Origin of the sequence: uncultured Acidovorax sp. (assembly GCF_964021665.1) — a bacterium.
GTDB classification, from domain to species: domain Bacteria; phylum Pseudomonadota; class Gammaproteobacteria; order Burkholderiales; family Burkholderiaceae_C; genus Acidovorax; species Acidovorax temperans.
In genome coordinates, this window is record NZ_CAXIAK010000006.1 from 1 (window position 1) to 80,979 (window position 80,979).

At 62.9% G+C, this 80,979-nt stretch carries 70 protein-coding genes, 6 pseudogenes and 1 riboswitch; of the genes and pseudogenes, 34 read left to right on the forward strand and 42 right to left on the reverse strand.

Annotated features, from left to right (window positions below):
• The first annotated feature begins 198 nt into the window (after positions 1 to 198).
• The 3 genes from aat (at position 199) to AADJ04_RS02195 (ending at position 2,554) form a co-directional block, all read left to right on the forward strand.
• Positions 199 to 939 carry a leucyl/phenylalanyl-tRNA--protein transferase gene (gene aat, locus AADJ04_RS02185; protein WP_341238603.1) on the forward strand — a complete coding sequence of 247 codons (741 nt, stop codon included), beginning with the start codon at positions 199 to 201 and terminating at the stop codon, positions 937 to 939.
• 10 nt (positions 940 to 949) lie between these two features.
• On the forward strand, positions 950 to 1,693 hold the full coding sequence (locus AADJ04_RS02190) for an arginyltransferase (RefSeq protein ID WP_207374353.1): 744 nt from the start codon (positions 950 to 952) through the stop codon (positions 1,691 to 1,693).
• 66 nt (positions 1,694 to 1,759) lie between these two features.
• A complete protein-coding gene (locus AADJ04_RS02195) occupies positions 1,760 to 2,554 on the forward strand; it encodes an IclR family transcriptional regulator (protein ID WP_341238604.1) in 795 nt (264 codons plus the stop codon).
• Positions 2,555 to 2,604: 50 nt separating this feature from the next.
• Here AADJ04_RS02195 and AADJ04_RS02200 read toward each other — a convergent pair whose 3' ends face one another.
• The 6 genes from AADJ04_RS02200 to AADJ04_RS02225 all read right to left on the reverse strand — a co-directional run bounded on the left by AADJ04_RS02200 (position 2,605) and on the right by AADJ04_RS02225 (position 10,091).
• Complete coding sequence (locus AADJ04_RS02200; protein ID WP_341238605.1) at positions 2,605 to 3,729, reverse strand: serine hydrolase; 1,125 nt, start codon at positions 3,727 to 3,729, stop codon at positions 2,605 to 2,607.
• Positions 3,730 to 3,844: 115 nt separating this feature from the next.
• Positions 3,845 to 5,383: a 2-isopropylmalate synthase gene (locus AADJ04_RS02205; RefSeq protein ID WP_341238606.1), complete on the reverse strand. Its 1,539-nt coding sequence runs from the start codon at positions 5,381 to 5,383 to the stop codon at positions 3,845 to 3,847.
• 207 nt (positions 5,384 to 5,590) lie between these two features.
• Positions 5,591 to 6,424 (reverse strand): CDP-diacylglycerol--serine O-phosphatidyltransferase, encoded by an 834-nt coding sequence (pssA, locus tag AADJ04_RS02210; RefSeq protein ID WP_066787937.1) that lies wholly within the window; start codon positions 6,422 to 6,424, stop codon positions 5,591 to 5,593.
• Positions 6,425 to 6,611: 187 nt separating this feature from the next.
• Complete coding sequence (gene ilvC, locus AADJ04_RS02215) at positions 6,612 to 7,628, reverse strand: ketol-acid reductoisomerase (protein ID WP_044396339.1); 1,017 nt, start codon at positions 7,626 to 7,628, stop codon at positions 6,612 to 6,614.
• Between the two features lie 50 nt (positions 7,629 to 7,678).
• Positions 7,679 to 8,170 (reverse strand): acetolactate synthase small subunit, encoded by a 492-nt coding sequence (ilvN, locus tag AADJ04_RS02220; RefSeq protein WP_044396337.1) that lies wholly within the window; start codon positions 8,168 to 8,170, stop codon positions 7,679 to 7,681.
• Between the two features lie 139 nt (positions 8,171 to 8,309).
• Positions 8,310 to 10,091: an acetolactate synthase 3 catalytic subunit gene (locus tag AADJ04_RS02225; protein ID WP_341238607.1), complete on the reverse strand. Its 1,782-nt coding sequence runs from the start codon at positions 10,089 to 10,091 to the stop codon at positions 8,310 to 8,312.
• 287 nt (positions 10,092 to 10,378) lie between these two features.
• On the opposite strand from AADJ04_RS02225, the gene AADJ04_RS02230 reads away from it, so the two are divergent.
• From AADJ04_RS02230 to AADJ04_RS02255, 6 genes are read left to right on the forward strand one after another with little or no spacing between them, the layout of a single operon-like run.
• A complete protein-coding gene (locus tag AADJ04_RS02230; RefSeq protein WP_044396330.1) occupies positions 10,379 to 10,948 on the forward strand; it encodes an RNA polymerase sigma factor in 570 nt (189 codons plus the stop codon).
• The gene (locus AADJ04_RS02235) at positions 10,945 to 11,382 is read left to right on the forward strand and encodes a DUF3619 family protein (RefSeq protein ID WP_066696526.1); all 438 of its coding nucleotides are present in this window, start codon (positions 10,945 to 10,947) and stop codon (positions 11,380 to 11,382) included. Before AADJ04_RS02230 ends, AADJ04_RS02235 begins: the two co-directional genes overlap by 4 nt.
• 29 nt (positions 11,383 to 11,411) lie before the next feature.
• On the forward strand, positions 11,412 to 12,308 hold the full coding sequence (locus tag AADJ04_RS02240) for a DUF3106 domain-containing protein (RefSeq protein WP_341238608.1): 897 nt from the start codon (positions 11,412 to 11,414) through the stop codon (positions 12,306 to 12,308).
• 12 nt (positions 12,309 to 12,320) lie between these two features.
• Positions 12,321 to 12,860 (forward strand): RDD family protein, encoded by a 540-nt coding sequence (locus tag AADJ04_RS02245; protein ID WP_082758808.1) that lies wholly within the window; start codon positions 12,321 to 12,323, stop codon positions 12,858 to 12,860.
• A gap of 45 nt (positions 12,861 to 12,905) precedes the next feature.
• Positions 12,906 to 13,310: a diacylglycerol kinase gene (locus tag AADJ04_RS02250; protein WP_341238650.1), complete on the forward strand. Its 405-nt coding sequence runs from the start codon at positions 12,906 to 12,908 to the stop codon at positions 13,308 to 13,310.
• Complete coding sequence (locus AADJ04_RS02255; RefSeq protein ID WP_066696534.1) at positions 13,303 to 13,896, forward strand: TIGR00730 family Rossman fold protein; 594 nt, start codon at positions 13,303 to 13,305, stop codon at positions 13,894 to 13,896. Before AADJ04_RS02250 ends, AADJ04_RS02255 begins: the two co-directional genes overlap by 8 nt.
• A 60-nt stretch (positions 13,897 to 13,956) precedes the next feature.
• Here the strand turns inward: AADJ04_RS02255 and AADJ04_RS02260 are convergent, their stop codons facing one another.
• Both AADJ04_RS02260 and AADJ04_RS02265 read right to left on the reverse strand, forming a co-directional pair.
• Positions 13,957 to 14,295, reverse strand: coding sequence for a P-II family nitrogen regulator (locus AADJ04_RS02260; RefSeq protein ID WP_044396316.1), 339 nt, complete (start codon positions 14,293 to 14,295; stop codon positions 13,957 to 13,959).
• A 72-nt stretch (positions 14,296 to 14,367) separates the two neighbouring features.
• A complete protein-coding gene (locus AADJ04_RS02265) occupies positions 14,368 to 16,026 on the reverse strand; it encodes an NAD+ synthase (protein ID WP_341238609.1) in 1,659 nt (552 codons plus the stop codon).
• Positions 16,027 to 16,106: 80 nt separating this feature from the next.
• Between AADJ04_RS02265 and AADJ04_RS02270 the strand changes: the two genes are divergently transcribed.
• Entirely contained in the window at positions 16,107 to 17,384 is a 1,278-nt protein-coding gene (locus tag AADJ04_RS02270) for a GNAT family N-acetyltransferase (protein ID WP_341238610.1), read from the forward strand.
• A 104-nt stretch (positions 17,385 to 17,488) separates the two neighbouring features.
• Here the strand turns inward: AADJ04_RS02270 and AADJ04_RS02275 are convergent, their stop codons facing one another.
• From AADJ04_RS02275 to AADJ04_RS02290, 4 genes and pseudogenes are all read right to left on the reverse strand, one after another.
• Positions 17,489 to 19,042: a methyl-accepting chemotaxis protein gene (locus tag AADJ04_RS02275; protein WP_341238611.1), complete on the reverse strand. Its 1,554-nt coding sequence runs from the start codon at positions 19,040 to 19,042 to the stop codon at positions 17,489 to 17,491.
• Between the two features lie 33 nt (positions 19,043 to 19,075).
• Positions 19,076 to 19,402, reverse strand: a pseudogene (locus AADJ04_RS02280) (MCP four helix bundle domain-containing protein); the annotation flags it as partial.
• A gap of 15 nt (positions 19,403 to 19,417) precedes the next feature.
• Positions 19,418 to 19,633 carry a hypothetical protein gene (locus tag AADJ04_RS02285; RefSeq protein ID WP_341238612.1) on the reverse strand — a complete coding sequence of 72 codons (216 nt, stop codon included), beginning with the start codon at positions 19,631 to 19,633 and terminating at the stop codon, positions 19,418 to 19,420.
• A gap of 335 nt (positions 19,634 to 19,968) precedes the next feature.
• Positions 19,969 to 21,903 (reverse strand): methyl-accepting chemotaxis protein, encoded by a 1,935-nt coding sequence (locus AADJ04_RS02290; protein WP_341238613.1) that lies wholly within the window; start codon positions 21,901 to 21,903, stop codon positions 19,969 to 19,971.
• 77 nt (positions 21,904 to 21,980) lie between these two features.
• On the opposite strand from AADJ04_RS02290, the gene AADJ04_RS02295 reads away from it, so the two are divergent.
• Positions 21,981 to 22,244 (forward strand): hypothetical protein, encoded by a 264-nt coding sequence (locus tag AADJ04_RS02295; RefSeq protein ID WP_341238614.1) that lies wholly within the window; start codon positions 21,981 to 21,983, stop codon positions 22,242 to 22,244.
• An 84-nt stretch (positions 22,245 to 22,328) separates the two neighbouring features.
• On the opposite strand, the gene ppa is transcribed toward AADJ04_RS02295, so the two are convergent.
• Entirely contained in the window at positions 22,329 to 22,865 is a 537-nt protein-coding gene (gene ppa / locus AADJ04_RS02300; RefSeq protein ID WP_341238615.1) for an inorganic diphosphatase, read from the reverse strand.
• A gap of 239 nt (positions 22,866 to 23,104) precedes the next feature.
• On the opposite strand from ppa, the gene AADJ04_RS02305 reads away from it, so the two are divergent.
• On the forward strand, positions 23,105 to 25,186 hold the full coding sequence (locus AADJ04_RS02305; protein WP_341238616.1) for a sodium-translocating pyrophosphatase: 2,082 nt from the start codon (positions 23,105 to 23,107) through the stop codon (positions 25,184 to 25,186).
• Positions 25,187 to 25,375: 189 nt separating this feature from the next.
• Positions 25,376 to 25,510 carry a hypothetical protein gene (locus AADJ04_RS02310; RefSeq protein WP_255523535.1) on the forward strand — a complete coding sequence of 45 codons (135 nt, stop codon included), beginning with the start codon at positions 25,376 to 25,378 and terminating at the stop codon, positions 25,508 to 25,510.
• Between the two features lie 124 nt (positions 25,511 to 25,634).
• Here AADJ04_RS02310 and AADJ04_RS02315 read toward each other — a convergent pair whose 3' ends face one another.
• Positions 25,635 to 26,159: an Mpo1-like protein gene (locus AADJ04_RS02315; protein ID WP_288485888.1), complete on the reverse strand. Its 525-nt coding sequence runs from the start codon at positions 26,157 to 26,159 to the stop codon at positions 25,635 to 25,637.
• 377 nt (positions 26,160 to 26,536) lie between these two features.
• On the opposite strand from AADJ04_RS02315, the gene AADJ04_RS02320 reads away from it, so the two are divergent.
• From AADJ04_RS02320 to AADJ04_RS02335, 4 genes are all read left to right on the forward strand, one after another.
• Positions 26,537 to 27,244 carry a Crp/Fnr family transcriptional regulator gene (locus AADJ04_RS02320; protein WP_341238617.1) on the forward strand — a complete coding sequence of 236 codons (708 nt, stop codon included), beginning with the start codon at positions 26,537 to 26,539 and terminating at the stop codon, positions 27,242 to 27,244.
• Between the two features lie 113 nt (positions 27,245 to 27,357).
• A complete protein-coding gene (locus AADJ04_RS02325; RefSeq protein ID WP_066692533.1) occupies positions 27,358 to 28,791 on the forward strand; it encodes an aldehyde dehydrogenase family protein in 1,434 nt (477 codons plus the stop codon).
• Positions 28,792 to 28,838: 47 nt separating this feature from the next.
• Positions 28,839 to 29,432, forward strand: coding sequence for a DUF2889 domain-containing protein (locus tag AADJ04_RS02330; protein WP_066788020.1), 594 nt, complete (start codon positions 28,839 to 28,841; stop codon positions 29,430 to 29,432).
• A 59-nt stretch (positions 29,433 to 29,491) separates the two neighbouring features.
• A complete protein-coding gene (locus AADJ04_RS02335) occupies positions 29,492 to 30,253 on the forward strand; it encodes an SDR family oxidoreductase (RefSeq protein WP_044396302.1) in 762 nt (253 codons plus the stop codon).
• 34 nt (positions 30,254 to 30,287) lie between these two features.
• Here the strand turns inward: AADJ04_RS02335 and AADJ04_RS02340 are convergent, their stop codons facing one another.
• Positions 30,288 to 31,127 carry a type IV pili methyl-accepting chemotaxis transducer N-terminal domain-containing protein gene (locus AADJ04_RS02340; protein ID WP_341238618.1) on the reverse strand — a complete coding sequence of 280 codons (840 nt, stop codon included), beginning with the start codon at positions 31,125 to 31,127 and terminating at the stop codon, positions 30,288 to 30,290.
• A 225-nt stretch (positions 31,128 to 31,352) separates the two neighbouring features.
• Between AADJ04_RS02340 and moaA the strand changes: the two genes are divergently transcribed.
• The 4 genes from moaA (at position 31,353) to AADJ04_RS02360 (ending at position 35,089) form a co-directional block, all read left to right on the forward strand.
• A complete protein-coding gene (gene moaA, locus AADJ04_RS02345; RefSeq protein WP_341238619.1) occupies positions 31,353 to 32,489 on the forward strand; it encodes a GTP 3',8-cyclase MoaA in 1,137 nt (378 codons plus the stop codon).
• 95 nt (positions 32,490 to 32,584) lie between these two features.
• Positions 32,585 to 33,214 carry a molybdenum cofactor guanylyltransferase MobA gene (gene mobA / locus AADJ04_RS02350; RefSeq protein WP_341238620.1) on the forward strand — a complete coding sequence of 210 codons (630 nt, stop codon included), beginning with the start codon at positions 32,585 to 32,587 and terminating at the stop codon, positions 33,212 to 33,214.
• Between the two features lie 60 nt (positions 33,215 to 33,274).
• The gene (glp, locus tag AADJ04_RS02355; RefSeq protein ID WP_341238621.1) at positions 33,275 to 34,627 is read left to right on the forward strand and encodes a gephyrin-like molybdotransferase Glp; all 1,353 of its coding nucleotides are present in this window, start codon (positions 33,275 to 33,277) and stop codon (positions 34,625 to 34,627) included.
• A 138-nt stretch (positions 34,628 to 34,765) separates the two neighbouring features.
• Positions 34,766 to 35,089 carry a thioredoxin family protein gene (locus tag AADJ04_RS02360; protein ID WP_341238622.1) on the forward strand — a complete coding sequence of 108 codons (324 nt, stop codon included), beginning with the start codon at positions 34,766 to 34,768 and terminating at the stop codon, positions 35,087 to 35,089.
• A 28-nt stretch (positions 35,090 to 35,117) separates the two neighbouring features.
• Here the strand turns inward: AADJ04_RS02360 and AADJ04_RS02365 are convergent, their stop codons facing one another.
• Complete coding sequence (locus AADJ04_RS02365; RefSeq protein ID WP_341238623.1) at positions 35,118 to 35,846, reverse strand: SIMPL domain-containing protein; 729 nt, start codon at positions 35,844 to 35,846, stop codon at positions 35,118 to 35,120.
• A 230-nt stretch (positions 35,847 to 36,076) separates the two neighbouring features.
• Between AADJ04_RS02365 and ompR the strand changes: the two genes are divergently transcribed.
• On the forward strand, positions 36,077 to 36,808 hold the full coding sequence (ompR, locus tag AADJ04_RS02370; RefSeq protein WP_341238624.1) for a two-component system response regulator OmpR: 732 nt from the start codon (positions 36,077 to 36,079) through the stop codon (positions 36,806 to 36,808).
• A 5-nt stretch (positions 36,809 to 36,813) separates the two neighbouring features.
• A complete protein-coding gene (locus AADJ04_RS02375) occupies positions 36,814 to 38,343 on the forward strand; it encodes an ATP-binding protein (protein WP_341238625.1) in 1,530 nt (509 codons plus the stop codon).
• A gap of 59 nt (positions 38,344 to 38,402) precedes the next feature.
• On the opposite strand, the gene AADJ04_RS02380 is transcribed toward AADJ04_RS02375, so the two are convergent.
• Positions 38,403 to 39,317: a DHHA1 domain-containing protein gene (locus AADJ04_RS02380; RefSeq protein ID WP_198846315.1), complete on the reverse strand. Its 915-nt coding sequence runs from the start codon at positions 39,315 to 39,317 to the stop codon at positions 38,403 to 38,405.
• Positions 39,318 to 39,462: 145 nt separating this feature from the next.
• Here AADJ04_RS02380 and AADJ04_RS02385 point away from each other — a divergent pair, with 145 nt between their 5' ends.
• The 3 genes from AADJ04_RS02385 to AADJ04_RS02395 all read left to right on the forward strand — a co-directional run bounded on the left by AADJ04_RS02385 (position 39,463) and on the right by AADJ04_RS02395 (position 43,520).
• On the forward strand, positions 39,463 to 40,275 hold the full coding sequence (locus tag AADJ04_RS02385) for a pseudouridine synthase (protein WP_341238626.1): 813 nt from the start codon (positions 39,463 to 39,465) through the stop codon (positions 40,273 to 40,275).
• 72 nt (positions 40,276 to 40,347) lie between these two features.
• Entirely contained in the window at positions 40,348 to 41,037 is a 690-nt protein-coding gene (locus AADJ04_RS02390; RefSeq protein ID WP_341238627.1) for a hypothetical protein, read from the forward strand.
• Positions 41,031 to 43,520: a WD40 repeat domain-containing protein gene (locus AADJ04_RS02395; RefSeq protein ID WP_341238628.1), complete on the forward strand. Its 2,490-nt coding sequence runs from the start codon at positions 41,031 to 41,033 to the stop codon at positions 43,518 to 43,520. The genes AADJ04_RS02390 and AADJ04_RS02395 overlap by 7 nt, the downstream gene beginning before the upstream one ends.
• Positions 43,521 to 43,627: 107 nt before the next feature.
• Here the strand turns inward: AADJ04_RS02395 and AADJ04_RS02400 are convergent, their stop codons facing one another.
• The 6 genes and pseudogenes from AADJ04_RS02400 to AADJ04_RS02425 form a co-directional block, all read right to left on the reverse strand.
• The gene (locus tag AADJ04_RS02400; protein WP_341238629.1) at positions 43,628 to 45,910 is read right to left on the reverse strand and encodes an EAL domain-containing protein; all 2,283 of its coding nucleotides are present in this window, start codon (positions 45,908 to 45,910) and stop codon (positions 43,628 to 43,630) included.
• Positions 45,911 to 46,164: 254 nt separating this feature from the next.
• Positions 46,165 to 46,389 (reverse strand): SlyX family protein, encoded by a 225-nt coding sequence (locus AADJ04_RS02405; protein ID WP_341238630.1) that lies wholly within the window; start codon positions 46,387 to 46,389, stop codon positions 46,165 to 46,167.
• 24 nt (positions 46,390 to 46,413) lie between these two features.
• Positions 46,414 to 47,178, reverse strand: coding sequence for a lysozyme inhibitor LprI family protein (locus AADJ04_RS02410; RefSeq protein WP_341238631.1), 765 nt, complete (start codon positions 47,176 to 47,178; stop codon positions 46,414 to 46,416).
• 25 nt (positions 47,179 to 47,203) lie between these two features.
• A complete protein-coding gene (locus tag AADJ04_RS02415; RefSeq protein WP_341238632.1) occupies positions 47,204 to 48,394 on the reverse strand; it encodes a PLP-dependent aminotransferase family protein in 1,191 nt (396 codons plus the stop codon).
• A 218-nt stretch (positions 48,395 to 48,612) separates the two neighbouring features.
• Positions 48,613 to 49,003 (reverse strand): annotated as a pseudogene (locus AADJ04_RS02420) (tripartite tricarboxylate transporter substrate-binding protein); the annotation flags it as partial.
• A 106-nt stretch (positions 49,004 to 49,109) separates the two neighbouring features.
• A pseudogene (locus AADJ04_RS02425) lies at positions 49,110 to 49,787 on the reverse strand (amidase family protein); the annotation flags it as partial.
• On the opposite strand from AADJ04_RS02425, the pseudogene AADJ04_RS02430 reads away from it, so the two are divergent.
• Both AADJ04_RS02430 and nth read left to right on the forward strand, forming a co-directional pair.
• Positions 49,776 to 50,087, forward strand: a pseudogene (locus AADJ04_RS02430) (LysR substrate-binding domain-containing protein); the annotation flags it as partial. The pseudogenes AADJ04_RS02425 and AADJ04_RS02430 sit on opposite strands and share 12 nt — an antisense overlap.
• A 147-nt stretch (positions 50,088 to 50,234) precedes the next feature.
• Positions 50,235 to 50,873: an endonuclease III gene (gene nth, locus AADJ04_RS02435; protein WP_341238633.1), complete on the forward strand. Its 639-nt coding sequence runs from the start codon at positions 50,235 to 50,237 to the stop codon at positions 50,871 to 50,873.
• Between the two features lie 18 nt (positions 50,874 to 50,891).
• On the opposite strand, the gene cynR is transcribed toward nth, so the two are convergent.
• Positions 50,892 to 51,758, reverse strand: a complete 867-nt coding sequence (gene cynR / locus AADJ04_RS02440; protein WP_341238634.1) for a transcriptional regulator CynR — start codon at positions 51,756 to 51,758, stop codon at positions 50,892 to 50,894.
• Between the two features lie 301 nt (positions 51,759 to 52,059).
• On the opposite strand from cynR, the gene AADJ04_RS02445 reads away from it, so the two are divergent.
• The 4 genes from AADJ04_RS02445 to AADJ04_RS02460 all read left to right on the forward strand — a co-directional run bounded on the left by AADJ04_RS02445 (position 52,060) and on the right by AADJ04_RS02460 (position 55,749).
• Entirely contained in the window at positions 52,060 to 53,283 is a 1,224-nt protein-coding gene (locus AADJ04_RS02445; protein ID WP_341238635.1) for a muconate cycloisomerase family protein, read from the forward strand.
• Positions 53,284 to 53,327: 44 nt separating this feature from the next.
• On the forward strand, positions 53,328 to 53,603 hold the full coding sequence (gene catC / locus AADJ04_RS02450; RefSeq protein WP_044396268.1) for a muconolactone Delta-isomerase: 276 nt from the start codon (positions 53,328 to 53,330) through the stop codon (positions 53,601 to 53,603).
• Positions 53,604 to 53,647: 44 nt separating this feature from the next.
• Positions 53,648 to 54,634 (forward strand): tripartite tricarboxylate transporter substrate binding protein, encoded by a 987-nt coding sequence (locus tag AADJ04_RS02455; RefSeq protein WP_341238651.1) that lies wholly within the window; start codon positions 53,648 to 53,650, stop codon positions 54,632 to 54,634.
• A gap of 128 nt (positions 54,635 to 54,762) precedes the next feature.
• Entirely contained in the window at positions 54,763 to 55,749 is a 987-nt protein-coding gene (locus tag AADJ04_RS02460) for a tripartite tricarboxylate transporter substrate binding protein (protein WP_341238636.1), read from the forward strand.
• A 137-nt stretch (positions 55,750 to 55,886) separates the two neighbouring features.
• Here the strand turns inward: AADJ04_RS02460 and AADJ04_RS02465 are convergent.
• A pseudogene (locus tag AADJ04_RS02465) lies at positions 55,887 to 56,082 on the reverse strand (IS1595 family transposase); the annotation flags it as partial.
• On the opposite strand from AADJ04_RS02465, the gene AADJ04_RS02470 reads away from it, so the two are divergent.
• The gene (locus AADJ04_RS02470) at positions 56,080 to 56,586 is read left to right on the forward strand and encodes a cupin domain-containing protein (RefSeq protein ID WP_341238637.1); all 507 of its coding nucleotides are present in this window, start codon (positions 56,080 to 56,082) and stop codon (positions 56,584 to 56,586) included. The pseudogene AADJ04_RS02465 and the gene AADJ04_RS02470 sit on opposite strands and share 3 nt — an antisense overlap.
• 461 nt (positions 56,587 to 57,047) lie before the next feature.
• Here the strand turns inward: AADJ04_RS02470 and cobT are convergent, their stop codons facing one another.
• From cobT to AADJ04_RS02530, 12 genes are all read right to left on the reverse strand, one after another.
• A complete protein-coding gene (cobT, locus tag AADJ04_RS02475; RefSeq protein WP_341238638.1) occupies positions 57,048 to 58,112 on the reverse strand; it encodes a nicotinate-nucleotide--dimethylbenzimidazole phosphoribosyltransferase in 1,065 nt (354 codons plus the stop codon).
• 96 nt (positions 58,113 to 58,208) lie between these two features.
• On the reverse strand, positions 58,209 to 58,970 hold the full coding sequence (bluB, locus tag AADJ04_RS02480; RefSeq protein WP_341238639.1) for a 5,6-dimethylbenzimidazole synthase: 762 nt from the start codon (positions 58,968 to 58,970) through the stop codon (positions 58,209 to 58,211).
• A gap of 45 nt (positions 58,971 to 59,015) precedes the next feature.
• Positions 59,016 to 59,208: riboswitch (cobalamin riboswitch) on the reverse strand.
• Between the two features lie 22 nt (positions 59,209 to 59,230).
• On the reverse strand, positions 59,231 to 60,850 hold the full coding sequence (locus AADJ04_RS02485; RefSeq protein WP_341238652.1) for a cobyric acid synthase: 1,620 nt from the start codon (positions 60,848 to 60,850) through the stop codon (positions 59,231 to 59,233).
• Between the two features lie 83 nt (positions 60,851 to 60,933).
• Positions 60,934 to 62,007, reverse strand: coding sequence for an aminotransferase class I/II-fold pyridoxal phosphate-dependent enzyme (locus AADJ04_RS02490; RefSeq protein ID WP_341238640.1), 1,074 nt, complete (start codon positions 62,005 to 62,007; stop codon positions 60,934 to 60,936).
• A gap of 3 nt (positions 62,008 to 62,010) precedes the next feature.
• Positions 62,011 to 63,015 carry an adenosylcobinamide-phosphate synthase CbiB gene (gene cbiB / locus AADJ04_RS02495; RefSeq protein WP_341238641.1) on the reverse strand — a complete coding sequence of 335 codons (1,005 nt, stop codon included), beginning with the start codon at positions 63,013 to 63,015 and terminating at the stop codon, positions 62,011 to 62,013.
• Positions 63,005 to 64,189 (reverse strand): MFS transporter, encoded by a 1,185-nt coding sequence (locus AADJ04_RS02500; protein ID WP_341238642.1) that lies wholly within the window; start codon positions 64,187 to 64,189, stop codon positions 63,005 to 63,007. Before AADJ04_RS02500 ends, cbiB begins: the two co-directional genes overlap by 11 nt.
• Complete coding sequence (gene rmuC, locus AADJ04_RS02505) at positions 64,186 to 66,036, reverse strand: DNA recombination protein RmuC (protein WP_341238643.1); 1,851 nt, start codon at positions 66,034 to 66,036, stop codon at positions 64,186 to 64,188. Before rmuC ends, AADJ04_RS02500 begins: the two co-directional genes overlap by 4 nt.
• Before the next feature lie 76 nt (positions 66,037 to 66,112).
• Positions 66,113 to 67,102, reverse strand: coding sequence for a D-glycerate dehydrogenase (locus tag AADJ04_RS02510; protein WP_341238644.1), 990 nt, complete (start codon positions 67,100 to 67,102; stop codon positions 66,113 to 66,115).
• A gap of 14 nt (positions 67,103 to 67,116) precedes the next feature.
• The gene (locus AADJ04_RS02515; RefSeq protein WP_341238645.1) at positions 67,117 to 68,535 is read right to left on the reverse strand and encodes a sodium:proton antiporter; all 1,419 of its coding nucleotides are present in this window, start codon (positions 68,533 to 68,535) and stop codon (positions 67,117 to 67,119) included.
• A gap of 79 nt (positions 68,536 to 68,614) precedes the next feature.
• The gene (gene pncB / locus AADJ04_RS02520) at positions 68,615 to 69,835 is read right to left on the reverse strand and encodes a nicotinate phosphoribosyltransferase (protein WP_066695750.1); all 1,221 of its coding nucleotides are present in this window, start codon (positions 69,833 to 69,835) and stop codon (positions 68,615 to 68,617) included.
• A gap of 215 nt (positions 69,836 to 70,050) precedes the next feature.
• A complete protein-coding gene (locus AADJ04_RS02525) occupies positions 70,051 to 70,536 on the reverse strand; it encodes a thioesterase family protein (RefSeq protein ID WP_066695747.1) in 486 nt (161 codons plus the stop codon).
• Positions 70,533 to 71,471, reverse strand: a complete 939-nt coding sequence (locus tag AADJ04_RS02530; RefSeq protein ID WP_341238646.1) for a histone deacetylase — start codon at positions 71,469 to 71,471, stop codon at positions 70,533 to 70,535. Before AADJ04_RS02530 ends, AADJ04_RS02525 begins: the two co-directional genes overlap by 4 nt.
• Before the next feature lie 203 nt (positions 71,472 to 71,674).
• On the opposite strand from AADJ04_RS02530, the gene AADJ04_RS02535 reads away from it, so the two are divergent.
• Positions 71,675 to 72,223, forward strand: coding sequence for a phasin family protein (locus tag AADJ04_RS02535; RefSeq protein ID WP_066695745.1), 549 nt, complete (start codon positions 71,675 to 71,677; stop codon positions 72,221 to 72,223).
• Between the two features lie 437 nt (positions 72,224 to 72,660).
• On the opposite strand, the gene AADJ04_RS02540 is transcribed toward AADJ04_RS02535, so the two are convergent.
• The 5 genes and pseudogenes from AADJ04_RS02540 to AADJ04_RS02560 form a co-directional block, all read right to left on the reverse strand.
• On the reverse strand, positions 72,661 to 74,991 hold the full coding sequence (locus tag AADJ04_RS02540) for a DEAD/DEAH box helicase family protein (RefSeq protein WP_341238647.1): 2,331 nt from the start codon (positions 74,989 to 74,991) through the stop codon (positions 72,661 to 72,663).
• Between the two features lie 19 nt (positions 74,992 to 75,010).
• Positions 75,011 to 75,565: a hypothetical protein gene (locus AADJ04_RS02545; RefSeq protein WP_009517702.1), complete on the reverse strand. Its 555-nt coding sequence runs from the start codon at positions 75,563 to 75,565 to the stop codon at positions 75,011 to 75,013.
• A gap of 109 nt (positions 75,566 to 75,674) precedes the next feature.
• On the reverse strand, positions 75,675 to 77,399 hold the full coding sequence (locus AADJ04_RS02550; protein ID WP_341238648.1) for a DUF262 domain-containing HNH endonuclease family protein: 1,725 nt from the start codon (positions 77,397 to 77,399) through the stop codon (positions 75,675 to 75,677).
• 15 nt (positions 77,400 to 77,414) lie between these two features.
• The gene (locus AADJ04_RS02555; protein WP_341238649.1) at positions 77,415 to 79,937 is read right to left on the reverse strand and encodes a DEAD/DEAH box helicase family protein; all 2,523 of its coding nucleotides are present in this window, start codon (positions 79,935 to 79,937) and stop codon (positions 77,415 to 77,417) included.
• A pseudogene (locus AADJ04_RS02560) lies at positions 79,934 to 80,979 on the reverse strand (site-specific DNA-methyltransferase); the annotation flags it as partial. The pseudogene AADJ04_RS02560 and the gene AADJ04_RS02555, both read right to left, overlap by 4 nt.

The window sequence follows — 80,979 nt, forward strand, 5'->3', positions numbered from 1 at the left end:
GACTGTTAATCCGTAGGTCCCTGGTTCGAGCCCAGGTCGAGGAGCCAATTAAAAACCCTGCACTGCACAGTGCAGGGTTTTTTTTTGCCCGAACATCCATGCAGACGACAAATACGGAATCATGGCCCACTCCACCTAAAAAAACGCTAGCTTATTCATCCTTAAACCGATCGCTGGAAATTTCTATCTGCATCACCTATGGACGTCGCACTGCCTTGGCTCGCCCCTGGGGACCCATTCCCCACACCTGAATCCGCATGGGGACTTGATACACCGGCGCCGGGACTACTGGCCGCAGGGGGTTCACTCGATACCGAGACTTTGTGTCGTGCCTACGCTCAAGGCACTTTCCCCTGGTTTAGCGATGGTCAGCCCATACTCTGGTGGGCTCCAGACCCACGGATGGTGCTCCAGGTGAACCAGTTCAAGCTACACCCATCGTTGCGCAAGACTCTCAAAAAATTCCAAAATTCGCCAGCGTGCTCAATCACTGTAGACAAAGCGTTCTCACGGGTGATCCGAACTTGTGCCACCCAGAGTAGGAAAGGTCAAAACGGTACGTGGATCGTTCCATCCATGGTGGAGGCATACGAACAACTTCATGCACTGGGCGTAGCGCACAGCGTGGAAACCTGGGTCGATGACAAGTTAGTCGGAGGTCTTTACTTCGTATCCCTGGGCAAGGCGGTGTTCGGCGAATCCATGTTTGCACATGCGACAGACGCCTCGAAAATTGCACTGGCTGCATTGGTGTGCATGGCAAAAGCGCAGGGCGTGCCTTGGATCGACTGTCAACAAAACACCAGACACCTGGCATCCTTGGGCGCAGCAGAAATACCACGCAAAACATTCGTTGCTGACATCCAGGCCCTTTCAAGCGAACCGGACCCTCTCTGGGTTTTTGAATCCGTATACTGGTCGCAGTTACTGCCCCGCTGACTCACAAGGCATGACGCAACTCAATGAACTGCCACTGCACACGCTGCAGTACTACGCTACGGCGCCCTACCCCTGCAGCTACCTGCCAGACAGGGTGGCACGCTCACAAGTAGCGACCCCCAGCCACCTTATTCAGAATTCCGTTTATTCGGACTTGGTGAACAAGGGATTCAGGCGCAGTGGCATGTTCACTTACCGCCCATATTGCGATAGCTGCCAAGCCTGCAAGCCATTGCGCATCGTTGCTGATGAGTTCTTGCCTGACCGCAGTCAGCTGAGGGCGCATGCACGCCATCAGCACCTGCAAGCCCACATCTTGCGTTTGTGCTTCCTGCCCGAGCACTATCAGCTGTACCAGCGCTACCAAAAAGCCCGACATCCTGGTGGCGGTATGGATCAGGACAATATTGACCAGTACACGCAGTTTCTGCTGCAAAGCCGAGTCAATTCGCGATTGGTGGAATTTCGAGAGCCTGGGCATGACGGCATACCGGGAACACTCAAAATGGTCTCCATTCTCGATGTGCTAGATGACGGGATTTCGGCGGTCTACACGTTCTTTGAGCCAGATGAGCGTTCAAGCTACGGGACTTACAACGTGCTCTGGCAGGTAGCACAGGCACGAAAACTGAGCCTCCCTTATGTTTACTTGGGGTATTGGATCCAAGAAAGCCCAAAGATGGCTTACAAAGCCCGCTTCAAACCCAGCGAAATCCTGGAAGACCAGCGCTGGCAGCGACAGGCATCTGGCTGACACGCACGCAAGGCGGGATCACATTTCACAAGGTAAGATGCAACAGCACGTGCTGCGTCATAGCCCATGAAAAAAACAGATTCAGATATCCCCGCGAAACCAAGCGTACAAGTCCTTGAACGGATGTTCACCCTGATAGATGTCTTAGCCTCACGCGAAGATGCCATCTCATTGAAGGAAATCAGTGAAAAGACAGGGCTGCACCCCTCCACCACACACCGCATCCTGAACGACTTGACCATCGGTCGATTTGTTGATCGACCAGAATCTGGCAGCTATCGCCTAGGAATGCGCCTGTTGGAGCTGGGCAATCTCGTCAAAGCCCGCTTGAGCGTGCGAGATGCTGCATTGGTGCCTATGCGCAACCTGCACAAGCTCATCCAACAACCCGTCAACCTGAGCATGCGCCAGGGAGACGAAATTGTTTACATCGAACGGGCCTACAGTGAGCGATCTGGTATGCAAGTGGTTCGCGCCATTGGCGGCAGAGCGCCTTTGCACTTGACCTCTACCGGAAAATTGTTTTTGGCGCTGGATGACCCGCAACGCGTCCGCGCTTACGCAACCCGTACTGGGCTAGCCGGGCACACCCGCAACAGCATCACCCAACTACCCATGTTGGAGCGCGAGTTGGCAAAAGCCCGGCAATATGGCATTGCTCGTGATAACGAAGAGCTGGAATTGGGTGTTCGATGCATTGCCGCCGGCGTTTATGACGACCAAGGCAAACTGGTGGCAGGCCTTTCGATTTCTGCACCAGCGGATCGGCTGGACGAAGGCTGGCTGCCAAAACTTCAGGCCACAGCGCAAGAAATTTCATTGGCACTGGGATACATGCCCGGCCGCACAGCGAGCCCCTGAAATAGCAAAGCCCAGGGCACCTTCGATGCCTTGGGCTTCAAAAGCGCCGGCTATGAGCCGTGGCTTCCTTTTTGGGCCGTCATCTTGGGCGCTCCAAAAGCGCGGGCTGACTCAACCCAGTTTCTCACCCGCTCTGCATCTCCCAGGCGGCTGAACTTACCCGCAGAGTCCAGGAAAACCATGATCAGCTTGCGCCCTGCAACCTCAGCCTGCATCACCAAGCAACGACCCGCTTCCGAGATGTAACCAGTCTTCTGAAGACCGATGTCCCAAGTAGGGTTTTTCACCAGACCATTCGTGTTGTTGTACTGCAGCGTCTTGCGCCCTACAGCCACTTCATAGCTGGGCGACGTAGACAACTCCCGGAGCACTGGGTCCCCGTGTGCCACATTCACCAAAGTGGCAAGGTCACGTGCACTGGCTTGGTTCTGGCTTGATAAACCAGTCGGTTCCACATAACGCGTATCTGTCATGCCAAGCATGCGAGCCTTCGCGTTCATGAGGCTCACGAACGTAGCCAGACCGCCGGGGTAAGTACGTCCGAGGGCATGCGCCGCACGATTCTCGCTGGACATCAACGCCAAGTGGAGCATCTCGCCACGGGTCAGAGTAGTACCCACGCTCAAACGGGACCGGCTTCCCTTCTCTGTGTCTACATCATCCTGGGTGATGGTGATGGGTTCATCCATCGGTAACTTGGCCTCGCTGATGATGAGACCTGTCATCAGTTTAGTGAGGGACGCAATCGGCAAAACAGCATGATCGTTCTTGCTCAGCAACACTTCACGCGTATCTTGGTCAATGACCAAAGCAACGCTCGACTTCAAATCCAGGGGATCAGACACCTCGTGCAACCCAGCCATCTGCCCAAATGACAACTTGGCCGGGACCACCGGAGCGCGCGAAACAGCCGAAGCCTTGACGGGGCGAACTCCGGCTTTCGCACTCGCGCGCCTGCGGTCGTTGGCCTGGCGATCAGAAGAACGCAGGGTCACGGCCACACGGCGATCTGCAGTTTTTTTGGTGGAGGCGGTGGCTGAAGGTGCCACCTTTTTGACGGTAGCTCGCTTGCGCTCTGCGGCATTCGCGGAAGGGGCAATGAGCGCGGAACTGACGATGACAAGACCCAAGATGGAGGCAATCCGGCTCACTGCGGTGCGAAAGCGATGTTGCATCCAGGTGCTCCAAACGTAAAGGAATGTGTGGCAGTGTACAGAATCAAAAAAAGTCGCGCAAGATCAAGACCTTGCACGACTTTTAACGAAATTGGTTGAATTATAAATTGCTTACTCAACCTTGGGCGGCCACTCTGTCTGCTTTACTTTGTAATTTATTCAGCGCGCTGAGATAAGCTTTGGCAGAGGCCACCACGATGTCAGGGTCGGCACCCACGCCGTTGACGACGCGGCCGCTGTTTTGCAGTCGCACCGTCACTTCGCCTTGACTCTCTGTGGAGCCACTGATGGCGTTCACAGAATAGAGCACCATCTCGGCACCACTTTTGACGTGCGACTCGATGGCCTTCAAAGATGCGTCCACAGGACCGTTGCCAACAGACTCTCCACGCACTTCCACGCCATCTACCGTGAAAACTACGCGGGCACGTGGCTGCTCACCAGTTTCACTTTGCTGGGCCAACGACACAAACCCATATTGCTCGCGCTCACTGGTAACACTCTCATCGCTCACCAGGGCCAGAATGTCCTCATCAAAGATCTCGCTCTTGCGATCAGCAAGTTCTTTGAAGCGGGTGAACGCCGTGTTGAGTTCCGTCTCGCTCTCAAGACTGACGCCCAGTTCCTGCAAGCGTTGCTTAAAGGCGTTACGCCCACTGAGCTTGCCCAGCACGATCTTGTTGGCGCTCCAGCCCACGTCTTCCGCACGCATGATTTCATAGGTGTCACGGGCCTTGAGCACACCGTCCTGATGAATACCAGAAGCGTGTGCAAAAGCGTTGGCGCCGACCACCGCCTTGTTGGGCTGCACCACGAAGCCAGTCGTCTGGCTGACCATGCGGCTGGCCGCCACGATGTGCTGGGTGTCGATCGCCAAATCCAGGTTGAAGTAATCACGACGGGTTTTGATGGCCATGACCACTTCTTCCAACGAGCAATTACCAGCGCGTTCGCCCAGCCCGTTGATGGTGCATTCCACCTGACGCGCACCACCAATCATCACGCCGGCCAGCGAGTTGGCTACAGCCATGCCCAAGTCGTTGTGGCAATGCACAGACCAGATGGCCTTGTCGCTATTGGGAATGCGCTCACGCAGCGTTTTGATGAAGTTGCCGTACAGCTCAGGAATTGCGTAGCCCACCGTATCGGGCACGTTGATGGTGGTTGCGCCCTCGGCGATGACCGCCTCCAGCACACGGCACAGAAAATCTGGCTCGCTGCGGTAACCATCCTCAGGGCTGAACTCGATGTCGGCCACCAAATTGCGGGCAAAGCGTACCGATTGCTTGGCTTGCTCAAGCACCTGCTCCGGAGTCATGCGCAGCTTCTTCTCCATGTGCAACGGAGACGTGGCGATGAAGGTGTGAATGCGCGCTGAATTGGCACCCCTGAGAGCCTCGGCAGCACGGGAAATATCGCGGTCATTGGCGCGGGACAGCGAGCAAATGGTCGAGTCCTTGATGGCATTGGCAATCGCCTGCACTGCCTCAAAATCACAGTTCGAGCTGGCAGCAAACCCGGCTTCGATCACGTCCACCTTCAGACGCTCCAGCTGGCGCGCAATGCGCAGCTTCTCGTCTTTGGTCATGGAAGCCCCGGGGGACTGTTCACCGTCACGCAAAGTGGTGTCGAAAATGATGAGTTTGTCTGCCATGTCGTCTCTCCTGGTACTGGTGGGGTTAACCCGCAACGCTTGAAATTGGATGCCCAAAGAAAAAGGCCCGTTGCGGGTGCATACGGGCCTTTGAGAAAAAGTGTGCGCGTGCGCCTACCGTCTCCGCCCGTGGGGAGATAGCAGTAGAGCCAGTGCAAACATATTCATGCATTGCAATGTAGCACAAGTCATCCATCTGCCTTACCCTCATTTGTGAAGCCCACGCTCTTCGGGCTCATCGGTGGAGGTGCTGATCACACTGCTATGCTGACCCTTGGCCTTGCGCCAGGCATAAACGCCATAGCCGCTCATGCCATACAGAACAAAAATGCCAAACAGCACGATGGGGGGATGGATATTGATGACGGCAATCACCAGCGCGATGAGCACGATGGCTGCGAAAGGCACGCTCTTTTTCATCTGCACGTCTTTGAAGCTGTAGAACGGCACATTGGTGACCATGGTGAGACCCGCATACAGCGTGAAGGCAAACATGATCCACGTGATCTGCGACCAGCTAAGCCAAGAATCCTCACCCGGCCGCACGCCCAGTTCGGTCATCAACCAAATAAAGCCAGCCACCAACGCCGCAGCCGCAGGAGATGGCAGGCCCTGGAAGTAACGTTTGTCCACGACCCCAGTGTTCACATTGAAGCGAGCCAGACGCAACGCAGCGCAAGCACAGTAGACAAACGCAGCGGTCCACCCCCAATTGCCCAAACCCTGCAACGCCCACTCATAGGCAATCAGGGCCGGTGCGGCGCCAAACGACACCATGTCCGAGAGCGAATCCATCTGTTCGCCAAAGGCACTCTGGGTGTTGGTCATGCGGGCCACGCGCCCATCCAGGCTATCGAGCACCATGGCACAGAAGACACCCACAGCGGCCATGTCGAAGCGGCCATTCATGGCCATCACAACGGAATAAAAGCCCCCAAACAAAGCCGCCAGCGTGAACAGATTGGGCAAGATATAGATACCCTTGCGCCGCTTGCGCACCGAGACACCGTGGTTGTTGCGGGACTCGTTACCATCGTGCATCAAACAAACCTCCAGCGCTTTGTGGACAAGCGCAAACAGCTATTGTATTTGTAGCAACGCAGAATCCCGGGAAGCTGCGATGTCCACCGCCCTCGAACGGGCAAAGAACGAGTGTAGCCGTTACCCATGCTGTGATAGACCAATGAAAAGGGCCACCGAAGTGGCCCTTGGATTCTGCAAGGCAGGATCAGTTGCGGGTCTGGTCCACCAGCTTGTTCTTAGCGATCCAAGGCATCATGGCGCGCAGCTGAGCGCCCACCACTTCGATGCTGTGGTCGGCGGTGTTGCGGCGGCGGGCGGTCATGCTTGGATAGTTCAAGCGGCCTTCCTGGATGAACATCTTGGCGTAGTCACCGTTCTGGATACGCTTGAGCGCATTGCGCATGGCGGCGCGCGATTGCTCATTGATCACTTCAGGGCCGGTCACGTACTCGCCGAACTCGGCGTTGTTCGAAATCGAGTAGTTCATGTTGGCAATGCCGCCTTCGTAGATCAGGTCCACGATGAGCTTGAGCTCGTGCAGGCATTCGAAGTAGGCCATTTCAGGAGCGTAGCCAGCTTCAACCAGGGTTTCGTAACCCATCTTGATCAGCTCGACAGCACCGCCGCACAGCACGGCCTGCTCGCCGAACAGGTCGGTCTCGGTTTCTTCCTTGAAGTTGGTCTCAATGATGCCGGCCTTGCCGCCACCGTTGGCCATGGCGTAGCTCAAAGCCAGGTCACGGGCCTTGCCGGACTTGTCTTGGTGCACAGCCACCAGGTGGGGCACGCCGCCACCTTGGGTGTACGTGTTGCGCACAGTGTGGCCGGGAGCCTTGGGGGCGACCATCCACACGTCCAGGTCGGCGCGGGGCACGACCTGGTTGTAGTGAACGTTGAAACCGTGGGCGAAGGCCAGCGAGGCACCTTGCTTGATGTTGGGGGCCACGTTGTTGTTGTAGACCTCGGCGATCTGCTCATCAGGCAGCAAGATCATGACCACGTCAGCAGCCTTGACTGCATCGTTGACTTCCATCACGGTCAGGCCAGCCTTGCCAACCTTGTCCCAGGAAGCGCCGCCTTTGCGCAGACCCACCACGACCTTCACGCCGCTATCGTTCAGGTTTTGCGCGTGGGCGTGGCCCTGCGAGCCGTAGCCGATGATGGCAACAGTCTTGCCCTTGATCAGGCTCAGATCACAGTCTTTGTCGTAGAAAACTTTCATGGGTAGCTCCGGTTGAAATACGTTGTAAAGGATAAAAGTTCGGGATTGTCTTACACGCGCAAGATGCGCTCGCCGCGGCCAATGCCGCTGGCGCCCGTGCGCACGGTTTCCAGAATGGCAGCACGGTCAATGGCTTGCAAAAAGGCGTCGTTCTTGGACTGATCGCCAGTGAGCTCGATGGTGTAGCTCTTCTCGGTCACGTCGATGATGCGGCCGCGGAAGATGTCGGCCATGCGCTTCATCTCTTCGCGCTCCTTGCCCACGGCACGCACCTTCACCATCATGAGCTCGCGCTCGGTGTAGGCGCCTTCGGTCAGGTCCACCACCTTCACCACTTCGATCAGGCGGTTCAGGTGCTTGGTGATCTGCTCGATCACGTCGTCAGAACCCGTGGTCTGGATGGTCATGCGCGACAGCGAGGGGTCTTCCGTGGGGGCCACGGTCAGGGACTCGATGTTGTAGCCACGGGCAGAGAACAAGCCCACAACGCGGGACAAGGCGCCCGCTTCGTTTTCGAGCAAAACGGCAATGATGTGTTTCATGATGAGGAGATCCCTCTTTTCGCTGCCCTCCCCTGCGCACGGTAATGCGCAGGCTTGACAGACAATAGATTCGTCGAAAGGCGCTATCAATTAGATAGCTACTAGCGCTTTACAGAAAAGCGCTGGAGGCCGATTTTGCTTAAAGGTCTTCCGAACCCAGCAGCATTTCGGTAATGCCCTTGCCGGCCTGCACCATCGGGAACACGTTCTCGGTGGGATCGGTACGGAAGTCCAGGAACACGGTGCGGTCCTTGAGCTTGCGGGCTTCGCGCAGTGCAGGCTCCACGTCCTGAGGGCGCTCAATGAGCAAGCCCACATGGCCATAAGCTTCTGCCAGTTTCACGAAGTTGGGCAACGCGTCCATGTAGCTGTGGCTGTAGCGGCCCGAGTATTCAATCTCTTGCCACTGGCGCACCATGCCCAGGTAACGGTTGTTCAACGCACAAATCTTGATCGGTGTGTTGTACTGCAGGCAGGTGGACAGTTCCTGGATGTTCATCTGCACCGAGCCTTCGCCGGTGACGCAGAACACTTCAGCATCAGGCTTGGCCAACTTGATACCCATGGCGTAAGGGATACCCACGCCCATCGTGCCAAGACCACCCGAGTTGATCCAGCGGCGCGGCTCATCAAAGCGGTAATACTGGGCAGCCCACATCTGGTGCTGACCCACATCCGACGTGATGTAGGCATCCGCGTCTTTAGTCATGTTCCAGAGCGTTTCAACCACGTACTGGGGCTTGATGACATCAGGCGAGCCCATGTCGTACTTGAGGCACTGGCGGCTGCGCCAGGCTTCAATCGTGTCCCACCAAGCCGACAGCGCACCCGCATCGGGGCGTGTGCTGCTTTCGCGGATCATGGAAATCAGCTCGGTCAACACATCTTTGACGTCGCCCACGATCGGCACGTCCACCTTGACGCGTTTGGAGATGCTGGAAGGATCGATATCAATGTGGATGATCTTGCGATCGTTTTGCGCAAAGTGCTTGGGATTCCCGATCACGCGGTCATCAAAGCGCGCCCCCACCGCCAGCAGCACGTCGCAGTTCTGCATGGCGTTGTTGGCTTCAATGGTGCCGTGCATGCCCAGCATGCCGAGGAACTTGCGGTCAGAAGCCGGGTAAGCCCCCAGGCCCATCAGCGTGTTGGTGACGGGGTAACCCAGCATATCCACCAGCGTGCGCAACTCGTTCGTCGCGTTGCCCAGCAACACGCCGCCACCGGTGTAGATGTAGGGACGTTTGGCGGCCAGCAGCAGCTGGAGCGCCTTGCGAATCTGGCCACTGTGGCCCTTGCGCACGGGGTTGTAAGAGCGCATTTCTACGCTTTGTGGATATCCTGTGTAAGGCACCTTCTTGAAAGAGACATCCTTGGGGATATCCACCACCACCGGCCCTGGACGGCCAGAACGGGCAATGTGGAATGCCTTCTTGAGCGTCATGGCCAGATCGCGCGGATCTTTGACCAGGAAATTGTGTTTGACGATGGGGCGCGTGATGCCGACCGTATCGCATTCCTGGAAAGCATCCAGACCAATGGCTGCCGTGGGCACCTGACCAGAGATGATCACCATCGGGATGCTGTCCATGTAGGCGGTAGCGATGCCGGTCACGGCATTCGTGAGGCCCGGGCCGGATGTCACCAATGCCACACCCACTTCACCGGTGGCGCGGGCATACCCGTCTGCAGCGTGCACTGCGGCCTGTTCGTGGCGCACCAGCACATGCTGAATGGTGTCTTGCTTGTAGAGAGCGGCGTAAATATCGAGAACAGCTCCGCCTGGGTACCCCCAGATGAACTGAACGTTCTCTGCTTGAAGCGACTTGACGAGAATCTCGGAACCCATCAGATCCTGCGAAGCGTTCGCGGATGCCTGTGCAGCGGCTGCCACTGCGAGTTCTGCTTTGGAAATTTCCATGATCAACCTTTGTGAATTTCTCTAACGAAAAACCTTGGGTGCTCCTCGCACGCGCTCTTGTGAAGCCAGCTTGGAACTTGAGGCCAAGGACATAGGCGGGATGATTGCCGCGCCGGACCGTGACCCGTTTGCCTTTTGAATTGCTCACAGATTATCGCACTGCAACACAAGCTCACACGCTGCCTTTCAAAAAAAACATCAAAAATGAGATAATCGAGGGCTTACCAGCCTGTGGGTGTTGTTAGCACCACCAACCATGGCGTTGCACCATTGCGGGCCCATTTGTCTTGGCAACTGAACAAGAACTCTCCGATTTCCTCAAAAGCGTAGAAAAGCGCGCATTCAAGCGCTCGCTTTACCACGTGCGTAACGAGGAGGCGGCCCTGGACATCGTGCAAGACAGCATGCTCAAGCTGTCGGAGCACTACGGGGACAAGCCGGTAGCAGAGCTACCCATGCTGTTCCAGCGCATCCTTTCCAACTGCACCCTGGACTGGTTTCGCAGGCAAAAGACCCGCAACGCACTGTTTTCGAACATGAGCGACTTCGAAGGCCCAGGCGAAGATGGCATGGATTTTGATTTGCTAGAGGCATACTCTGGCCCAGACAACGGAGAGCGCGCAGAAAGCGCCGAAGACGAAACCACACGAGCCCAGACGTTTCGCGAGATAGAAACAGAGATCCAGGAGCTCCCCGCGCGTCAACGGGAGGCGTTCCTCATGCGTTACTGGGAAGAAATGGATGTTGCAGAAACGGCCGCCGCTATGGGCTGTTCCGAGGGAAGCGTAAAAACACATTGTTTCAGAGCCATCCAGACACTGAGCAAGGCACTCAAGGCCAAAGGAATCGAGTTATGAACACCGCACCCCACCCCTCTAACGACGCAGCCGCAGACCTGTTTGCTCGCCGGGTTGCGGCACGGATGACGCAAGGCACTGAAGACCTGCCCTACGACATCAGCGAACGCCTGCGGGCCGCTCGCATGCAGGCACTGGCCAAGCGCAAAGTGGTAGCACCGGTGCGCAAAGCAGCTCCCGTGGTGCTGCACTCCGGCTCCACAGCTATTTTGGGACGCGGAGGTGACGGCGGGTGGTGGAACGCGCTGGTATCGGCCATCCCCCTCATGGCACTGGTGATTGGACTATTCGCTATAAACGCAGCCCAAGACGAAAATGGGCTCAATGAAGTGGCGGAAGTGGATGCAGCCCTGCTCACCGACGACCTGCCCCCTGAGGCATATGCCGATCCAGGGTTCATGCAATTTTTGAAGACTGCTGCTGCGCGCAACTGACGCGCTTTTACCCTCCGCCCACGGCCTGCATGCAAACAGAACAAACCGCCGCGCTCACCAACACGCCAGCCATCGTGCTGGCTTTGGTGCTTTTGGGCGCGATGGCGGTTGCGAGCGTACAGGTAGCGCAGTACGTTCTTCTTGCTCCAGGCACGCTGCTGCCTGCAGCGCCTTCCAAGCCCGTTACCAAGCTGCGGCCTGCTGCGGCTACGGTACTTCAGCCTTCAGAGGCATTCACCGAAATGGCCTCGGGCCCTGGTTGGGAAACCCTCACAACACCCCAAAAACTGGCGCTCTATCCGCTGGCAGAGCGATGGGCTGTTTTGAGCGAAAGTCAAAAGCGCCGCTGGCTTGCGCTGGCACAGGCCTTTGAAACGTTGCCGCCTGAAGAGCAGGAGAAACTGCACAACCGCATGACCGAGTGGTCAAGCTTGAGTGCTCGACAACGCAGCCAGGCACGCCTGAACTATGCAGACGCGCAGCGGCTGGCACCCAATGACAAGCGGGCCCACTGGGAGGCTTATCAGGCGCTGAGCGATGAAGAAAAGCGCTCACTGGCTGCTGATGCTCCCACCAAGCCAGCGGGAGCGGCGCCTGCTTTGCGCCCCGTGTCTCCCAAGAAACTGGTGCAAGTTCCCGCAGCCACGCAAGCAGGGCCGGCCCGAGTCAACCCACCCAAGATCACACCGACGGACCCTCACCTGCCGCGCACCTTGGTGGTAGTCCCCGTGCCAGCAAGCACCCCACCAGCGGAGCCTGCCCGAGCACCAGCGGCACCCATTGTGGTGGAGACGACCCCGGTTTCCACGCCTTCGGCCACCCCCTCCTCGCTGCCTCCGCTGCCGAGCGGTCCGACTGCATCGGAGCCCGCACCAGCCCCTGCGCCGCAACCCCGGCCGGAAGATATTGGCTACCAGCCGCAGTGATACTCTTCAGGTATGTCTGCTCTTCCCGAATCCGGCTCCTCCATCCCATCGCCCGCCCCTCAGTCCAGCAAGCTTCAAACACCCAGTATCACGCGGCGGATGGCATGCTGGCTGTACGAAGGCATTCTGATGTTTGGCGTGGTCTTCATCGCGTCGTACCTGTTTGATACGCTGAGCCAGTCCCGCCACGCATTGGCCAACCGCGGCCTGCGCATGGGGTTCCTGTTTGTGGTCTTTGGTATTTATTTCGGGTGGTTCTGGTCGCGCGGCCAGACGCTTGCACAAAAAACCTGGCACATCCGCGTAGTCAGCCCCACTGGCGCGCCAGTCACGCAAGCTCGCGCTGCGTTGCGCTACGTGCTGTGCTGGGTATGGTTCCTTCCGCCCCTGGCAGCCTATTCCTTCGGTGTGCCAGCCCTTGAAGTGCTGGTCCTGCTGGGTGGATGGGTAGCGATGTGGGCTATTTTGAGTCGTTTTCATCCCGCACAGCAGTTCTGGCATGACGCATGGGCAGGCACCCGTCTGGTGCATTTTGATCCGGGCAAAAAATAATACCGGGGCGGCTTGGTCGCCCAGATCCCTCCACGACGACCTCATATGTCCACCCCACCTCCCGCATCACCCGCCAACGCGCAAAAAAGCCGCAAAGGGCTTAACCGCGTCTGGCATGCCGCTGGTTATTCGATTGAAGGTTTGAAGGCCGGCTGGCACGAAACCGCATTCCGCCAGGAAGCTCTGGCAGCGTTGGTACTGGTTCCACTGGCCTTCTGGCTGGGCAAGAGCTGGGTAGAGGTCGCTTTGCTGGCCGGTTCTGTGGTGATTGTGATGATCGTCGAACTGCTCAACACAGGGATCGAAACGGCGATTGATCGGATTGGCCCGGAGTGGCACGACCTTTCCAAACGCGCCAAGGACATGGGCAGCGCCGCCGTATTGCTGGCGTTGCTGCTGTGCGGCGGGATCTGGGTAGCCGCTATCGTTCAAAGGATTTTTCATGGCTGAACCCACGTTTTCGATCTGTGTCTACTGCGGTTCACGCCCAGGAGAGAACCCCGCATTTGCCCAAGCCGCACAAGAGGTAGGCCGCTGGATCGGGGAACACTCAGGTCAGCTGGTGTACGGCGGCGGACGCGGCGGATTGATGGGCACCGTGGCAGAAGCCACGCGCCTCGCAGGCGGTCGCGTGGTGGGCGTGATTCCCCAGGCGCTGGTAGACAAGGAACTGGCCAACCACGCCTGCGATGAATTGCACATCGTGCAGAACATGCACGAGCGCAAGGCCATGATGGCCGAGCGCAGCGATGCCTTTGTAGCCCTGCCGGGCGGCATTGGCACGTTTGAAGAGCTGTTTGAAGTGTGGACCTGGCGCCAGCTGGGCTACCACGGCAAGCCTTTGGGCCTGCTGAACGTGGCGGGCTATTACGATGGTCTCATGGCGTTTCTGCAGACCAGCGTGAAGAGCGGCTTTATGGGGGAGTGGCAGATGGAGCTGCTGCAAACAGAGACGACTCCGGCAACATTGCTGCGCAACCTGGTGCTGGCAAGCGGCCCCGACCAACCGGCCACCCCACTGCGCGCGGTGATCTAAATACCTTTTCAAACGGCGCAGATTGCGCCGGCGATGGCGGACGGGATCTCTTTGGCCGCGTCAGATGGCCGCGTCGTCCAGGTCTCCGGTTCGGATGCGCACCACGCGCTCTACGGGGGTCACAAAGATCTTGCCGTCACCAATCTTGCCGGTGCGGGCCACGTTCACGATGGCATCGACGCAGCGGTCCACGTCCTCTGTTTTCACCACCACTTCCACTTTCACCTTGGGCAGAAAGTCCACCACGTATTCCGCGCCGCGGTACAGCTCGGTGTGGCCTTTTTGGCGCCCAAAACCTTTGACCTCGGTCACCGTCAAGCCGGTCACGCCGCATTCGGCAAGCGCTTCACGCACCTCTTCCAGTTTGAAGGGCTTGATGACGGCGGTGATCATTTTCATAGGGGTCTCCTGGGGCGATATAAAAAATTGGCGGGCACGCTGAAGGACTAGTGATAGGGGTCAAACCTACCTTCAGGCACGGAACTTGTTGGTAATAGGGTAACGCCAGTCTTTACCAAAACTGCGCTTTGTGACGCGAATGCCCACGGGCGCCTGGCGGCGTTTGTATTCGTTGATTTTGATGAGCCGCGTCACGCGCTCCACATCTGCCCGCGCATACCCGGCAGCGATGATGGACTCAATGGGCTCGTCATTTTCCATGTACCGCTGCACGATAGCGTCCAGCACCTCGTAAGGTGGCAGGCTGTCCTGGTCTTTCTGATCAGGCCGCAACTCGGCGCTGGGCGGGCGGGTAATGATGCGCTCGGGAATGGGGTTGCTACCCGTGCCATACGGGTCATTGGCGTTGCGCCAGCGTGCGAGCTCAAACACGCGGGTCTTGGCCACGTCCTTGATGACGGCGAAGCCGCCCGCCATGTCGCCATACAGCGTGCAATAGCCTGTGGCCATCTCGCTCTTGTTGCCTGTGGTGAGCACCACTTGGCCAAACTTGTTGGACAAGGCCATCAGCAACGTGCCGCGAATGCGGGCTTGCAAGTTCTCTTCCGTCGTGTCCTCGGGCAGGCCCGCAAACTCTTGCGCCAGGGCCGACTTGAATGCCTCGAACTGAGGACGGATGGAGATTTCGTCGTACCGCACGCCCAGACGCGTGGCCATGTCGCGCGCGTCGATCCAGCTGATGTCTGCCGTGTAGGGTGAGGGCATCATCACCGTCCGCACTTTGTCGGCCCCCAGGGCGTCCACCGCAATCGCCAGCACCAGGGCCGAATCAATGCCACCGGACAACCCCAGCAGCACGCCAGGGAAGCCATTCTTGGTGACATAGTCGCGCACGCCCAGCACCAGCGCGTCCCACAAGTCGGCATCAGCGCTCGGCACGGGGGCCACATCAGCTATCAATTCAATAGCACCCTGCGCTTGCTGCAAGCGCACTGTGAACAGATTTTCTATAAAACCAGGCGCGCGCCCGGCCACGCGCCCGTCTGCCCCCAAAGCAAAGGAGCGGCCTTCAAACACCACTTCGTCCTGCCCACCCACCAGATGCGCGTACAGCAGGGGCAAACCCGTCTCCGCCACGCGCTCCCGCATGGTTTGCTCGCGCTCGGCACTCTTGCCCAGGTGAAATGGCGACGCATTGATGACCGCCAGCACCTCTGCCCCTGCAGCCGCTGCATCGCGTGCGGCTGCCGGGTACCAGGCATCCTCGCAAATCAGCACACCTACCCGCACTCCAGCCACTTCAAACACGCACGGTTCCTGCCCCGCCACGAAGTAGCGGCGCTCGTCAAACACCTGGTAGTTGGGCAACTCGCGCTTGAAATAGGTCTGCTCGATCTGCCCATTGCGCACCACGCTGGCGGCATTGCGGCAGACGCTGAAAGCCGCCGCATCGGCAGACAGGGCCTGAGGGTGGCCCAGCACGATCGCCAGCCCTTGTAACCCTGCAGTTTCGCGGGCCACGGCTTTCACGGCATCATCGCAAGCCGCAAGAAAAGCGGGGCGCAAAAACAGGTCTTCGGCCGCATAGCCACACACTGCAAGCTCGGGCGTCAGCAACAGCTGCGCGCCCAAGGCATGGGCTTCGCGGGCAGCGGCAATGATCTTTTGCGCATTGCCGGGCATATCGCCCACCACGAAATTGAGCTGAGCTGTGCAAATGGAGAGCGTCATGGAATTGATAAGGGCCTTGCAGGCCTGGTGGAACAACGCCCACACCGCCCCCGCGGGGTTGACGCAGAAAATCCTGATGGATGCCTGCCCCCCCAGAACACGCCGTGGCTGAGTCGCACATTATCGCGCGCGTACACGCGAGCGTGCTCGATGTGGACCCACAAGCCTGGAACGCATTGCTGGCGCATCAAGCCCACGCCACGCCCTTCATGCGGCATGAATACCTGGCTGCACTGGAGAGCAGCGGCAGCGCCACGCCGCGCACGGGCTGGACGCCGCGCTTCCTCACCTTGTGGGACGCGGGGGTGCTGGTGGCCGCCTGCCCGCTGTACCTGAAAACCCATTCGTATGGCGAATATGTGTTTGACTGGGCCTGGGCCAGCGCCTACGAGCAACACGGCGTGCCGTATTACCCCAAGGCGCTGGTAGCCGTGCCCTTCACCCCTGTGCCGGGCACCCGCTTGCTGGCGCGTGATGCCACTGCGCGGGCACAGCTGGTGCAGGCTGCGCGCCAGTGGTGCATGGAAGAAGACATCTCATCATTGCACTTGCTGTTTGCGGCAGAAGAAGACATTGCCACCTGCGCCGACCAGGGCCTGATGTTGCGCCACACCGTGCAGTTCCACTGGCAAAACACGGCGCCTGTAGCACCTGTTGTGTCTGGCGAAGCAACGTCGGAATGGCTGGCGATGCCAAATCGCTTCACCAGCTTTGACGACTTTCTGGCCAGCCTGGCCCAGGAAAAGCGCAAGAAGATCAAACAGGAGCGACGCCGTGTGGCCGATGCAGGCGTGACTTTTCGCTGCCTGCAAGGCAAGGACATCAGCACAGGCGACTGGGATTTCTTCTACCGCTGCTACGAACGCACCTACCTCGAACACGGCAACCCACCCTACCTGAGCCGCGCCTTCTTCGCGGACATGGCGCGCACCATGCCCGAAGCCTGGGTGCTGTTCATTGCCGAGCGCGATGGCCGCTCCATTGCTAGCAGTTTGATAGCTACCAGCGCTTGTCCCGCAAGCGCTACAGGCCAAAAAGATACTGAAATCATCGCCTATGGGCGCTATTGGGGGGCGCTGGAACGCGTGGACTGCCTGCACTTTGAGGCCTGCTACTACCAGCCTTTGCAATGGTGCATTGAGCATGGCGTGCACCGCTTTGAAGGCGGCGCCCAAGGCGAACACAAAATGGCGCGGGCCTTGCTGCCCGTGCAGACCAGCAGTGCCCACTGGCTGGCGCACCCCGCTTTTGCCGATGCGGTGGAACGCTTTTTGGAACGCGAGGGCGAAGGGGTGGATGCCTACCTGCAGTCGCTGCTCGAACGCACGCCTTTTCGCAAAACTCAAAACCCAGCCTGACCCCAAGAAAAAAGCCGGTGCAACGCACCGGCCTTTCGGGTCAATGGGTAGGCCGCTTCACTGCACCGCCCGTGTGTGGACTACAGCCAACGGCCTGTGCAGCTTTAGAACGACTCCCAGTCTCCATCATCGGATGCCGCAGGCGCCTTGGACTTGGCAGGGGCACTGTAGGCCACTTGCCTTGCTGGCGCAGTTGCCGCCTTCTTGGAATTGGCAGCACCTGCCATTTTTACCTTCAGTTCCTTCGCCAGCTGGATCACCGCAGCACCCACTTTTTGCGAGGCATTGGAGAAACCGGTGTTGTTCTCCAACTGCTTCTCGGCTTCCGAATAAGCGCCCTGGTTGATCAGGCGCGCCACCTTGCCAGCCTCCTGGTGGAACTGTCGGTGCGACTCCAGCAACTGCACAAACGACGGTTTGCCGCCGTACTGCGACCTGCCCGCGCCGTGCAGCCACTTGCCCAGCTCGCAGCAATCGTCACGCGACACGGTGTCTGCGTCCAGAGACTCCTTCTGGGCCACGGCCGTGCGCAATTTGGCCCGCCAGTTGGCGTGCGCTTGAATGGCGTTGTCCAGGTTGATGCCCAATGCGGGGCCTTCTGATCCTGCGAAAGAACGGCCCAGCGCGGCGGCGGGCGCTGCAGCGAATCGGGCCGAAGCAGATGCGGGCGCAGAGCCCATGCGCGGAGCTTGCATGCGAGCCACACGCTCCTCGCCTGCGGCCAGCTTAAAGAACGCCACGGTGTCGACGAGATCCTGGGCCTGATTGTTCAGGCTGCTGGCCGCTGCGGCCATTTCTTCCACCAGGGCCGCATTTTGTTGAGTGACCTGGTCCATTTGGGTCACCGCTTCACCCACCTGGCTGACGCCCTGGCTTTGCTCATTGCTGGCAGCGCTGATCTCACCCATGAGGTCCGTCACGCGCTTGATCGCACCCACCACTTCCGTCATGGTGGTGCCGGCTTGGTCTACCAGCGACGTACCGTGCTCTACGCGCTCCACGCTGTCGCTGATCAAAGTCTTGATCTGCTTGGCGGCCTCGGCCGAGCGACCAGCCAGGCTGCGCACCTCGCTGGCCACCACCGCAAAGCCACGGCCTTGCTCGCCTGCGCGGGCGGCTTCCACGGCAGCGTTCAGTGCCAGGATGTTGGTCTGAAAGGCAATACCGTCGATCACGCCAATGATGTCGGAGATCTTGCGCGAGCTGTCGTTGATGCCCTTCATGGTCTCCACCACCTGGCTGACGACTTCACCACCCTGCACCGCCACGGTGGAGGCGCTCATCGCCAACTGGTTGGCCTGGCGGGCGTTGTCGGCGTTCTGGCGCACGGTCGAATTGAGCTGCTCCATGGACGCAGCCGTTTCCTGCAGGGCACTGGCCTGTTGCTCGGTGCGGGCGCTCAGGTCGTTGTTGCCCGAAGCGATTTCCGAAGAAGCCACTGCAACGCCCTGCGAGCCTTCACGCACCTGGCCCACGATGCGCGAGAGGCTTTCCTGCATCTCCGACAGCGCGCGCAGCAAGCGGGCTGCCTCGTCCTTGCCCCGGGCGTCAATGCGAAGAGACAAGTTGCCCTTGCTGATTTCTTCCGCAGCCTCCACCGCACGCTGTACGGGGGTGGTGATGGAACGCGTAGCCCACACCGCAAACAGCAAACCCAATACCAACGAGGCACCAGCCCCGATCGCCAGCACTCACTGACTGGTCTCCGCAGAGCTCAATACCGACTTTTCAAAAGCAGCCAGCTCGTCGTAGGTGTACTTGGTGACGTTTTCAAGCGACTGGATGTAGTTCTGGGCCATGGGGCGGAGATCGCTGTCTACCAGGGCGAACACATCTTCACCGGCCTTTTTGCGCTCGAGCAACTTGGCACGGGCATCCACATAGGTTTTGCGGGCGGTGGCTACTTTGGCCAGCAGTTCTTTGCCCTTGTCGCTGTCAATCAAGGTTTCGAGTTTTTTCTGCTTCTCGCTCACCTCTTTGGTGGTGGCCGACATGTCGGCCCCCAGCGCAGAGATATAGCTCGCATCAGTAGCCTAGAGCGCTGCGGAGGCGCGGGTCCAGTTCAAATCAATCCCGGCTTTCCACTCCATGGCCAGCTGGTTGCGCTCAATCTCCACCGTGGCGATGCGAACAGTGGCTTCCTTGAGCATGGACAGACGCCAAAAGCCTACTGCGGCAATCACGGCGGTGATCAAAAGAACAAGCCCAAAGGCCATGCCTAAGCGGGTACCGATCTTGAATTGGTTCATCGTATTTCTCTTAAAAAGCGCCTGTGCACCAAAGTGGCACAAGCGTACTGCCAACCTCGTCGAACTCCCACTACAGCCCATCACCCACCTCAGGATTACCAAGGCGATGGACGTGAGACCTGCGCCACAACACTGCTGGGCGGTCGGGCCTCACTTGCATTTGAAGCAGCGCTTCGACACAAGTCAACACACATTATCCACCGTATTTATATCATAACAATCATAAACATCATAACTATCAAATTAAAACTTATTCACATTGAATTAGTCCATCAAATAAGGGGATGTGGTGGGAGAGCAAGGTATCAGTTCGGTAACAAATAGCGATTCGCATTTCACTGTGTTGACAGGCGCCGCCATGCGCCTGTGTGAGCCTCGCAAACCACGGCCCGCCAACGCGGGACATGGGTGGAAGCAAAGGCAGTCGCTGGACGTTGGGGTGCACTGAATAAAAAAGCACGCTGGGTTACAGCGTGCTTTGGCTTGGCAGCGGCCTTCGTTGGAAGGCCATCGAGAAGATGCTTAGAAGCTCTCCCAATCGTCGTTGTTGGCCTTGGGCGTGGCTGGCGCTGTGGGTGCTTTGGCTGCAGGCAGTGCTCGGGGCGCCGCTGCCCGACGCGCAGAAGCAGGCTTTGCAACTGCGCGCGCCCGGTTCTGTGCACCCTGGGGGCGCCAGTGGCTACCTTCGCAGCGGGCACTGCAGCCCGGGCAGCAGGGGCGTTTGCATCGAGCTGGAAAACCGCCACAGCATTGACCAATTCCCCCGCCTGGGTGTTCAGGCTGGCTGCTGCCGCCGCCATCTCTTCGACCAAAGCCGCATTCTGCTGCGTGGCCTGGTCCATCTGCGTGACAGCTTCTCCTACCTGGCCCACGCCTGCGCTTTGTTCGCTGCTGGCCGCGCTGATCTCTCCCATGATGTCTGTCACGCGCCGGATGGCAGTGACGACTTCGGTCATGGTGGCCCCAGCTTTGTCTACCAGCGCGCTGCCTTGTTCCACCCGCTCTACGCTGGCGGTGATGAGGCTCTTGATTTCCTTGGCGGCTTCTGCGCTGCGCTGGGCCAGGCTGCGCACTTCACCAGCCACCACGGCAAAGCCCCGGCCTTGTTCGCCGGCTCTGGCGGCTTCCACGGCGGCGTTGAGCGCCAGGATGTTGGTCTGGAAGGCAATACCGTCAATGACGCTGATGATGTCGGCAATCTTGTTGCTGCTGGCGTTGATGCCTTTCATGGTCTCGACCACTTCGGCCACAACTTCACCACCCTGGGCGGCGACGGTAGATGCGTTCATGGCCAGTTGGTTGGCGGTGCGGGCGTTGTCTGCGTTTTGCCGCACGGTGGAGCCGAGTTCTTCCATCGACGCGGCGGTTTCTTCCAGAGCGCTGGCTTGTTGTTCTGTGCGTGCGCTCAGGTCGTTGTTGCCTGAGGCAATCTCGGCGCTGGCCGAGGCCACGCTTTCTGCATTTCTGCGCACGCCAGACACAACACGCTTGAGCGAATTCTGCATGTCGCCCAGGGCTGAAATCAAGGGTGAAAACTCATCTTGACGGGAGTCTTGCACAGACTGCATCAGGTTGCCATCACGCACAAGTTCCGCAACCTGTTGGGCTTGAAACACCCTGTTTTGCAGCGCACGCCCAGTCCATATCACCAAACAAACCAAAGCAGACACAGCACCAAGAATGGATACAACCAAGAATACCAGGGTGGACTGAAGGTTGGTGTCGATCCGGCTCACATAGGCAGCCACCAACTGCTGTTGGAGCTTGACGGTATCAGCGGTCAGTTGCAGCACGGCGTTGCGAGCGGGAATGGTCTTGTCGACCAAGTAGGCCATCGCGTCGTCTTTTTTGTCCGAAGTGATCAGCGCAATGTTGGCCTCGCCATGGCGCCAAAATTCGGCCAACAAAGGTGGAAACTTATCAAAAAGCTGCCGCTCATCAGGCGTGGAAATGGCCTTTTCGTAGCTTTTCAGAGCCTCTTCCAACAACCGTCTTTTCTCTGCAATGTCATTCAAGGAGGCATCCCGCTCCTGCACATTTCTTGCCAACATCGCATGACGCAACTGCAGCGAAACACGGGTGACGTTCAGTTCCACGCCTGCAATACGCGCTAATTGCGAAATATTCACGTCTCGAATTTCCACTACCAGATGTGAAACCCGCGTGAGCTGCACATAGGAGTACCAGGCGACGCCAGAAAAAGCCAAGGCCAGAACCACTGTCGTCGTGTACAGACGACCCAAAATACTGCGGATGAATCTACTAAACATGCCCACCTCCGTGTAGTTGGAAGAAATTGAAACGATGTGCCGAAGGTCAACGTTGGCTATTCAAAGCTCAAACGGACATGGAATCCCCCAGCAATGACAAGAACTTTGAAAGCCAACACGCGGTTGAAAAAGACTCATCAGAAGTTCAAATTTATCATATTTTTATCTTAAATCATTTTTCTCAAAAATACAATCTCAAATTGCATCCATGCATCCACACGACGCAGCACGATGCAGCGTGTCAAAAGACGTTTGCACCTGACCTCTCCGGCGGCAGGCACGGCCTCTCAAGACAGCAGGACGTCTGCAGCATTCAGCCGATAAAACCACCGGGGCAATAAAAAAAGCATGCAGCCCCAACAGGCTGCATGCTTTAGAAAAGCCCCGAATCAGTAAAACGATTCAGGCCGTCAGATCGAAACCGCTCAGTTCTGCGATTTCTTGAAGTTTTCCACGCCGTCGGTGATTTCCTTCTTGGCGGCGTCAATGCCTTCCCAGCCCAGCACCTTGACCCACTTGCCCTTTTCCAGGTCCTTGTAGTGCTCGAAGAAGTGGGCAATGGCGTTGCGGCGCATGGCGTTCACATCGTCAATGCTCTTCCAGTGGTCGTACATAGGCAAGATCTTGGAAGTGGGCACGGCAATGACCTTGCCATCCACGCCAGCTTCGTCTTCCATCATCAAAATGCCCAGGGGGCGGCAAGGCACCACCACACCAGGGTGCAGGGGGTAAGGGGTGATGACCAGCACATCCACAGGGTCGCCGTCGCCCGACAGGGTCTGGGGAACATAACCGTAGTTGGTGGGGTAGTGCATCGCAGTGGTCATGAAACGATCCACAAAAATCGCGCCCGACTCCTTGTCCACTTCGTACTTGATGGGGTCAGAGTTCATCGGGATTTCGATGACCACGTTGAATGTCTCGGGGATGTTCTTGCCAGGGGTGACGTTGTTGAGGGACATGTCTTTAAAAATAGTGGTTTGCAACAGTAACCCGCGAAGCATGGCGTTCCATTGAGCGTCGGGATTAACCCTGATTTTAGAGGCATGCCCCTTTCTGCCCGCTTGCAACAGGGGGTTTGGTTGTAAATTGAGACCGTTGGCCAATCGGCCCCGCCCTGGGGCCCGAGGAAGCAACGCAGCGGAAGCACCACCGATGCGTCGTGTTTCCAACCGTGCAACCGCATTTGAAGGAGCACTGTATGGCTGACAGCACAGCAATGACCCCTCCCCTTTTATTGGCCCTGGTCTGCGGACTGGTCGCCGTGGCTTACGGCATTTGGGCGCGGGGCTGGATCCTTGGCAAAGACCCCGGCAACGCGCGCATGCAAGAAATTGCGGCGGCCATTCAGGCCGGCGCGGCGGCCTACCTGGCGCGCCAGTACAAGACCATTGCCTTCGTCGGCGTGGTGCTGGCGGTGCTGATTGGCGTTTTCCTTGACGGAACGACGGCCGTCGGCTTCGTGGTGGGGGCCGTGCTCTCGGGTGCCTGCGGCTTCATCGGCATGAATGTGTCGGTGCGCGCCAACGTGCGCACAGCGCAGGCCGCCACGCAGGGCATTGGCCCGGCGCTGGACGTGGCGTTTCGCGGCGGCGCCATCACCGGCATGCTGGTGGTGGGGCTGGGGCTGCTGGGCGTGACGGGTTTCTTCTGGTTTCTCGCAGGCAACGGCAACCTCAAGCCCACGGCGCAACTGGCCACGCTGCTCAACCCGTTGATTGGTTTCGCGTTTGGCTCGTCGCTCATCTCCATCTTCGCGCGCCTGGGTGGCGGCATCTTCACCAAGGGTGCCGATGTGGGCGCCGACCTGGTGGGCAAGGTCGAGGCGGGCATTCCCGAGGACGACCCGCGCAACCCCGCGGTGATTGCCGACAACGTGGGGGACAACGTGGGCGACTGCGCCGGCATGGCGGCCGACCTGTTCGAGACCTATGCGGTAACGCTGATTGCCACCATGGTGCTGGGCGCACTGATGGTGGGCGCCGCCCCGGTCAACGCCGTGGTGTACCCACTGGCACTGGGAGCGGTGTCCATCATCGCGTCCATCATTGGCTGCTTCTTTGTGAAGGCATCCCCCGGCATGAAGAACGTGATGCCCGCGCTGTACAAGGGCCTGGCCATCGCCGGCGTGTTGTCGCTCATCGCGTTCTACTTCGTCACGTTGTGGATCATTCCGGACAACGCCATCACCGCCAGCGGCAGCCAGATGAAGCTGTTTGGCGCCTGTGCCACCGGGCTGGTGCTGACGGCCGCGCTGGTGTGGATCACCGAGTTTTATACGGGCACGCAATATTCCCCCGTGCGCCACATCGCACAGGCATCCACCACGGGCCATGGCACCAACATCATTGCGGGCCTGGGCGTTTCCATGCGCTCCACCGCCTGGCCAGTGATTTTTGTGTGCCTGGCCATTCTGGTGGCCTACCAGCTGGCGGGCCTGTACGGCATTGCGGTGGCGGCAATGTCGATGCTGTCCATGGCCGGTATCGTGGTGGCGCTCGATGCTTACGGCCCCATCACCGACAACGCCGGCGGCATTGCCGAAATGGCCGAGCTGCCCAGCAGCGTGCGTGACATCACCGACCCGCTGGACGCCGTGGGCAACACCACCAAGGCCGTGACCAAGGGCTACGCGATTGGTTCGGCTGGGCTGGCTGCGCTGGTGCTGTTTGCGGACTACACCCACAAGCTCGAAAGCTACGGCCGGGCCATCACCTTCGACCTGTCGGACCCGCTGGTCATCATTGGCCTGTTCATCGGCGGGCTGATTCCTTACCTGTTTGGTGCCATGGCGATGGAGGCCGTGGGCCGCGCGGCAGGCGCCGTGGTGGTCGAGGTGCGCCGCCAGTTCAACACCATTCCCGGCATCATGGACGGCACCGGCAAGCCCGAGTACGGCAAGGCCGTAGACATGCTGACCACCGCCGCCATCAAAGAGATGGTGATCCCGAGCCTGCTGCCCGTGGTAGTGCCCATTGTGGTGGGCCTGCTGCTAGGCCCCAAGGCGCTGGGCGGCTTGCTGATGGGCACCATCGTCACCGGCTTGTTCGTGGCGATTTCGATGTGCACGGGCGGCGGCGCGTGGGACAACGCCAAGAAGTACATCGAAGACGGCAACCACGGCGGCAAGGGATCTGAAGCGCACAAGGCCGCCGTGACGGGCGACACCGTGGGCGACCCCTACAAAGACACCGCCGGCCCCGCCATCAATCCGCTGATCAAGATCATCAACATCGTGGCGCTGCTCATCGTGCCGCTGGTGGTCAAGTTCCACGCGGGGTAATCAGGCCCAGCCCCGCGCCATGACGCCAACCACGGCTGGGGCGGGGCCTTGCGCAATGATTGATTGACGCCCTTCTCACTCACCTTCACCATGCAAGGCAAGCGCACAAAAGAAGAAGGAGACACGCCATGACCGAGCTGGTCGTTCGCCGCCAGTGCCTGGCACACCCTGTTCGGCCCCGCCGGGCTGGTGCGCCACATCTGGCGGCCGTGGTGGGCCTACCGGCGGCGCGACTTTCACCCCAACCAACAGGCCAGCAACCTGTCGGCCCAGTGGCTGGAGCACAACCGCCACCGCTTCACACCAGTGGGTGAAACCGGCTGAGTCAGGCGGTGCACGCCGCAGCGCAGCCCCCGCGCTTCAGGGCATTTTCGCTATTGATTTCATAGCTACCCGCGCTTGACAGGAAAGCGCTGGAGGCTATTTTTATCAAAATCCTTCCTCACCCTCAGGCCGTCTGACGCAGGTCACGCCTGCGCACGGGGCCGCTGCGCTGCTCCACGGCGTGCTGTACTTCTGCGCGCAAACCCAGCGCAAAGCCCCATTCGGCCACCACAAAAAGGGGCCCAACCAGCAAACCCATCACATCGTCCACAAAGGCGGGCTTGCGGCCCTCGAAATAGTGGCCCACGAACTGGATCACCCAGCCCACGGCAAACAGCCCCAGCCCCCAGGCCAGCCAGGCTGTGGTGCCCAGGGGCGCCATGGCAGCCGCCCCCGCCAGCATGGCGGCGAGCAGGGCCGACATCACCAGCCCCAGCCGCACATCCAGCCGCAGGTAGAAAATGCCAGCCGCCACGGCGCAGGCCAGCGCGGGGCTCACCGGCACCATGCCCAGCCACCACACCGGGCGTGAAAGCAGCACCACCACGGCAAACATGATCATGGGCACACCAACAAAATGGGTGTGGATGTTGCGCGGATCGCGGTGGTAGGCGGCGTATTGCGCCAAGTGATCGATCAGGGTTTTCATGGGTGTCTCCAGTCGTTGTTTTGAGCAGGATTCAATGTCTCTCGCCAAAGGCGTTAACGTCTGTCGTGCAGCCGACAAAAACAGAGGCGGCAACAGCGCCCCTGTGACTGTGCGGGACTGGCGCTTTATCGCTGCCCGCAGCCCTTGTAGTCCCTGTTTCTGCCCCTTTTTTCGCGCCCAAGCCGCCCCTTTTTGTGATTGCCTACCCCGCCCGGTCCCTGCCTTTTTCGACGCGCACCCAAGCGGCCATGCACACAGCACCGCAAGCCTTGCTGCTTCCTGGCCCACGGCACGTCTGAGCTGCCTGAGCATCCCCTCCTGGCGCAGACTCTTGCCGCGCTTGCCCTTTTGCCCCGCCGACCCTGATCTCTGACTGCATGACGACCGAAGTCTCCGCCCACCTCATCGCGCTCCAATCGGGGCGCTGGTTCGCCCAGTTGCCCCCTGAATTTGCGGCGGCACTGCTGCGCATGGGCCGCATCCGGCAACTCACCGTGGGCCAGTCCCTGTTCTTGCGTGGCGACCCGCCCTGCGGGCTGTATGCCGTGCTGCGTGGCGCACTCACCGTCTCGGGCACGGGCGGGCGGTCTGACGACGCACGCTCTGCGCTGCTCACCCGCCTGGAGCCCCCGCAGTGGTTTGGCGAAATTTCGGTGTTTGATGGCAATGTGCGCAGCCACGACGCCGTGGCGGCCGAGCCCTGCACGCTGCTGCATGTACCCAACGAACCCCTGCAGGAATGGCTGCGCGGCCACCCCGAGCACTGGCACGCCCTGGCGCTGCTGGTAACCGACAAGCTACGCACCGCCTTCATCGCCCTGGAAGACGCCGCCCTGCTGCCAGCCCCCCAGCGCCTGGCCCGCAGGCTGGTGATGATGGCCGAGGGCTACGGCCAATGGAACGCCGATGGCCTCACCCGCCGGGTGATTGCACTGTCGCAAGAGCAGCTGTCGCAAATGCTGTCCATCTCGCGCCAGACCACCAACCAGATCCTCAAAGACCTGGAAGCCCGCCAGCTGGTGCGCGTGCAGCGCGGCGAGGTCGAAATCAGGGATCTGGCCGGGCTGCGCCGAACCTACGCCTGAGACAAGCCACCAGCGCTATCAAAAAGAGAGCTGCTGTCGCCTGCAGTACAGGCGCTACAGCCCAATTCGGCTAAATAGTAAGCACGCATTCGATTTCTATGCAGAATGTCATCATGCAACTGAACTACATCGCCAACGCCTCCGTCCCGTCTTCGTCTGGCCGCACGCTTGCGGTGATCGACCCTTCTGACGGCCAGCCTTTTGACGAAATCCAGCGCAGCAACGCGGACGACATCGACGCCGCCGTGCATGCGGCGCGCCAGTGCTACCAGGCGGTGTGGCAGCGCATGGCACCTGTAGACCGGGGACGGCTGTTGCAAAAACTGTCGGCCAAGGTGCTGGAGCATGCCGACGAGCTGACAGCGCTGGAGCAGCGCGACTGCGGCAAACCCACCAAACAGGCCCGGGCCGATGCCGTGGCGCTGGCGCGCTACTTCGAGTTCTATGCCGGCGCTTGCGACAAGCTGCACGGTGAAACCATTCCCTACCTGGACGGCTACAGCGTGCTCACTTGGCGCGAGCCGCATGGCGTGACCGGCCACATCATCCCGTGGAACTACCCCATGCAGATCTTTGGCCGCAGCGTGGGCGGCGCGCTGGCGGCGGGCAATGTGTGCGTTGTGAAACCGGCTGAAGACGCCTGCCTGTCGCTAATCCGTGTGGCACAACTCGCGGCCGAGGTGGGTTTTCCACCCGGTGCCATCAACATCGTGACGGGGTATGGGCACGAGGTGGGCGATGCGTTGGCACGCCATCCGGGCATTGACCACATCAGCTTCACCGGCAGCCCCAAGGTGGGCACGATCATTCAGCAGGTAGCCGCCGAGCGCCACTGCCCCGTGACGCTGGAGCTGGGTGGCAAGAGCCCCCAAATCATCTTTGCCGATGCGGACCTCGACGCAGCCGTGCCTGTGGTGCTCAACGCCATCGTGCAAAACGCCGGGCAGACCTGCTCGGCAGGCTCGCGGGTGCTGATCGACTCTCTGATCTACGAGCCCCTGCTGGAGCGCCTGGGCCACGCCTTTGAAAAGCTGCGGGTCGGCCCCGCCGCCATGGACCTGGATGTGGGCCCGCTCATCCGCCAAAGCCAGCAGCAACGCGTGTGGGACTTTTTGTCAGACGCGCAAGTGGCGGGCATCCCCATGGTGGCGCAAGGCGTGGTGGTGGACGAGGCGCCCGAAGGCGGCTTCTACCAGGCCCCCACCCTGCTGCGCGATGTGCCTGTGGGCCACCGCCTGGCACAGGAAGAAGTGTTTGGCCCCGTGCTCTCGGCCATGGCTTTCCAGGACGAAGACCACGCGGTCGAGCTGGCCAACGCCACGCAGTTCGGCCTGGTGGCAGGCATCTGGACGCGCGACGGCGCGCGCCAGTTCCGCATGGCCAAGCGTGTGCACAGCGGCCAGGTGTTCATCAACAACTACGGCGCGGGCGGCGGTGTGGAGCTGCCGTTTGGCGGCGTCAAATCCAGCGGCTACGGGCGCGAGAAGGGGTTTGAGGCGCTGTATGGCTTCACCACGCTGAAAACCGTGGCCATCAAGCACGGCTAAAGCCGCCCGATTCCCCTGTCCTCCTGCTCTTCGCTCGCTTCTTTCCCATGCCCCTGTCAGCTCCCGTCCCTCGTAAAACCAGCCATATCCGCCGCGTCACCTACCAAGGCTACGAACGTGAAGACGGCCTGTGGGACATGGAAGCCGAATTGCACGACAGCAAGGCACACGACATGCCTTCGTTTCGCCACCAGGGCGTTCGGCTGGCGGGGGACCCCATCCACCACATGTGGCTGCGGGTGACGATTGACCGCAAGCTGGTGGTGCACGCCATTGAAGCCGCCATGGACGCCCACCCGCTGCAAGACTGCCCACAGGCGCGCCCGGCTCTGCAGGGCATGGTGGGCGCCTGCATGGCGCGCGGCTGGCGCCAGGCCATTGCGCAGCACATGGGCGGGGTGGCCAGTTGCACCCACCTGCGCGAGCTGCTGTTCAACATGGCCACCGCTGCCTTCCAGACCCTGCCCGCCGCCTTTGGCGGCGGCGACCCGGACACCCCGCCCCGCCACCTGGGCCAATGCACCGGTTGGGACTTTGAGGGCAACGGAGTGAAAGAGTACTTCCCGCAGTTCTACGGGCGTGGCGAGGCCAATACGCAGCCTTCCACCCCACACAACCCCACAGGCAAAAAGAGCTTCTAGCGCTTATCCATCAAGCGCAAGCAGCTATCAAAAACAGAGCAAACACAAAGGAGACAGCCATGCGCGTGCAAAACAAATCCATCATCGTCACCGGCGCCGGCAACGGCATTGGCGAAGGCATTGCCAAACGTCTGGCGCAAGAAGGTGCCCAGGTGCTGGTCAATGACATCAACACCACAGGCGGCCAGCGTGTGGTGGCAGAGATCACCGCTGCGGGCGGCAAGGCAGCGTTCTTCCAGGCGGACGTGACGCAGTCTGCCCAGGTCCAGGCCATGGTGGCCGAGGCCGAGCGCCTGTTTGGCAAGCTCGATGTGGTGGTGAACAACGCAGGCTGGACGCACCGCAACCGCCCCATGCTGGAGGTGAGCGAAGACGAGTTCGACAAGGTGTACGCCATCAACGTCAAGAGCATCTACCTCAGCGCCATCCATGCCGTGCCTGCACTGCGCCGTGCGGGTGGGGGCAGCATCATCAACATTGCCTCCACCGCCGGGCTGCGGCCCCGCCCCGGCCTGACCTGGTACAACGGCTCCAAGGGTGCGGTCATCACCACCAGCAAGTCGATGGCGGCGGAACTGGGGCCCGACAACATCCGCGTGAACTGCCTGAACCCGGTGTTCAATCCCGACACTGGCCTGGCGGCCGAGTTTGCGGGTGGCCCGGTGGACGATGCCCGCCGCGCCAAGTTCCTGGCCACCATTCCGCTGGGGCGCTTTTCCACCGCGCAGGATGTGGCCAACGCCGCGCTCTACCTCGCCAGCGACGAAGCCGCCTTCATCAGCGGCGTGTGCATCGAGGTGGACGGCGCCCGCTGCGTTTGATCTGCCCGGGGCAGAGCTGGCGCCTTGCGTGGCTTCAGCCCAGCACTTCGCGCAGGGCCGCGTCGTACAGGGAAGTGAGCCGATCCATCACCTCCAGCAGCCGTTCGCTGGTGGTGGCCACGGCTTCCATGCCCTTGGTATCGGGGTGGCGGCGCATGGCGGCTTCAAAAAACAGCCACTGGGCCTGCCCCAGTTCCAGCTCGGTGCGAATGGCGGGGGTAGACACCGGCGCTGCCGCCAGGGCCTGCAGAGCCTGCTTGAACTCTGCAGCGTCGGCGTTCATCTGGGTCTGCGACGCCTTGGGGTCCACACCCGCTGCCAGCAAAAAGTACTGCTTGGCCATGCGCTGCGACAGCATGCGCTGGCGCCCGGCCATGCCCACCAGCTTGGCGCTGGGGGCGCGGGCCAGTTTCTCCAGCGATTCGGTTGCCGTCTGGGCAGCGGTCATCATGCGGTCGGCCTGCTCGGCCACGGCGGCGGCAGAGGCCTTGGAAGGCGCAGTCGCCGTCAGGGTGTTGAGCACGGTGTACTGCTTTTGCACCTCTTCAAGCTGGCGGCTCAAATCTGCGGGCCAGGCGCCCGCCGTGGAGCCCTTGGCCAAGTCGGCAGCGCCGGCCTGTGCCTGCTTGCGCACCTTGGCCAGCACATCCAGCGCCGCCACGGGCATCACCTGCAGGTGCTGCTGGCAATAGGCCTTGGCCATGCGCTGCGAGAGCGCGCGGAACGAGCCCGACACGTTGATGGCCGCAGAAAGCGCCATTTGCGCTTGCGCCGTGGCGGCCCAGGTGGGCAGAACCACCCCGGCAGCCACCCACTGCACCATGCGCCGACGTTGGTGGGAACAGGAAACGACGGGTTGATTACGACAGGTCATGGCAGTAGGGCTTTCTATGCAATTAGGGTGAAAGAATGTTTCCCGAAATGCAGAGAATTGTCATGACAATGTCAAACCAGCCCCCCCCCTTGCGACAGATCAATGCAATGCCAGCGCGCAGCAGCGAAGATCCGCACGCCGCCAACCACCAATCCCTTGATGCGGATCAAGACAATCCAGTGCGGGTACCCCGCCCAGTGAAGGCCTTGGGGCACAATCCCGCCCATGGCTGAACGTGTCATTCCCCTGGTGGACCAGCGCCACGCCGACCTGGTGGCCCAGGTACCTCTGCACCCTTCTCCAGCAACTGGCTTGCTGGTGGACACCCGGGGGCGCCCTCTGCGCGATCTGCGCATCAGCGTGACCGACCGCTGCAACTTCCGCTGCAACTACTGCATGCCCAAGGAAGTGTTCGACAAGGACTACCCGTACCTGCCGCACAGCGCGCTGCTGAGCTTTGAAGAAATCACCCGGCTGGCCTCGCTGTTCCTGGCGCACGGGGTGCGCAAGATTCGCCTCACAGGCGGCGAACCCCTGCTGCGCAAGAATATCGAAGAGCTGATTGCCCAACTGGCACAGCTGCGCACGGTGGATGGCAAGGCGCCGGACCTCACCCTGACTACCAACGGCTCGCTGCTGGCGCGCAAGGCGCGCTCGCTCAAAGAAGCCGGGCTGAACCGCGTGACCGTGAGCCTGGACGGACTGGACGATGCGGTGTTTCGCCGCATGAACGATGTGGACTTTCCGGTGGCCGACGTGCTGGCGGGCATCGAGGCCGCGCACGCGGCTGGGCTGTCGCACATCAAGGTGAACATGGTGGTCAAGCGCGGCACCAACGACCACGAAATTCTGCCCATGGCGCGCCACTTTCGCGGCACGGGCACCACGCTGCGCTTCATTGAATACATGGACGTAGGCGCCACCAACGGCTGGCGCATGGACGAAGTGCTGCCCTCGGCCCAATTGATCGAGCGCCTGCGCGCTGAACTGCCCCTGGTGCCGCTGGAGCCCAGCAGCCCCGGCGAAACCGCCGAGCGCTGGGGCTATGCCGACGCCAGCGGCCAGCACGACCCAGCCCTGGGTGAAGTGGGCGTCATCAGCAGCGTGACGCAGGCTTTCTGCCACGACTGCAATCGCGCCCGCCTCTCCACCGAGGGCAAGCTGTACCTGTGCCTGTTTGCCTCGCAAGGCTACGACCTGCGCTCGCTGCTGCGCGGCGGTGCCGGTGACGCAGACATTGCCGCAGCCATTGCGCCCATCTGGCAGCAACGCAGTGACCGCTATTCCGAACTGCGCAGCACCCTGCCCGCAGACAGCTCGCAGGGCGCGCGCCGGGTGGAGATGAGCTACATCGGAGGCTAGGCGGCTGCGCGGGCCGTAGACCCTCGGCGCCTTGGGTCTGCAAAGCAGCCTGCACAATCGAGGGCTCGCTTCTTTCTCTTTTCAAAGGCCTCTTGATGATTGACACGCTAGACATCACCGGACTCGTCCTGGCCGGCGGGCGCGGCTCGCGCATGGGCGGGGTAGACAAGGGGCTGCAAACCTTTCGCGGCCTGCCACTGGCGCTGCACACGCTGATGCGGCTGCAGATGCAGGTGGGGGTTTCGCTCATCAACGCCAACCGCAACCTGGCCGCCTACGAATCATTTGGCGCACCGGTGTGGCCCGACGCCAACAACGACTACGCAGGCCCCCTGGCCGGCTTTCTGACCGGGCTGGAACACTGCGAAACGCCCTGGCTGCTCACCGTGCCGTGCGACACCCCGCTTTTTCCGCTGGACCTGGCCAGCCGCCTGGCCCAGGCGGCCGATGAACAACAGGCCGACATTGCCATGGCCGCCGCCCCCGAAGACGACGGCACGGGCCATATCAGCGTGCGACCCCAGCCGGTGTTTTGCCTGCTGCGCGTAGACCTGCTCGAAAGCCTGGTGCGCTTCACCCAGGCGGGCGGTCGCAAAATTGACGCCTGGACCGCCCAGCACCGCTGCGTGACCGTGCCGTTTGACACACCGGGCGATGACCCCAAAGCCTTTTTCAACGCCAACACGCTGGCCGAACTGCAGGCGCTGGAGCGCACCGCCCCCTGAGCCGCAGCGCCCCGGCGGCGCCATGCGTGCGCCTTGCCTTCCTGAATTGACCGAACCAACATGAAAACCATCGCCCAAATTGCTGCCGAACTGCAGGGCTACGATCCCCAAGCCTTGCACGCCGACCAGGTCAACGCGTTTTTGCACCAGCTGGTGCAGCCCGTGGCAGGCACGGAAGAAGTGGGCATTTTTGAAGCCCTGGGCCGTGTGCTGGCGCAGGATGTGATTTCCCCCATCAGCGTGCCGCCACACGACAACTCGGCCATGGACGGCTACGCCTTTGCCGGCAGCCAGCTGGTGCCCGGCCAGCCCCTCACGCTGCGCAGCGTGGGCACGGCCCTGGCGGGCAAGGCGTGGACGGGCACAGTGAACGCAGGCGAGTGCGTGAAGATCATGACCGGCGCCATCATGCCCGCCGGGCTGGACACCGTGGTGCCGCAAGAGTTCACCACCGCCCAGGGCGACCAGATCACCATCGCCCCCGATGTGCTGCGCCTGGGCGACAACCGCCGCTTCAAGGGCGAAGACTTGATGGAAGGCGGCGTGGCGCTGGCCCGTGGTGAATTGCTCACCCCAGCCGCGCTGGGCTTGGTGGCAAGCCTGGGGCTCAAAACCGTGACCGTGTCGCGGCGGCTGCGTGTGGTGTATTTTTCGACTGGCGACGAAATCCTGAGCCTGGGTGAGCCCCCGCGCGAAGGCGCCGTGTACGACAGCAACCGCTACACGGTGTTTGGCCTGCTCACCCGCCTGGGCGTGGAAGTGATCGATATGGGCGTGGTGCGCGATGACCCCGCCCTGCTGGAAGCCGCCTTCACCGAAGCCGCGCAGCGCGCAGACGCCATCATCACCAGCGGCGGCGTGAGCGTGGGCGAGGCCGACCACACCCGCGCCATGATGAAAAAGCTGGGCGACGTGGCCTTCTGGCGCATTGCCATGCGCCCCGGCCGCCCCATGGCCGTGGGGCGCATTGCTGCCTCAGGCCTTCAAGCCAAAACAGGCTCCAGCGCACAACCAGCAAGCGCTGGCAGCTATCAAAATGATATCAATGCCAGCAAAGGCGGTGCGGTGCTGTTTGGCCTGCCGGGCAACCCGGTGGCGGTGATGGTGACCTTTCTGGCCTTTGTGCGCCCCGCCCTGCTGCGCATGATGGGCAGCACGCGCACAGCGCCGCCGCTGCTGCGCGCCACCAGCACCGAAGCCATCCGCAAAAAGCCGGGCCGCACCGAATACCAGCGCGGCACCGTCACCACCGGGCCGGACGGCAGCCTGCAAGTGCGCACCACGGGTAACCAGGGCTCGGGCGTGCTCAGCTCCATGGTGCAGGCCAATGGGCTCATCGTGCTGCACCACCAGCAGGGCAACGTGGCTGTGGGCGATGCGGTGGATGTGATGGTGTTTGACGGGGTGATCTGAGAGCCTGTTCAAAAGCGCAAAAGCAGCACAGGCAACACGCTGGCAGGCTGCTGGCAGTTTGCGCCCCTGTCTGACGAGCCTATAGCCCCCCTGGCGGTACAAAGTGCTTTTGGCCTTTGCTTTGAGAAACAACACCCCATGCCCTACGCCGCTACCCACCTGCCCCAGCCGCCCACACGCGACGCGGTAGACGCCCTGCCCGGCACCACCGTGCTGGAATTTGGCACGCCCTGGTGCCCCCATTGCCTGCGCGCCCAGCCGTTCATCGAGCACGCTTTGAAAGACCAGGAAACCGCCCACATCAAGGTGGAAGACGGCCCCGGCCAGCGGCTGGGCCGCAGCTACAAGGTCAAGCTCTGGCCCACGCTGGTGGTTTTGAAAAACGGGCAGGAAGTGGCCCGCGTGGTGCGTCCCACCACCCAGGCCGAGGTGGACGACGCGCTGCGCGCAGCACAAGGCTGAGGCCCGGGGCCAGCCCACCCGCCAGCGCTCAGCGCATCTGCACCGTGCCAGAGACGCTGATGCTTACCTGCTCGCGCCCTGGCTGCACGGGCACTGGCGCGTCAGATGCGAAGGATGCCATCTTTTCGCGGGCCATCCGCATGCCCTGCGGCACCACGCTGATGCCCGAGCCAGACACGCTCACCTCGCGCAGGCCGTAGCTGGCAAAGCCAAACGCCTTCGACAGTTCTGCCGCACGGGCCTTGAATTGCTCAATCGCCTGCGACTGCGCCTCGCCCTCGGCCTTGGCCCGCGCCTCGCGCGACAGGCCAAACGACACATCGCTCACCGCCATCGACTGGATCTTGCCCGCCATGCCGGTGATGCGCCCAAAGTCGCGCCCTTCCAGCCGCAGCTCTGCCCGGCCTTGCCATCCCAGCACCTTCTGGTCTTTGCCGTAGCGGGGGTACAGGCTGAACGTGCCCGTGGACACATCCATCTGCCCCGGCTGGGCGCCGGCCTTGGCTTGCGCCAGGGCTTCATCCAGGGCCTGCTTGAGCTGGGTCTGGGCGGCAGCCAGCGTGGGGGCTTCCTTGTTCGCCATGAGGGTGATGTTCAGCATGTCCTGCTCGACCTGCACCATGCCGGCGGCCGACAGTTGCACCACATTGCGCGGCTCTGCGGCCACGGCAGCCACCGGTGCGGCTTGTTGAGAAAAAACGGCCCCAGCGCTCATCAGCAAAGCGCTGGCAGCTACCAAACGAATAGCATTCTTCATGAATTCACTTTCTCAAAAATCGGTCTGACGCCGCGCGCTGAAGCCATTTCCAGCACGCTAGCCAGACCCTGATCAGACAGTGTGTAGGCACAAGTCGCCACGCGGTGTCAGACGGGGTTGACGATTGGGCAAAACTTGTAACAGTTGGTCAAACCCAAGGGAAAAACGCGAACTTCGGCGCTCAACATGGTCAGAATCGGCTCTGTTACAAATTGGACCCGAGATCAAATATGCCCACTACACCCAACCGTACCGACAAAGTTTTGGTGGTAGATGACGATGCCCGCATCCGCGATCTGCTGCGCCGCTACCTGACCCAGGAAGGGTTTGAAGTGATGGTCGCTGAAGACGGCAAGGCGCTCAATCGCCTGCTGCTGCGCGAAACCGTAGACATCATCGTGCTGGACCTGATGATGCCCGGCGAAGACGGCTTGTCGATCTGCCGCCGCCTGCGTGCCGCCAACGACCGCACCCCCATCATCATGCTCACCGCCAAGGGCGAGGACGTGGACCGCATCGTGGGCCTGGAAGTAGGCGCCGACGATTACCTGGGCAAGCCCTTCAACCCCCGCGAACTGCTGGCCCGCATCCACGCCGTGCTGCGCCGCCGCCCTGCACATGAAGCTCCCGGCGCACCTTCGGGCGACAACGAAGTGGTCACCTTCGGCCCCTTCACGTTCGACCTGGGCACCCGCGCCCTGCAGCGCAATGGTGAAGAGCTGCCCTTGACCACTGGCGAATTCGCCATGCTCAAGGCCCTGGTGCGCCACCCACGCCAGCCGCTGTCGCGCGAAAAGCTGGCATTGCTGGCACGCGGCCGTGAGTTCGAGCCGTTTGACCGCAGCCTGGACGTACAGGTCTCGCGCCTGCGCAAGCTGGTGGAAGTGGATGCAGCGGCACCCCGCTATATCCAGACCGTGTGGGGCGTGGGCTACGTGTTTGTACCGGACGGAACGAGCTGATCCCGATGACCCAGCCTGAAGGCAAACCACGGGCCCGCAGGCGCAAACCTGAAGGACCCGCAGCCGATGTGACCAGCCCTGCACCGCTGGAATCGTCGCTGCGCGCCACGCGCGAGCAACGTGCCCGCGTGGGGCTGAATCTTTTTTGGCGCACGTTCTTTTTGCTGGCGCTGCTGCTGGTGGGCAGCATTCTGGCCTGGCTGCAAACCTTGCGGGCGCTGGAGTTTGAGCCCCGCACGCTGCACACGGCGCAGCAGATTGCCTCGCTGGTCAACCTCAGCCGCGCAGCGCTGGTGCACTCCGACGCGATTGCGCGGGTTTCGCTCATCAAGACGATGGCCGACCAGGAAGGTGTGCGCATTCTTCCCCGCGAGCCCGGCGACAAATTCACGCTGCTGGAAAGCGGCGCACTGGGCAACCGCCTGACCGAAGAGTTGACCCGGCGCCTCGGGCCCGACACCATCGTGGCCCAGAGCGTGAATGGCGAGAACGGCCTGTGGGTGGGCTTCAACATCAATGGCGACCCCAACTGGCTGCTGATGGACCGCTCGCGCTTCAGCCCTGCGGGCGGGCGCACCTGGCTGATCTGGCTCATCACCACCGGGGCGCTGTCGCTGGCCGGGGCTGCGGCGATTGCGCGGCTGATCAACCGCCCGCTCAAGCAGCTGTCGTACGCCGCCAACCGCGTCAAAGACGGAGACTTCGCCGCCAGCCACCTGGACGAAGAGGTGGTGACCAGCGAAATCCGCGAGGTGAACATCGGCTTCAACCGCATGGCACAAAAGCTGGCCAAGCTGGAACAAGACCGCGCCGTGATGCTGGCCGGCATTTCGCACGACCTGCGCACGCCCCTGGCGCGCCTGCGGCTCGAGACCGAAATGAGCGTGATGGACGACATCGCCCGCGAACACATGGTGGCCGACATCGTTCAGCTCGACGCCACCATCGACAAGTTCCTGGACTACGCCCGCCCAGACCATGTGACGCTCACGCCGGTGAACCTGCACGCCGTGGTGTCGTCCTGCGTGTACGCCGTGCAAGACCACCGGGAGCTGCAAATCACCATGCACATCCCCGAGGACCTGAACGTGCTGGCCGATGAGGTGGAACTGGCACGGGTGATTTCAAACCTGCTGGAAAACGCCCGCCGCTATGGCAAGACGGCCGACACGGGCGTGACCAGTGTGGAAATTGCTGCCAAGGGCCGCGAAAACTGGGTGCTGCTCAAGCTGCGCGACCACGGCGCCGGCGTGCCGCCCGAGCAGCTCTCCAACCTCACCAAGCCCTTCTTCCGGGGCGATTCCGCCCGCACGGCGGCAGCAGGTGCAGGGCTGGGCTTGTCGATTGTGGACAAGACGGTGCAGCGCATGGGCGGCATCTTTGCGCTGGCCAACGCCAGTACAGGCGGTCTGGTGGCGCACATTCAGTTGCAGCGCGCCAGCGAATTGCCCGAGGGCGTGGACCCCAAGCAGCGCCTGCACCGCCCGGCCGTCAAGCGCCACCTGCCCCGCCAGCGGGCGCAAGAACAGGCCTGAAAGAGGTCTGAAACAGCTCTGACAAAGGCCCACGGTTCACACCGTGGGCCTTTTCACCATCAGGCGTTGAACACGCCGGTCAGCAATTCGGGCAACCGGGCTACCGGCATGCGAAACCCGCAGGCCTGGGCATGGCCACCACCGCCCATGCTTTCAGCGAGGGCGATGCAATCAAAATTGCGCTGGGCCCGCAGCCCGGCCTTCACGCCCTTGTCGGTGGCGCTCCACATCAGGGCGAAGGTGCCCGTCTTGGCCGAAAGAATGTCGCCCACCAGGCTGTGGAACATGCCGGGGGCGTTCACCATCAGCCCGGCAACGCCGTTGAACACCAGCGGCTGCGCGCCCTCGGCAATGTCGTGCGCCATCTTGCGGAATTTCTCGTCCATGGCGGCGCCACGGGCCATGAAGGCGTCGAGCTGCTCGGGGGTGAAGCGGGTCATCTCCTTCCAGCGCTCGAAGGTTTTGGGCTCCATGTCCAGTGCCGACAGGAACGGAGCGCTCTGCGCAAATTCCCACTTCCAGATGTCACGGTCTTCCACGTACTGCAAGAGCGCGGGCACGGGTTCGTCGGGGTGGAAAAACTCCCACGCCAGCCGGGCGCCCGACTTGTTCATGTCGAAATGCACCACACCGCAGCGGCATGCGAAGCCGGTGAGCTTTTCAGCAGCGCTCTTGTGGTGGTCCAGCATGACGAGCTTGGCCGCGCGCTCATCGATGGCGGCCAGGATCTCGGCAGAGAAAGAGAAGTCGAGGATGTACACCGTGCGCCCTTGCAGCGGCGGCAAGTCGTCCACGGTTTGCACATCGCCATGGTCCAGGCCCACGTATTCGGCCTGGTCGCCGTAGTAAAGCCAGGCTGCCAAGGCCGCGCCAAAGCCGTCAGGGCAGCCACGGCCGTGGTACAGAACCAGAACAGAGGGATCGTCTTTGCTGGGCGCCACCAGCAGTTGCAGGGGAAGAATGGATTTGCTCATTGCCCCGATTGTCGCGTGTGCCAGCGCACCGCGTGTCCCAAAGCCCCATCATCCCCTCCAACCGGTTTTCAATTTTGATAGCAGCTCGCGCTTGATGGACGGGCGCGGGGCTATGATTTGGCTTGTTATCCCAACACCTTCCCCCATGCCCCAGCCCCTGCACATCCTCTGGCAAGACGACCATCTGGTCGCCGTGTACAAGCCCGCGGGCTGGCTGGTGCACCGCACGGGGCTGGACGCGGGCGAAACCCGCTTTGTGATGCAGACCCTGCGCGACCAGCTGGGCCGACACGTCTTCCCGGTGCACCGGCTGGACAAAGGCACCTGCGGCGTGCTGGTGATGGCGTTGCACAGCGACGCGGCCCGGGCGCTTTCCCAATCGTTTGAGAACCAGGCCACGCACAAGGTCTACATCGCCATGGTGCGCGGCTGGGCGCCCCCGGCTGTGGAGGTAGACCACCCCCTGCGCCCCGACGATGCCCCACCCAGCGCCCCCGTGCAAAGCGCCCACACCCGGTTTCGCACGCTGGCGCAGTTGACGCTGCCCGAAGCCAGCGACCCGCGCTTTGCCACCACCCGCGCCTCGCTGGTGGAGGCCGTGCCCACCACGGGGCGGCGCCACCAGATACGCCGCCATCTCAAGCACCTGGCGCACCCCATCATTGGCGATGCCACCCACGGCAAGGGCCCGCTGAACCGCTGGTGGGCCCAGCGCCTGGGCCAGCAGCGCCTGTGGCTGCATGCACTGCGCCTGAGCCTGCCGCACCCGTTGACTGGCGAGATGCTGCACCTGCACAGCGGTTTGCCACTGCAACCCGCGCCAGGCAGCAGCGTGGCCGCCTGCCCCAATAACCCCGAAGTGCCAGAGGCGCCCGGCATGGACTGGCAACGTCTGCAAGCCGACTGGCCCTGGCAATGGCTGAACAACTCCTCGGCCCCGCCCCCCGTGCGCTCATGACGGCGCCCCCGGAGTTTTGACGACTTGGAAGGGCTACGATGCGCCTTCGCTTCTGAACACCGCTTTCGCTCCATGGCATTTCCCTCGGTCAAGCTCACCACCCTGGCATCGCTGGCCCACCGGCTGCCTGCCACCTGCTGGCTGGCGCAGCGCCTGGAACAAGCCCCCGAGCGCTGGGCCACGCTGCCGGTGTGGTGGGTGGAGGGCGACCTGGACATGGCGGCGCTTGATCTGGTCACCACCCTGTCGAGCGACGGGCAATGGCTGCCCCCCCTGCCCTCCACCGCGCTGGATGGCAGTGCGACCCACCCCGGCGGTGCCCTGCTGTGGGTGGACGGCCATTTGCGCCTGCAAGGGGCACTGACGGGCGGCTGGCACACCCCTGCCAGCGCGGCTGAACCATCGAGCCCCGCCGTACATGCGCTGGTGATGGGCGATGCCCAGGTGCACTGCGCCCTGCTGCGCCAAGGCCAGCTGCATGTGCAAGGCAACCTGTCGGTACACACATTGCTGTGGGGCGATGGCGCGCCCGGTGGCCTTACGGTGCTGGGCCAATCCACTGCGCAGGTGGGACTGTTCACGCGCGGGTATGCACCGCAGTGGAACCAACCGCCCAGCTTTGACTTCACGCTGCAAGATGCAGACCCAGCGGGTGATTCGGCGCTTTGGCAGCCTGCGGACCATGAAACGCTGGGCCTGGTGGTCCCCCCCCGTACCTGGATGCCGACAATGCCGGAACAGGCAGCCTGGCCGAGATGCTGAACGCCCCCGCGCTGGTGGAAGCCGCCAGGGCGCAGCAGCCTGTGACGCAGCCCACCGCCGCAGTGCATGCACTGCTGCCGCCTGTCCCCTCCTTTTTCCAGGACGAATCCATCAGCGTGGCCAATATCAGGGCCGCTGTGCAGTCACCCCTGATCGCACCCAAGCAATTCACGGCCGAAGGCTGGTTTGGGCAGACCGACTTTTCGCTGTGCCGCAAACATGTAGACAGCGACGGCGATGCGCGGCAGGACAGCGTTTTCATCACCGTATGGAAACAATGGGACTTTTACCTGGGGGTGGACAGCCCCGAGCCCGCGCAGGGCTGGCTGGGCGGCGGGTGGAGCCGGCTCCAGCGCCTGTTCAAGCGCCATGGCGGGCAACACCCTGTGGTGCTCAATGCCCGCAGCACGGGCAGCACACCAGGGTTGGTGGTGCTGTACCGCCCCTATGAGCAAGGCGTTGCCGGTGCATGGGCCCCGCTGGCGTTGGGTGATGAAGATGGCGCAGACCCCGCCGCCCAGCGGGCCTGCCAGCAAGCGTGGCGCGGGGTGCTGGACTATGTGCGCAAAGGCACCGCCCAGGCACGCGCGCACCACCCGTTGTGGGCGGCCCTGCATGAAGAAATCACCCCTGCGCGCCTCACGGCCCTCACGTCCACGCCCCTGTTCACCGAGCGCTACAACGACTGGTGGGACAGCGAAAAAAACGGCCTGTGGGTAGGCCAGTTCTGGATGGGCGCACGCCAGCCCTGCCTGCACCAGGGCGAGCCATGGGGCCGCGCTTTCAAGCTGAGCTGGAAAAACGGCGAAGACGGCCCCGGCGATGCGCCTGACAACGCCCACAGCGCCTACCAGATCGACATTGAGGAAGCCCGCGAAGGCCCGCCGCTGCTGCGGGTAGCGTACAGCCAGCGGCAAAGCGAGCCGCGCACGCCCATTCCACCCGACGCGGCAGACCACCTGGCGCGCCTGCTGCGCTTGTACCGACAGGCGCAAACGCACATCGAGCGCCTGACGGCAGCCATGGCCCACGAGGCCCAGCCACCGCAGCACCCCGCAGCGCAACTGCTCACCGTGCCGCCGTTGGCACCCAATATTCCCGATACCGCCGTTTTCGGCGCCGAGTGGATGCAGCGCTCGGGCCAGTGGCAAGCCACAGGCCAGGCCTACGCGCAGCAAGCCCGCGCCCAACTCGCCGCTGCCGACGCCCCCCCTTTGCAGGCAATGGAGCACGCTGCGGCGGATACAGACCTTTCGCTGTTTGGCGCTGCGGCAGACGCCATGCCAGCCCTGGACGACCCGCGCGCAGCGGATGCCGAAGCCGTCTTGCAACTGGCGCGCGAAGTACACCGCCATGCCGATGCGAACCTGGCAGCACGCTTTCGGCAGCGCTTTGCCTTTGCCCCCGATGCGCTGGCGGCCCATGCCTACCGGGCGGGCCAACCCGCAGGCCCCGTGCTGCTGCTGGACGACGACCGCGCCGTGGTGCGGGTGGCCCAAGGTGGCCTGCACGGCACGCACTGGTGGCTGTTGCAGGGCCTGCAGGCGACGGTGGTGGAAGGTTTGCACGGTGCGGGGCGCTCTCCCAACCGGCAATGCTTTGCCAAGTTCGACGGTCACCAAGTCACCACCCACGCGGGCTGGGATGGGCCGGTGATCACCCGCTTGCACCTGCCCCACCACGCCAAAGCCGCAAGGCCAGGGACTGTAGAGAGTGACGAGATCCTGCCCTTCAACGATGGTTTGCGCGTTCTGTGGCGCGACGCTACCGGTGTGTACCTGCTGACACCCGATGCAGCGCAACAGCTGTACCCCAGAGCGGAAAGCGACGAAGCAGCCGATGCCCCTGAGCACCCAGATGCGCAAGAGCCACAGGCACAGCCCCTGCTGCACATGGCGCTGTCACCCGACGAGCGCTTCATCGCCGTGGGCGACCAGGGCAGCCAACACCTCTTGCTCAACCCGCGTGGCGAGGTGCTGGGCCGGTGGGCACCGCTTTCGGCCTGTGCCCACCACGCCACGTTCACCCACGACAGCACCCGGCTGCTGGCCCATTCCTGCCACCTGTACACGGGCCGTACCGGGGTGTTGCATCTGCCGCCCGAAGGCACTGGGGGCGGCCTCCATGAGTACCCATCGTTCCCAGGCGCTGCCGCGCTGCAGCCGTTTCATCGCCACAGCTGGCGGGTGGATGCCACGGCCACGCTGCGGGGCACGGTGATGGAAGGCGATGCGGCAGGCTACCTGCATGCGCTCAGCGACGACGGACAACTGCTGTGGCACCACCACATTGGCGGCGCTTTGAACGCGCTGGACACGTCACCCGATGGTTCCACCATCGTCGCCGCCAGCCACAGCGGCTATGTGGTGTGGCTGCGGCAGTTGGGGGCAGGCATGGACCCCTTTGCGATCAGCACTTCGCCGTATACCGAGACAGGGCGCTGGATTTTCTGGCTGGGTGAGGCGGAACCGTTGCACTGGTAACGGCGCTTTGCCTTGACGTCAGCCTGCTGGTCACCGACACCCACGGCGCCAAGGCGGCTAACAAAGGACCAATTGCTACCTTTTTAATAGCTGCTTGCGCTTTTAAATCAAGGCTTAGGCACTGGTTTGGCATCAAATCGCCTAAACCTGCAGAGCAGCACCCAGCAGCACCCAGCGGCCCGCGTACTCCGCTCAATGCGGCCGTGGGCCTTGGAGCATTTCGGGAGTCTGTCGGGCCATCCATTGGTCCACAGGCTCGGGGTGCCCAAAAAGGTAGCCCTGGTAGACCATGGCGGGTGCGCGCTGGGCGAGAAAATCCACCTGCTCCTGCGTGTCTCCACCCCTTCGGCCACAACACGCAAGCCAAACTGGCTGGCAACGGTCAAGATGGCCTCTACCAGGGCGTCGTCGTCCTCGTTGCTCGGGGCCTCGTTCACAAACGAGCGGTCGATCTTCAGCTCCTGGATCGGCAGGCGTTTGAGGTACACCAGCGACGAGTAGCCCGTGCCGAAATCATCCAGCGCAAATTCCACGCCCAGGGCGACGAGTTCGCGCATTTTCGACACCACATCGTCAAAGTCATCAATTACCAGACCTTCGGTGACTTCCAGCGTGAGCAGCGTGGGGTCTGCGCCCGTGGTACGCAGCAAGGCCCGCAGGCTGGGCACAAAGCCATCCTCGCGAAACTGCCGGGCACTGAGGTTGACGGACATGCGCAGGCGACGCCGGCTGAAGTCGGGCTGCGCCACCACGGCACAGGCCTGCGCCAGCACCCATTCACCCAGGCTCACGATCAGGTCGGACTCCTCCGCCAGCGGAATGAACGCACCCGGCGTCAACAGGCCATCGCGCGGGTGCTGCCAGCGCACAAGGGCCTCCACGCCCGTCACCTGGCCACGCACATTCACCTGGGGCTGCACATAAAGCCGCAGCTCTTGCGCGCCGATGGCGTGGCGCAGGTCCCGCTCCACCTGAAAGCGCTGGGCCGCCGCCGCGCCCATGCCCTGCTCAAAAAAGGCCGACCGGGCGCCGCCCGCATGCTTGGCCCGGTGCAGCGCGGTGCCCGCGCGCCCCATGGCAGCCAGCGGCGTGTCATCCACCCCTTGCGGGTACAGCGTCAGGCCCATGCTCAATCCCAGCTGGGCCTCTTCGCCAGAGTCGCCCAAAGCCAGGGGGCGCACAAAGGCTTGCTGGATCTGGTCGGCGAACGCCAGGGCACGGCGGCCTGCCACGGTGGCGTCGATGCCCAGGTCGTGCAGCACAATGCCAAACTCGTCCCCCGCCACACGAACCAGCAAATCGTGCGGGCCCAGCAGCTCGGCCAGCCGCAAGGCCACGGCGCACAGCAGCCGGTCGCCCATCTCGCTACCTCGGGCATCGTTGAAGTTGGTGAACCGATCCAGATCCAGCAGCAGCAAGACGTGCACATCGTCGCCCGAGCGCTGGTGGCGGGCCTGCAGGCTGGCCAGCCGCTCAATGAGCATGGACCGGTTGGGCAGGCTGGTGAGCGAGTCGTAATGCGCAAGCCGGTGAATCTCTTGCGCGGCCCGCTTGCGGTCGCTCACGTCCTGCTTGAGCTCGACATAGTGGGTGATGCGCCCGTCTGGCTGGCGGATAGGGGCCACCACCACGGACTCGCTGATCACCGCCCCATCTTTGCGCAAATTGCTTTGCTCGCCCGCCCAGGACTCGCCACGCTCCAGGGTCTCGCGCATGCCCTGCCATTGCGTGGGCCCCAGGCCGTTGGCGGACACCTCACTGCTCAGCCGGCCCAGCACTTCATGGCGGGCATAGCCGGTGCGCGCCAAAAAGGCATCGTTCACAAATTCGATGCGCCCGTCCAGATCGGTGATGACCGTGCTCTCAGGGCTTTGCTCCACCACGCGCAGCAGCTTGCGCAGTTCGGCGTCGCGGGCCTTCAGGTCTTGGGCCATGGTTTGGGCCTCATGCACCCGCCGGAGGTAGCTTTTGCGCGAGAGCAGCGTAGCTGCCGCCGTGAGCCCCACAATGCCTGCCAGGTACACCGCATACGCCCATCGGTTGTGGGGGCGCATGGCGGGCAGCGCCCCATGCAGATCAGCCCACAGGAAAAATGCAAACAAACCGCCTGTGACCGCCAGCAAACCCATGGTGGAGCGGCCGCCCAGCAGCCAGCCACACAACACGATCAGAACGGGGTAGATGAGCAGGTTGGGGCTGTTGATGCCGCCATTGCTGGCAGCCACCAGCGACACGACCACCCACACGCCCCACACCAGCAACCGGGCAGCCAGCGCCTGCCGCCCCAGGTGCAGCGCCACCAAGGTGGTGGCCCCTACACCGGCCACGCACAGGTTCAGCGCAAGGCGGCTCCACTGGGGTTGCTCTTCGCGCAACAGGAGCAGGGCCACCAAAGCGCCCACCACCACGGCCACCCAGCCAGCCAGCCACCTGCACCATGCGGCGCATGCTGGGGTCGTTATGGTTGACGACAGGCGGCATAGAAAGGGGTGCCCTGGTGGAATGCAAAACAAGCGTTGCATCCTAACGCGGAGCGGCGATGAATTACAGAGCACACCCCAGAGTTGGCGCGGGTACGCAACGCGCGAGCGCGGCGGCCACTGGGAACCTGGTGAGCCGGCGGCCGGGCCACCCGCCCCGGCGCTCAATAGTGCGGGGGAAGCTCGTCTCGCAAATTGCGCGGGCCGTTGGAGCCGGCCTCGGGCGCCTGCTGGCGCAGCTGGATGACTTCGTGCGTGAGCCGGTCGATGAGTTGCCGCTGCTGGTAAATGGTCAGGTTCAGCTGATCCAACAGGTCTTCTGTGAAGCTGGCCTTGATTTCCAGTGCTTCAAGCCGCTGAAGGATTTCGTCGGTAAGGGGTGAGGTCATGGGAGCTATCGGGTGGGCACAGCGTCAGGGCTGGGCTTCGGTGATGTGGAGCTGGCTGGGCCGCTCGAGCAGCCATTCGGTCAGCGCCAAGTGGCACAGGATGTCTTCGTTCAGCGGCAGATCCTTGCCAAGCACAAAGCGCAGCAGGATGTAGCCGCGCTGGCCTGCGCGTTCTGCGGGGCGAAACGCATCGCCCCATGAGCGCGTGGTGTATTCAAACCGCGAAGCGTAGCCTTCGCGACGGTCAGGCGGCCAGCACATCATGCGCACGCCGGGGCCTCCAGATGTCCAAGGGCGCGCATCGGCGTGATGGACATACAGCTCGACCTGGAACGCCGCAGGCTGTGCACGCCGCAGCGCAATGTTCAACACCCCTACCGTGTCATTGATGTGCGGCAGCGTGCGTGTAAACACCGGGGCGATGCCCTTCGCATCCAGCACCCGCACACGCCGGTTGGAAGCCTGCAAATCTTCTGTGCGTTGCTGGTACGCAGCCGCCACACACGCCACGTCTTCACAGCGGTTGCGCTGGCGCAGCCACCGCAGTTGCGCCGCACGCAGGGCCGCGATTGCCGCATCGCCGTCGGGCTTGGCCTGCGCGGTGCGGTAGGCATGGGTCAGGCGCTCATCGGCCTGCATGAGTTCGGGGCTGGCGCAGATCCAGTGCTCTACCGTCTTCTCCGCCGCACCGCAGTCAAAGCCTGGGGTGGGCGCCGAGGGCTCCAGCCCCTGCGCACTGGCCCACCCACAAAAGCCCAGCAGAACGAGGCTGGACAGCCAGGCCTTCACAGCGCTTGCCCCTGAACGCGGCGAATCAGATCGCCTGGCCCAGGCGTGCCACGCCTTCGCGGATCTTGTCCACATCGGCCGTGGCAAACGACAGGCGGAAGGTGGCGTGGTCGGGGTTGGCGCAGAAGAACGGCGTACCGGGCACAAAGGCCACGCCCTTTTCAATGGCGCGCTTGGCCAGCACGTTGCCGTCGGCCACCTTGCCACCCGCGCCCGTGAGGCGCGCCCACACAAACAGGCCGCCCTGCGGCTGCACGAACTCGATGGCGTCGCCCAGTTCCTTGCGCAGCGCATCGCCCATGGCCTGGGCGCGCTCGGCATACACCTTGCGCACATGGGCCAGCGTGGCGGGCATGCGGCCGGCCTTGAGGTACTGCGCGGCCGTGGCCTGCGCAAAGGTGCTGGTGTGTGCATCGCTGAACTGCTTGCACATGGTGGCCTTGCCCAGCAGCTCGGCCGGGGCAATCATCCAGCCCACGCGCAGGCCGGGCGAGAGCACCTTGCTCAAGGACCCGCAGTGCACCAGCAGATCGCGGCTGCCGGGCACGGTGGCTGACAGGTTCAGCAGGCTGGGGGGAGGTGCATCGCCAAAGTACAGGTCGCCGTAGGGGTCGTCCTCCACGATCAGGGTGTTGTGCTTCACGGCCATCTCCAGCACGGCCTTGCGGCGCTCCAGGCTCAGCATGGCACCACTGGGGTTACCGAAAGTGGGGATCAGGTAAACGAATTTCGGCTTGTGCTCGGCGATGAGCTTTTCCAGCTCGTCGGTTTTCACGCCGTTGCCGTCGATGGGCGCGCTGATGAGTTCGGCGCCGTACAGGCGGAAGCACTGGATGGTGGCCAAAAAGGTCGGGCCTTCCACGATCACCTTGTCGCCAGGGCTGATGAGGGTCTTGCCCAGCAGGTCCAGCGCCTGCTGGCTGCCGGTGGTGACGATGAGGTTGTCGGCCGCCACATCCTTGGCGCCCTTGGCTGTCATGAAAGCGGCGAGTTGTTCGCGCAGCGGGTTGTAGCCTTCAGTGGCGCCGTATTGCAACGCAGCACCGGGTTCTTCGGCCAAGGCGGCGTTGCTGGCAGCGCGGATGCCTTCCACGTCAAACATCGCGCTGTCCGGGAATCCGCCTGCAAAGCTGATGATGCCGGGCTTGCCCAGCAGCTTGAAAAGCTCGCGGATGGCGGAGGTTTCTACGTTGTTGAGGCGATCAGCAAATTGCATGGGACGGCATTCCTGTGGGCGTTGAACCCGCCATTGTCGCCAATTGCGGCGCAGTTTTCTTGCAGGCTTGGGCTATTTACCGCCCCCAGAAACGCTCCCTTCGCGCCGCCCCCGCCTCAATCCACCCGGATGTCCGCACGCGCAGCCACGGCGCGCATCAGCGGCAGCTCGCGCTCTACCCGGCTGCGCAAGGCTTCGCCGTTGCCCCAGGCGGGCGTCAGGCCCATGTCTGCCACCAGGCCCAGCGGTGTGAAGCTGTTGACCGGGTCATAGGGCAGGTTGTTGCGAATTGGCCGGGTTCAGCGTGAGCGTGGTGCTGGCCCCGGCCAGCAGCGTGTAGCCATCCGGCGCCGCCTTGGCCACCTGCCCAGCTGCCAGCACGGTGCCTGCGCCAGGCCGGCTTTCCACCACCACGGGCTGGCCCAGCTTTTCGCTCAAGCCCGAGGCGAGCAAGCGGCCCAGGATGTCGGTGGCGCCGCCTGCGGCATAGGGAATGACGAACTTGATCGGGCGCCAAGGGTACCCCTGCGCCTGCGCCAGCCCGTGCAAGCCCAGCGCCAGGGCACCAGCGCCCAGGCAGGAAAGAAAGCGAAAACGTGTCATGGCCATGGCGCAAACTCCTCAAAGCAGGAAAAGAAACACGAAACAACAGCGGCTGTGCATCACTCAGTCACGCTCATCAACGGTGCTCTGCAGCCAGCAGGGGGCTGCGCACCATGGCCGACAGGGCCAGCCCGCGCTCGATCTTCCATAGCGCTTCGGGTTTGAGCAAGGCGCGGCGGGCGGGGCTGCGGTACAGCGCCGCGTTGGCGCCCGCCACCATGAAGCTGCGCAGGTCAATCCAGGCGCGCCACATCTGTTCAAAATCAAACGCGGGGGTCACCTCCTCCACCGCGCAGCCAATGGTTTTGAAATGGCCCAGCGCCGCGCGGCAGGTGTCCAGCAACCCTGGCTCCGTCGGCAGGTGACCGCCCAGATCACCCAACCAGCCGATGCGTGTGCCGCGAAAGTCCCGCTCCAGCGCCCAGCTCCAGTCTTGGGAGCCCTCGCTGCTGCGGGTCAGCGGCAGGCGGGCATCAAACCCCGCCTGCACCGACAGCAGCATCGCCAGATCAGGAATGTTGCGCGCCATGGGGCCCGCCACGCTGAACTGCTGGAAGAACACCTCGTCGGTGGGCCCATGCGGCACGCAGCCCATGGAGGTGCGCAGGCCATACACGTTGTTGAACGCCGAGGGGGTGCGCAGCGACCCCATCATGTCCGAGCCGTCGGCCACCGGCAGCATGCGCAAAGCCACGGCCACCCCTGCGCCACCGCTGCTGCCGCCAGCCGAGCGCTGTGGGTCAAAGGCGTTGCGCGTGGTGCCGTACACGGGGTTGAAGGTGTGGCCGCCAGACCTGCCGGGGAGCTGCTGGCCACCCACGCGCTGCGCAACGCACTGGAGGCCGACCGTGTGGTGGCCGACATCGAAGCGCTACAGGGCCTGCGGCGCGGGTTGATCCGGGTGTGCTGCTCGGCAGGCTTTGCGATTGAGTTTCTGCCCAAGGCCATGGCCCAGTTCCGCGAGCAGCACCCCGGCATGCAGTTCTACCTGCGCGTGGCAGCCCCCGCTGCGGTGACGCAGGCGGTGCTCAACACCGAAGCCGGCATTGGACTCACCTACAGCCGCACGGCCGAACGTGACATTGAGCTGCAGACCCTGGCCGGTCGCACCCTGCCCGAAGGCGTGCGCGCCTTCATTGCCCACCTGCGCCAGCAACTGCCCCCCACCTGACCGACAATGCGGCGCTATGGATCCACCGGCCTGCCGCCAGGCAGAGCCCCACACCGTGCTGACCCGATGAAAACCGCCCACATCGAACCCTTTTTTGCCACCCTGCGGGCCGCCAACCCGCTGCCCAATACCGAGCTGGAATACACCACCGTGTTCGAGTTGCTGGCCGCCGTGCTGCTGTCAGCCCAGGCCACCGATGTGGGGGTGAACAAGGCCACGCGCAAACTGTTCCCGGTGGCGGGCACGCCGCAGGCCATTCTGGATTTGGGGCTGGAAGGGCTGGAGGGCTACATCAAGACGATTGGCCTCTACAAAAGCAAGGCCCGGCACCTGATGGAGACTTGCCGCATTCTGGTGGAGCGGCACGGCGGCGTGGTGCCCCGCACGCGCGAAGCTCTGGAAGCCCTGCCCGGCGTAGGCCGCAAGACCGCCAACGTGGTGCTGAACGTGGCCTTTGGCCAGCCCACCATGGCGGTGGACACGCACATCTTTCGCGTGAGCAACCGCACGGGCCTGGCCCCCGGCAAGAACCCACTGGCAGTGGAACTGCAACTGATGAAGCGGGTGCCCAAGGAATACGCGGTGGATTCGCACCACTGGCTCATCCTGCACGGCCGCTATGTGTGCCAGGCGCGCAAGCCCCGCTGCTGGGAATGCGCGGTGAGCAGCTATTGCGACTACCAGCCCAAGACCACAGCCGCCTGACCAGACATCACGCGCGCCTTACTGTTTGAGCAAGGCCGCAAACTCCAGCGCTGCGCGGCTGCGCGAAGCGCCCTTGCGCCACAGAATGCCCGCGTGCCGCACCATGGTGGGTGAGCGCAGTTCAATGGTGTGCAGATCACTCGCCTGCCGGGCCGCACGCTCGGGCGCAATGCAGGCCAGGTCACCCCAGCGGCACACATCCAGCAGCCCTTCTACCGATTCCATTTCCACCCGCACCTGGGGCACCACCCCGGCGGCGCGCAGGCTGTCATCCACCAGCCGCCGGGTAGCGAAGGCACGCGGCAACATGGCCAGCGGCACCTGGGCGAGGTCTTTCACCGCCAGGCTCTTGCGCCGCGCCAGGGGGTGGGCGGGGTTCACCACCAGCTGCATGCGCTCTTCAAACAAGGGCTCGGTGTCGATGTCCTCGCGTTCGGTGGGGTAGAAGGCAATGCCTACGTCCAGCAGGCCCTCTACCAGTTGTTCTTCAATGGGGCCCGCGCGCAGGTCGCGCACAACCACACTCACCCCTGGGTAGGCCCGGCTGAAGGCCGCCACCGCCGCAGGCACCAGGGTGTGCAAAAAAGTGGGGATGACGCCCACCGTGAGCGAGCCCGACTGCAGCGCCCCCAGATCGGCCAGCGCCATGCGACCCGCCTCGATCTCGTGCAACGCCCGCGCCGCGTACACCCTAAACGCCAGCCCGGCCTGCGAAAGCCGCAGCCGCCGTCCCACGCGGTCAAACAGGTCCACACCCAGCTCCTGCTCCAGTTGCCGCAGCCCGTGCGACAAGGTGGACTGCGTGACGAACAGGTTGTGGGCCGACTGGGTCAGGTGCTCGGTGCGCGCGATGTCGAGAAAGTAACGAAGCTGGCGGATTTCCATGGTGGGTGGGCGTGAAGGGCAAGGAAGACCGGCAGAGCAAAGCTTCAAAGGCGGCTATGTGGCCTGCACACGGGTGTCTCGAATCATCGATGTTATCGAACGAACAGTTCCAAAGGAATCATTGGATTAGTTTCATTGCAAAAACTATCCTCGCGCGGAAAACCTGTCGAAGCATCTTGGAAAACGCAGCGCGACAGCCCCACCCATACCCCGCACTGGCCGCGAGCAACACTTCACCATGCAGAAGTCAGCCCAAGCCTTTGCCCCGCCCCTGGGCGGCCCGTTGAGAACCTATACACGCATGACTCTTTTGTCCTCCGCTACAGAAAACCCCGCGCACGATCTGGCGGGCTTTGCCATTGAACGCATTGAGGCGCGCATTCTGGACATTCCCACCATTCGCCCGCACAAGCTGTCGTTCGGCTCCATCAGCCGGCAAAGCCCCGTCATCGTTCAGCTCTGGCTGAAGAACGGTGCCTGCGGTTTTGGCGAGGCGGCCACGATCGGCGGCCCTTCGTGGAACGAAGAATCGCCTGAGAGCATCCTCCACGCCATTACGCAGTACCTGGCACCCGCACTGCTCGGCGAGTTTGGCGGCGGCTTTGAAAGTGCCCTGGCACGCATGGACCGTGCCTGCAAGGGCAACGCCTTCGCCAAAAGCGCGGTGGAAATGGCGCTGGTGGACGCCGTGGCCCGCACGCTGAACATGCCTGCCTGGCAACTGCTGGGCGGCAAGGTGCACCAAAGCCTGCCCCTGGCCTGGACGCTGGCCAGCGGCGACGTGGCGCGCGACCTGCAAGAGGCGCACCTGCGGCTGGAGCAAAAACGCCACCACATCTTCAAGATCAAGATCGGTGCCCGCGCGCCTGAGGACGACGTGGCGCACGTAGCACAAATCGCCCGCGGCCTGCAAGGCAAGGCCACGCTCACGGTGGATGTGAACCAGGCGTGGGACGGCAACACCGCCCGCCGCTATCTGCCCCCACTGGTGGAAGCCGGCGTGACGCTGATCGAACAGCCCGTGGCGCGCTGGAATGTGGAGGCGCTGCGCAGCCTCACCGCCACGCTGGACGGCGCACTCATCATGGCCGACGAAACCGTGTGCACGCCGCAAGACGCGTTCATGCTGGCCAGCCTCAAGGCCAGCCATGTCTTCTCGCTCAAGGTGGCCAAGCATGGCGGCCTGGTGCGCACCCGCAAGATTGCTGCGGTGGCTGAAGCGGCCGACATCGGCTGGTATGGCGGCACCATGCTGGAGACATCGCTCGGCAGCGCCGCATCGGCCCATGTGTTCTCTACGCTAGGCACACAGCACCACGGCTGCGAGCTGTTTGGCCCGCAACTGCTGGTGGACGACATCGTGGAGCAGCAAATGCCCATCACCAACTTTGCACTGCAACTGCCCGACGGCCCGGGCTTTGGTGTCGAGGTGTCGCTTGCGCAGCTCAACCGCTTTGACCGCGCACGCCAGGGCCAGGCGCCAGTGCATGTCGATATGGCACCCACCACCCCAACCGTTGCCTGATGGGCAACGCGCCCCATTTTTCTGACCCCTTCAAGGAGCAAACCATGCTGTTTCTGGTTCGTATGGATGTGAACATCCCCCGAGACCTTCCCGAAGCCCAGGCCAACGAGATCAAGGCCCGCGAAAAGGCCTATTCGCAAGACCTGCAGCGCGATGGCCGCTGGAAGAGCATCTGGCGCGTGGTGGGCGAATACGCCAACTACAGCATCTTCGACGTGTCTTCCAACGACGAGCTGCACCAGCTGCTGCAGGGCCTGCCCCTGTTCCCGTTCATGAAGATCCACGTGACCCCTCTGGCCACGCACCCCTCGGCCATCTGATTCCTGCAGCACCTGCAACAACCCCATAACGAGACAAAACCATGATGACGAAACGACAGACGCTGGCGCTGCTGGCCTGCGCCCTGGCTTCGGCCACCCTGCCTGCAGCCAATGCCCAGGCACCCGCCGCCTCCTGGCCCAGCAAGCCCATTCGCTGGGTAGTGCCCTTCCCACCGGGCGGGGCCATGGACGCCATTGCGCGCACGCTGGGCGAGAAGGCTGGCAAGACGCTGGGCCAGCCCTTCGTCATCGAGAACAAGCCCGGCGCGGGCGGCAACATTGGTGCCGACTTCGTGGCCAAGCAGCCGGGCGATGGCTACACGCTGATGATCACCTCCATCGGCATGGCCACCAACAAGCCGTTGTACGGCAAGCTGAGTTACGACCCCATCAAGGACTTTGCCCCGGTGAGCCTGCTGGCCGTGGTGCCCAACGTGCTGGTGACCAACGCCATCCAGCCCGATGTGAAGACCGCCAAGGATGTGATTGCCGCCGCGCGCAAGGCGCCCGGTAAGCTCACCTACGCCTCGGCTGGCAACGGCACCTCCATCCACATGGCGGGCGAAGTGTTCACCTCGCTGGCGCAGGTGGACATGCTGCATGTGCCCTACAAGGGAAGCGGCCCGGCCGTGTCCGACCTGCTGGGCGGTCAGGTCAACTACATGTTCGACAGCATCACCTCAGCGCGCCCGCACATTGAATCAGGCAAGCTGCGCGCCCTGGGCCTGACGACCGCCAAGCGCTCCAAGACCTTGCCCAACGTGCCCACGCTGGCCGAAGCCGGCCTGCCCGGCTACGAGGTCTCGCCCTGGTTCGCCGTATTCATGCCCGCCGCCACGCCCAAGGACATCGTGGCTAAGGTCAACGCCGCCTTGCTCGAAGCCATGAAAGACCCCGATGTGGTCAAGCGCTTTGAAACCATCGGCGCCGAACCCGTGGGCTCCACGCCCGAAGAAATGGCACAGCACCTGGCGCGCGAAAGCGAACGCTGGACCAAGCTGATCCAGGAACGCGGCATCAAGCTCGACTGATTCGCCTTACCCGCTGCTGGCAGGCTGCCTGCGCCACGCCCCCCACAGCGGGGTGCCGGCGCGGTGCGCCTGCGCGCCTGTACACCAGCCGCAGCCTTCGACTTCCTTTTCTGTTCTCTCCCCCCATCATGAAAAAACGCACCCTTGCCCACCTGGCCCTGTCGCTGGCCGCCATCCTCGCGCTGCCCTTGGCTCACGCACAAGCCCCTGCCTTCCCCTCAAAGCCTGTGAGCATCGTTGTGCCTTACGCCCCTGGCGGCCCGGTGGACAACCTCGCTCGCGTGCTGGCCACCCGCCTGGGCAAGGAATGGGGTCAGTCGGTGCTGGTGGTCAACAAAACCGGCGCCAACGAAATCATCGGCGCGGAATTCGTGGCCAAGAGCCCCGCCGACGGCTACACGCTGTTCGCCGCCACCGAGGCCGCGCTCACCATGAACCCGCACCTGTACAAAAAGCTGCCGTACAACCCCGAGAAGGACTTCACCCCCATCTCGCGCCTCATCAGCGTGCCCATGGTGTTCTTCGTGCCCAAGGCCTCCAAGGCCAACACCTTGAAGGAGTTCATCGAGCTGGCCAAAAACGCCAAGGGCACGCCACTGACTTATGGCTCCTCCGGCGCGGGCGGCATCGTCCACCTGCCCTTGGCGATGTTCGCCAAGCAAGAAGGCCTGGAAATGGTGCACGTGCCCTACAAGGGCGCCGCACCGCTGATCCCGGAAGTCATCTCCGGTCAGATCGACTCTGCCGTGCTGGGCGTGTCGGTGATCGAGCAGCACGTGAAGTCCGGCAAGCTCAAAGCCCTGGCCGTTTCATCAGAAGCACGTAGCCTGGCCCTGCCTGACGTGCCTACGTTCAAGGAAGCTGGCGTGAAGGACATTGACGCCGTGTTCAACATCGGCCTCGTCGCCCCTGCTGGCACGCCCGCCGCCATCGTGGAAAAAATCGCCGCTGACGTGCGCCGCATCCTGATGGACCCCGAGTTCCGCAAGACCAACGTGGACGCCTACTCCTACGTGGCCGTGGCTTCCACCCCCGCCGAATACAAGGCCTTCCTGGCCCGCGACCTCAAGGTGCAGGGCGAACGCGTGAAGACCTCTGGCGCAACGCTGGACTGACCGATCGGCACCGCTGCCCCTGCGGCAGCAGCCCCGCAAGCCGCCTCACCAAGGCGGTTTTTTTTTGCCTTAAATGCTACTAATTTCATAGCGGCCTGCGCTTTAACGACGAGAGCTAGAAGGCTAAAGAGGCTCTTCTAGCGAATGCTACTGACACTTTGATTTCCCATGGCCGCCTCCAGCACCAGTGCGGGCTGCAGCCCCCCTGGGGCCTGATCGATCCAACAACCTGAACCACCCCAGAGACGAATCAAGGTATTTCGTCGCAACACCCTTGAATCGTTGCATCCACCCTCGCAGCCGGCTGACATAGGCATTAACCTTCTGCCCATGCACAGCACCACCGCAAAGACGCTCATCGAACAACTGGCACTGGCCCGCCACCCCGAAGGAGGCTGGTTCAAGGAAACCTACCGCGCCAGCGACAAGCTGGCCGCACGAGCCCTGCCCGCGCGGTTTGACGGAGACCGGTCTGCTTCCACCGCCATCTACTTTTTGCTGGAGGCAGGCGACATCTCGGCGCTGCACCGCATCCAGTCTGACGAGGTGTGGCACTTTTATGCTGGCTCCACACTGCGCGTGCACGGCATCTTTCCAGATGGCACGTACCAGGAGTGGAAACTCGGCGCCAACCTGGCTGCGGGCGAACACTTCCAGGCCGTGGTGCCTGCGGGCTGCTGGTTTGGCGCAGAGTTGGCAGAAGGCGACTTTGCCCTGGTGGGCTGCACGGTGGCACCCGGTTTTGACTTTGCTGACTTTGAATTGGCGCAAGCGAAACAGCTACTTGCCTGCTACCCACAACACGCTGAACTGATCCATCGGCTGACCAGAGCGTGACAACGCTGCTTGGTGCTGGTGCTGGTGCTGGGTAGCAGCGCCTGCCAGGGGAACCCGGCCACTGAAGCCCTCTGCGCCTGAGCGACTGCAGAGCAGCAGACGCCGCAGGGCATCAAAACCGACTGGCCGCCGTCAGGATAGCCGTAGCAGCAGCCACCGCAATGGCCTGCAAGCCCACAACCCAGAACCAGATCGGCATGATGCTTCCTCCTGTTGAAAACCGTGAGGATAGGTATCAATCTTCAAGGCATCGGCGGGACGAGTGCCTACGCTGGTGTCAGTCCTGTCTGACAGCGGCGGGCTGCCCCATCACGCGATGGGAGTGGCCCCTGAGCGGGGCTGCTCAAAACTCAAACCAAATAGCTCTGCAGCGCTTATCTGATAAGCGCTAGCAGCTATCACTTTAATAGCATTCAGCACACTTTGCGGCTGCTCAGTAGTGGCAACGCAAAGGCAGATTCTTATGCTGCCGCAGTCTGCTCCGACACCCCTGCCGCTTCGAAGCTCGCCATCTCGCGCAGGATGGCGCAGGCCGAGGGCAGCAGGGGCCAGGCCAGCGCCGCGCCGGAGCCTTCGCCCAGGCGCAAGCCCAGGTCGAGCAGCGACTCGGCCTGCATCTGCGCCAGCATGAGCTGGTGGCCGCGTTCGCCCGAGCGGTGGGCAAACACACAGCGTTGCAGCACATGGGGCTGCAGGCGGCTGGCAACCAGCACGGCGGCGCTGGTGATGAAGCCATCGACCAGGATCACACGGCGCTCAGCTGCGGCCTGCAGCACGGCGCCCACCATGGTGGCGACTTCGTAGCCGCCGAGCGCTGCCAGCGCATCAAGCGGTGCGGTAGCGGCGGCATTCACGTCCAGCGCCTGTTGCAGCACGGCGCGTTTGCGTTCAATGCCTGCGGCGTCCAGCCCGGTGCCCGCGCCGGTGCATTCGGCCAGTGAGAGGCCGCACAGGCGCGCCAGCAGCAGCGAGGCCACCGAGGTGTTGCCAATGCCCATTTCACCCAGCAGCAGCGCATTGCCCGGCAGGTCGCGCACCAGTTCCATTCCGTTGGTCAGCGCCTGCGCGCATTGGTCGGTGCTCATGGCTGGGCCTTGGCTTGCGTCATTCGTGCCGGGGGCCACCTTGCGCAGCAGCAGGCTCGGCTGGCCGGGGGCGGCTTCGCGCGGAGCAATGTCGCGCGCCACGCCGCAGTCCACCACCGTGAGGGCCAGGCCATGCTGGCGCGCCAGCACGCTGACGGCGGCGCCACCGGCGAGGAAGTTCTCCACCATCTGCCAGGTCACGTCGCTCGGAAAGGCCGAGACGCCGCGCGCGGCCAGGCCGTGGTCGCCTGCGAAAACGACCATTTGCGGCTGCTCCAGCCGGGGGGATGCGGTGCCCTGGATCTGGCCCAGGCGCAGCGCAAGCTGCTCCAGGCGGCCCAGCGAACCGAGGGGTTTGGTCTTGTGGTCCAGCTTGTGTTGCAGGGCCTGGGTGAGTTGCGGGTCGGCGATGTCGGCAATCAGGGGCAGGTGGGCATTCATGGCTTGTTCAACTTTCAATCAGGTGGAGCGCGGCCCGCAGATGCAGGCCTGCGCGATCAATGGCGGTGCGCGCCAGGTGGGCACGCCGTGGCAAGGTCAGGCGATGGCTTCGCGCCCACGCTGGGCGGCGGCCTGGTCGCGCCGCAGGTGGGCGATAAGGGGCTGCTGGTCATCGCGCTGGCCCCATTGGTCGAAGTACACGAGGTCTTCGATGGGCAGGCGCGGCAGCCAGCCGGCGGTTTCCAGCTCAGGCTTGGCGTGGAAGTGGCTCACGTAGCCCACGCACAGGTAGGCGATGGGGGTGATGCCCTTGGGGATGCCCAGCGCCTCTTGCAGGTCGGCCTGGTGGAAGATGCTGACCCAGCCCACGCCTAGCCCTTCGGCGCGCGCGGCCAGCCACAGGTTCTGCACGGCGCAGACACTGCTGTACAGGTCCATGGTCTTCATGTGGGTGCGGCCCACCACCACGGGGCCGGTGCGCTCACGGTCGCAGGTGATGCAGATGCCGACGGGCGACTCAACGATGCCTTCGAGCTTGAGCTTTTGGTACGTGGAACGTTTGTCGCCCTCGAACATGCCGGCGGCCTCGGCGTGGGCCTTGGCAAAGGCACCCTGCACGCGGCGCTTGGTGTCTGGCGAACGCACCACGAGAAAGTTCCAGGGCTGCATGAAGCCCACCGAGGGCGCGTGGTGCGCGGCGGTGAGGATGCGGCTGAGCACCTCATCCGGCACCGGCGTGGGCAAAAACTGCCCGCGCACGTCGCGGCGTGAAAAGATGGCGTGGTAGATGGCGTCGCGCGCTTCTTGCGTGAAGGCGTGCGCGCTGGGCGTGGCTTGCGCCACTGCGCTGGTATTCATGGCAGTCCCCTGTGCGTGAATAGTGGCAGCGCTGCCCGGCCTTGCAGCGCCAAAAATGGCTCAGGCCGGTCTTCTGGCTTGGAGTCATCTGCCTTCACACACCTTCCCGGCCTTGGCGACCAGTGGCATTCAGCGGGCGGCATCGTCCTTACAGCGTTGGGCACGCGGCGGAGTTGCACCGCCTTCCCGATTCTCCCGTTGCTTCATCGCATTGGGCACCTGAGGGCGGGGATCATAGCAGCCGGTGAACCGCGTATTTCCTACGCAATCAGCGCGTCCAGCACGCCCGGGTCAAAGTGCCGGGCCACGCCCTCAGCCAGGCCGTCGAACACCGTTTCCAGCGTGGGCGCCTGGGCACCAAACAGGGCGTGCAGCACGGCGGCGTCCTCGAACAAACCGTGCAGGTACACGCCCAGCACATTGCCCGCCGGGTTCTGCCAGGCGATGCCGGGCATGACCTCGCGCGCCACGTTGCCCTTGGCGGCCATGGCGGGGTGCTGGGCGGTCTGGCCGTGGTGGATTTCGTAGCCGCAGGCAGTCACGCCCGAGAGCGGCGCCCAGGCACCCGTGAGCTGCCCGAAGGCTGCGCTGGTACGCTGCACGGTCTTGGCAGGCTCGAACACGGTGACCAGCGGCAGCAGGCCCAAGCCGGGGGCGTTGCCGTCAATGCCTGCGGTGTCGATCAATGCCTCGCCCAGCATCTGCAGGCCGCCGCACACGCCCAGCACGGCGCCGCCCTGCCCCGCATGCACGGCGATGGACTGGTCCAGCCCTTGCGCGCGCAGCCAGGCCAGGTCGGCCGCCGTGGCTTTCGACCCCGGCAGCACGATCCAGTCGCTGGGCCGCAGGCCCGCCACGTCGGCCGGGCTGCGCACCCATTGCAGGCGCAGACCGGGCACGTTCTTGAGGGGCTGAAACTCGTCCAGGTTGCTGATGCGCGGGTAGGCCACCACGGCGACGGTGGTGTGCACGGCGCCGGGGGTGGTGTGCGGTCGATTGAGCGGCGACGGGCCGCCCCTAGCCGCGAGGGCCCCCTCGGGGGGCAGCGAGGACACGCCAGTGCCGAGCGTGGGGGTCATATCAAACACGCCATCTTCTTCGGGCAAGCCGTGGTGCCACTGCATGGGAATGGTGGCCACGGTGGGCACGCCGGTGCGCTCCTGTAGGTGCTGCGGCGCGGGCGCGAGCAGGCTGGCATCGCCCCGGAACTTGTTGAGCACGAAGCCGTGGATGAGCGCGCGCTCGTCCTCGGGCAGCAGCGCCCAGGTGCCGTAGAGGTGGGCAAAGGCGCCGCCCCGGTCGATGTCGGTGACGAGCAGGCAGCGCGCACCGGCATGGCGCGCCACGCGCATGTTCACGATGTCGCTGGCGTGCAGGTTGGTCTCGGCGGGCGAGCCCGCGCCCTCGATCACTACCACGTCGTTCTCGGCGCGCAGCGCATCGAGCGCTGCGGCAATCTGCGGCCACACCAGTTGGCTGCGGCCGCGCCAGGGCAGCGCGGTGAGCTCGGCGCTCACCTGCCCCAGCAGCACCACCTGGCTGTGCGTGTCGGCCTCGGGCTTGAGGAGGAGCGGGTTCATGCGCACCTCGGGCACAGCGCGCGCGGCCAGGGCCTGAAAGTATTGTGCCGAGCCGATCTCGCCCCAGGCGCCTTCGATGCCTGCCACCCCGCCGCCGGGCCGCCCCAAGGCGGGGTGCGCCCCCTCGGGGGGCAGCGCAGCACACGCAGTGGCAAGCGTGGGGGCAGCTACCACGCGGGCATTGTTGCTCATGTTCTGCGCCTTGAACGGGGCCACCCTCAGGCCCAGGTTGCTGTAATAGCGGCACAGCGCGGTGGTGAGCCAGCTTTTGCCAGCGCCGCTGGTGGTGCCCAGCACCATCACGCAGCGCGCCAGCGGATGGGCGGGCGGAGCAGTCACGGGAGTGTTCATCGGTGCATTCATGTTCGTTCCAAAGGTGCGGCCTACGGGCCTCCAACGTGCATCGCCTGCCACGCAGTCCGCAATGCATCCTGCGACGCGGGCGGCAGCACACCCAGGCGCACGGCACCGGGCAAGCCAAACGAGGTGCAGTCGCGCAGCTTGATGCCGTGTTGGCGCAGCGCGGCCAGCAGGCTGGCTGTTTGCGCGCTGGAGTCATCCGTGCACTGTGCTGCGGGCAAGGTGGCGACAAAATAGTTGGCCAGGCTGCCGGGCAACACGGACCAGCCCAGTTGGGTACACAGGGCCATTTGGCGGTCTTTCCAGCTGCGCAGGGTAGGCAGGCAGTCTGCCACCCACTGCTGCACGGCCGGTGTGGCCCAGGCCTCCAACAAGGCCACGCCATGCGCGCCTACGGGCCACGACGACGCAAGACTTTGCAGCGCCGGCACCATGCCTTCCGCCCCTGCAGGGGCCACGGCGTAGGCGGCACGCACGCCCGTCAGGCCCAGGGATTTGTTGGGCGACCACAGTTGCCAGGCGGATGCGGGCAGCTCTGGGTCTGAGTGAGATGTTGCAAGCCGCAGCGGGCGGTAGGCACAGTCCAGCACCCGCACACTGCCGTGCGGCGTGGGGCCGTGCCATGCAGACAGCACACCGTCCACCGTGCCCAGCGGGCTGGCGGGCTCGCAGGCCCAGTGCAAGGTGGAGGGTGTGGCTGCGCCCTCCCCGCCCACCGCAGCCTTGGCACTGCGTCGCAACACCGCCAGCCCATGGGCCTGCGCCGCCTGGGCGTAGTCACCGTAGCTGTGGGGCGGCAGCAGCACCTGGGTGCAGCCGCTCAGCCGCGCCCAGGTGGTGATGCGGTGGATGAATTCAGACGCGCTGCCCGCCACCACGATGCGATCGGGTGCCACACCATGCAGCGCGGCCAGCGCGGCGCGCAGGGCGGTGTAGGCCGGGTCGGGGTAGCGCGTGGCATCGGCCTGCTGCAGCGCGGAAAGTGCGGCGGGACATGGGCCACAGGCATTGCTGTTGGTAGAGAAGTCATGCGCTGGCACGCCCAGCGCATCAGGGCCGCCATGCACGCCGGGCAGGATGGCAGGAGGTGCAACCATGCGTCAGCCTCCCACCATTGCTATCAAAATAAGAGCTGCCAGCGCTGATGGAATAAGCGCCAGCACCACTTTTTGCCCACAAACTGCAGCGCGCTGCGTGTGCAGCGGGCCCGGCGTATGCCCGCCCGGGTGCAAGGTGTACACGCCCGGCTTGGCCAGCCGCACACCCAGCGCCAGGGCCATGGCGGCCATGGGCCAGCCGCTGTTGGGCGATGGGGTTTTGCGCGCCTCTTTGGCCAGCGCCCGGGCGGGCAAGCCGCCATGCAGTGCGGCCAGCAGCAGCGCGGTGATGCGCGCGGGCAGCCACGACAGCACATCGTCGGCCCGCGCGGCCCACTTGCCTGCCCACTGCCAATAGCGCGCGCCCCGGCTGCCGGGGTAGCCCCACATGGCGTCGGCCGTGTTGGCAAAGCGATAGATGGCCGCGCCCGGCAGGCCCAGCAGCACAAACCAGAACACGGGCGCCACCACAGAGTCGTTAAGGTTTTCAGCGAGTGATTCGATGGCCGATTCGCGCACCTCGGCAGGGGTGAGTTGGCTCACGTCGCGGCTGACCAGGCGGGCCAGTTGTTCGCGCCCCTCGGGCAGCGAGCGGGCCAGCGCCCGTTCCACCGCCAAGACTTCATCGCGCAGCATGCGCCACGCCAGCAGGGGCTTGAGCAGCACTGCAAGCAAGGGAGCCGCCAGCCACCAGGGCGCTTGCTGCAACTGGCTTTGCAGCCACCAGGCCAACGCGCCTACGGCACCGGCCCCGGTGCACCACGCCAGCGCACCCAGCCAGAAAGAACGGCGCTTTTGCGCGTGGGGCGGGGGGTCCGCCGTGGTCAGCGGTGCAATGTGCGGCCCGGCCCAGCCCAGGTAGCGGCCCATCCACACCACAGGGTGCAGGCGCAGCGGTGGCTCGCCCAGGTACCAATCCAGCAGCAGGGCCAAGCCCAGGGCCAGCGCGCACACCAGCGCCCACGCCAGGCCCGGCGTGCCCCCAGCGCTGAGCCAACTACCTGCCATGCGCCCTGCCCTCCTCCACATTCATGCGCCATGCGGTGCGTGCACAGGCCCCCACAGTGGCACCCACCACCCAGAACACGCCTGCCACGCCAATGACGGCGCCCGCCGTGCCGAACAGCATGGGCATGACCACGCTGGACGCGTTGATGGCCATGAGCCGCAGGCCCAGGGCTTCGCCATGGCGATGCTCGGGCGTGATCTGGTGCAGCAGGCTCATGACCATGGGCTGCACCGAGCCCAGCGCAAAGCCCAGCAGCACCGAGCACACGCCCATCGCCAGGGCCGATGGCAAGACCGGGTACACCCCGAACAACACGGCCGTGACCACCATGGCGCCCGCCACCACGGCGTGTTCACGCACATGCTTGGCCACCAGCGGCAGCAGCAGCCGCACCACGGCCGCGGCCACCGCAAACGCACCCAGGATGGAACCGATGACCGAGGCCGACAGCCCCCGTTCGTGCCCGATGAGTGGCACCACAAAGGTGTGCACATCCCAGCAGGACGAGAGCACCCAGTTCACGATGATGAGGCGGCGAAACGCAGGCTCGTTGAGCAGATCCCACGAGCGCTGGGGCGGGCCGCCGGCAGCGGCGATCACGGGCGGCAATTCTTCGGTGTGGCGCACCCAGAACCAGGTGGCCAAAGGCAGCACGGCCAGCAGCGCAAACGCGGCGCGATACCCCTCGGTGCTGCCCGCAGTGCTGCCCGCGTGGTCAATCATCAGCCCCGCAAAAAATGGCCCGATGAAGTTGGACACCGCCGGGCCAATGGCCAGCCAGCTGAACACCTGGCGCAACTGGGTGGTGTCGTGCGCAGCGCGGCCCACATGGCGTTGCAGCGCAATGATGGCCAGGCCTGTGGCACCGCCCGTCATCAGAGCCGACAGGCACATCACCGAAAACACCGGAAAAATCAACGAAAGCCCTGCCCCCGCACACGCCATGACCACCGCAATGCCCACGGGGCGCTTGAGGCCGTGCCGGGCGGCATAGCGCCCCGCAGGCAGCGCCCGAAACACCTGCGTGAGCGCAAACAGCGCCAGCAGCACCCCCACGGCAGCGGCGCTGTAGCCCTCGCGCAGAGCCAGCAGCGGCGTGGCCATGCGCATGCCCGTCATGCAAGCGTGCAGAAAAATCTGCCCGGCAATCAGGCGGGCCAGCGCCATGTTCACGGGGCGTCGTCCTCCAGCCCCAGCAGTGATGACGTGGTGCCGGGCACTGCAGAAGACGTTGCTGCGTCGGGCGCGGGCAACTCCTGCACGTCGCGCAGCTTGCGCTGGATCGCGCGGGTGCGCACGCCCACCTCGTCAAACTTCTTGGCGGCGGCGTCGATGGATTTTTTGGTGGCCTCCACCACATCACCAAACTTGGCAAACTCGGTCTTGACCACGCCCAGCAGGCTCCACACCTCGGACGAGCGCTTTTCAATCGCCAGCGTCTTGAAGCCCATCTGCAGGCTGTTGAGCATGGCAGCCAGGTTGGCGGGGCCGGTGATCATCACGCGGCACTCGTTCTGCACGGCTTCGACCAGGCCGGGGCGGCGCATGACCTCGGCAAACAGGCCTTCGGTGGGCAGGTAGAGCACGGCAAAGTCGGTGGTGTGCGGCGGCGAGACGTACTTGGCGAAGATCTTTTTCGCCTCGAGCTTGATGGAGCTTTCAAACGCGTTGCCTGCCGACTGGATGGCGGCCTTGTCTGCCGCGTCCTGCGCATCGAGCAGGCGCTGGTATTGCTCTACAGGATATTTGGAGTCGATGGGCAGCCACACGGGCTCTTCTTCGCGCTTGCCTGGCAGGCGGATGGCGAATTCCACCAGCTCATCGCTGCCCGGCACGGTCTTGACGTTGCGTGCGTACTGGTCGGGCGTGAGCACGTTGTCAATGATGGCGCCCAGCTGCATTTCGCCCCAGGTGCCGCGCGTTTTCACATTGGTCATCACGCGCTTCAAGTCGCCCACGCTGCCCGCCAGGGTCTGCATTTCGCCCAGGCCCTTGTGCACTTGTTCGAGCCGGTCGCTGACGAGTTTGAAGGATTCGCCCAGGCGCTGCTCCAGCGTGGCGTGGAGTTTTTCGTCCACTGTGCGGCGCATTTCTTCGAGCTTAGTGGCGTTGTCGGCCTGGATGGCGGCAAGGCGTTCGTTGAGCGCGGTGCGCAGTTGCTCGGCGTTTTGCTGGCTGCCCTGCACCATGCCCACCAGTTGCTGCGAGACAGCATCCTGCAGCACCGAGAACTGGTTCTTGATCTGGAAGCCGTTGGCTTCGAGCTGGTCTTTGAGCGCGGTGGACATGGCACCCAGCTGCGTCTGGATGTCGCCCTTGAGCGAGTCGAGCGTAAGGCGCGTGGCGGCCTGCAGGGCTTCAAAGCGCTCTTGAATGCGCTTTTCAAACAGCGCGGTGCTCTCGGCCATGGCTTCGCGGGACTTGACGCTTTCAGCCGCCAGCGCCGCCGTGGTGGTGGTCAGCTCGGCGCGGAAGCCGGTGAGTGTGTCTGACAGCTCCTTGCGCGCAGCGGCCGCATCGGCCTGCCCTTGCGCCAGGTGAGCCAGCAGCGCCTTGCTGCTTTCTTCCAGGCGGCTGGCCACGGCCAGTTGCAGGGCGTCAAAGCGCTGGGCCAGGGCGGCATCTTGCGCGGCCTGGCGCTGGGTCAAGGCACTGTCAAACGCCGTGAAGCGCTGCTCCAGACGGCCCTCAAACCCGGTGAAGGCGGCAAGCAACTCAGAGCGGCCATTGCGCGATTCGGCCACGGCCTGCGCCAGGCGCTCGTCCACAGCGCCGCGCAGGCCTTCCAGCGTGGTCTGCGTGGTTTGCGTGAAGCCGCGCAGCTGCTGGCCCATGCCGTCCATCGCGCCATCGTTCTTGGCCACGGCAAGCTGGGTGGCTTGCGCCGTGTGCTCCAGCGCCTGCAGGCGGGCCAGCCATTCGGGCGGCAGATCGACCCGGGGGCGACGCAGCAGGATCAGCACCAGCAAAACCAGCACCAGGGCCACAGCGGCCAGCAAAACGAGGGTATCGGTAGTCAAGGCAGATTTACTATGTTTTTAATAGCTGCCAGCGCTTGATACATAAGCGCTGGAGGCCAATTTCACTCAAAACAGCTCAGGCACGCAGGCCGGGCACGGGCTGGTTGACGGGGGTGAGCGGGCCACGCCCATCGAAGAACGCGATCAGATTGTCTGCTGCCAGGTTGGCCATGGCGCGGCGCGTGGGCACCGTGGCGCTGGCGATGTGCGGGGTGAGCACCACGTTAGGCACGGTGAGCAGATCGGGGTGAACGCTGGGCTCGCCTTCAAACACATCCAGGCCGGCTGCGGCAATGCGCTGCTCACGCAATGCCACGGCCAGCGCCGCGTCGTCCACAATGCCGCCGCGCGCAATGTTGATGAGCGTGGCCGTGGGCTTCATCAGCGCGAGCTCGGCAGCGCCAATGGTGTGGTGCGATGCCGCGCTGTAGGGCACCACCAGCATCACGTGGTCTGCCGTGCGCAGCAGTTCTTCCTTGCCCACGTAGGTGGCCTTGCATTCGGCCTCCAGCGCGGGCGCGAGGCGTGAGCGGTTGTGGTAGATGACCTTCATGCCAAAGCCGTGCGCGCCGCGCCTGGCAATGCCCTGCCCGATGCGCCCCATGCCAATGATGCCCAGCGTGCTGCCGTGGATGTCGCTGCCCGCAAACATGTCGTAGCTCCACTTGGTCCATTGGCCAGCGCGCAGGAAATGCTCGCTCTCGGTCAAGCGGCGGGCCGTGGCCATGAGCAATGCAAAGCCGAAGTCGGCCGTGGTCTCGGTGAGGACGTCGGGCGTATTGGTGCCCTGCACGCCGGCGGTCGTCATGGCGTCCACATCAAAGTTGTTGTAGCCCACGGCCATGTTGGCGCAGATTTTGAGGCGCGGCGCAGCAGCCAGCAGCGCGGCATCCACGCGCTGGCTGCCAGTGGTCAGCACGCCGTCTTTGTCGGCCAGGCGCTCGGCTAGCTCTTGCTGCGTCCAGATCACATCGTCTGGGTTGGCTTCGACGTCGAAGTGCTCGCGCAGGCGGTCCACGATGTCAGGAAAGATCGCACGGGCGACCAGGATGCGGGGTTTGCTCATATTCAATCTCCCGGTCACCGGAACCAGATGAATGTCATCACGATGAACAGCGGCACCAGAATGCCGCCCGACCACAACATGTAGCCGAAGAAGCTGGGCATCTTCACACCCCGGTCTTCCGCAATGGCCTTGACCATGAGGTTGGGTGCATTGCCGATGTAGGTGTTGGCGCCCATGAACACGGCCCCTGCGGAAATGGCGGCCAGCGTGGGGGCCAGGGTGGTCATCAGCACGGCAGGGTCGCCACCGGCGGTGTTGAAGAACACCAGATAGGTGGGCGCGTTGTCGAGGAACGAGCTGAGCGCGCCGGTGGCCCAGAAGTACATGGCCGGGTCGGGCGAACCATCGGGCCGCGTGACGGCCGCCACGATGGCACCGAAGGGGCCGTTGACGCCGGCCTTGAGCATGGCGATGACGGGGCTGATGGTGAGGAAGATGCCCGCAAACAGCTTGGCCACTTCCTGCATGGGCCCCCAGCCGAACTGGTTGTCTTCATGCACCTGCTTGGGCGTGAGCCACAGCGACGCAAAAGTCACCACGACCAGGCTCACATCGCGCACGATGCCGGGGAGGCCCACTTCGGTTCCCGCAATGTTGAACACCACGGGCGACTTCCAGAAACCGCTGAGCAGCACCAGCCCCACCACCGCGCCCAGCAGCGCAAAGTTGACCTTGCCGTCAAAGCCGATGGAGCGGCTGTCGGGCGTGGGGTCGGTCTTGAGCAGCTCTTCGCGGCGGTGGTAATACCAGCTATCAAGCGCGAAGAAGATGGCCAACAGCGCACCGATGAGGAACAGGGTTTCGGGGAAGATGTGGCGCACCGTCCAGAAAAAGTCCACGCCCTTCAGGAAACCCAGGAACAGCGGCGGATCGCCCAGTGGCGTGAGCGAGCCACCGGCGTTGGAGACGATGAAGATAAAGAACACCACCACATGGGCCACATGCTTGCGGTTATCGTTGGCGCGGATCAGCGGGCGAATGAGCAGCATGGAAGCGCCCGTGGTGCCCATGAAGCTGGCCAGCACCGCACCAATCGCCAGGATGGCCGTGTTGAGCCCCGGGCTGCCGTGCAAGTTGCCGCGGATGAAGATGCCGCCCGCCACAGTGAACAGCGCGGTGAGCAGGATCACGAACGGGATGTATTCGGCCAACAGCGCATGCACCAGGCTCACGCCCGCCACTGCGGGCCCGAAGGTGATGGCAAAGGGCAGCAGAAACGCCAGGCCCCAGGCCGCAGCCACCTTGCCAAAGTGGTGGTGCCAGAAGATGGGAGCCAAGAGCGGCATGAGCGCAATCGACAGCAGGATGCCCGCGAACGGCACACCCCACAGCACCGATAGCGTGCTGCCATCTATGTCGGCAGCCATGCACAGGCCTGGCAACAGGGCCCCGGCGGCGGCCACCCAAGGCGCAGCGCGGCGAGAAATCTTCATGGTGTTGTCTCCATCAATGCGTTATGTCATCAGGCAGGCCCCGGCGCGTTGCGCTGCGGGGCAAAAAATCACTGGGGTTTCACTGGGGTGCAGGGATGTCGAACACCTGGCGCAGGTAGGCCAGGTATTTTTCGTCATCGCACATGCCCTTGCCAGGCGTGTCTGACAACTTGGCCACCGGCTGGCCGTTGCAGCGGGTCATCTTGATGACGACCTGCAACGGCTCGTGCGCGGGCGGGTCGCCCAGATCGTTGGTGAGGTTGGTGCCAATGCCAAAGGCCAGTTGGCAGCGCCCACGGAACTGGTTGTACAGCTCAATGGTGCGCGCAATGGTGAGCCCATCGCTGAAGATCAGGGTCTTGGTCAGCGGGTCCACGCGGTTGGTGCGGTAATGCTCCAGCAAGCGCTCGCCCCAGGCAAAGGGGTCGCCGCTGTCGTGGCGTGCGCCATCGAACAGCTTGCAGAAATACAGGTCGAAGTCGCGCAGGAATGCGCTCATGCCGTACACGTCCGACAGCGCAATGCCCAGGTCGCCCCGGTATTCCTTGGCCCACATTTCAAAACCAAACACCTGGCTGTCACGCAGGCGCGGGCCCAGGGCCTGGCAGGCCTGCAGATATTCATGGGCCATGGTTCCCAAGGGCGTCACGCCCAGCTTCATGGCATACAGCACGTTACTGGTGCCTGCGAACTGCCCTGGCCCTTGCGGCGAACCGGGCCGGCGGTCGCCCGTACCCAGGCGGGCCACCAGCACGCGCAGAACTTCTTCGTGCCAGGCGCGAGAGAAGCGGCGGCGGGTGCCGTAGTCGGCAATCTTCAGGTCGCCCAGGCCATCGGCCTGCAAGGCGGCAATCTTGGCGTCCAGCCGGCGGCGGCCTTCGGGGAAGTCGGGCACCTTTTGCGTGTTGCGGAAGTACACCTCGTTGATGATCGCCAGCACCGGAATCTCGAACAAGATGGTGTGCAGCCAGGGCCCGCGGATGACGATCTCGATCTCGCCCGAGGGCTGGGGGGTGATGGTGATGTACTTTTCGTTGAGGCGGAACAGCCCCAGAAAATCCACAAAATCGCTCTTGATGAACCGCAGCGAGCGCAGGTAAGCCAGTTCGGCATCTTGAAACTGCAGGCTGCACAGCGAGCGGATCTCGTCCCGGATCTCGCCCACAAACGGGGCCAGCTGCACGCCAGGGTTGCGGCACTTGAAGCGGTATTCGACCTGGGCACTCGGAAACTGGTGCAGCACCACCTGCATCATGGTGAACTTGTACAGGTCGGTATCGAGCAGGCTGGTGATGATCATGGACGGTGCGGAGCCCTTGCAAAAGCCCCGAAGTACGGCACGGCACGTGCGCTCAGGAACGAAGCGCCAAAGTGTAGCCCTTGCAGAACAACCGACGTGGCTGCAGGCCAGCATTTGCCTGACGACTTTCCCCACCGCGCCGCCAGCGAGAACTTCAAGCAAAAACTGCCTCTAGCGCTTATCTGGCAAGCGCTGGCAGCTATGCTTTTTGATGTTTATTGGGCGGGAACCAGCAGTTTTTCCAGCACCGCCCGCAAGGGCGCGGGCACCGGCACCGGGCGGCGGGTGTCACGGTCAACGTACACGTGCACAAAATGGCCGGCCGCTGCCGTCATCGCCTCGCCTTGCGCAAACAGCCCTACTTCGTAACGCACGCTGGAGCCGCCGAGCTTGGCTACCCGAATGCCAGCCTCCACCGTCTGCGGAAAGGCCAGCGGCGCAAAGTAGTTGCACTGGGTCTCAATCACCAGCCCAATCGTGCCGCCCGCATGGATGTCGAGCACCCCCTGCTCAATCAAATGGGCGTTCACGGCAGTGTCGAACCAGCTGTAATACACGACGTTGTTCACATGGCCGTACACATCGTTGTCGGCCCAGCGGGTGCTGATGGAGCGGAAGGCACGGTAGGCGCTGCGCGGCTGCGGGGCGGGACGGGCTGGCGCCTGGCTGGGCGCGGCAGAGGAAGGGGTTGGCGTGCTCATGGCGCAGCATTCTGCCAGCGGCAGTGGTATTGCAGTGCCACGCGCCAGGTGTTGAGCTGCGCCTGCACGGTGGTGGCAATGTCATGCCCATATCCACCCGCCATGGAAAACGCCAGCGGCACCCGCCGCTGCCACGCCCAGTCGAACACCCTGCGGTCTCGCGCTTCCAGCCCGTCGTAGCTCAAGGCCAGGCGCCCCAGCCGATCGCCTTCGTGCGGGTCGGCGCCCGCCAGGTACAGCACCAGGCCGGGCTCAAAGCGCTGCTCCAAAGTCTGCAGTGCATGTTCCAGCGCATCCAGGTATTGCGCGTCGCCACATCCATCCGGCAGCGGCACATCCAGGTCGCTGTCTTCCTTGCGGAACGGAAAGTTGCGCTCGCCGTGCAATGACAGGGTGAACACACTGGCATCGCCTTGAAAAATGTGCGCAGTGCCGTTGCCCTGGTGCACGTCCAGATCAATCACGGCCACCTGCAAGGGCTGCGCGCGCCCTGGGTGGGCCTGGGCCCATTCCGCCTGCATGCAACGCGCCGCCACTGCCACATCGTTGAACACGCAAAAGCCACTGCCTTTGCCGGCATAGGCATGGTGTGTTCCCCCCGCCAGGTTGCCCGCCAGGCCGTGGCGCAGAGCCGAGCGGGCCGCAGACAGCGTAGCCCCCACAGAGCGGCGCGCGCGCTCTGCCATCGCCTCACTCCAGGGGAAGCCGATTTCCCGCTGCGCAGCGGGCGCCAGGGTGCCCTGGGCAATAGCGGCGATGTATTCAGGCGAATGCACCCGCGCCAGATCCTCGTCTTCTGCCGTGGGCGCTATATGCAGACGGGTTTCAGGCAGCTCCTCAGCAATCCGGTCGCGCAGCAGGCGGTACTTGGCCACGGGAAAGCGGTGCCCCTCGGGCAACGGCAGCACAAATTCATCGGCGTAATAGGCATCCATGATGTGATTGTGGCAACTCGGGCATTTCCTGGAGGGTTGCCTCTAATTTGCTGCATTGCAACAAAAAACACTTGCAATCACACCATAGCTGCCTAAAATTCAACCCATGCTGCACTGCAACATGATTCATGCGAATCACAACGTCAGCGCAGATGTCTGTAAGTACCCGGTCTTTCGAGACCCACCTTTTTAGGAGATATCACATGACGCTGACCGCAGAACAAATCCTGGCATCCCACAAAGCCAACATCGAAACCCTGTTCGGCCTGACCACCAAGGCATTCGAAGGCGTGGAAAAGCTGGTCGAATTGAACGTGACCGCTTCACGTGCAGCCCTGACTGAAGCCGCCAGCCACACACAAGCCGTGCTGGGCGTGAAGGACGCGCAAGAGCTGCTGGCCCTGCAAGCCAGCCTGTTCCAGCCCCTGGCGGAAAAGACTGCCGCTTACAGCCGCCACCTGTACGACATCGCCTCGGGCACCGGCGCTGAATTCGGCAAGGCTTTCGAAGCCAAGACCGCTGACGCACAAAAGGCCTTCACCAACTTGGTGGACAGCGCTGCAAAGAACGCTCCTGCCGGCTCCGAAACCGCTGTCGCCATGATGAAGAGCGCCGTCTCTGCTGCCAACAACGCTTTTGAATCGGTCCAGAAGGCCGTCAAGCAAGCCAGCGACATGGCCGAAGCCAACTTCAACGCCGTGACCAACACCGCCGTGAACGCAGCCAAGACAGCTGCTCCACGCAAGCGCTAAGCACGCCCAGAAATCGGCAGATCTCCGCCGGTTTCACTCCAGTTGTCTCCTTGGATCCTCTCGAAACACGGGTTTCACGGATCCACTTCAAGCCCGGCTCTGCCGGGCTTTCTTTGTTTCAGGGACGGGGCGATCTTCTCCGGCGCTCAACATCCATCCTGGACAGTGTTATGGCTGCGAGGCAAGTGGCCTTGTATGCAGACACGATTAGAGCGCGTGTTGCCGCATCCAGATGACCCGTGCGAATTCCGTGTGAAATCGGTGCGAATTTCGGGACACCACACGACACCGAGGCACAAAGAAAAACCGCCACAGACTGGGGTTTCCAGTGTGTGGCGGTGTCTTGTGTGGTGGCGGACAGTTGACCATGTGCCGACTGGCCTCCCGAGCTCATGAGCACTGGCGCGGGTTGCTGCAGGCACTGGCGAATTCACACCTCACTTCAAATCTTCACTGCTGATGCGATACCCCATCGCCCGGTAGCCACGCTGCCGCTTGTCCCACATCCGCAGCAGCGCCGGATGGCCGGTGTCGACGAAGTCGATGATCCGCACGTCAGTCTTGCTGGCGTGCTCGCGGTGCAGGCGCCCGGCGTACTGCTGCAACGTGCCCCTCCAAGACACCGGCATCGCGAGAACCAGGGTGTCGAGCGGCGGGTGATCGAATCCCTCGCCAACCAGCTTGCCGATGGACAAAAGGACGCGCGGCGCGTCGGGCGGTAGTGCATCCAGGTCCGCGACCAGCGTCGCTCGTTGCTTCCTGGACATTCTTCCGTGCAAGACGAACGGGGCCGGTTGCAGGCTGTCGAGTTCCGTCTTGATGGCATCGAGGTGTTCTGTGCGTTCTGTCAGCACCAGCACCTTGCGTCCCTGCGCGACGGCATCGCGCACCTCGGCGGCAATGGCAGCTGTTCTGGCCGAATCGTTGGCGAGGTGCCGGAAGACGTCCTGAATGCCAGCATCGGTCGGCACGTCGATCCGGCCGAAGCGTGAACGAGGCAGCACTTCCAGATCACGCGGTGCCCCGGCTGGCTTGGCGGCCATGTATCGGATCGGCCCGCACTGCATGAAGATGATTGGCTGCTGCCCGTCGCGCCGAATCGGGGTCGCCGTCAGGCCCAGCACGTATTTCGCCTTGGTCCGCTTGAGGATCGCGTCGAAGGAGACTGCGCCGACGTGGTGGCACTCGTCGACGATCACCTCCCCATAGTCCTCGACCAGCGGGTTCACCTCACCCTGGCGCGACAGGGACTGCATCACCGCGATGTCGATCTTGCCAGTCGGTTTGGCCTTGCCGCCGCCTATGGTGCCGACCACGCCCTTGGCGACACCCAAAAAAGCTTGCAGGCGCTCCTGCCATTGCTTGAGCAACTCCGTGCGATGCACCAGCACCAGGGTGTTGACGCCCCGCCGGGCGATCATCGCGGCGGCGGTGACCGTCTTGCCGAAGGCAGTTGGCGCGCACAGCACGCCAGCATCGTGGGTGAGCAGTCCTGCAACAGCGGCTTCCTGATCGAGCCGCAGACTGCCGACGAAAGACACGTCCAGCGGCTGGCCGCCGAAGCGTTCGTCTCGCAGGTCACAGGCAATACCGTTCTCTCGCAGCAAGGACAGCGCGGCATCCAGGCAACCGCGCGGCAGGGCGATGTGCTGGGGATAGCTCTCGGCGCATCCAATGACGCGCGGCTTGTCCCACACCGACATCCGCATCGCCTGGGCCTTGTAGAACTCAGGGTTCTGGAAAGCCGCCAGCCGGATCAGCCGGTTGGCCAGAGCCTGCGGCAACTCGGCCTTCTCGAAATAGATCAGATTGGCCAGCGTGACGGTCAGTGACTTCGGCATCGGACCGGCCAGTTTCTTGGCCGATGTATTCTCGCGCTTCCAGGGCGTGGCCAGGTCCTCGTCGTCGATGAAGGTGACGTCTAGCGGATGGACGCCACCCGAGGCCCGGAGGATGGTCGGCTCGATATCGTGCGCGGCCATCGGCTGGATGGACGCGAGGAACGCCCATTGATCAGGGTACGGTCGCAGATCGGGATCGACAAAGACGCTGAAACCCTGCTCCCTCGGACCTTTCTGCAGCGGCAAGGCGATCAGGTTGCCGAACCCGCCTTTGGGCATGGTGTCCTGGTTCGGGAACAGTCGGTCATAGGATTCCAGCTTCAGTTGCCGGGTGCGAGCGCAGGTATGGGTGATGATGGCCGTGCCCAAGCGGCGGGCATCACGCGCTGAAACCCGGCTGGCGAAAAACACCCATGCATGCGCGCCATTGCCGGACCGCGAGATTTCCAGCGCAGCCGGAACACCCAGCTCTTCGCAGGACCGCATGAACGCTCGCGCGTCGTCGCGCCAGTCGGCCTCGTCGAAATCCACAGCCAAAAAATAGCAGGTGTCATCCTCCAGCAGCGGATAGACGCCTACTGTGTGCTCGCCGGCCAGGTGATCGTAGATCACCGCATCGGACAGTGGGATCAGCAGGCGATTGCTGCAATCGCCGCATTTGATGCGCGGCTTTTCGCAGATACCGGCGCGCCACTCATTGGCGCAGGCTGGTGCGTAGCCCGACTTGCCTGAGGTCTTGCCTTCCCATCGAACTGGATAGACATCGGTGCGGCCTCGAAACAGACGGCGGAACAGCGCCACCTTTTCGGCAGTGGAAAGCCGGGACGGTTCCGGCTCCCTCGCCACAACGATAGCTGATTGCGGCGCACGCCACTCAATGCCGTGGGATTCAAGAAGCGCGATCAGGCGGGCGTTTTCGGCCTGCAAAGTTGAGAGAGCTGTCCGTTCAGTCATCGACCCCGTACTCGGAAAGCAACTCATCCATATCGTCGCCTACGCCGTAACCAAAGTTGTGGCTGATGTTTCGAACCACGCACAGACGTCCCCAGAGCGTGGATCGCGCCGCATCGGGCAATGCAGCAATCGCCTTCAAGGCCTGTTCGAACATTCGCACCAGTGCGTCGAAGTACCCCTCGTCCTGCAGGCCAATGTCGTTGCTGAACCCGGCTGCACGCTCACAGTAAAACACCATCAGTTCCGCAAGTCCGTCGGGTTGCCCGACAGCTTTCTTGTAATCCGAAATAGCCTTTTTGGCCTTGGCTACCGAGGTGTCCTGGTTCTTGAACACGTCGGGCCAGAGCCAGCGGTCGATGGCGGCCTTGTAGGGCTTGAGCACATCTTCGCCGAGTCCGAAGCGGGCGTGCAGGAATGCCTGGTTGTCTTTACTGGCGGCGTACAGGTCTTGCACAAGCCCCATCAGGCCAGCGCGGTCGAAGTCGGCCAGTTTGGTTTTAACGTCGCTCCAGCTGGGGGTCGATTTCGGAGTTTTCTTCGTTGCCACGCGCTTCACTCCCTGGGCCGAATCGTTGCGCTGTGTTTAAAAGTCGGGGCCAAGAACTCTGTCGCCAACATACAAACGAGAATCCAGTTCCCGCCCACCAGCTGCGGAGTCATGCTTTGATCCCATATGACCCGGCCAGACGATTCAGCAAATCCTTATGCCGCACCTCTAGATCACCCAGAGTGAAGGTACCCAAGGCCAGGAGACGCTGGGAGTTTGGCAAGCTTTCAACTCGGTCCTCGAAGTAACGCACCCGTTTATCGGCAAAGTCCAGGTTGCCCAGCGACGTGTTCTTACGTCGTGACACAAGCATCAGGTTGCCGAGCCGGTGAAGCCATACCTCACGCTGCGCATCGGTGAAATCCTTGAGCCATTGGCTGGCTTTGCCCGGTGTCTGCGGCAGAATGTGCTCGACGCTGATCTCGTCGGGCAAGTTCAAGGGTGCGGCATGACTGGCCAGCAGATATTCCAAACGCAACAGCACATACCTGGCAAAGCGCCGCCCATAGATCGCACCGTCGAGCAGATCCATCAGCTGCTTAGAGTCGAAATCGAAAACCCTGCTGGCCAAGACCTCGTCTGGAGTCCTGGCTGACTCGATGGCCTTGAGCACCTCGTTCATGTTGCTGATCCGCTGGGTTGGTGTCAGCTGCACAATCCAGTCGGCCGAAAATTTGTTATCGATGCGCTCGATCAGGTCGAGCAGTTTCTGAGCCTTGAATTTGCGATACCAGGCCAGCACCGGTGGAATCCAATCGGTGGCAGGCAAGCCACGGCGCATCACGTTGATGCGGTTGCGGTACGCGTTGCCAAGGCTGGTTGGCAGGCCATCAAACTGGATTGCCTCGTCGAAAGCGTCCTTGTAGGCTTTGACAGCCTCAAAACTGTCAGTGCCCAGCGCCAGCAACGGTGGTTTGGCACCGTAGATGCGCTCGTCGAATTCCTTGAGCAGACCTTCGCGCGCCTTATCTTTCACGTAGATCGTGCGCACCAGGGATAGGAATCGGTCGAATTCATCACGACCCATCTCGCCCTCGACCTCCTCCCAGTATTCGGCCCATTTGGTGCGCTCACTGTCCTTGCTGATGGCGCCAAGGTTTTTGGCCTTGAGGATGTCGCTGTTCGACAGGGGGATGCCCCGGTCGTTAAGGATGGTGAACAGGCGGAAAGCGTCGTCCAGATCCTCGGTGGAGACATAGATGAACAGTGCGTTGTTCAGCAAATATCCGACAAAGCGGTCAAAGTCTGCCTCGGACGGAAAACGGGTGGTGTCATCAATACTGGCATGTATGGTCTGCAAGCCTGCGGCCATATTCGACAGCGACAGGTTCTTGCTGGCTGCGATGCCCACCAAATCCGGGCTCTGAGAGCCACCATCAGTCTTGATGTAACTTTCGATGAAGGTGCCAACGTTATCGCGAATGTCATAGACGATGCGATTGCGACCGGGAATCTTCTTCCACTTGTTCTCTTCCTGGAACAGCATTTCACGGCAAGCGGCTTTAAGCTTGTCATCCGTCACTCGGTCACGGATGCAGGCCAGCATCAGCATTAACGTGGTCAGACGCTGCTGGCCATCCAGTAGTTCGTACTCTTCAAAGCTCACCCCGTCGGTGGTGCGAGTTGCCTTACGCAGCACCATAGAACCCAGAAAGTACTGCCCTTCCGGGTTGTGCTCGCTGGCGTAATTCACATCATCGATCAGCTCGGAAATCTCATCTTTGCCCCAGACATAGGCTCGCTGGTAATCCGGGATGCGGAACCAGAAACGCGAGAACACCTCGCCGACGACAATCTTGGCGCTCTCGATCTGGCCCTTCTTGCTTGAACTCATTTCCACTCCCTGGGATTACCTGGATGCAGCAGCAAACAGATCATCAAGCAGCGGGTTGCTGTTGATCAGCAGCAGCTTCTTGATCGTGGCGGCCTGGTTGATCTCCAGGCGCGCGAAATGCTCGCCACCGGCAGAGGATTGCTTCCGAATCAGTTGAATGCGCCCGAATAACCCGCCGTGCTTTTCCGCAAACTTTGCCAGCCCGACCGCTTTCTCAAAGTTGTCACTCAGGCTAGGGTCATGGGGCTCCAGAATATCTATGACGAACTCGCTGCCGCTTTTGCGTACCACGACCAGATCTGGAAACATCGGGCGCACGTCACCACCCGTTTCATACGGAATTTCCAGTGACCACGGCTTGCGATCCAGATTGCGCAACCAGCCGACCACTTCAGGCTTGGCCAATTCTTCCTTCAACACCCCTGCTTCCCAGGTGCCCAATTCGGTACGGAACTGGCCACTGCTTTCTACGTACAGGTGGCGCTCCCAAATCGGATCGGCAGGCGAGCGCTTGAAGTCGATGGATGCTGGCAAATGCCATGGCACTTCGTTGGGCTTGGCCGTCGCCAGCCGCAGCTTCTCGTAATTGACGCGCCGCTGCTCCTTGAGTTTGTAGATGGCCTTCTTGTGCTGGTCATAGAGGCTGTCGAAGGCCGCCTCCGCCTTGGATTCCAGAACAGCCATTTCTGCCGCGTTGCGAGCCAGAACGATGGCCTCGACCTTCACATCCAGCGCATCGCGATCCGCGTGGGCGCGCCAGTACTCCATCTGCAGGCCATGGCTGAAGGCGCGACCAGCTTCTTCAAACAGCCGATCAATGTCCACGTCCGAGGCATCAATGTGATAGTCCGCAGTCGGCTCAGCTACGCCAGCGCCGTTATTGACAGCCAAGGTCCGCAGGCCAACCTGCGTGATCGCTTTGGCCGCAGCATCGAACTGGCCTGCCGCCTTGATCGCGGCGACCCGCCGCCCCATCCACTCAACGATCTGCTGCTTGGCTTGGCCCCAGGCATCGTCATCAATCTCATCGATGGTCAGACTGCGTGAAATGGCCATATACCGGCGCAGTGGGCTTTGCGCCCGAGCGGCATTCACACGGTAGGTGATCAATTCGTCGAGTGCCGCAAAGATGGCCTCGCAGCCTTCGCGCCGCTTGAGCACCACCAAATTGCGGCTGGAGCCGGTTTCGGCGGGCGGCACATCTTCCGCGTTGTGCAGCGAGGCCACCACGCTTTCCACGGCCCCCGTATCGAAGTAGGGCAAAAACAGATGCACATCGTTGAGCGCCGCATCCTTTTCGATGCGGCGTGCCAGCGGCGTGCGCACCATCCGGCCCAGCAACTGGGCGATGTAGGTGTGGTCCTCCGCACGGCGGAACGACATCATCACTTCGGCGCGCGGGCAATCCCAGCCGGTGGACAGGCTGGTCTTGAAGAACACCACACCGATGTTTTTGTCCGCATCAATCCGCGAGGCTTCGACCTTGCGCACCCGGCGGCCGCCCACGTCCAGGTCACCCGTGTCGTGCATCGCATGGGCAACCTCGCCTTCGTTCAGGCGACGGCCAATGGCACTCTCGATCACGGTCAGTGCTGCGCCAAGATCCGTCTTGGTCAGTTGCCGTTCTGAGCCGTTCTCAACCTGAACCACCAATACCGGCCAGACGGTTTGTTCTTTTTCTTCATGGCAGTACGCGCCCCAGGCGGCCGTCATCTGCCCCCAGCGCCGTGCCGCCTCTTCCAAAAGCGCCATCTCAGCCGTGGTGGCGGCTTCCGGGTGATGAATCAGGATGCGGTCTTTCAGCAGGCCAGACTTGCGCACCTCCTCAGCAGGCACGGCCACCTTGTGCGTGGTCACGGTGTGCTCAGCGTTGGCGATCAAATCCAGGAATCGTTTGGGCGTGGCCGACACCCCAATCACCATCGGCATCTTGACCAGGCCAACCTCGGGGTAACCCAACAAGAAGCGCTGCATCAAGGTCTGCGCAGCCTGCGCCCCCTTGCCCGAGGTCATGCCGCGGTGCGCCTCGTCGATCACCACATAAAAGCGGTCGGGAACAGCGCGCGCGGTGTTGGTCAGCGTTTCCCAGATCAGATGTTGCCGTCCGTCGCCACGGTTGGTCAGCGGTTGATTGACGGCCAGCTTCTGCGTGTTGATGAAATAGATGCGCCCGCCATCCAGCCGGGGCGCGTCAAAATGCGCATCGATGGTGATGAGCTGGTTGACCCGGTAAACCTTGTCCGATTTGCTCTCGATCTTGAGCTTGGTCTGCTCGTTCAGCTCGGGCATGTCCGACACCCACAGGATCACGGCATCCGGTTGCGGTGCCCAATCCAGCGGCCAGGCCAATTGGTCATCGGGCTCGTCCAATATGGCCTCGAACAGCGCCGTCATCATGATCGTCTTGCCGCTGCCCGTGGCTGCCGAGAAGGCGACGACTTGCTGGTTATCCGGCGACACGCTCTTGCGGGCGCTCACCAAGGCGTCGCGCAGTTTGCCCAGCGCGTCTTTCTGAAAATCGAACAGCGTGACCCTCATGCCCGCGCTCCCTGTGTGCCAGCCTGACCGGCAGCGCGGTCCTGGTTCTTGTTGATCATGAAATTGAGCAGGTAATCGCGGTACAACTGCACCACCGCCAAGCCGGGGTTGGCCTTGGCCGCCACCTCGCGCACGTCCTGCGCCATGGTTTTGAAGGATTCGTCTGCATCGGTGACGATGAACACCAGTGACAAGCCGGTGCGACCTTCCAGGGACTTCAGCAAACGGCCCATACGGGTTTCATCCAGCAGCACCACAAAATTGCTGCCTTCCGGCGCAAACAGCACCGGCTCTGGCTCACCACGCTTCAGCTCGGGTCGCGGGCCTAAGGCACCAGCCTTCAGCCACAGCAGGGGCAGGATTTCGCGGAAAGCCCGGCGCAGCGACACGCGTTCGCGCTCCAGAAAATCCAGCTTGAAGTACGCGAGGTTGGCGGCAAAGCCTGCGCTCATCGGGCGCTTTTCTTCCTCCGGCACCAGAATCGGGCCGAGCAGTTCGGCCACCTGCGCCTTCAACTGGTCGAACACACGCTTGACGGGCGTGACGATGTAGAAGTCGGTAATGTGCTCTTGCCCGTCCAGCGCCTCCAGCCAGTCTTCCGCGGCTGCCGGGTCAAACAGCACGCTGGCCTTGTGGCCTTCCGACACGATGAAGGGGCACGGATCTTTCACCAGCGTCTGCGGTAGACCATCGATCAGCGCCACCACCTGCTTCTTCTTGGGCAGTGTGTCGAGCTGTGCCGGATCGACAAAGCCGATCTGCGTGAAGCTGCGCGCTTTCTCCCGCTCCACGGTTTTGCCGGTCAGGTATTCCCCGGTCAGCACCGAGCCATCGTCGCGCTGGCCGAGGATGGTGAACTTGCTGCGCGGCCAGGTCACCGAGCGGCAGATGCCTTGGGCTTCCCAATCCGCGTCGCCCGGTTGCAAGCCGCGGGCGCTCAAGGATGCGGCCTCCGCTGCGGCGACTTCGTGGTTGGTGACCAGGATGAAGCGCAGCTGGTCGCCCGCGGGGGCGTTGAGCAGGTTAACAGCATTCGGTGTGG

What these genes read in the sequence shown, in the direction of transcription:
- AADJ04_RS02190 (WP_207374353.1), top strand. Translation starts at nt 950, where the DNA reads ATGACGCAACTCAATGAACTGCCACTGCACACGCTGCAGTACTACGCT.
- cbiB (WP_341238641.1), bottom strand. Translation starts at nt 63,015, where the DNA reads ATGGCAGGTAGTTGGCTCAGCGCTGGGGGCACGCCGGGCCTGGCGTGG.
- AADJ04_RS02405 (WP_341238630.1), bottom strand. Translation starts at nt 46,389, where the DNA reads ATGACCTCACCCCTTACCGACGAAATCCTTCAGCGGCTTGAAGCACTG.
- AADJ04_RS02375 (WP_341238625.1), top strand. Translation starts at nt 36,814, where the DNA reads ATGACCCAGCCTGAAGGCAAACCACGGGCCCGCAGGCGCAAACCTGAA.
- AADJ04_RS02390 (WP_341238627.1), top strand. Translation starts at nt 40,348, where the DNA reads ATGGCATTTCCCTCGGTCAAGCTCACCACCCTGGCATCGCTGGCCCAC.
- AADJ04_RS02485 (WP_341238652.1), bottom strand. Translation starts at nt 60,850, where the DNA reads ATGGTGCTGGGCACCACCAGCGGCGCTGGCAAAAGCTGGCTCACCACC.
- catC (WP_044396268.1), top strand. Translation starts at nt 53,328, where the DNA reads ATGCTGTTTCTGGTTCGTATGGATGTGAACATCCCCCGAGACCTTCCC.
- AADJ04_RS02490 (WP_341238640.1), bottom strand. Translation starts at nt 62,007, where the DNA reads ATGGTTGCACCTCCTGCCATCCTGCCCGGCGTGCATGGCGGCCCTGAT.
- AADJ04_RS02320 (WP_341238617.1), top strand. Translation starts at nt 26,537, where the DNA reads ATGACGACCGAAGTCTCCGCCCACCTCATCGCGCTCCAATCGGGGCGC.
- AADJ04_RS02265 (WP_341238609.1), bottom strand. Translation starts at nt 16,026, where the DNA reads ATGACGCTCTCCATTTGCACAGCTCAGCTCAATTTCGTGGTGGGCGAT.
- AADJ04_RS02335 (WP_044396302.1), top strand. Translation starts at nt 29,492, where the DNA reads ATGCGCGTGCAAAACAAATCCATCATCGTCACCGGCGCCGGCAACGGC.
- AADJ04_RS02195 (WP_341238604.1), top strand. Translation starts at nt 1,760, where the DNA reads ATGAAAAAAACAGATTCAGATATCCCCGCGAAACCAAGCGTACAAGTC.
- AADJ04_RS02470 (WP_341238637.1), top strand. Translation starts at nt 56,080, where the DNA reads ATGCACAGCACCACCGCAAAGACGCTCATCGAACAACTGGCACTGGCC.
- AADJ04_RS02365 (WP_341238623.1), bottom strand. Translation starts at nt 35,846, where the DNA reads ATGAAGAATGCTATTCGTTTGGTAGCTGCCAGCGCTTTGCTGATGAGC.
- AADJ04_RS02205 (WP_341238606.1), bottom strand. Translation starts at nt 5,383, where the DNA reads ATGGCAGACAAACTCATCATTTTCGACACCACTTTGCGTGACGGTGAA.
- AADJ04_RS02360 (WP_341238622.1), top strand. Translation starts at nt 34,766, where the DNA reads ATGCCCTACGCCGCTACCCACCTGCCCCAGCCGCCCACACGCGACGCG.
- AADJ04_RS02385 (WP_341238626.1), top strand. Translation starts at nt 39,463, where the DNA reads ATGCCCCAGCCCCTGCACATCCTCTGGCAAGACGACCATCTGGTCGCC.
- ilvN (WP_044396337.1), bottom strand. Translation starts at nt 8,170, where the DNA reads ATGAAACACATCATTGCCGTTTTGCTCGAAAACGAAGCGGGCGCCTTG.
- AADJ04_RS02250 (WP_341238650.1), top strand. Translation starts at nt 12,906, where the DNA reads ATGTCCACCCCACCTCCCGCATCACCCGCCAACGCGCAAAAAAGCCGC.
- AADJ04_RS02235 (WP_066696526.1), top strand. Translation starts at nt 10,945, where the DNA reads ATGAACACCGCACCCCACCCCTCTAACGACGCAGCCGCAGACCTGTTT.
- AADJ04_RS02290 (WP_341238613.1), bottom strand. Translation starts at nt 21,903, where the DNA reads ATGTTTAGTAGATTCATCCGCAGTATTTTGGGTCGTCTGTACACGACG.
- cynR (WP_341238634.1), bottom strand. Translation starts at nt 51,758, where the DNA reads ATGGAAATCCGCCAGCTTCGTTACTTTCTCGACATCGCGCGCACCGAG.
- mobA (WP_341238620.1), top strand. Translation starts at nt 32,585, where the DNA reads ATGATTGACACGCTAGACATCACCGGACTCGTCCTGGCCGGCGGGCGC.
- aat (WP_341238603.1), top strand. Translation starts at nt 199, where the DNA reads ATGGACGTCGCACTGCCTTGGCTCGCCCCTGGGGACCCATTCCCCACA.
- nth (WP_341238633.1), top strand. Translation starts at nt 50,235, where the DNA reads ATGAAAACCGCCCACATCGAACCCTTTTTTGCCACCCTGCGGGCCGCC.
- AADJ04_RS02515 (WP_341238645.1), bottom strand. Translation starts at nt 68,535, where the DNA reads ATGAAGATTTCTCGCCGCGCTGCGCCTTGGGTGGCCGCCGCCGGGGCC.
- AADJ04_RS02455 (WP_341238651.1), top strand. Translation starts at nt 53,648, where the DNA reads ATGACGAAACGACAGACGCTGGCGCTGCTGGCCTGCGCCCTGGCTTCG.
- AADJ04_RS02315 (WP_288485888.1), bottom strand. Translation starts at nt 26,159, where the DNA reads ATGAAAACCCTGATCGATCACTTGGCGCAATACGCCGCCTACCACCGC.
- AADJ04_RS02305 (WP_341238616.1), top strand. Translation starts at nt 23,105, where the DNA reads ATGGCTGACAGCACAGCAATGACCCCTCCCCTTTTATTGGCCCTGGTC.
- AADJ04_RS02530 (WP_341238646.1), bottom strand. Translation starts at nt 71,471, where the DNA reads ATGGATGCCTATTACGCCGATGAATTTGTGCTGCCGTTGCCCGAGGGG.
- AADJ04_RS02460 (WP_341238636.1), top strand. Translation starts at nt 54,763, where the DNA reads ATGAAAAAACGCACCCTTGCCCACCTGGCCCTGTCGCTGGCCGCCATC.
- AADJ04_RS02325 (WP_066692533.1), top strand. Translation starts at nt 27,358, where the DNA reads ATGCAACTGAACTACATCGCCAACGCCTCCGTCCCGTCTTCGTCTGGC.
- AADJ04_RS02340 (WP_341238618.1), bottom strand. Translation starts at nt 31,127, where the DNA reads ATGACCTGTCGTAATCAACCCGTCGTTTCCTGTTCCCACCAACGTCGG.
- AADJ04_RS02510 (WP_341238644.1), bottom strand. Translation starts at nt 67,102, where the DNA reads ATGAGCAAACCCCGCATCCTGGTCGCCCGTGCGATCTTTCCTGACATC.
- AADJ04_RS02255 (WP_066696534.1), top strand. Translation starts at nt 13,303, where the DNA reads ATGGCTGAACCCACGTTTTCGATCTGTGTCTACTGCGGTTCACGCCCA.
- ompR (WP_341238624.1), top strand. Translation starts at nt 36,077, where the DNA reads ATGCCCACTACACCCAACCGTACCGACAAAGTTTTGGTGGTAGATGAC.
- bluB (WP_341238639.1), bottom strand. Translation starts at nt 58,970, where the DNA reads ATGAATACCAGCGCAGTGGCGCAAGCCACGCCCAGCGCGCACGCCTTC.
- AADJ04_RS02240 (WP_341238608.1), top strand. Translation starts at nt 11,412, where the DNA reads ATGCAAACAGAACAAACCGCCGCGCTCACCAACACGCCAGCCATCGTG.
- AADJ04_RS02525 (WP_066695747.1), bottom strand. Translation starts at nt 70,536, where the DNA reads ATGAGCACGCCAACCCCTTCCTCTGCCGCGCCCAGCCAGGCGCCAGCC.
- AADJ04_RS02550 (WP_341238648.1), bottom strand. Translation starts at nt 77,399, where the DNA reads ATGAGTTCAAGCAAGAAGGGCCAGATCGAGAGCGCCAAGATTGTCGTC.
- pncB (WP_066695750.1), bottom strand. Translation starts at nt 69,835, where the DNA reads ATGATCATCACCAGCCTGCTCGATACCGACCTGTACAAGTTCACCATG.
- AADJ04_RS02295 (WP_341238614.1), top strand. Translation starts at nt 21,981, where the DNA reads ATGGAATCCCCCAGCAATGACAAGAACTTTGAAAGCCAACACGCGGTT.
- AADJ04_RS02245 (WP_082758808.1), top strand. Translation starts at nt 12,321, where the DNA reads ATGTCTGCTCTTCCCGAATCCGGCTCCTCCATCCCATCGCCCGCCCCT.
- cobT (WP_341238638.1), bottom strand. Translation starts at nt 58,112, where the DNA reads ATGAATGCCCACCTGCCCCTGATTGCCGACATCGCCGACCCGCAACTC.
- AADJ04_RS02535 (WP_066695745.1), top strand. Translation starts at nt 71,675, where the DNA reads ATGACGCTGACCGCAGAACAAATCCTGGCATCCCACAAAGCCAACATC.
- ilvC (WP_044396339.1), bottom strand. Translation starts at nt 7,628, where the DNA reads ATGAAAGTTTTCTACGACAAAGACTGTGATCTGAGCCTGATCAAGGGC.
- AADJ04_RS02380 (WP_198846315.1), bottom strand. Translation starts at nt 39,317, where the DNA reads ATGAGCAAATCCATTCTTCCCCTGCAACTGCTGGTGGCGCCCAGCAAA.
- moaA (WP_341238619.1), top strand. Translation starts at nt 31,353, where the DNA reads ATGGCTGAACGTGTCATTCCCCTGGTGGACCAGCGCCACGCCGACCTG.
- AADJ04_RS02395 (WP_341238628.1), top strand. Translation starts at nt 41,031, where the DNA reads ATGCTGAACGCCCCCGCGCTGGTGGAAGCCGCCAGGGCGCAGCAGCCT.
- AADJ04_RS02445 (WP_341238635.1), top strand. Translation starts at nt 52,060, where the DNA reads ATGACTCTTTTGTCCTCCGCTACAGAAAACCCCGCGCACGATCTGGCG.
- AADJ04_RS02415 (WP_341238632.1), bottom strand. Translation starts at nt 48,394, where the DNA reads ATGCAATTTGCTGATCGCCTCAACAACGTAGAAACCTCCGCCATCCGC.
- AADJ04_RS02260 (WP_044396316.1), bottom strand. Translation starts at nt 14,295, where the DNA reads ATGAAAATGATCACCGCCGTCATCAAGCCCTTCAAACTGGAAGAGGTG.
- AADJ04_RS02555 (WP_341238649.1), bottom strand. Translation starts at nt 79,937, where the DNA reads ATGAGGGTCACGCTGTTCGATTTTCAGAAAGACGCGCTGGGCAAACTG.
- AADJ04_RS02200 (WP_341238605.1), bottom strand. Translation starts at nt 3,729, where the DNA reads ATGCAACATCGCTTTCGCACCGCAGTGAGCCGGATTGCCTCCATCTTG.
- AADJ04_RS02330 (WP_066788020.1), top strand. Translation starts at nt 28,839, where the DNA reads ATGCCCCTGTCAGCTCCCGTCCCTCGTAAAACCAGCCATATCCGCCGC.
- ppa (WP_341238615.1), bottom strand. Translation starts at nt 22,865, where the DNA reads ATGTCCCTCAACAACGTCACCCCTGGCAAGAACATCCCCGAGACATTC.
- AADJ04_RS02270 (WP_341238610.1), top strand. Translation starts at nt 16,107, where the DNA reads ATGCCTGCCCCCCCAGAACACGCCGTGGCTGAGTCGCACATTATCGCG.
- pssA (WP_066787937.1), bottom strand. Translation starts at nt 6,424, where the DNA reads ATGCACGATGGTAACGAGTCCCGCAACAACCACGGTGTCTCGGTGCGC.
- AADJ04_RS02285 (WP_341238612.1), bottom strand. Translation starts at nt 19,633, where the DNA reads ATGAACCAATTCAAGATCGGTACCCGCTTAGGCATGGCCTTTGGGCTT.
- AADJ04_RS02225 (WP_341238607.1), bottom strand. Translation starts at nt 10,091, where the DNA reads ATGGAAATTTCCAAAGCAGAACTCGCAGTGGCAGCCGCTGCACAGGCA.
- glp (WP_341238621.1), top strand. Translation starts at nt 33,275, where the DNA reads ATGAAAACCATCGCCCAAATTGCTGCCGAACTGCAGGGCTACGATCCC.